98 protein-coding genes, 2 tRNA genes, 1 pseudogene and 1 riboswitch (1 of these 102 running past the window's edge) are annotated in these 114602 nt (G+C 70.6%); of the genes and pseudogenes, 48 read left to right on the top strand and 53 right to left on the bottom strand.

Translation table 11 applies throughout. The features are described from left to right. A protein-coding gene (locus tag ACFWWR_RS23110) for a family 2 encapsulin nanocompartment cargo protein polyprenyl transferase (protein WP_383872334.1) crosses the window boundary here: on the bottom strand, positions 1-1070 show its 5' portion. The gene continues 19 nt to the left of window position 1, outside the view; the window shows 1070 of its 1089 coding nt (coding positions 1-1070); its start codon is at positions 1068-1070; its stop codon lies off the left edge, out of view. A 105-nt stretch (positions 1071-1175) separates the two neighbouring features. Further along, positions 1176-2582: a family 2B encapsulin nanocompartment shell protein gene (locus ACFWWR_RS23105; protein WP_384305050.1), complete on the bottom strand. Its 1407-nt coding sequence runs from the start codon at positions 2580-2582 to the stop codon at positions 1176-1178. Between the two features lie 312 nt (positions 2583-2894). Between ACFWWR_RS23105 and ACFWWR_RS23100 the strand changes: the two genes are divergently transcribed. Together ACFWWR_RS23100 and ACFWWR_RS23095 are read left to right on the top strand one after the other, a co-directional pair. Next, on the top strand, positions 2895-3518 hold the full coding sequence (locus tag ACFWWR_RS23100; protein WP_383872341.1) for an N-acetylmuramoyl-L-alanine amidase: 624 nt from the start codon (positions 2895-2897) through the stop codon (positions 3516-3518). A 10-nt stretch (positions 3519-3528) separates the two neighbouring features. Continuing rightward, a complete protein-coding gene (locus ACFWWR_RS23095; protein WP_383872344.1) occupies positions 3529-4440 on the top strand; it encodes a 1-aminocyclopropane-1-carboxylate deaminase/D-cysteine desulfhydrase in 912 nt (303 codons plus the stop codon). A gap of 31 nt (positions 4441-4471) precedes the next feature. Here the strand turns inward: ACFWWR_RS23095 and ACFWWR_RS23090 are convergent, their stop codons facing one another. Beyond that, the gene (locus tag ACFWWR_RS23090; RefSeq protein ID WP_383872347.1) at positions 4472-6067 is read right to left on the bottom strand and encodes a Na+/H+ antiporter; all 1596 of its coding nucleotides are present in this window, start codon (positions 6065-6067) and stop codon (positions 4472-4474) included. A gap of 86 nt (positions 6068-6153) precedes the next feature. Between ACFWWR_RS23090 and ACFWWR_RS23085 the strand changes: the two genes are divergently transcribed. The 3 genes from ACFWWR_RS23085 (at position 6154) to ACFWWR_RS23075 (ending at position 8187) form a co-directional block, all read left to right on the top strand. Continuing rightward, the gene (locus tag ACFWWR_RS23085) at positions 6154-6414 is read left to right on the top strand and encodes a UBP-type zinc finger domain-containing protein (protein ID WP_383872350.1); all 261 of its coding nucleotides are present in this window, start codon (positions 6154-6156) and stop codon (positions 6412-6414) included. A gap of 253 nt (positions 6415-6667) precedes the next feature. After that, entirely contained in the window at positions 6668-7081 is a 414-nt protein-coding gene (locus ACFWWR_RS23080; RefSeq protein ID WP_366057168.1) for an anti-sigma regulatory factor, read from the top strand. Further along, positions 7078-8187: an RNA polymerase sigma factor SigF gene (locus ACFWWR_RS23075; protein WP_383872353.1), complete on the top strand. Its 1110-nt coding sequence runs from the start codon at positions 7078-7080 to the stop codon at positions 8185-8187. The genes ACFWWR_RS23080 and ACFWWR_RS23075 overlap by 4 nt, the downstream gene beginning before the upstream one ends. Positions 8188-8227: 40 nt before the next feature. Here ACFWWR_RS23075 and ACFWWR_RS23070 read toward each other — a convergent pair whose 3' ends face one another. Further along, positions 8228-8683: a hypothetical protein gene (locus tag ACFWWR_RS23070; protein WP_383872355.1), complete on the bottom strand. Its 456-nt coding sequence runs from the start codon at positions 8681-8683 to the stop codon at positions 8228-8230. Between the two features lie 117 nt (positions 8684-8800). On the opposite strand from ACFWWR_RS23070, the gene ACFWWR_RS23065 reads away from it, so the two are divergent. Together ACFWWR_RS23065 and ACFWWR_RS23060 are read left to right on the top strand one after the other, a co-directional pair. After that, the gene (locus tag ACFWWR_RS23065; RefSeq protein WP_383872357.1) at positions 8801-9769 is read left to right on the top strand and encodes a diacylglycerol/lipid kinase family protein; all 969 of its coding nucleotides are present in this window, start codon (positions 8801-8803) and stop codon (positions 9767-9769) included. 318 nt (positions 9770-10087) lie between these two features. Further along, entirely contained in the window at positions 10088-10345 is a 258-nt protein-coding gene (locus tag ACFWWR_RS23060) for a WhiB family transcriptional regulator (protein ID WP_016639615.1), read from the top strand. A 256-nt stretch (positions 10346-10601) separates the two neighbouring features. Here the strand turns inward: ACFWWR_RS23060 and ACFWWR_RS23055 are convergent, their stop codons facing one another. Next, the gene (locus ACFWWR_RS23055; RefSeq protein ID WP_383872360.1) at positions 10602-12077 is read right to left on the bottom strand and encodes a sensor histidine kinase; all 1476 of its coding nucleotides are present in this window, start codon (positions 12075-12077) and stop codon (positions 10602-10604) included. A 623-nt stretch (positions 12078-12700) separates the two neighbouring features. On the opposite strand from ACFWWR_RS23055, the gene nagB reads away from it, so the two are divergent. Continuing rightward, the gene (gene nagB / locus ACFWWR_RS23050) at positions 12701-13486 is read left to right on the top strand and encodes a glucosamine-6-phosphate deaminase (RefSeq protein WP_383872363.1); all 786 of its coding nucleotides are present in this window, start codon (positions 12701-12703) and stop codon (positions 13484-13486) included. Positions 13487-13857: 371 nt separating this feature from the next. Here nagB and ACFWWR_RS23045 read toward each other — a convergent pair whose 3' ends face one another. The 4 genes from ACFWWR_RS23045 to ACFWWR_RS23030 form a co-directional block, all read right to left on the bottom strand. After that, positions 13858-15378 (bottom strand): glycoside hydrolase family 3 protein, encoded by a 1521-nt coding sequence (locus ACFWWR_RS23045; RefSeq protein ID WP_383872366.1) that lies wholly within the window; start codon positions 15376-15378, stop codon positions 13858-13860. Between the two features lie 8 nt (positions 15379-15386). Then, on the bottom strand, positions 15387-16229 hold the full coding sequence (locus tag ACFWWR_RS23040) for a carbohydrate ABC transporter permease (RefSeq protein WP_383872369.1): 843 nt from the start codon (positions 16227-16229) through the stop codon (positions 15387-15389). After that, entirely contained in the window at positions 16226-17212 is a 987-nt protein-coding gene (locus ACFWWR_RS23035) for a carbohydrate ABC transporter permease (RefSeq protein WP_383872372.1), read from the bottom strand. Before ACFWWR_RS23035 ends, ACFWWR_RS23040 begins: the two co-directional genes overlap by 4 nt. Before the next feature lie 123 nt (positions 17213-17335). Beyond that, on the bottom strand, positions 17336-18622 hold the full coding sequence (locus ACFWWR_RS23030; protein WP_384305048.1) for an extracellular solute-binding protein: 1287 nt from the start codon (positions 18620-18622) through the stop codon (positions 17336-17338). A 420-nt stretch (positions 18623-19042) separates the two neighbouring features. On the opposite strand from ACFWWR_RS23030, the gene ACFWWR_RS23025 reads away from it, so the two are divergent. From ACFWWR_RS23025 to ACFWWR_RS23000, 6 genes and pseudogenes are all read left to right on the top strand, one after another. After that, entirely contained in the window at positions 19043-19807 is a 765-nt protein-coding gene (locus ACFWWR_RS23025) for a GntR family transcriptional regulator (RefSeq protein ID WP_217239441.1), read from the top strand. A 209-nt stretch (positions 19808-20016) separates the two neighbouring features. After that, entirely contained in the window at positions 20017-20271 is a 255-nt protein-coding gene (locus tag ACFWWR_RS23020; protein WP_383872377.1) for a DUF3311 domain-containing protein, read from the top strand. Then, a complete protein-coding gene (gene mctP, locus ACFWWR_RS23015) occupies positions 20268-21896 on the top strand; it encodes a monocarboxylate uptake permease MctP (RefSeq protein WP_383872380.1) in 1629 nt (542 codons plus the stop codon). The genes ACFWWR_RS23020 and mctP overlap by 4 nt, the downstream gene beginning before the upstream one ends. A gap of 103 nt (positions 21897-21999) precedes the next feature. Beyond that, positions 22000-22357 (top strand): annotated as a pseudogene (locus ACFWWR_RS23010) (GNAT family N-acetyltransferase); the annotation flags it as partial. Between the two features lie 77 nt (positions 22358-22434). Further along, positions 22435-22517, top strand: a riboswitch (cobalamin riboswitch). Between the two features lie 145 nt (positions 22518-22662). Further along, on the top strand, positions 22663-25020 hold the full coding sequence (locus ACFWWR_RS23005; RefSeq protein ID WP_383872383.1) for a ribonucleoside-diphosphate reductase subunit alpha: 2358 nt from the start codon (positions 22663-22665) through the stop codon (positions 25018-25020). Then, positions 25020-26048, top strand: coding sequence for a ribonucleotide-diphosphate reductase subunit beta (locus ACFWWR_RS23000; RefSeq protein WP_383872386.1), 1029 nt, complete (start codon positions 25020-25022; stop codon positions 26046-26048). The genes ACFWWR_RS23005 and ACFWWR_RS23000 overlap by 1 nt, the downstream gene beginning before the upstream one ends. On the opposite strand, the gene ACFWWR_RS22995 is transcribed toward ACFWWR_RS23000, so the two are convergent. Further along, complete coding sequence (locus ACFWWR_RS22995) at positions 25961-26203, bottom strand: hypothetical protein (protein WP_383872389.1); 243 nt, start codon at positions 26201-26203, stop codon at positions 25961-25963. The genes ACFWWR_RS23000 and ACFWWR_RS22995 overlap by 88 nt on opposite strands. Positions 26204-26296: 93 nt before the next feature. On the opposite strand from ACFWWR_RS22995, the gene ACFWWR_RS22990 reads away from it, so the two are divergent. Continuing rightward, positions 26297-27262, top strand: coding sequence for a GlxA family transcriptional regulator (locus ACFWWR_RS22990; RefSeq protein ID WP_383872392.1), 966 nt, complete (start codon positions 26297-26299; stop codon positions 27260-27262). Positions 27263-27266: 4 nt separating this feature from the next. Here ACFWWR_RS22990 and ACFWWR_RS22985 read toward each other — a convergent pair whose 3' ends face one another. The 11 genes from ACFWWR_RS22985 to ACFWWR_RS22935 all read right to left on the bottom strand — a co-directional run bounded on the left by ACFWWR_RS22985 (position 27267) and on the right by ACFWWR_RS22935 (position 39222). Next, the gene (locus ACFWWR_RS22985) at positions 27267-28637 is read right to left on the bottom strand and encodes a cytochrome P450 (RefSeq protein WP_383872396.1); all 1371 of its coding nucleotides are present in this window, start codon (positions 28635-28637) and stop codon (positions 27267-27269) included. Next, the gene (cyc1, locus tag ACFWWR_RS22980; protein WP_384305046.1) at positions 28634-29719 is read right to left on the bottom strand and encodes an epi-isozizaene synthase; all 1086 of its coding nucleotides are present in this window, start codon (positions 29717-29719) and stop codon (positions 28634-28636) included. The genes ACFWWR_RS22985 and cyc1 overlap by 4 nt, the downstream gene beginning before the upstream one ends. 292 nt (positions 29720-30011) lie before the next feature. Beyond that, a complete protein-coding gene (gene def / locus ACFWWR_RS22975; RefSeq protein WP_383872401.1) occupies positions 30012-30662 on the bottom strand; it encodes a peptide deformylase in 651 nt (216 codons plus the stop codon). A 75-nt stretch (positions 30663-30737) separates the two neighbouring features. Next, on the bottom strand, positions 30738-31718 hold the full coding sequence (locus ACFWWR_RS22970) for a tetratricopeptide repeat protein (RefSeq protein WP_383872404.1): 981 nt from the start codon (positions 31716-31718) through the stop codon (positions 30738-30740). 104 nt (positions 31719-31822) lie between these two features. After that, complete coding sequence (locus tag ACFWWR_RS22965; protein ID WP_383872406.1) at positions 31823-33094, bottom strand: HD-GYP domain-containing protein; 1272 nt, start codon at positions 33092-33094, stop codon at positions 31823-31825. Positions 33095-33113: 19 nt separating this feature from the next. After that, positions 33114-34421, bottom strand: a complete 1308-nt coding sequence (locus ACFWWR_RS22960; RefSeq protein WP_384305043.1) for an HD-GYP domain-containing protein — start codon at positions 34419-34421, stop codon at positions 33114-33116. Between the two features lie 129 nt (positions 34422-34550). After that, a complete protein-coding gene (gene rsrA, locus ACFWWR_RS22955) occupies positions 34551-34853 on the bottom strand; it encodes a mycothiol system anti-sigma-R factor (RefSeq protein WP_383872412.1) in 303 nt (100 codons plus the stop codon). Next, complete coding sequence (sigR, locus tag ACFWWR_RS22950) at positions 34850-35536, bottom strand: RNA polymerase sigma factor SigR (protein ID WP_383872478.1); 687 nt, start codon at positions 35534-35536, stop codon at positions 34850-34852. The genes rsrA and sigR overlap by 4 nt, the downstream gene beginning before the upstream one ends. 258 nt (positions 35537-35794) lie before the next feature. Further along, positions 35795-36433 (bottom strand): alpha/beta family hydrolase, encoded by a 639-nt coding sequence (locus ACFWWR_RS22945; RefSeq protein WP_384305041.1) that lies wholly within the window; start codon positions 36431-36433, stop codon positions 35795-35797. 1 nt (position 36434) lies between these two features. Next, positions 36435-37250 carry an SOS response-associated peptidase gene (locus tag ACFWWR_RS22940; protein WP_384305039.1) on the bottom strand — a complete coding sequence of 272 codons (816 nt, stop codon included), beginning with the start codon at positions 37248-37250 and terminating at the stop codon, positions 36435-36437. A 349-nt stretch (positions 37251-37599) separates the two neighbouring features. Further along, positions 37600-39222, bottom strand: coding sequence for a PucR family transcriptional regulator (locus tag ACFWWR_RS22935; protein WP_383872420.1), 1623 nt, complete (start codon positions 39220-39222; stop codon positions 37600-37602). 267 nt (positions 39223-39489) lie between these two features. Between ACFWWR_RS22935 and solA the strand changes: the two genes are divergently transcribed. The 13 genes from solA (at position 39490) to ACFWWR_RS22870 (ending at position 53176) form a co-directional block, all read left to right on the top strand. Next, the gene (gene solA, locus ACFWWR_RS22930; protein WP_383872422.1) at positions 39490-40626 is read left to right on the top strand and encodes an N-methyl-L-tryptophan oxidase; all 1137 of its coding nucleotides are present in this window, start codon (positions 39490-39492) and stop codon (positions 40624-40626) included. Between the two features lie 90 nt (positions 40627-40716). After that, positions 40717-41391, top strand: a complete 675-nt coding sequence (locus ACFWWR_RS22925) for a haloacid dehalogenase type II (protein ID WP_383872425.1) — start codon at positions 40717-40719, stop codon at positions 41389-41391. A gap of 114 nt (positions 41392-41505) precedes the next feature. Next, a complete protein-coding gene (locus ACFWWR_RS22920; RefSeq protein WP_383872428.1) occupies positions 41506-42606 on the top strand; it encodes an ABC transporter substrate-binding protein in 1101 nt (366 codons plus the stop codon). After that, on the top strand, positions 42599-43735 hold the full coding sequence (locus ACFWWR_RS22915; protein ID WP_383872431.1) for an ABC transporter ATP-binding protein: 1137 nt from the start codon (positions 42599-42601) through the stop codon (positions 43733-43735). The genes ACFWWR_RS22920 and ACFWWR_RS22915 overlap by 8 nt, the downstream gene beginning before the upstream one ends. 3 nt (positions 43736-43738) lie before the next feature. Continuing rightward, positions 43739-44641 (top strand): ABC transporter permease, encoded by a 903-nt coding sequence (locus ACFWWR_RS22910; protein WP_384305036.1) that lies wholly within the window; start codon positions 43739-43741, stop codon positions 44639-44641. Further along, a complete protein-coding gene (locus ACFWWR_RS22905; RefSeq protein WP_384305034.1) occupies positions 44638-45477 on the top strand; it encodes an ABC transporter permease in 840 nt (279 codons plus the stop codon). Before ACFWWR_RS22910 ends, ACFWWR_RS22905 begins: the two co-directional genes overlap by 4 nt. Positions 45478-45571: 94 nt before the next feature. Then, positions 45572-46852, top strand: coding sequence for an NAD(P)/FAD-dependent oxidoreductase (locus tag ACFWWR_RS22900; RefSeq protein ID WP_383872440.1), 1281 nt, complete (start codon positions 45572-45574; stop codon positions 46850-46852). A 52-nt stretch (positions 46853-46904) separates the two neighbouring features. Next, entirely contained in the window at positions 46905-48362 is a 1458-nt protein-coding gene (locus tag ACFWWR_RS22895; protein WP_384305031.1) for an NAD-dependent succinate-semialdehyde dehydrogenase, read from the top strand. A gap of 1 nt (position 48363) precedes the next feature. Further along, the gene (locus ACFWWR_RS22890) at positions 48364-49347 is read left to right on the top strand and encodes a D-2-hydroxyacid dehydrogenase (protein WP_383872446.1); all 984 of its coding nucleotides are present in this window, start codon (positions 48364-48366) and stop codon (positions 49345-49347) included. A 202-nt stretch (positions 49348-49549) separates the two neighbouring features. Further along, positions 49550-50272, top strand: a complete 723-nt coding sequence (locus tag ACFWWR_RS22885; protein ID WP_383872449.1) for a M50 family metallopeptidase — start codon at positions 49550-49552, stop codon at positions 50270-50272. A 110-nt stretch (positions 50273-50382) separates the two neighbouring features. Then, positions 50383-51699: a 3-phosphoshikimate 1-carboxyvinyltransferase gene (gene aroA, locus ACFWWR_RS22880; RefSeq protein ID WP_383872452.1), complete on the top strand. Its 1317-nt coding sequence runs from the start codon at positions 50383-50385 to the stop codon at positions 51697-51699. Positions 51700-51709: 10 nt separating this feature from the next. After that, positions 51710-52720, top strand: coding sequence for a ribosome small subunit-dependent GTPase A (gene rsgA, locus ACFWWR_RS22875; protein WP_383872456.1), 1011 nt, complete (start codon positions 51710-51712; stop codon positions 52718-52720). Positions 52721-52852: 132 nt separating this feature from the next. Beyond that, positions 52853-53176: a DMT family transporter gene (locus tag ACFWWR_RS22870; RefSeq protein ID WP_383872459.1), complete on the top strand. Its 324-nt coding sequence runs from the start codon at positions 52853-52855 to the stop codon at positions 53174-53176. Between the two features lie 44 nt (positions 53177-53220). Here the strand turns inward: ACFWWR_RS22870 and ACFWWR_RS22865 are convergent, their stop codons facing one another. After that, entirely contained in the window at positions 53221-53829 is a 609-nt protein-coding gene (locus ACFWWR_RS22865) for a TetR/AcrR family transcriptional regulator (RefSeq protein WP_384305029.1), read from the bottom strand. A gap of 240 nt (positions 53830-54069) precedes the next feature. On the opposite strand from ACFWWR_RS22865, the gene hisN reads away from it, so the two are divergent. The 6 genes from hisN (at position 54070) to ACFWWR_RS22835 (ending at position 59047) form a co-directional block, all read left to right on the top strand. Further along, a complete protein-coding gene (gene hisN / locus ACFWWR_RS22860) occupies positions 54070-54870 on the top strand; it encodes a histidinol-phosphatase (protein WP_384305026.1) in 801 nt (266 codons plus the stop codon). 149 nt (positions 54871-55019) lie between these two features. After that, complete coding sequence (locus tag ACFWWR_RS22855) at positions 55020-55412, top strand: cyclic nucleotide-binding/CBS domain-containing protein (RefSeq protein WP_383872468.1); 393 nt, start codon at positions 55020-55022, stop codon at positions 55410-55412. 194 nt (positions 55413-55606) lie between these two features. Beyond that, positions 55607-56023, top strand: a complete 417-nt coding sequence (locus ACFWWR_RS22850; protein WP_217239464.1) for a Fur family transcriptional regulator — start codon at positions 55607-55609, stop codon at positions 56021-56023. 254 nt (positions 56024-56277) lie between these two features. Further along, the gene (locus ACFWWR_RS22845) at positions 56278-57045 is read left to right on the top strand and encodes an ABC transporter ATP-binding protein (protein ID WP_383872471.1); all 768 of its coding nucleotides are present in this window, start codon (positions 56278-56280) and stop codon (positions 57043-57045) included. After that, positions 57042-57902, top strand: a complete 861-nt coding sequence (locus tag ACFWWR_RS22840; protein WP_384305023.1) for an ABC transporter permease — start codon at positions 57042-57044, stop codon at positions 57900-57902. Before ACFWWR_RS22845 ends, ACFWWR_RS22840 begins: the two co-directional genes overlap by 4 nt. Next, complete coding sequence (locus tag ACFWWR_RS22835; RefSeq protein ID WP_384305021.1) at positions 57899-59047, top strand: ABC transporter substrate-binding protein; 1149 nt, start codon at positions 57899-57901, stop codon at positions 59045-59047. Before ACFWWR_RS22840 ends, ACFWWR_RS22835 begins: the two co-directional genes overlap by 4 nt. Positions 59048-59110: 63 nt before the next feature. Here ACFWWR_RS22835 and ACFWWR_RS22830 read toward each other — a convergent pair. From ACFWWR_RS22830 to ACFWWR_RS22815, 4 genes are all read right to left on the bottom strand, one after another. Next, positions 59111-59184, bottom strand: a tRNA-Met gene (locus tag ACFWWR_RS22830). A 536-nt stretch (positions 59185-59720) separates the two neighbouring features. After that, positions 59721-61571 (bottom strand): sel1 repeat family protein, encoded by a 1851-nt coding sequence (locus tag ACFWWR_RS22825; RefSeq protein WP_384305018.1) that lies wholly within the window; start codon positions 61569-61571, stop codon positions 59721-59723. Between the two features lie 227 nt (positions 61572-61798). Continuing rightward, positions 61799-61875, bottom strand: a tRNA-Met gene (locus ACFWWR_RS22820). A gap of 43 nt (positions 61876-61918) precedes the next feature. Then, on the bottom strand, positions 61919-64867 hold the full coding sequence (locus tag ACFWWR_RS22815) for a UPF0182 family protein (protein WP_383858463.1): 2949 nt from the start codon (positions 64865-64867) through the stop codon (positions 61919-61921). Between the two features lie 163 nt (positions 64868-65030). Here ACFWWR_RS22815 and ACFWWR_RS22810 point away from each other — a divergent pair, with 163 nt between their 5' ends. After that, entirely contained in the window at positions 65031-65573 is a 543-nt protein-coding gene (locus ACFWWR_RS22810) for a PPA1309 family protein (RefSeq protein WP_383858426.1), read from the top strand. Positions 65574-65665: 92 nt separating this feature from the next. Here ACFWWR_RS22810 and ACFWWR_RS22805 read toward each other — a convergent pair whose 3' ends face one another. The 4 genes from ACFWWR_RS22805 to ACFWWR_RS22790 all read right to left on the bottom strand — a co-directional run bounded on the left by ACFWWR_RS22805 (position 65666) and on the right by ACFWWR_RS22790 (position 68944). After that, positions 65666-66763 (bottom strand): PDZ domain-containing protein, encoded by a 1098-nt coding sequence (locus tag ACFWWR_RS22805; protein ID WP_384305016.1) that lies wholly within the window; start codon positions 66761-66763, stop codon positions 65666-65668. A 53-nt stretch (positions 66764-66816) separates the two neighbouring features. Beyond that, positions 66817-66981, bottom strand: coding sequence for a hypothetical protein (locus ACFWWR_RS22800; RefSeq protein ID WP_383858421.1), 165 nt, complete (start codon positions 66979-66981; stop codon positions 66817-66819). 126 nt (positions 66982-67107) lie between these two features. Next, positions 67108-67569 carry a molybdenum cofactor biosynthesis protein MoaE gene (locus ACFWWR_RS22795; protein ID WP_383858418.1) on the bottom strand — a complete coding sequence of 154 codons (462 nt, stop codon included), beginning with the start codon at positions 67567-67569 and terminating at the stop codon, positions 67108-67110. Positions 67570-67831: 262 nt separating this feature from the next. Continuing rightward, a complete protein-coding gene (locus ACFWWR_RS22790; protein WP_383858415.1) occupies positions 67832-68944 on the bottom strand; it encodes an SDR family oxidoreductase in 1113 nt (370 codons plus the stop codon). 190 nt (positions 68945-69134) lie between these two features. Between ACFWWR_RS22790 and ACFWWR_RS22785 the strand changes: the two genes are divergently transcribed. Together ACFWWR_RS22785 and ACFWWR_RS22780 are read left to right on the top strand one after the other, a co-directional pair. Further along, entirely contained in the window at positions 69135-70574 is a 1440-nt protein-coding gene (locus tag ACFWWR_RS22785; protein WP_383858412.1) for a zinc-dependent metalloprotease, read from the top strand. Beyond that, positions 70571-71092 carry an NUDIX hydrolase gene (locus tag ACFWWR_RS22780; RefSeq protein ID WP_383858409.1) on the top strand — a complete coding sequence of 174 codons (522 nt, stop codon included), beginning with the start codon at positions 70571-70573 and terminating at the stop codon, positions 71090-71092. Before ACFWWR_RS22785 ends, ACFWWR_RS22780 begins: the two co-directional genes overlap by 4 nt. Before the next feature lie 66 nt (positions 71093-71158). Here ACFWWR_RS22780 and ACFWWR_RS22775 read toward each other — a convergent pair whose 3' ends face one another. The 4 genes from ACFWWR_RS22775 to ACFWWR_RS22760 all read right to left on the bottom strand — a co-directional run bounded on the left by ACFWWR_RS22775 (position 71159) and on the right by ACFWWR_RS22760 (position 74864). After that, the gene (locus ACFWWR_RS22775) at positions 71159-71896 is read right to left on the bottom strand and encodes an AIM24 family protein (RefSeq protein ID WP_383858406.1); all 738 of its coding nucleotides are present in this window, start codon (positions 71894-71896) and stop codon (positions 71159-71161) included. Between the two features lie 19 nt (positions 71897-71915). Next, the gene (locus ACFWWR_RS22770) at positions 71916-72593 is read right to left on the bottom strand and encodes an AIM24 family protein (RefSeq protein WP_383858404.1); all 678 of its coding nucleotides are present in this window, start codon (positions 72591-72593) and stop codon (positions 71916-71918) included. Positions 72594-72598: 5 nt separating this feature from the next. Next, entirely contained in the window at positions 72599-74152 is a 1554-nt protein-coding gene (locus tag ACFWWR_RS22765; RefSeq protein ID WP_384305013.1) for a TerD family protein, read from the bottom strand. Between the two features lie 115 nt (positions 74153-74267). Beyond that, entirely contained in the window at positions 74268-74864 is a 597-nt protein-coding gene (locus ACFWWR_RS22760; protein ID WP_383858398.1) for a M48 family metallopeptidase, read from the bottom strand. A gap of 264 nt (positions 74865-75128) precedes the next feature. Between ACFWWR_RS22760 and ACFWWR_RS22755 the strand changes: the two genes are divergently transcribed. Continuing rightward, on the top strand, positions 75129-76370 hold the full coding sequence (locus ACFWWR_RS22755; RefSeq protein WP_384305011.1) for a TOMM precursor leader peptide-binding protein: 1242 nt from the start codon (positions 75129-75131) through the stop codon (positions 76368-76370). Beyond that, positions 76363-77754, top strand: a complete 1392-nt coding sequence (locus ACFWWR_RS22750) for an ABC1 kinase family protein (protein ID WP_384305009.1) — start codon at positions 76363-76365, stop codon at positions 77752-77754. The genes ACFWWR_RS22755 and ACFWWR_RS22750 overlap by 8 nt, the downstream gene beginning before the upstream one ends. Positions 77755-77769: 15 nt before the next feature. On the opposite strand, the gene ACFWWR_RS22745 is transcribed toward ACFWWR_RS22750, so the two are convergent. The 5 genes from ACFWWR_RS22745 to ACFWWR_RS22725 all read right to left on the bottom strand — a co-directional run bounded on the left by ACFWWR_RS22745 (position 77770) and on the right by ACFWWR_RS22725 (position 81662). Continuing rightward, complete coding sequence (locus ACFWWR_RS22745) at positions 77770-77976, bottom strand: hypothetical protein (RefSeq protein ID WP_384305007.1); 207 nt, start codon at positions 77974-77976, stop codon at positions 77770-77772. Between the two features lie 139 nt (positions 77977-78115). Further along, complete coding sequence (locus ACFWWR_RS22740; protein ID WP_383858387.1) at positions 78116-78439, bottom strand: hypothetical protein; 324 nt, start codon at positions 78437-78439, stop codon at positions 78116-78118. Then, positions 78436-78804 carry a WhiB family transcriptional regulator gene (locus ACFWWR_RS22735; protein WP_217239481.1) on the bottom strand — a complete coding sequence of 123 codons (369 nt, stop codon included), beginning with the start codon at positions 78802-78804 and terminating at the stop codon, positions 78436-78438. Before ACFWWR_RS22735 ends, ACFWWR_RS22740 begins: the two co-directional genes overlap by 4 nt. Before the next feature lie 172 nt (positions 78805-78976). Further along, positions 78977-79297 (bottom strand): hypothetical protein, encoded by a 321-nt coding sequence (locus ACFWWR_RS22730; RefSeq protein ID WP_384305004.1) that lies wholly within the window; start codon positions 79295-79297, stop codon positions 78977-78979. A gap of 166 nt (positions 79298-79463) precedes the next feature. Then, the gene (locus ACFWWR_RS22725; RefSeq protein WP_383858381.1) at positions 79464-81662 is read right to left on the bottom strand and encodes an ATP-dependent DNA helicase UvrD2; all 2199 of its coding nucleotides are present in this window, start codon (positions 81660-81662) and stop codon (positions 79464-79466) included. A 185-nt stretch (positions 81663-81847) separates the two neighbouring features. Between ACFWWR_RS22725 and ACFWWR_RS22720 the strand changes: the two genes are divergently transcribed. Continuing rightward, positions 81848-82090, top strand: coding sequence for a mycoredoxin (locus ACFWWR_RS22720; protein WP_030929162.1), 243 nt, complete (start codon positions 81848-81850; stop codon positions 82088-82090). Positions 82091-82148: 58 nt separating this feature from the next. On the opposite strand, the gene ACFWWR_RS22715 is transcribed toward ACFWWR_RS22720, so the two are convergent. The 6 genes from ACFWWR_RS22715 to ACFWWR_RS22690 form a co-directional block, all read right to left on the bottom strand. Continuing rightward, the gene (locus ACFWWR_RS22715; RefSeq protein WP_384305002.1) at positions 82149-82748 is read right to left on the bottom strand and encodes a class I SAM-dependent methyltransferase; all 600 of its coding nucleotides are present in this window, start codon (positions 82746-82748) and stop codon (positions 82149-82151) included. 10 nt (positions 82749-82758) lie between these two features. Beyond that, entirely contained in the window at positions 82759-83703 is a 945-nt protein-coding gene (gene nudC, locus ACFWWR_RS22710; RefSeq protein ID WP_383858375.1) for an NAD(+) diphosphatase, read from the bottom strand. Positions 83704-83857: 154 nt separating this feature from the next. Then, positions 83858-85270, bottom strand: a complete 1413-nt coding sequence (locus ACFWWR_RS22705; protein ID WP_383858372.1) for a dipeptidase — start codon at positions 85268-85270, stop codon at positions 83858-83860. Positions 85271-85280: 10 nt separating this feature from the next. After that, positions 85281-88808, bottom strand: coding sequence for a UvrD-helicase domain-containing protein (locus ACFWWR_RS22700; RefSeq protein ID WP_384305000.1), 3528 nt, complete (start codon positions 88806-88808; stop codon positions 85281-85283). Between the two features lie 119 nt (positions 88809-88927). Further along, complete coding sequence (locus ACFWWR_RS22695; protein WP_384305061.1) at positions 88928-92443, bottom strand: UvrD-helicase domain-containing protein; 3516 nt, start codon at positions 92441-92443, stop codon at positions 88928-88930. Positions 92444-92805: 362 nt separating this feature from the next. Then, on the bottom strand, positions 92806-93192 hold the full coding sequence (locus ACFWWR_RS22690) for an MGMT family protein (protein WP_217239488.1): 387 nt from the start codon (positions 93190-93192) through the stop codon (positions 92806-92808). Between the two features lie 186 nt (positions 93193-93378). Between ACFWWR_RS22690 and ACFWWR_RS22685 the strand changes: the two genes are divergently transcribed. The 3 genes from ACFWWR_RS22685 (at position 93379) to ACFWWR_RS22675 (ending at position 99454) form a co-directional block, all read left to right on the top strand. Beyond that, on the top strand, positions 93379-96144 hold the full coding sequence (locus ACFWWR_RS22685) for a lysylphosphatidylglycerol synthase domain-containing protein (RefSeq protein ID WP_384304998.1): 2766 nt from the start codon (positions 93379-93381) through the stop codon (positions 96142-96144). Positions 96145-96232: 88 nt separating this feature from the next. Then, positions 96233-97765, top strand: a complete 1533-nt coding sequence (locus tag ACFWWR_RS22680; RefSeq protein WP_384304996.1) for an alpha/beta hydrolase — start codon at positions 96233-96235, stop codon at positions 97763-97765. A gap of 138 nt (positions 97766-97903) precedes the next feature. Next, entirely contained in the window at positions 97904-99454 is a 1551-nt protein-coding gene (locus ACFWWR_RS22675; RefSeq protein ID WP_384304993.1) for an alpha/beta hydrolase, read from the top strand. A 65-nt stretch (positions 99455-99519) separates the two neighbouring features. Here ACFWWR_RS22675 and moeZ read toward each other — a convergent pair whose 3' ends face one another. From moeZ to ACFWWR_RS22640, 7 genes are all read right to left on the bottom strand, one after another. Then, positions 99520-100698, bottom strand: coding sequence for an adenylyltransferase/sulfurtransferase MoeZ (gene moeZ / locus ACFWWR_RS22670; protein ID WP_383858357.1), 1179 nt, complete (start codon positions 100696-100698; stop codon positions 99520-99522). Between the two features lie 63 nt (positions 100699-100761). Next, the gene (locus tag ACFWWR_RS22665; protein WP_384304990.1) at positions 100762-101511 is read right to left on the bottom strand and encodes a spherulation-specific family 4 protein; all 750 of its coding nucleotides are present in this window, start codon (positions 101509-101511) and stop codon (positions 100762-100764) included. After that, positions 101499-102458: an NAD(P)-dependent oxidoreductase gene (locus ACFWWR_RS22660; protein WP_217239494.1), complete on the bottom strand. Its 960-nt coding sequence runs from the start codon at positions 102456-102458 to the stop codon at positions 101499-101501. Before ACFWWR_RS22660 ends, ACFWWR_RS22665 begins: the two co-directional genes overlap by 13 nt. A gap of 352 nt (positions 102459-102810) precedes the next feature. Then, positions 102811-104154 carry a hypothetical protein gene (locus ACFWWR_RS22655; RefSeq protein WP_384304987.1) on the bottom strand — a complete coding sequence of 448 codons (1344 nt, stop codon included), beginning with the start codon at positions 104152-104154 and terminating at the stop codon, positions 102811-102813. Further along, complete coding sequence (locus ACFWWR_RS22650) at positions 104151-105854, bottom strand: DUF3492 domain-containing protein (protein WP_384304985.1); 1704 nt, start codon at positions 105852-105854, stop codon at positions 104151-104153. The genes ACFWWR_RS22655 and ACFWWR_RS22650 overlap by 4 nt, the downstream gene beginning before the upstream one ends. A 252-nt stretch (positions 105855-106106) precedes the next feature. Beyond that, positions 106107-107654 carry a DUF3152 domain-containing protein gene (locus ACFWWR_RS22645; protein WP_384304982.1) on the bottom strand — a complete coding sequence of 516 codons (1548 nt, stop codon included), beginning with the start codon at positions 107652-107654 and terminating at the stop codon, positions 106107-106109. An 8-nt stretch (positions 107655-107662) separates the two neighbouring features. After that, on the bottom strand, positions 107663-108727 hold the full coding sequence (locus ACFWWR_RS22640) for an alpha/beta fold hydrolase (RefSeq protein WP_383858342.1): 1065 nt from the start codon (positions 108725-108727) through the stop codon (positions 107663-107665). Positions 108728-108893: 166 nt separating this feature from the next. Here ACFWWR_RS22640 and ACFWWR_RS22635 point away from each other — a divergent pair, with 166 nt between their 5' ends. From ACFWWR_RS22635 to ACFWWR_RS22620, 4 genes are all read left to right on the top strand, one after another. After that, entirely contained in the window at positions 108894-109118 is a 225-nt protein-coding gene (locus ACFWWR_RS22635) for a hypothetical protein (RefSeq protein ID WP_383858339.1), read from the top strand. 154 nt (positions 109119-109272) lie between these two features. Further along, positions 109273-109914, top strand: a complete 642-nt coding sequence (locus tag ACFWWR_RS22630) for a TetR/AcrR family transcriptional regulator (protein WP_217239499.1) — start codon at positions 109273-109275, stop codon at positions 109912-109914. 165 nt (positions 109915-110079) lie between these two features. Beyond that, on the top strand, positions 110080-110307 hold the full coding sequence (locus tag ACFWWR_RS22625; RefSeq protein ID WP_217239500.1) for a DUF3107 domain-containing protein: 228 nt from the start codon (positions 110080-110082) through the stop codon (positions 110305-110307). 171 nt (positions 110308-110478) lie between these two features. Then, entirely contained in the window at positions 110479-110748 is a 270-nt protein-coding gene (locus tag ACFWWR_RS22620; RefSeq protein ID WP_383858457.1) for a hypothetical protein, read from the top strand. 108 nt (positions 110749-110856) lie between these two features. Here ACFWWR_RS22620 and ACFWWR_RS22615 read toward each other — a convergent pair whose 3' ends face one another. Beyond that, positions 110857-111612, bottom strand: coding sequence for a ferritin-like fold-containing protein (locus tag ACFWWR_RS22615; RefSeq protein WP_383858335.1), 756 nt, complete (start codon positions 111610-111612; stop codon positions 110857-110859). A gap of 464 nt (positions 111613-112076) precedes the next feature. Between ACFWWR_RS22615 and ACFWWR_RS22610 the strand changes: the two genes are divergently transcribed. Beyond that, entirely contained in the window at positions 112077-114566 is a 2490-nt protein-coding gene (locus ACFWWR_RS22610) for a DEAD/DEAH box helicase (RefSeq protein ID WP_384304979.1), read from the top strand. Positions 114567-114602 lie beyond the last annotated feature (36 nt).

The raw sequence follows: 114602 nt of genomic DNA, 5'->3' as shown, positions 1-114602 counted from the left end.
ACGAACTCCGCCAGTGCCAGCAACCCGCCCGCCGCCTCCGGGTCGGAGACCGCGCGGGCCAGTTCCTGCATGGCCCTGGCCATCCGGTCGGCGGCCTGGACCTGCGCCCAGTCACGCCCGCCCGCCCGCTCCACCGCGAGAACCGTCCGCTCCAGGTCGCCTTCCTCGAACGGAGCGCCGTACAACTCGGCCAGTTCTTCCGCCGCCGGTGTGCCGGAGGTGAGCGCGGCGACCACCGGGAGCGACTTCTTGCGAGCGACGAGGTCCGCGCCGACCGGCTTGCCGGTGCTGCGCGGGTCGCCCCATATGCCGATCACGTCGTCGATGAGCTGGAAGGCGAGCCCGGCCTCACGGCCGAACGCGTCCAGCGCCTCGACATCCTCCTCCTCCGCACCCGCGTACAGCGCGCCCAACGCGCAGGCACACCCGAGCAGCGCCCCCGTCTTGGCCTCCGCCATGGCGAGCACTTCGTCGAGGGTGACCTCACCCGGCCCTCGCAGCTCCATGGCCGTGTCCGCGTGCTGGCCGGCGCACAGCTCGACGACACAGTCCGCGAGCCGGGCGGCGGCCCGCGCGGACGCCGGATGCGGATCCTGGGCGAGCAGCCGCAGGGCGAGTGCCTGAAGAGCGTCCCCGGCGAGGATCGCGTCGGCGTCGCCGAACACGGTCCATGCGGTGGGCCGGTGTCGCCGGGTGACGTCCCGGTCCATCACGTCGTCGTGCAGCAGTGTGAAGTTGTGGACCAGTTCCACCGCGGCGGCCGCCCGCACGGCCGCCATCCGCGCCCCCGGTCCGCCGAGCGCGGCGGCCGCGGTGAGGACGAGCGCGGGACGAATCGCCTTGCCGGCATTGCCGCCTGCCGGGGTGCCGTCCGCGTGCTCCCAGCCGAAGTGGTAGAGCGCGACCCGGCGCATGGAGCCGGGCAGCGACTCAAGGGCGGCGCGCAGCGCGGGGTCGACCGAGCTCCGGGCACGCTCCAGGATCACCCCCGCCTCCTGCCCGTCGAGCGGACGGGTCCCGGTGGGGTGTGCGCCGGCGCTCTGCTTGGTGTCCGTCATGAACTCGGCCATGGGGTCCCCCTCGGAGAGCGGTGGCGCTTCCGCTGTGGCTGGGCGCATACGACCGGGATGTACCCGCCCCGAAGGGCGGGGACACGGCGTTCAGGTGCGCGGACGTCACCTCCAGCGGCCGATCTCGACGTTCTCCAGGACGCCGAGCGCGTCCGGCACCAGGACCGCGGCCGAGTAGTAGGCCGTCACCAGGTACTTGATGATCGCCTGCTCATTGATGCCCATGAAGCGCACGGACAGGCTGGGCTCGATCTCGTCCGGGATGCCGGCCTGCTGAAGGCCGATGACGCCCTGCTCGGCCTCGCCGGTACGCATGGCGATGATCGAGGTCGTGCGGGCCTCGGTGACCGGGATCTTGTTGCACGGGTAGATCGGCACCCCGCGCCAGGTGGGAATCCGGTTGCCGGCCACCTCGATGGTCTCCGGGACCAGTCCGCGCTTGTTGAGCTCACGCCCGATCGCGGAGATCGCGCGCGGGTGGGCGAGCAGCAGCTTGGTGCCGCGCCGCCTGCTGAGCAGCTCGTCCAGGTCGTCGGGGCCGGGCACGCCGTCGTGCGGCTGGAGGCGCTGGTCGTACTCGCAGTTGTGCAGCAGCCCGAACTGCCGGTTGTTGACGAGCTCGTGCTCCTGGCGCTCCTTCAGTGCCTCGACCGTCAGCCGGATCTGCTGCTCGGTCTGGTTCATCGGCTGGTTGTAGAGGTCGGCCACGCGCGAGTGGATGCGCAGTACGGTCTGGGCGATGCTCAGTTCGTACTCGCGGGGCCTGGCCTCGTAGTCGACGAAGGTGTGCGGGATGTCCGGTTCGCCGTCGTGACCCGCCGCGAGGTCGATCTCCTTCTCGCCGAACTTGTTGGTTCGCTGCGAGGGGATCGCGCGCTGCTCCTGGAGGTGTCCGCCCAGCGACTCGGAGCGCTCCGCGACCTGCTCGACATGCTGGCGGGGCAGCACGAGCACCGTGCAGGCGGTGACCGCCCGGGCCGTGTACTCCCAGATGGAGTCCGGGTCGAGGAGTCCCTGGTCGCCGAAGTACGCGCCGTCGGCGAGGACTCCGAGGACCGCGTCGTCGCCGTACGGGCCGGTGCCGACCTTCTCCACCCGGCCGTGCGCCAGCAGGAAGACCTCGTCCGCCTGGCTGCCGAACTCGGCGATCACGTCACCGGGGTTGAACTCGCGCTGCTCGCAGCGCCGGGCGAGCTCGGTGAGCACGTCCTCGTCCTCGTACGACCGCAAGGGGGGCAGTTCGCGCAACTCGTCGGGGATCACCTCTACGCGGTCCCCGGTCTTCACGAACGTGACCCGGCCGTCCCCCACGGCATAGGTCAGTCGCCGGTTCACCCGATACGTACCGCCCTGCACATTGACCCAGGGCAGTGTGCGCAGCAGCCAGCGGGAGCTGATCTCCTGCATCTGTGGTGCGGACTTGGTGGTGGTGGCCAGGTTCCGCGCGGCCGCCGTGCCGAGGCTCTGCTGCGGCCTGTCCTGCTCGGTGCGGACCTCTTCGCCTACCGACATAAGGAATTGCCCTCCCGGTTTGCCCGGCGCTGATCTGCGCCGCGCTCGATCTGCACGCACAAGGCTTCCATCACGGGCCGCTCCGGTGCTATTACACGAAAGAGCGGGAATGGATCACCGGTCCACTGGGCACATAGGGGAATCCTGTCCAGCGCCCCGTTTCGACGGCGGTTTCACGTCAGCGGAAGAATGTTGTCCGGATCGGCTCGCACGCTGTGCGAGCGAGTAGTCCGGCCCCTCCGCTTCCGGTACAAGCAAGCGGTACGAGACGGCCGCGCACGGCGGCCGGCGCGCAGCGCGAAGGAGGCGGCCATGGCCTCACCCATGTCCGCGGGCGGTTTCCTGGCCGGTCTGAGGGCGGAGGGCCTCACCGTCGTCGAGGTCGGCGACTGGGAGCACCATAATCGCAACCACAAGGGCCCCTGGGGCCCCGTCCACGGCGTGATGATCCACCACACCGTGACCAAGGGCAGTGAGCGGACGGTACGACTGTGCCGGGACGGCTACGAGGACCTCCCCGGTCCGCTGTGCCACGGCGTCATCACCAAGGACGGCACCGTCCACCTCGTCGGCTACGGCCGCGCCAACCACGCCGGTCTCGGCGACGACGACGTCCTGCGCGCGGTGATCGCCGAGAAGGCCCTCCCCCGGGACAACGAGGCCAACACCGACGGCAACCGCCACTTCTACGGTTTCGAGTGCGAGAACCTCGGCGACGGCCGGGACCCGTGGCCCGAGGCCCAACTCGACGCGATCGAGAGAGCGGCCGCCGCGATCTGCCGCCACCACGGCTGGACGGAACGATCGGTCATCGGCCACCTGGAGTGGCAGCCGGGGAAGGTCGATCCCCGTGGTTTCACGATGGCGTCGATGCGGAAGCGGGTCCGGGACCGCCTGAAGCGACCCGCCGTGCCGGACGGCATCGCCGGGTGCTGACAATAGTGCTGTGACCAGCCCGGACATACCCGACCTAGCCGACCTCCGCCCCCGGCTCCCGTCGCCGTTGCAGGAGGTCTCCGACGACCGCTTCACCCGCCGGGGCGTCCGTCTGCTGCTCAAGCGCGACGACCTGATCCACCCGGAACTCGTCGGAAACAAGTGGCGCAAACTGGCCCCCAACCTCACCGCCGCGGCCGGACGCACGGTCGTCACCTTCGGCGGCGCGTACTCCAACCACCTACGCGCCACGGCCGCCGCGGGCCGCCTCCTCGGCCTGCCCACCATCGGCATCGTGCGCGGCCAGGAACTGACCGACCGCCCCCTCAACCCGTCCCTGGCCCGGTGCGCGGCAGACGGCATGCGGCTGCACTTCGTCGACAGAGCGATGTATCGACGCAAGAGTGAGCCGGGACTCCTGGCGGCGCTGTTGCGGGCGGTCGGCGCCGAAGACGCGTACGTCGTCCCGGAGGGCGGCAGCAACGCGCCCGCCGTACGTGGGTGCCGGACGCTCGGCGAGGAGTTGCGGGGGCGGGCCGACGTGGTCGCGCTCGCCTGCGGCACGGGCGGCACGCTGGCGGGCCTCGCCGCGGGACTGGAGCCCGGGCAGCGGGCACTGGGAATCCCCGTACTGAAGGGCGGCTTCCTGACGGCCGAGATAGAGGGCCTCCAGAAGCAGGCCTTCGGCGGGCGACGCGGCGACTGGGCCCTCGAGGACCGCTTCCATTTCGGGGGTTACGGCCGGACGACCTCCGCCCTCGATGCTTTCGCCGAGGACTTCGAGGGGCGGCACGGGGTGGCGGTCGAGCGTCTCTATGTCGCCAAGTTGCTGTACGGGCTTGTCGTGTCGGTGGAGGAAGGGGCGTTCGAGGAGGGCAGTGCGGTGGCCGCGGTGGTGACCGGCGCCCCGTTCACCGGGTGACTGGCCAGGCCTCCGGCACGGTACAAAATCCTCACGCCGCCTCCCGAAAGGCCGCGGCCTCCTCGAGGTCCAGCCTGCGCAGCAGTGTCCGCAGCATCTCGTCGTCGATGTGGCGGCCGTCGCGCAGCCTGACGAAGATCGCGCGCTCGGCGCTGATCATCTCCCGGGACAGGCGGCGGTAGGTGTCGTCGACGGTTTCGCCGGTGAGGGGGTTGACCTGGCCGAGGCGTTCCCAGACGGCGTTGCGGCGGCGCTCCAGGACGCTGCGGAGACGGTCTGCGAGGGGCGGTGGGAGCGCGTTGCGCTCGTCGGAGAGGAGTTCTTCCAGGCGGCGCTCGGCGGCCCGGGAGGCCTGCGCCTGGGCGTTCGCCTCCGCGAGCGTCTCGGCCTGGGCGTCCCGGCCGGGCAGCTTCAGGAGGCGGACCAGCGTGGGCAGGGTCAGGCCCTGGAGGACCAGCGTGCCGATGACCGTGGTGAAGGTCAGGAACAGGATGAGGTTGCGCTCGGGGAAGGGTTCGCCGCCGTGCATGGTCATCGGGATAGAGAAGGCGATGGCCAGGGAGACCACGCCTCTCATGCCGGCCCAGGCGATGACGAAGGGCCCCTTCCAGGTGGGATTCGGTTCGCGTTCCCTGATGCGGGCCGACAGTCGGCGGGGCAGGAAGGTCGCCGGGTACACCCACACGAACCGGGACACGACGACGACGAGGAAGAGGAGGACCGCGTACCAGGCGGCGCGGCCGCCCTCGTACTCCCCGAGACCCTTGAGGATCACCGGCAGCTGCAGTCCGATCAGGGCGAACACGGCGGACTCCAGGACGAACGCGACCATCTTCCAGACGGCCTCCTCCTGCAGACGGGTCGCGAAGTCGACCTCCCACGCGCGGTGGCCGAGGTAGAGCGCGACGGTCACGACCGCGAGGACACCGGACGCGTGGACCTGTTCGGCGGCCGCGTACGCGACGAACGGGATCAGCAGGGAGAGCGTGTTCTGCAGCAGCGCCTCCTTGAGGTGGGTGCGAAGCCAGTGGAGCGGCACCATGAGCACGAGGCCGAAGCCGACGCCGCCGACCGCGGCGAGCAGGAACTCGCCGATCCCGCCGGCCCAGGTGGCGCCCTCGCCGACCGCCGCCGCGAGGGCCACCCGGTAGGCGGTGATCGCGGTGGCGTCGTTCACCAGGGACTCGCCCTGGAGGATCGTGGTGATCCGGGAGGGCAGCCCGACCCGGCGTGCGACCGCCGTGGCCGCGACCGCGTCCGGCGGCGCCACCACCGCGCCCAGCACCAGCGCGGCGGTCAGCGGCAGGTCCGGCACGATCAGGTAGGCGGCCCAGCCCACGGCGAAGGTCGCGAAGAGGACGTACCCGACCGACAGCAGCGCGACGGGCCTCAGTTGTGCGCGCAGATCGAGGTACGAGCTGTCGGTGGCGGCCGTGTACAGCAGCGGGGGCAAGATGAGCGGCAGGACGACATGCGGGTCGAGGGTGTACTCCGGGACCCCTGGGACGTAGGAGATCACGAGCCCGGCGGCGACCAGCAGCAGCGGTGCCGGCACCGGGGTCCGCCGGGCCGCCGCGGCGATCATGGCGCTGCCCGCCACCAGCAACAGCAGGGGCATCACGTCCATGGTCCTCGCCCACCCTTGTTCATCGTCGTTCGCCCACCCTCGGTTTTCCGCGCGATCAGCCGCGCGCCCGTCGTAACCTGGCAATCATGAAACAGTGCACGCACGCCGACGCGCTGCCGGTCCCGGAGCCCGGGCCGCTGAGCGACACCTGCCTGGAGTGTCTGGCGACCGGCACCCATCCGGTGCAGCTTCGGCTGTGCCTGACCTGCGGCCACGTCGGCTGCTGCGACTCCTCGCCGGGACGGCATGCGACAGAGCATTACAAAGACTCGGGACACCCCATCATGCGGACCTTCGAGCCAGGTGAGGCGTGGCGCTGGTGCTTCGACGACCACGTGCTCGTATGACCCCCCGATCCGGACGGTTCGACCGTCTGACGTCTGGGTACGTCAACCCGGCGCGCGCTCTTTGCAATTGGGCCCGCGAACCCCCTAGCCACGGAGCGTGTTCGCGTGTTTACTATGAGTGACAGCAAGGGGTTGGGGTCCCGGGGACAGGAAAGCTGAGAGCGCGGTAGCGTCACCGCAGAACCACGTATCGCGTTACCCCCCGGGGGGCGACCCTCGGCCCCGAAATGCTTGTACCACCTTGGAGGTGAGGGTGTCCCAGATCGCAGGCGAGCCCGCGACCCAGGACTTCGTGGAAGTCCGGCTGCCGGCTGCGGGTGCCTACCTGTCGGTGCTGCGTACGGCCACCGCCGGCCTCGCGGCCCGTTTGGACTTCACCCTCGACGAGATCGAGGATCTGCGCATCGCGGTGGACGAGGCCTGCGCGATCCTGCTGCAGCAGGCCGTGCCCGGCTCCGTACTCAGTTGCGTCTTCCGGCTCATCGACGACTCGCTGGAGGTCACCGTCTCGGCGCCGACCACGGACGGTCACGCCCCGGCACGGGACACCTTCGCGTGGACCGTGCTGTCGGCTCTCGCGGGGAAGGTCTCGTCGGCCGTCGACGAGGACAAGACCGTTTCGATCAGCCTCTACAAACAGCGCGGCGCGGGACCCGGGCCGGCGTGAGGGACGGGGACGGGCCGGTGCGGGACGAAGAGCGCGGCACACGGGAGCTGCCGACCGCCGAAGACACGGGCGGCCCGAGCACATCCCGACGCATGACGGACGGCATCGACGGCATCCCCGAGCAGGCCCGGCCGCACCCTGAGGAGGACTCCTCGGAGACCGGCTTCTCGGACGACGGGCAGCGTGATCGGGAAGGTGCCGTACGGAGCGCGCCTCTGGACGGACGGATCGGGGTGTCCCCTGTCCGAGCGCAGGCGAGGGCTCGGGGAAGGGCTACGGGCGGGACGATGAGCGAGCACGAGCGAGACGACGAGAAGGCCCCGCAGCGCGTGCAGGCCACACGGCACGACCCTCAGGACCGCAGCGGGGCGCGCGCCCTGTTCGTGGAGCTGCGCACCCTGAAGGACGGCAGCCCGGAGTACGCGGAGCTGCGCAACCGGCTGGTCCGTATGCACCTGCCGCTCGTCGAGCACCTCGCGCGCCGCTTCCGCAACCGCGGCGAGCCGCTGGACGACCTCACCCAGGTCGCCACCATCGGCCTGATCAAGTCGGTCGACCGTTTCGACCCGGACCGCGGCGTGGAGTTCTCGACGTACGCGACTCCGACGGTCGTCGGCGAGATCAAGCGGCACTTCCGCGACAAGGGCTGGGCGGTGCGCGTCCCGCGCCGGCTCCAGGAGCTGCGGCTGGCGCTGACCACGGCCACGGCCGAGCTCTCCCAGCAGCACGGCCGCTCCCCGACGGTGCACGAGCTGGCCGAGAAGCTGGCCATCTCGGAGGAGGAGGTCCTGGAGGGCCTGGAGTCCGCCAACGCGTACTCCACGCTGTCCCTGGACGTCCCCGACACCGACGACGAGTCCCCCGCGGTCGCGGACACGCTGGGCGCGGAGGACGAGGCGCTGGAGGGCGTCGAGTACCGGGAGTCGCTCAAGCCGCTCCTCGAGGACCTGCCCCCGCGCGAGAAGCGGATCCTGTTGCTGCGGTTCTTCGGCAACATGACCCAGTCGCAGATCGCGCAGGAGGTCGGCATCTCACAGATGCACGTCTCCCGGCTGTTGGCCCGGACCCTGGCCCAGCTGCGGGAGAAGCTGCTGGTGGAGGAGTAACGCCTCAGGCGTAACGCGTCAGAGGTGACGCCGGTGGCAGTTACTTCTGTACGTTGCCGGGCCCCCGGATCCCGAGGGCCCGGGTCGTCTCCGCGTTGACGAGCAGGACCAGCGCGGTCACCGCCACCACCGCGAGCGCGATCCCCGCCGGAATCGCCACACTGTCGGCCTGGAGCAGGTTGTAGGCCACTGGCAGCGCCATGATCTGCGTGATGACGGCCGGCCCCCGGCTCCAGCTGCGCCGGGCGAGCAGCCCGCGCGCGGCGAGCAGCGGCAGCAGCGCGAGCACGATCAGGGTGATACCCCCGGTGACGGCCGACTGCCGGTCGTCCGGGTCCCCCGCGAAGCCCTCCACCAGCATCCAGACGCCGCCGACGGCCAGGGCGAGCCCCTCCAGTGCGGCCAGCGCCGCCGCGGCGGTCAGCCGGCCCGGGCGGGGCTCCGTGTCTCGGGCGGCTTCCGCGGCTCGGGGTGCGGGGTTCTGCTCAGCGCTCACCCCAGAAGGGTAGCCCTCGGGTCGTACGCCCCCCGTGGCGAGGTTCACGCCCGGAAGTCTTACTTGATCACTACCTCGCCCTGTGCCCGGTACCACCCAGTAGGTACGCTGCAACCCATGCGTGCACTTCTCGTGGTCAATCCGGCGGCAACCACCACAAGCGCACGTACGCGCGATGTCCTGATCCACGCGCTGGCGAGCGAGATGAAGCTCGAGGTGGTCACCACCGAGTACCGCGGCCATGCGCGCGACCTGGGCCGGCAGGCGGCGGAGAGCTCGGACGTCGACCTGGTCGTGGCCCTCGGCGGCGACGGCACGGTCAACGAGGTGGTCAACGGCCTCCTGCACGCCGGCCCGGATCCGGAGCGGCTGCCCGGCCTCGCGGTGGTCCCCGGCGGCTCGACGAACGTCTTCGCCCGCGCCCTGGGGCTGCCCAACGACGCCGTGGAGGCCACCGGCGCCCTGCTGGACGCCCTGCGCGAGGGCAGCGAACGCATGGTCGGCCTGGGTCTGACCTCCGGTACACCCGGCTCGGACGACGAGGCCGTGCCGTCCCGCTGGTTCACCTTCAACGCGGGTCTCGGCTTCGACGCCGGCGTGGTCGGGCGGGTCGAGCAGCAGCGCGAGCGCGGCAGGAGGTCCACCCACGCGCTCTACGTACGCCAGGCACTGCGCCAGTTCTTCGGCGAGGCGCACCGCCGGCACGGGACGATCACGCTGGAGCGGCCGGACGCGGAGCCGGTGACCGATCTGGTGCTGTCCATAGTCTCGAACACCTCTCCGTGGACCTTCCTGGGCAATCACCCGATGTACGCGTCACCTAAGGCCTCGTTCGATAAAGGTCTCGACGTACTCGGTCTCAGCCGCATGACGACGACCGCTGTAGCCCGGTATGGCACCCAGTTGCTCACTTCGTCCCCCGAGCGCGGACCGCACGGCAAGCACGCCTTTTCCCTGCACGACGCTGACCAGTTCACCTTGCATTCGAAGGTGCCGCTACCCCTCCAGATGGACGGCGACCACCTCGGACTGCGAACGAGCGTGACGTTCACAGGCGTACGCCGTGCACTGCGTGTGATTGTGTGAGCAGAAGAGGCGAAAGTCCTTTCACTCGAACGTTTAGACCAGGGTCCACCCCATGGAAGTACGGCTGTGACCTAGTCGACACCGAGGAATCAAAAAAAACTTTCCGGTAGGGGTTGTATCCGCCGCTGAGGTTTGCGAGTCTCTACGTGGCGATCGAGACGGCCCGCAACACCGGCCTCCACTGATCACCAGAACCCCTCATCACACACAGGACCACACCAGGGAACCTGGCAGTCGGCCCTTCACTTGTTGAGGGATTCGTGAAAGCGTTCACATTCACAAGCAACCCGCACGTAATACCAAGGAGAGGTAGCAGCCATGGACTGGCGTCACAACGCCGTTTGCCGCGAGGAAGACCCCGAGCTCTTCTTCCCCATCGGCAACACCGGTCCTGCGCTGCTGCAGATCGAGGAAGCCAAGGCCGTCTGCCGCCGCTGCCCCGTCATGGAGCAGTGCCTGCAGTGGGCGCTCGAGTCCGGCCAGGACTCCGGCGTCTGGGGTGGTCTCAGCGAGGACGAGCGCCGCGCCATGAAGCGCCGCGCCGCCCGCAACCGGGCCCGTCAGGCTTCCGCCTGACATACCCGCCCCGCAACAGCCTCAGCTTGGCGGCGCGTACAGCGCGTACGCATCTCCCGCCCCCGAGCCGCAGCGCGCAGTACCCCCCGATGCGCAGCAAAAGCTGGCAACGAGCATGTTGAGCCCCGGACCCTGAACGGTCCGGGGCTCTTTGCTGTGCACCGGCACCGCGTACGGCCAGTCGCACGGCCCCTGGCGCGGTGCTCTTGTTCGGCTGCTGGTTCTGCGCTACTCGTTCGGCGCTACCTGTTCGGCGCTACTTGTTCGGCCGCACCGGGATGTCCAGGATCACCTGGGTCCCCCGCTCCGGTGCCGGAACCATGTCGAACGTGCCGCCCAACTCGCCCTCGACCAGGGTTCGTACGATCTGCAGGCCGAGGTTGCCGGAGGTGCGCGGGTCGAAGCCCTCGGGTAGGCCGACGCCGTCGTCCTGGACGGTGACGAGGAGGCGGGCCTCCTTGGTGGTGCCGCCACGGACCGCGGAGACCTCGACGTTGCCGGTGTCACCCTCGCGGAACCCGTGTTCCAGCGCGTTCTGGAGGATCTCGGTCAGGACCATGGACAGGGGGGTGGCGACCTCCGCGTCCAGGATGCCGAAGCGGCCGCTGCGCCGGCCGGTGACCTTGCCCGGCGAGATCTCGGCGACCATCGCGAGGACGCGGTCGGCGATCTCGTCGAACTCCACGCGCTCGTCCAGGTTCTGGGACAGCGTCTCGTGCACGATGGCGATCGAGCCGACCCGCCGCACCGCCTCTTCCAGCGCTTCCCGGCCGCGGTCGGACTCGATGCGCCGAGCCTGGAGCCTCAGCAGGGCCGCCACCGTCTGCAGGTTGTTCTTGACGCGATGGTGGATCTCCCGGATGGTGGCGTCCTTGGTGATCAACTCGCGCTCGCGACGCCGCAGTTCGGTGACGTCGCGGAGAAGCACCAGCGAACCGATGCGGGTGCCCTTGGGCTTGAGCGGGATCGCCCGGAACTGGATCACCCCGTCGCGGGACTCGATCTCGAACTCACGCGGCGCCCAGCCGCTGGCGACCTTGGCGAGCGCCTCGTCCACCGGCCCGTGGCTCGGGGCGAGTTCGGCGGTGGTCTCGCCCAGGTGGTGGCCGACGAGGTCGGCGGCCAGGCCCATGCGGTGGTAGGCGGACAGCGCGTTCGGTGAGGCGTACTGGACGATGCCGTCCGCGTCGAGGCGGATCAGGCCGTCGCCGACGCGGGGCGAGGCGTCCATGTCGACCTGCTGGTTCGCGAACGGGAAGGAGCCGGCCGCGATCATCTGTGCGAGGTCCGAGGCGCTCTGGAGGTACGTGAGCTCCAGGCGGCTCGGGGTGCGCACGGTGAGGAGGTTGGTGTTGCGCGCGATGACACCGAGGACGCGCCCCTCCCGTCGTACGGGAATCGACTCGACGCGGACCGGGACCTCCTCGCGCCACTCGGGGTCGCCCTCGCGCACGATCCGGCCCTCGTCGTGGGCGGCGTCCAGCAGGGGACGGCGGCCGCGCGGGACGAGGTGGCCGACCATGTCGTCCTGGTACGAGGTGGGGCCGGTGTTGGGCCGCATCTGGGCGACGGAGACATAGCGGGTGCCGTCGCGGGTGGGGACCCACAGCACGAGGTCGGCGAAGGAGAGGTCGGAGAGCAGCTGCCACTCCGAGACCAGCAGGTGGAGCCACTCGAGGTCGGAGTCGTCGAGAGCCGTGTGCTGGTGTACGAGTTCGTTCATGGAGGGCACGTGTGCGAGCGTACCCGGGCATTTGGTCCGGCCCGAAAACACCCGCGGGCCGCGGCGCCTGAGAGGGACCCTCAACCCTCCCGGCACCGCAGCCCGGAGCAATATCGGCCGTGGGGTGTGCGGTCCCAGTCGGCCGAAGGATGAGGAGCCGGGGCAGTCAGGGCAGAGAACTCCGGTTCCTCGGTCCGCCTTCCTGTGCGGGGAAGGCGGAAGCGTGCTCGTATTCTCTTATCCCTACGCATTGTGGACTAGACCACTACATGTGTCCATGCGTTGAAGCCTGTTTGTTGTTGGGACTTTTCCGTGCGGGTCAACCGCTGGTCCCCACTGATCGGACGCCCTGGCATCCACCACGCAGCCTAACCCGTGTGGGTTCATGTGCGGGGACAGATGGCCATGGCAATTTCCGCGAGCGCCTCCAACTCCCCCCGGAGATCAGCGAGCGGCATCAGTGGAGCGGGCCACTCCGCTCCGGGCACTGTGGCCCTCTCCGCCCTTCTGCCACCTGGGCCGTGGGACCAGCCTCTGTTAGATTGGTCTAAACCACATAGGCCCTCTCGGGTCACAGTTGAGGTCCCCCTCTTCAGAGTCGAGTCCCCTCTCTTCAGATCGGCAGGCCCAGCGTGGAAGTTGTCATCGTTCCGGACGCCAAGTCGGGCGGCGAACTCATCGCCGAGGCCATGGCACAGCTGCTCCGGCGCAAGCCCGGCGCCCTGCTCGGCGTGGCCACCGGGTCGACGCCGCTGCCCGTCTACGAGGCGCTGGCGGCGAAGGTGCGGTCCGGTGCCGTGGACGCCTCACGGGTTCGGATCGCTCAGCTCGACGAGTACGTGGGGCTGCCCGCCGAGCATCCGGAGTCGTACCGCTCGGTGCTCAGGCGCGAGGTGCTGGAGCCGCTCGGGATCGGGATGGACGCGTTCATGGGACCGGACGGCACAGCCGAGGACGTCCAGGGGGCGAGCGAGGCGTACGACAGGGCGTTGGCCGAGGCCGGCGGGGTGGATCTGCAGCTGCTGGGGATCGGGACCGACGGACACATCGGCTTCAACGAGCCGTGCTCCTCGCTGGCCTCACGCACGCGGATCAAGACGCTGACCGAGCAGACGCGGATCGACAACGCGCGCTTCTTCGACGGCGACATCGAGCAGGTGCCGCATCACGTCATCACGCAGGGCATCGGAACCATCCTGGAGGCGCGGCACCTGGTGCTGCTCGCGACGGGCGAGGGCAAGGCGGACGCGGTCGCCGCGACCGTCGAGGGACCGATCGCCGCGGTGTGCCCGGCCTCGGCACTCCAGCTCCATCCCCACGCGACGGTCGTCATCGACGATGCCGCCGCGTCCAAGCTGAAGCTGGCGGACTACTTCCGCCACACGTACGCCAACAAGCCGGAGTGGCAGGGGATCTAGCGGAAGCGGGGGACAGACACGAAGGCGCCGACCGCCCGGGAGGGGTGATCGGCGCCTTTGTGGTGCGGGGGCGCGTTTTGAGCTGGGCCAGGGTGGAGGCTCACCCGAGCGGCAGCGCGTGCCCGGCCGCGGGAGAGCGTGCCGACCACGCGGGAGCCCGCCACCGAGCGGGGCGGAGACCCCACCACGCGGGAGCCCCCCACCGCCCAGAGCGGAGGCCCCACCACGCGGGAGCCCCCCACCGCCCAGAGCGGAGACCCCACCACGCGGGAGCCCACCACCACCCGGCGCCGGGAGGCTTCGTCCGGGGTGGGTGTGGGTCCCGGCTGCCGGGTGGCTGTCGCCAGGCCGGCCGTTGGATCGTGGAGTGGTCATGCGCCCGTGATGATCTCCGCCGCCGCTCGGCCGCAGACGCGGGCGGCGCCGTGGGTGGCGATGTGGAGGGCGCCTCGGGGGGTGGCCTGAGGGAGGCCCATTTCGACGACGATCGTGTCGGGGCGGGAGGCCAGGAGGGTGTCGAGGGCTGCGGCCATCCAGGGGTGGCGGTGTTCGTCGCGGACGACGGCCACGATGCGGCGCGAGCCGGCCGACGCCAGGGCCGAGGTCCCTGCCTCCTCCCCCGCGTAGCTGCCGGTCTGCGTGCCGGGAAGCAGGCGGGAGAGTTCCGCGGCGACGCCCCACGGGGTCTCGTCGCCGACGGCGAAGTTCGCGACGGGGGTGAGTGCGGCGACGTACGGCGGCTCGGTGAGCGGGGTGAAGTCCTCGGCGCCGGTCAGCCGAAGGGCACGCCGGGCCGCACGCAGACCGACATCCCCTCCGACGGTCTCCCGAGCGGAAGAGGCACCCTCAGCCTCGGACGCCGATGCCGACCCGGCACCCGGTGACGCCGTCCACCGAGCCAACCCCCGCACCCGTTCCGCCGCCTCCGCCAGACGTTCCTCGGGGAGTTCGCCGGTGTGTACCGCGGTGGTCAGGGCGTCGCGCAGGCGGCGTACCGTCGCGTCGTCGGACAGGCCGCCGCCGACGCAGATCGCGTCGGCGCCGGCGGCGAGGGCGAGGACGCTGCCGCGTTCGATGCCGTAGGTGCCGGCGATGGCCTGCATTTCCATGCCGTCGGTGACGATGAGGCCGTCGTAGCCGAGTTCGCCGCGGAGCAGATCGGTCAGGATCCGGCGGGACAGCGTGGCCGGGCGGTTCGGGTCCAGGGCCGGAACCAGGATGTGCGCGGTCATCACGGCCCGCGTGCCGGCGGCGATCGCCGCGCTGAACGGGGCCAGTTCGCGGACGTCGAGTACTGAGGGGTCCGCGTCGATGCGCGGGAGCGCGTGGTGGGAGTCGATCGCCGTGTCGCCGTGGCCCGGGAAGTGCTTGGTGCAGGCGGCGACGCCGGCCGACTGGAGGCCGCTGACGTAGGCCGCGGTGTGCCGGGCGACCAGGTCGGGGTCGGCGCCGAAGGACCGTACGCCGATGACGGGGTTCGACGGGTTCGAGTTCACGTCGGCCGACGGCGCCCAGTTGAGGTTCACGCCGCAGGCGGCGAGACGGCGGCCGAGTTCGAAGGCCACCTCCTGCGTGAGCGAGACGTCGTCGACCGCGCCCAGCGCGTGGTTGCCGGGGAAGCTGGAGCCCGTGCGCACCTCCAGGCGCGTCACGTCTCCGCCCTCCTCGTCGATCGCGACCAGGACGTCGTCACGCTCGGCGCGCAACTGTGCGGTGAGGGCGGCCAGTTGGTCGGGAGAGGCGATGTTGCGGCCGAACAGGCCGACGGACGCGAGGCCCTCGCCCAGGCGGCGCAGCAGCCAGTCGGGGGCGGTGGTGCCCGTGAAGCCGGGCTGGAGGACGGTGAGGGCGTCGCGCGTCAGGGTGTCTGTACCGCTGGCGAATGTCGTCATCGGGGGCGTTATCCCTTCACGGCGCCCGCGGTCAGGCCCGCGGCCATCTTGCGCTGGACGAGGAGGAACAGGACGACGATCGGCACGGCCATCATGGTGGATCCGGCCATCATCGGGGCGTACTCGGTGCCGTGCTTGGTGGTGAAGTTGCCGAGCCACACGGTGGCGGTCTGGTTCTTCTGGCTGAGCAGCATGAGGGCGTACAGGTATTCGTTCCAGGCCTGGATGAAACCGTAGACCGAGGTGGCGACCATGCCGGGGGCGAGCAAGGGGAACACCACCCGGACGAAGGCGCCGGTGCGGCTGCAGCCGTCGACCATCGCCGCCTCCTCCAGCTCCTTGGGGATGTTGACGATGAAGCCGCGCAGCGTCCACACCGTGAAGGGGAGGATGAAGGTCAGGTACGTGATGATCAGGCCGGTGAGCCGGTCGTACTGGCCCAGGTCGTTCAGGAGCAGGAAGACCGGGATGATCATCGCGACCAGCGGGACCATCTGGACCGCGAGGATCCCGACGATCACGATCTTCCGGCCGCGGAAGGCGAACCGGGAGATGGCGAGCGCGGCCAGCATGCCGACGACCATGCCGATCACGACCACCGCGAGGGACACGACGAGGCTGCGGCCGACCGGGCCCCAGAAGTCGGCGATGTTCAGTGCGCGGCTGAAGTTGGCGAGGGTGAGGCCCGTGGGCAGCACGCTCGGGTCCGGGTCGATGGCGTCCTTGGCCGGCTTGAACGCCGTGTTGAGCATCCAGTAGACGGGGAAGCCGGCGGTGACGAAGACGAGGAGGCCGAGGAGGTTCCAGCCGGCCTTCGACTTCCGGTGCCCGGGAGTCGTCAGTGTGCTCATTCGACCTCTCCGATCTTCAGCATCTGGCGCATGTAGACGGCGACCACGCCGAGCAGCAACACCACGGTGAGCAGGGCGATCGCCGAGCCCTGGGCGTAGTCGTTGACCACGAAGGCGCGGTCGTACGAGTACGTGGTGAGGATCTGGAACTCGGCCTCGGGATGGCCGTTGCGCATCACGAAGACCTGGGGGAAGACGCCCATGTCCCAGATGACCGACAAGGTCGTCAGCATCACGATGATCGGCTTGAGGATGGGGAGGGTGACGTAACGGAAGACGCCCCAGGCGCCCGCGCCGTCGAGCCGGGCCGCCTCTTCCATCTCCTTGGGGACCTGGGTGAGACCGGCGCTCAGCGTGATCACGACGAAGGGCACGGCCCCCCAGACCACCAGGAGCATGATCACGGCCAGGCCCTGCGGCCCGCTGGCGAACCAGTTGTGGCCGATCATCTCGACCCCCGGCAGCTTGCTGAGCAGGGCGTTGAGGATGCCGTAGTCGGCGTCGAAGAGCCATTTGAAGACGGTGGTGGCGACGATGATCGGCATGCCCCAGCCGGCCACCAGCGCGATGTTGATGAGCGTCTTCACCCAGCCGGAGACCCGCTGGAGCAGCAGCGCGATCAGCATGCCGGCCACCATCGTGAAGATCACGCAGCCGGCCGCGAAGACGATCGTGCGGACCACGACCGCCCAGAACTCCTCGTCGCCGAGCACACCCGTGAAGTTGTCGAACCCGACCGACTCGGCCGGCTGGAAGCCCCACAGCTGGGACTGCCCGAACTTCTGGAAGGACAGGACGACCAGGCGGACCATCGGATAGCCGAGGACGAGCGCCAGGATCAGGAGGCAGGGGGCGAGCAGGAGCCAGGGGGTACCCGCTCCGCCGGAAGTCCGCCCTCTGGGCGGCTTCTTCGCCACGGCCGGTGGTGGCGGTGCCTGCCGCGGCGGCGGCACCTTGGCAGGGGTGGTCGTGTCGGCACTCATCCGCGCGCTCCTCAGCGGTCCCTCGGGTCGTCCGAAGCCCTCGTACGCCCGTACAGCGGGTCGTACGGGAAGCAGGGCCCCGCCCCCGGATGCCCCCGGGGCCGAACGGGGCCCTGCGTCAGGTCACTTGTTGTTGATGACCTTGTCGATCGCGGCGTCCGCGTCCTTCGCGGCGTCCTCGACCGACTTCTTGCCGGTGCCGATGCTCTGCAGCATGGTCTGCAGGACCTGGGCCTTCTCGACCTGGCCCCAGCCCGGTGCCATCGGGACGAACCAGTTGGACTCGGCCGCGGTGGCCGGGATCGCGGTCGCCGGGTCGTTCTTCAGGGTGGCGAGGTCGGTCTTGTTGTTGGGCAGGTTGCCCTTGGCGATCAGGCCCTTCTGGCCGGTGGAGTTGGTGAACGCGTTGATCCACTCGGCGGCCACGGCCTGCGCGTCCGACTTCACCGGGACGGCGAGGTCGCTGCCGCCCAGGAAGACGGGGAGGTTCTTGCCGGACGGGCCGGGCATCACGAAGTTCTCGACGTTGCCCGCGAGCTTGCCGGTCTTGTCGTTCTCCTTCGCCGCGGCGGTCGCGCCCTCCCAGGCGGGGGCGAAGATCATGCCGGACTTGCCCTGGCCGTAGACGATGTAACGGTCGGACTCGTCCTTGGTCTTGTCGCCGTGCATGTACTTGTCGACGACGTTCTTGAACTCCTCGAGACCCTTGAGGGACTCGGGCGCGGAGAGGTTGCCCTTCCACTGGCCGCCGGACTCGACGGCGATCGAGCCGCCGGCGTCGTAGACGAAGGACATGGCCGCGTACCAGTCACGGGTGGGCTGGTACCAGGCGCTGAACTTGTCGCCCTCCTTCTTCTGGAGCTTGTCCAGGGCGGCGGTGAGCTCGTCGTACGTCTTCGGGGCGGACTTGACGCCCACCGAGGCGAACAGGTCCTTGCGCCAGTTGGCGACACGGCCACCGGCGTAGTAGGGGACGCCGTAGGTCTTGTCGTCGTACGTCACCGAGGCCCTGAGGCCGTCCAGCCAGGCGGAGGAGTTGTCGAACTTCGCCGGGTCGAGGGGCGCGAAGGCACCCTTGACCATGTAGCTCAGCATCTCGGTGTTGCCCATCTCGACCACGTCGGGGGCCTTGTCGGTGGCGAGGACCGCGTCGAGCTTCGCGTTCTTGTCCGGCCAGCCGTAGTACTCGTGGTTGATCTTGATGCCGGGGTGCGCCTTCGTGACCGCGGCGTCGGCCGCCTTCACCAGCTCCGGCCAGTTGTTCTGGGCGTCGACGGTGAGCCAGACGGTCAGCTCCTTGGCGTCCGCGCCGCTCTTGTCCGAGTCCCCGCTGCCACTGTCGCCCCCGCACGCCGCGATGGAGACCATCATGCCCGCGATGCCGATCGCGGCTGTCAGCTTGCGCTTCATGCCACCCTCCTCAGGGATGCCCTCAAACCCCCCACGCTCCCTGCGGTGACCGTTGTGGTGGGTACCGCCCAGCGGGGCCGGGACTGGACCAATGGTGTAGACCAGTAGGGGGAGCTTGGCCCAGACCAATAGGGCTGTCAAGGGTGTTCCAGCAGGCGCGAGGCGTCCGTTGCGGTACCGAGATATGCAGGGACCTTTCATTCCGCAAGCGCCAGACAAGCGACAGATCGGACGGACCAGTTCCGATGGACCGCCCGCCGACAGAAGAGGCCTGGTGGACTAGACCAGCGGGCATCGCGGGGGTATACAGAGGAGATCACGCAGCGCGCGGGGACATCCCGGTACGCTGCCGTGCCACGATGTGAGCCGTGGCCGACGGGACGTCGGTCGCTTCGGCACCCGGAGCCGGGAAGGCAGAACATGAGCACCGACGTCAGCAGTGCGGAGAACGAGGGTGGGGCGATCGTCCGTACCGCGCGCGTGCCCAAGTACTACCGCCTGAAGAAGCATCTGCTCGACATGACGGAGACGCAGTCGCCCGGCACGCCCGTGCCGCCCGAGCGCACGCTGGCCGCCGAGTTCGACACCTCGCGCACCACCGTGCGCCAGGCCCTTCAGGAACTGGTCGTCGAGGGACGCCTGGAGCGCATCCAGGGCAAGGGCACCTTCGTCGCCAAGCCGAAGGTCTCGCAGGCGCTGCAACTCACCTCGTACACCGAGGACATGCGCGCCCAGGGCCTCGAACCCACCTCCCAGCTCCTCGACATCGGCTACATCACCGCCGACGACCGCCTCGCCGGCCTGCTCGACATCACGGCCGGCGGACGGGTGCTGCGCATCGAGCGCCTGCGCATGGCCAACGGCGAGCCGATGGCCATCGAGACGACGCACCTGAGTGCCAAGCGCTTCCCGGCCCTGCGCAGATCCCTGGTCAAGTACACGTCCCTCTACACCGCGCTCGCCGAGGTGTACGACGTCCATCTCGCCGAGGCCGAGGAGACCATCGAGACCTCGCTGGCCACCCCGCGCGAGGCCGGCCTGCTCGGCACCGACGTCGGCCTGCCGATGCTGATGCTGTCCCGCCACTCGCTGGACCGGCAGGGCGAGCCGGTGGAGTGGGTGCGGTCCGTCTACCGCGGCGACCGCTACAAGTTCGTCGCCCGCCTCAAGCGCCCCCAGGACTGACCCGGACGAGTGCGGCACGCGGTGTGGCGCAACCGCCGCTCCTGCTCTACGGTCCTCCCGTCGCCGCATGGACGGGAGGACTCCCCGGTGCGTACCAACACACAACCACCACATACCGATATGCGGACGAGGTCTTCCGCTCTCCTGACACCGTCGCCTAGATTGCCTGCGCATTCCGCAGATGATCAGTGAGGGGACGGAGCCCCGGTATGTCCAATGCGCCTGAAGTGAGACCACCGGTGGTGACACCGGTCCGCGTGGTCATCGCGCTCTGTCTCGTCGCGCCTTTCGTGGCGATGCTGTGGGTGGGTTCGTACGCGAAAGTCGACCCCGCCTTCATCGGCATCCCGTTCTTCTACTGGTACCAGATGGCGTGGGTGGTGATCTCCACGGCGCTGACGATGATCGCGTACAAGCTGTGGCGCCGTGACCAGAGCGGCCGTCAGGAAGGTGCCGACAAGTGAACGACGGCGTGAACGGCGTCGCACTCGCCGTCTTCATCTTCTTCTTCCTGGCCGTCACGATCCTGGGCTTCCTGGCCGCGCGCTGGCGCAAGGCCGAGAACGAGCACAGCCTCGACGAATGGGGCCTGGGCGGCCGGTCGTTCGGCACCTGGATCACCTGGTTCCTGCTCGGCGGCGACCTGTACACGGCGTACACCTTCGTCGCCGTACCGGCGGCGATCTACGCGGCGGGCGCGGCGGGCTTCTTCGCGGTGCCCTACACGATCCTGGTCTACCCGCTGATCTTCACGTTCCTGCCCCGCCTCTGGTCGGTCTCGCACAAGCACGGGTACGTGACGACCTCCGACTTCGTGCGCGGCCGCTTCGGCTCCAAGGGCCTGTCGCTCGCCGTGGCCGTGACCGGCATCCTCGCGACGATGCCGTACATCGCGCTCCAACTGGTCGGCATCCAGGCCGTCCTCGACGTGATGGGCGTCGGCGGCGGCGAGGACACCAACTGGTTCGTCAAGGACCTGCCGCTGCTGATCGCCTTCGGTGTGCTCGCGGCGTACACCTACTCGTCCGGGCTGCGCGCACCCGCTCTGATCGCGTTCGTGAAGGACACGCTGATCTATATCGTCATCGCGGTGGCGATCATCTACATCCCGATCAAGCTGGGCGGGTTCGACGAGATCTTCGCCAAGGCGAGCGAGGCGTACAGCCAGACCAACCCGGCCACCGGCGCACCGCGCGGGGCGCTGGTCCCGGCGGAGGCCGGTCAATGGACCTACGCCACGCTGGCGTTGGGCTCCGCCCTCGCGCTCTTCATGTACCCGCACTCGATCACGGCAACGCTGTCCTCGAAGAGCCGTGAGGTGATCCGCCGCAACACCACGATCCTGCCGCTGTACTCGCTGATGCTGGGCCTGCTGGCGCTGCTGGGCTTCATGGCGATCGCGGCCGGAGTCAAGGTCAGCAACGGCCAGTTGGCCATCCCGCAGCTCTTCGAGAACATGTTCCCGGACTGGTTCGCGGGCGTGGCCTTCGCGGCCATCGGCATCGGCGCGCTGGTGCCGGCGGCGATCATGTCGATCGCGGCCGCGAACCTTTTCACCCGCAACATCTACAAGGACTTCATCAAGCCGGACGCCACCCCGGCGCAGGAGACCAAGGTCTCCAAGCTGGTGTCCCTGCTGGTGAAGGTGGGCGCGCTGGCCTTCGTCCTCACCATGGACAAGACCGTCGCCATCAACTTCCAGCTGCTCGGCGGCATCTGGATCCTGCAGACCTTCCCCGCCCTGGTCGGTGGCCTGTTCACGCGGTGGTTCCACCGCTGGGCCCTGCTCGCCGGCTGGGCGGTCGGCATGGTCTACGGCACGGCCGCCGCGTACGGCGTGGCCTCGCCGACGCAGAAGCACTTCGGCGGCTCGTCCAAGGAGATCCCCGGCATCGGGGAGATCGGCTACATCGGCCTGACGGCGTTCCTCCTCAACGTCGCCGTCACGGTGGTCCTCACCTTCGCCCTGAAGGCGCTGAAGGCCCCCGAGGGCATCGACGAGACGTCCCCCGAGGACTACACGGCGGACGCCGGCGACCCGGGCGTCCAGGTGGAACTGCCGCCGGCCACGGCAGGCTCCGCTCACTAGCGGTCGACCCCGGACGGGCCGTCGGAGAACATCCGGCGGCCCGTTGCCGTATCCCTGAGGCACGCTGCCCGGCGTGGACGTCGTGATGACGTGGCCAAATGGGGCCGCCGCGGGCGTCCTGGTCGCCGTGGAGCGGGAGCGCGCCCTCGGCGGAGTCACCTTTCGTGCCGTCGGGCGGCTGGTGGCCGACGTCGCCCGCCCCGGAGAAGCCGGGATACGGCTGTTCGCCGTCGCTCGGGAGGCCCGCGGCCGAGGCGCCGGGGGGCTTCTCGTACGCGCGTGCGCCGACCGCGCCCGGGCCGCCGAGGCCCGCACGGTCGTCGCCCTGTCGACGCGACGCCCCATGCGCTCCGCCCAGCGGCTACGAACACCTCGGCTTCGTCCGCGTTCCCGAGCGCGACCGGAACCCGGTCCCGGGCGTCGGCGACATCACTCTCCTCACCTACGAGTTGACACTCTGAAACCGGCGCGACACAACATATGGGGGTGCTTTCCTCGCCGGGCACAAGATGTATGCTCATGCTCGCTGTCGCCGCAGGGGAATCCGGTGCGAATCCGGAACTGTCCCGCAACGGTGTACTCATGCGCGTATACGCGTGCACGAGAGTCAGTCCGAGGACCTGCCGACAGCGCGCCCGGCCATCAGGCCCGGGTGCCATGACGTCCGGGCCTCGTGGAATGGGCCGGTGGACGCGACGCCGCGTGCGCTCGTGTGCTGCCGCCTGCCCTCCGCAAGGCCCCCGTGCCGAGCGAGGGAGAGCCCCACGTGACCATCGCGCCAGCAGATCCGGCTTCAGTGACCCCGGTGGCCGACGACGGTCCCGGGACCGTGTTGCTGCGGACCCTGACCGAGCTGACCGCCGACCTACCCGACGCCGACCCCGGCCGGGTCGCCGCCGCCGCGTTGCGCGGCCGGTCCGCGCGGGCGGACGGGTCGGAACTGCGCGAGCTGGCCACCGAGGCGGCCGCCGGCCTCATCTCCGAGGACCCCGCCTACTCGCGGCTCGCCGCCCGCCTGCTGACGATCGGCATCCGCGCCGAGGCCGCCTCCCAAGGCGTCACGTCCTTCACCGAGTCGGTGGCGGTGGGCCACCGCGAGGGCCTCATCGCGGACCGTACGGCCGAGTTCGTGCGGGTCCACGCCGACCGCCTCGACGCCCTGGTCGACGTGCACGCCGACGACCGCTTCGGCTACTTCGGCCTGCGCACCCTGCACAGCCGCTATCTGCTCCGGCACCCGATCACCCGTGCTGTGATCGAGACGCCCCAGCACTTCATGCTCCGGGTGGCGTCCGGGCTCGCCGAGGACGACACGGTCAGGGCCCTCGACGAGGTCGCCGCCCTCTACCGGCTCATGAGCCGCCTCGACTACCTCCCCTCCTCCCCCACCCTCTTCAACTCCGGCACCCGGCACCCCCAGATGTCGTCCTGCTACCTCCTCGACTCCCCGAAGGACGAGCTGGACTCCATTTACGACCGCTACCACCAGGTCGCCCGGCTCTCCAAGCACGCGGGCGGCATCGGCATCGCCTACTCCCGTATCCGCTCCCGCGGTTCGCTGATCCGCGGCACGAACGGGCACTCCAACGGCATCGTCCCGTTCCTGAAGACGCTGGACGCCTCGGTCGCCGCCGTGAACCAGGGCGGCCGGCGCAAGGGCGCGGCCGCGGTCTACCTGGAGACCTGGCACTCCGACATCGAGGAGTTCCTGGAGCTGCGGGACAACACCGGCGAGGACGCCCGCCGTACGCACAACCTGAACCTCGCGCACTGGATCCCGGACGAGTTCATGCGCCGCGTGAACGCCGACGCGCCGTGGTCGCTCTTCTCGCCGTCCGACGTGCCCGAGCTGGTGGACCTGTGGGGCGAGGAGTTCGACGCGGCGTACCGGTCAGCCGAGCAGAAGGGGCTGGCGAAGAAGACCATCCCCGCCCGTGACCTGTACGGCCGCATGATGCGCACCCTCGCGCAGACCGGCAACGGCTGGATGACTTTCAAGGACGCCGCCAACCGCACGGCCAACCAGACGGCTGAGCCGGGTCACGTCGTGCACTCCTCCAACCTCTGCACGGAGATCCTGGAGGTCACGGACGACGGGGAGACGGCGGTCTGCAACCTGGGGTCGGTGAACCTGGGCGCGTTCGTCGACCGGACGGCCGGGGACATCGACTGGGAACGCCTGGACGCGACCGTCCGCACCGCCGTCACCTTCCTCGACCGCGTGGTCGACATCAACTTCTACCCGACCGAGCAGGCGGGCCGCTCCAACGCCAGGTGGCGCCCGGTCGGCCTCGGCGTGATGGGTCTCCAGGACGTCTTCTTCCAGCTGCGGCTGCCCTTCGACTCGCCGGAAGCCCGCAAGCTCTCCACCCGCATCGCCGAGCGCATCATGCTCGCCGCGTACGAGGCCTCAGCGGACCTCGCCGAGCGCAACGGCCCGCTGCCGGCCTGGGAGAAGACCCGTACCGCCCAGGGGGTGCTGCACCCCGACCACTACGACACCGAGCTGACCTGGCCGGAGCGCTGGGCGGCCCTGCGGGCACGTGTCGCCACGACCGGCATGCGCAACTCCCTGCTGCTCGCCATCGCGCCGACCGCCACCATCGCGTCGATCGCGGGTGTGTACGAGTGCATCGAGCCGCAGGTGTCCAACCTGTTCAAGCGGGAGACGCTGTCCGGCGAGTTCCTCCAGGTCAACTCGTACCTGGTGGGGGAACTGAAGAAGCTGGGTGTCTGGGACGCCCGCACCCGTGAGGCGCTGCGCGAGGCGAACGGCTCGGTGCAGGGCTTCACCTGGATCCCCGAGGAGGTACGGGCGCTGTACCGCACGGCGTGGGAGATCCCGCAGCGCGGCCTGATCGACATGGCGGCGGCCCGGACCCCGTTCCTGGACCAGTCCCAGTCCCTGAACCTGTTCCTGGAGACGCCGACCATCGGCAAGCTCTCCTCGATGTACGCGTACGCCTGGAAGTCGGGCCTGAAAACGACGTACTACCTGCGCTCGCGCCCGGCGACCCGCATCGCCCGCGCGGCCCGGGCCACTGCCCCCGTGCAGCAGTCGGTCCCCGAAGAGGCCGTCGCCTGCTCCCTGGAAAACCCCGAGTCCTGCGAGGCCTGCCAGTGATGACCAGCGAAGCCAAGACCGTGTCTGCCAAGAACCTGCTCGACCCGGGCTTCGAGCTGACTCTCCGCCCCATGCGCTACCCGGACTTCTACGAGCGCTACCGGGACGCCATCAAGAACACCTGGACCGTCGAGGAGGTCGACCTCCACTCCGACGTCACCGACCTGGCGAAGCTCACGCCGGGCGAGCAGCACATGATCGGCCGGCTGGTCGCGTTCTTCGCGACGGGCGACTCGATCGTCGCGAACAACCTCGTGCTGACCCTGTACAAGCACATCAACTCCCCCGAGGCGCGGCTGTACCTCAGCAGGCAGCTCTTCGAGGAAGCGGTCCACGTCCAGTTCTACCTGACCCTCCTGGACACCTACCTGCCCGACCCGGAGGACCGGGCGGCCGCCTTCGACGCCGTGGAGAACATCCCCTCCATCCGCGAGAAGGCCGAGTTCTGCTTCAAGTGGATCAACGAGGTCGAGAAGCTGGACCGCCTGGAGACCAAGGCCGACCGCCGCCGCTTCCTCCTCAACCTCATCTGCTTCGCCGCGTGCATCGAGGGCCTGTTCTTCTACGGTGCCTTCGCGTACGTCTACTGGTTCCGCAGCCGTGGTCTGCTGCACGGTCTGGCCACCGGCACCAACTGGGTGTTCCGCGACGAGACGATGCACATGAGTTTCGCCTTCGAGGTGGTCGACACCGTCCGTAAGGAGGAGCCGGAACTGTTCGACGACCTGCTGCGGCAGCAGGTCGTCGACATGCTCAAGGAGGCCGTCGAGGCGGAGCTCCAGTTCGGACGTGATCTGTGCGGTGACGGCCTCCCGGGCATGAACACCGAGTCCATGCGCCAGTATCTGGAGTGTGTCGCCGACCAGCGGCTCACGCGCCTCGGCTTCGCCCCGGTGTACGGCTCGGAGAACCCGTTCTCCTTCATGGAGCTCCAGGGTGTTCAGGAGCTGACCAACTTCTTCGAGCGGCGTCCGTCGGCGTACCAGGTCGCGGTGGAGGGCACCGTGGACCTGGACGAGGACTTCTGATCCTCGTAGTCCTCACGGGCCTCCTGGGCCTCCCTGATCTGACGGTCGACGCGCCGGTCGCGCGCGATACCGATCACTGACGGGAGGACCAGGAGGACGAGGATTCCGAGGACGGTGAGCATTCCGATCAGGCCTTCTGTCTGTGTCGTGTTCATAGACACCACTGTCCTGCCGGACACTCCTTACCAACAGTGGCAGGACTGCCGTGGACCCTCGATTTACTGCCAGCTCCGAGGCACACTGGCAGCATGCTGAACAACGTGGCCGCGGTCCTGCTCAACGGCGTGCACCCCTTCGAACTCGGCGTCGTCTGCGAGGTCTTCGGCATCGACCGGAGCGACGAGGGCCTGCCGACCTACGACTTCGCGGTGGTCTCGGCGGAGGGCCCCTCACTCGGCACGCATGTCGGCGGCCTCACCGTCTCCACGCCGTACGGCCTCGACCGGCTGGCGGAGGCCGACCTGATCGCGGTACCGGCCGGGAGCGACTACGTCACGCGGGACTATCCGCCCGAGCTCCTGGACTCCCTGGTCCGAGCCGTCGACCGCGGCGCCCGGGTGCTCAGCGTCTGCTCCGGCGTCTTCCTGCTCGGTGCCGCCGGGCTGCTGGACGGTCGGCGGTGCAGTGTGCACTGGCGGCAGGCGGACGAGCTGGCCCGGCGCTACCCAAAGGCGATCATCGAGCCGGACGTGCTGTACGTGGACGAGGACCCCGTGATCACCTCGGCCGGCACCGCCGCCGGCATCGACGCCTGTCTGCACATCGTCCGCAAGGAACAGGGGCCCGAGGTCGCCAACAAGATCGCCCGGCGGATGGTCGTACCTCCGCACCGGGACGGCGGGCAGGCCCAGTACATCGAGCGGCCGCTGCCCCGGTCGCAGTGCGACACCGTCGGCGAGGTGCTGGTGTGGATGGAGCAGCACCTCGACGAGGAGGTCACGGTCGAGCAGCTCGCCGACCGCGCCCACATGTCACCGCGCACCTTCGCCCGTCGCTTCCAGCAGGAGACGGGGACGACTCCCTACCGCTGGATCCTGCGCCAACGGGTGCTGCTGGCCCAGCGGTTGCTGGAGGCGACGGACGAGACCGTGGACGCGATCGCCGGTCGAACAGGGTTCGGCAACGCGGCCGCGCTGCGCCACCAGTTCGTCCGGGCGGTGGGCACCACCCCGAACGCCTACCGGCGCACCTTCCGGGGCCCCGAGGCGGCCTGACCCCTCACCGGCGAACCGGCTTCAGCAGCAGCCGCTGCGGGCGCAGCGTGATGCCCACCCGGGTCGTGTCGTCGGACCCGGACACCTGCTCGAAGCGGTACTTCGCCGCCAGCGCGGCCGTGACGAGCGTCAGCTGGGCCATCGAGAAGTGGTCGCTCGGGCACTTGCGGTTGCCCACACTGAACGGGCTCATGGCGTGCTTCGGCACGTCCTTGACCCGGTCGGGAAGCCAGCGGTCGGGGTCGAACGCCAGGTTGTCCGCATAGGACCGGCCGTCGCGCTGGATCGCGTACGGGCTGTAGATGATGTCGGCACCGGCCGGGATGCGACAGCCACCGAGTTCGGTGTCCCGCACCGCCCGTCGCGTCAGAATCCATACGGCGGGCCGCAAACGCATGGCTTCGACGACGACATTGTTCGTGTGCCCGAGCGCCCGGACGTCCTGGAATGCCACCGGCCGCCCGCCGGTGACGGATTCGACTTCGGCGCACACCCTGTCCGCCTGCTCCGGATGTTCCGCGAGGACCTGGAGCAGCCACATGATCGTGGACGCGACGGTTTCGCTGCCGGGCGTGAGGATGGCGACGACCTGATCGTGGATCTCCTGTTCCCCGATGGGCTCGCCATTCTCGTCCTTCGCCTCCAGCAATGCCGTCAGCAAATCGTCCGGCTTTTGACCAGATGCCCTCCGTTCGGCGACGATCTCGTCGACGAGGAGATGCAAATCGGCCAGTGCGCGGTTGAATTGGCGATTGGCCGGAAGCGGCAACCGGTAGAGCGGACCCGCGGGAATCACCATCCGCCGGTACATGCCCCGGAAGACGGTGGCGAGGGCGACGCACAGCCGCTCGGCGCGCTCGTCCATGAAGTCGCCGCGCAGCAGACAGCGGGCCGCGATGCGCACCGCGATCCGGAAGGACTCGGAGGTGCAGTCGACGGTCTCGCCGGGCTTCCAGCGCTCGGCCAGCGCGTGCGCCTCCTCCTCCATGATCGGCCCGTACGCGGGGATGGCGTCGAGCCGGAAGGCGGGCTGGATGGTGCGCCGCTGGCGCCGGTGCGTGGGCCCGTTGGCGGTGGCCACACCCTCCTTGCCGAGCAGGCCCTCCAGCGACTCCCACAGCGGGCCGGCGATGATGTAGTCGGTGCTCAGCGCCAATTCTCCGGTGAGGGCCGGCGTGGTGACGGCGTACACCGTCTTGAGGCCGAGCCTGAGGCGTACGACGTCGCCGTGGTCGCGCAGCCGGGCCATGAAGCTGAGGGGATCGCGCGCCAGCTTCCAGCCGTGGCCGAGGACCGGGACAGCGCCGCCCGCCAGGGGCGGCTCGCGCAGTTCCCGGACCTCCGGTGCCGCGGGCTTCACAGATTCGACGGTCATTTCTCACCTGCCGCTTCGTTGTTGACGTACGGGGGCGTGGACCGGTCGTCCCAGCTGTCGACCATGTACCGGCCGGACTCGTGGTGGAACCAGTAGACGGCGCTGAACCAGTTCCGCATATTGGCGACACAGGACCGCACGGCGGCGCTCAGTTCCTTTCCGCGCACCGTTCCGTCGGCGAGGTCGTCGGCGAAACGCAGGGCGTCGCGTTCGGCGACGAGGAATTCGGACACGCATCGCTCGACCCGTCGCCGGACTTCGGCGACCGCCTCTTCCAGGGTCAGCCCCTCGTGTTTGATGAGGCTGATTCCGAGATTATGCACCTCGTCGCCCGCTATTTCCTTGGGGAGCGAACAGAGGTCGTTGTACCAGGCGGCGAATTCCTGACTGAGGAGGGCCGCCCGCCGATATGCCGGGTGTTTCCGCACACCGTCCGGGAGTTCGCAGCCCGCGGCCGGTTCCAGGAGATCGGTCCAGATCCAGTGCGCGAAGGTGAATCGCCGTAGCGCGAGGTATTCCTCGACCGGGGGGACGATGCCTTCGGTACGGTTGTGGAATTCCCTGTCGTACGCCTCGATCACCTCGTGGAAGTGCCGGGCGAACCGGGCGCTCCAGGTGTGCGGCGAGAACGAGTACAGCCGCATCACGCTGTCCGCGAACCCGGCGACCAGCGAGTCCTCGTGGTGCAGATGGTTCCGTGGCGAGTCGAGTGCCGCGTGCAGGCGTAACCTGAGCCGCCGCCAGGCGGCCGGGCGGCCGTGCACGACGTCACGGTCGTGGCGGTCGTCCCAGACGAAGAACCACGCGCTGTAGTCCGCTATCGCCTGAAGCACCTCGTCGGGGGCACCGAGGTAGTACCCCGCCATCAGGTCGGTGTAGCACAGGCCGTCGGCATATTCCTCCACCTTGTCCGCCGGCATGAGCCGTTTTTCCAGTAGCCAGGTACGGGTCTTGTCCTGGAGCCTGGGCCAATACGGATGCAGTTGCCTGGGAAACGCTGCCTCGACCACCGGGAGAGAGAGCGACGGTGGAACCGCGATCGCCGTCGGTGTCGATGTGGTGCTGTGTGGGAAAGCAGGCACGAACAAACCCCTTCCAGCCGCCAGTTGGCGTACACACCCCTCCCGCTGTGCCGGGCGTGCGCCGTTGCGTATCCCCGCTCCCCCCATTCAGCACCACAACTGACCGATCTGGGAACGGATTTGCTTCATTCACTACCCCACAGTGTTGAGATCCTCCCGTTGCGTGACTGGTTCTGGATCACTGGAAGAGCAGCAGGGATCGAATGTAGGAAGCGCAGACGAACGGCGCCTGGCCAGGAAGGTTCTCCTGATCAGGCGCCGTACGTATGGGAGTTGTGAGGCGGCGGGGCACTCAGTCGTTGGCGACCACGGGGTAGCGGGGCTCGTTCTCGGCCATTTGCCGCAGTGCGTCCTTGCGTTCGCGCTTGGAGAGACGGTCGATGTAGAGGTACCCGTACAGGTGGTCGGTCTCGTGCTGCAAACACCGAGCGAAGTAGCCGGTGCCGCGCACCTTGACCGGGTTGCCCTTCTCGTCCTGCCCCGTCACCTCCGCGTAGTCCGGGCGGGCGAGCGGCGCGTACGCGGTGGGCACCGACAGACAGCCCTCGTTGCTGTCGTCCAGCCGGCGCTTGTCGGCGGGCAGGTCGACGAGCTTCGGGTTGCACACGACACCGACGTGCCGCTTGCCCTCGTCGTCCAGGCAGTCGTACACGAAGACCTTCCGGTCGACGCCGATCTGGTTGGCGGCCAGGCCCACGCCCTCGGCGGTGCGCTGCGAGGCGAACATGTCCGCGACCAGCTGGTCCAGCTCCGCCCCGAACTCGGTGACGTCCTTGCACTCCTTGTGCAGCACCGGGTTCCCGACCACCGTGATCGGCCGCGAGGTGCCGCGCTCACGCCAGGCGTTCTCGCGCTCCTCGGTGTCCTCGGTGTCGATGACGAAGCCCTCGTCGTCCACGGGGAGCACGCCCGCGTGCTGCTGATCGGTGTCCTGCTGCGCCATGACCGACGTATGCCTTCCTGCATGCCTGGGAGTTCTGCGAGTACAGCCTAAAGGGGACGGCGGGGCGCCATGGCCTCAGCAGACCTCTTCGAGGTCCCGCCACTCCCGGGAGTCCGGGCTGTCCGCGACCCACCCGTCCAGCAGCCCCCGCACCAGCGAGGCCGGCGCGGCCACCCCGCACTCCCGCTCCGGCACCCACAGCTGCCCGTCGGTCACATGCCCGAGCGGCCCCGGATGGCCCGGCTCACTGTGGTCGTGCGGGTCGAGATGCTCCCCGTCGCCCTCGTCGGACGGCATCCGGGACTCCGAGCACATCCGGCACAGCAGCCGTACGGACGAGGACCAGTCCTCCGCGGCGAAGCCGGCGTCGGAGGCGAGCTGCTCCAGGGCGTCCCGGTCGTCCTCGGTGGCGGCCTCCAGGAGGACCACCCAGGTGGGCACCGGGGAGGGCGCCCACAGCTCGATCTCGTCGAACACCGGATAGGAGTGCCCGACGGCGGTGGTCCGCTCCCCGTGGGGCACCCCGTCGTGCAGGACCACCTCGCCCCAGCGCCGCCCGGACGACGGCAGCGGAATGGACAGCACCTCGATCCGCGCGGGGTCCAGCCGACGCCCCCACACCACCTCGGCCTCGCCCTCCGGGGACAGCCGTACGGCCGCACTGCCGAGGTCCATCCCCACGGGCTCGCCGGAGGCGGTGGCACCGCCCGGCACCCGCAGGCCGTACGCCTGCCAGGCCCGCCGCGCCAGCGGCCAGTCCTGCAGTGCGGTGGCCGCGATGCCGACGTTCCACCAGTCAGGTGCGCCCGTCTCCCGGTCCAGCAGGGCCACGGCCCTGAGGCCGGCCGCCCGCGCCTGCTCCCAGTCGTGCCGGAACTTGTGGAGAAGAGCGAGGTTGAACCAGGACTCGGACAACCAGGGCTCCAGATCGGCGGCGCGCGTCAGCAGCGCCCCCGCGTCCTCGTACCGACCGTCGCCGATCAGCGTGAACGCACGGTCTGTGGCCTGCCGCCAGGAGGCGGAGGGCCGGTTCCGTCCCTTGCCGAAGATCCTCACGATTCCCGCCTGCCAGTTCCGTTCAGTGGGCTGGCTGTGCCCCCGGACACCCTCTCCTTCGCATCCAACCACGTACGGCTGGAAGGGCGCTCATTACCCATGGGTTACCCAGCCAGGGGCAGGGTCAGACAGTCCCGTGACAGGACACGGGCCAGCGCCTCGACGACCTCGGGCGCGTACTCCTCCGCGGTCGCCAGCCGCAGCTCCTCCAGCGCCTTCAGGGGCCCGCCGGGCCCGGCGTCCCGGGCCTTCTCCTCGTACGCGTTCACGGCCCGTACGACCCGTGCGGCTACCGGCTGCTCCCGCCAGGGGTCGGCCTGCCGCTCCACGACCATCGCCACCTGCGGATTCACGCCGGTCTGCCGTACGACGGCCCCGCCGAGCAGCGCGATCCGGCGCTGTTCCCCGGCGGGCAGCCCGGCCGTGGCGCCCGCCGGCACCGGATCGACGAGGCTGAGCTGCCCGATGTCGTGCATCAGGGCCGCGTACTCCAGCACGGTCAGCTCCGGCTCGGTGAGCCCCAGGTCCCGCCCCACGGCCTGCCCGAGCGCGGCGACCCGGCGGGCGTGCCCGGCCGGGGTGTACCCGGCGATCTCGGTGGCCCGGGCGAGGGAGGCGATGGTCTGCCGGTAGGTGGCCCGGACGGCCGCGTACCGCCGGAAAGACATCTGGGTGAGCAGCAGGGGCAGCGAGAACACGGGCAGCGCCCACAGCCCCGCCACGGCGACCGCGAGTGCCATCACGGCCCCGGTCGCGCAGACGGCCGACCCGATTCCCAGCAGCGCCCGCAGCTCGTCCCGCAGCAGCGGTCCGAAGGGCCACCGGGTGCGGGAGTGCGCCAGCGCGGCGGCGAGCACGGCGTCGCACAGCGCGGTGAGCGAGAGCAGCGCGAGCAGCAGCAGCGCGTAGGCGGGTCCGACCCAGTCGCGGAACGTGCCCTGGTTGTACAGGGGTTGGAAGCAGATGGCGGCGAACCCGACGGTGAGTGTCCGCCGGGCCAGATGGTCGGACGTCCCGCGCTGTCCGCGCGCGATGTGCGGCACGCTGCCGAGCAGCGAGGCGGCGAGGACGACGGTGACGACCTGAGCCACACCGTGCCGCGTCGGCGCCCCCGCGTCCGCCCCCAGCAGGGCGTACGACAGTGCCGCCGCGGCCCCGAGCGGCGCGGCCTCCCTGACCTGGGCCCCGGTCCACCGGCTCAGCTCACCGACGGTGACCAGCACCCCGAAGGCGAGGGCGGCACCACGCTCGTCGAGGCCGGTCCAGAGGGTCGTGGCGAGGGAGAGGGTGGCGAGGAGGGCGGCCGAGGCGTGGATGAGGACGAGCAGGAAGGGTGGCCGGCAGCCGGTCGCCGGCGCACGCCGGCAGCCGGTCATCGACGCCGCCCGCGGCCGCTCATCGCCGCACTCCCGGCCGACCGGGGACCGGGGGGCGGGGACGGGGCGGGTGAGCCTCGTCCGCCGTGACCGCGGGGTGCCAGCCGTGCCGGCTCAGTGCGCGGACCAGAGCCGTCACCATGAGGGGATCGAACTGGGTCCCGGCACAGCGCTCCAGCTCCTCCAGGGCGACGGGGACCGGCCGGGCCCTGCTGTAGCAGCGGGTCGACGTCATCGCGTCGAAGGCGTCCGCCACCGCCACCACCCGGGCGGACTCCGGGATCTGGCCCCCGACCAGCCCGTACGGGTAACCGCTGCCGTCCAGCCGCTCGTGATGGTGCAGCACCGCCGCCCGGGCCTCGCCGAGGAAGGAGATCCCGCGCACCATCTCGTGCCCGTACTCGGGATGCAGTTCGATCACCCGCCGCTCCTCGGGAGTCAGCGGCCCGTCCTTGCGCAGCAACCGGGTGGGAACCCCCAACTTCCCCACGTCGTGCAGGATTCCGGCGAACCGCAGCACCTCGACGCGCTCGTCGGGCATCCCCAGCTCGCGCGCGATCATCATCGACGCCTGCCCGACCCGCTCGCTGTGCCCGCGGGTGTACCCGTCCTTGATGTCGACGGCCTGCACGAGCGCCCGGATCGTCGCCTGATGGGCGGCCCGTTCCCGGTGGTACTGGGCGAACACCCACCAGGACACACACATCGGCAGCAGCACGAGCAGGGCGGCGACGGGCCCGTACCGGCTGCGCCACAGGACGGCCATCATCAGCCCGGCGAGCCCGTGCACGACGACGGGAGCGAGCGACCGTACTAAGAGGCCCCGCCAGGCCCTCCGCGCCGGAACGCGCTCGGCGAGCGCCAGGATCCCCCCGTCGAGCACGGTCAGCACCAGGCAGAAGGCCAGCACCGCGGCCGCGGCGGGCCCGAGCGCGTACGGGAAGTCGGAGGCGAGGACCGCGTCCCGCCCGTCCAGCGCCCGGTGCACCCCCGCGGCCGCCCACACGCCGACGACGAGCTGGGCGGCCCGCCAGACCCGCCGCAGCCACCGCGGCCGCTGCTCGACCCGGGACAGCAGCGCCCCCGGCAGCACCACCAGTGCGGCGGCGGACGGAGGCAGCAGAAAGGCCCCGGCGAGCAGCACGGGGCAGAACATCCCGGTGAACCGCCACCGGGCGGCCACCCGCTCGCAGCCGCCGTAGAGCGCGGCGAGCAGGACGACCGCCCACCAGGGCGTCCGCGCGGTGGGCAGCGGAAGCAGACAGCACAGGGCGCCGAGGACCACACAGGTCACGTACACGCGCGCCCGTGCCGGTACTGCCTCCATAAGCCCTCCCCCGAGCCCGGCCATGACTGTCCAGCGTCCGGAGCCTAAGTGGGCGAGGGGGGAGTCCGCGGGCCGATAACCCGCGGATTAGCACGTTCGAGTGACGGCAGGCCGTACCCGGGCGGGAGTTCAGGACTCCTGCGGGGTCGCTGTCACGTCATGGTCGGGCACGGCCTGCCCGGAGCGGATCAGCTCGATCCGCCCCATGACCTTGGAGCGCAGGTCGGTCGGCACGTCGTCCTGCCCGCAGCACCGCTTGACCAGCTTCTTCACGGCCTGCTCCAGGCCGTACTTCTCCAGGCACGGCGAGCACTCCTCGAAGTGGTGCTCGAACTTGGTGCAGTCGGTGTCGGGCATCTCCCGGTCGAGAAACTCGTAGAGATGATCGAGGATCTCGCTGCAATCCGTTTCGTGCGGCTCTCCGCAGCTCATGAGCCCGAGCCTTTCGCTTCGTTCGACTCTCCGGCGCCGGCCGGGACCAGTCCGCGCTCGCGGGCGTAGTCCTCGAGCATGCCGCGCAGTTGACGACGGCCCCGGTGCAGCCGGGACATCACCGTACCGATAGGTGTCCCCATGATGTCCGCGATCTCCTTGTACGCAAAGCCCTCTACGTCAGCGAGATAGACGGCGATGCGGAACTCCTCGGGGATCGCCTGCAGGGCTGACTTCACGTCCGAGTCGGGCAGGTGGTCGAGCGCCTGCGACTCGGCGGAGCGCAGACCGGTCGACATGTGCGACTCGGCGCGCGCGAGCTGCCAGTCCTCGATCTCCTCGGCCGCGGAGCGCTGGGGTTCGCGCTGCTTCTTGCGGTACGAGTTGATGAAGGTGTTGGTGAGGATTCGGTACAGCCACGCCTTGAGGTTGGTGCCCTCGCGGAACTGGTGGAAGGACGCGTACGCCTTGGCGTACGTCTCCTGCACCAGGTCCTCGGCGTCGGCCGGATTGCGCGTCATGCGCAGCGCCGCCGAGTACATCTGGTCGAGGAACTCGAGCGCGTCCCGCTCGAAGCGCGCACTGCGCTCCGCGCTCGACTCCGCGCTCGCGCTGCCCTGGCCCTCGGGCTGCTCCGCCTGGCCGTGTTCGGTCCCTGCGTCGGTACCGGGAACCGGACCCACCTCCTCAAGATTCCGGGCGGGGCCGAGACCGGTCCCACCAGAATCGGAGGATAGAACACGATCCGGTCCGCCCGCCGCCCGAATCGGGGCGGCCTTGGCCGCGTGCAGCACCGTCCAGTCCAGGTCGGCGCGGCTGCTACGGCTCGGGCAGATGGTCGAACCCATGCGGCGGACTTCCTCTCCTACGACGTCGGTGCCGGTCTCCTCAGCACTTCTGTCCCGCTCAACAGAGGTCCGCCGCTCCGCATTCCCGAACCTTTACCCGAGTGACCGGGCCCACTCCACGACACCGTCCGTGACAACTGTCACGGCCTCCTCCTGGCCGATCCCCGCCCTCTTCGGCACGACGAAGCCGTGATCGCCGTACGGCACCTCGACCAGGTCGTACGCCCCCTCCGGAAACTCCTCCGGCTTTCCGAACGGGTCGTTGCCGCCCTGGACGACGAGCGTGGGCACCCCGGCGCCGAGCAGTTCCGCGGCGCGGGACTTCTCCGGCCTGCCCGGCGGGTGCAGGGGGAAGCTGATTGCGAGAACGGCGTGCGCGCCGAGTTCGACGGCCGTACGGCAGGCGACGCGGGCGCCGGCGCTGCGGCCGCCGGAGATCACCGGGAGGCCCGGCTCGGCCAGGGCCGGCCAGATGCCCCGCCATCCCACGTCCAGGGTCTTCGGCGCGGGCGCCACCCTCTTGCCCGCCACCCGCCAGGGCTGCTCCACGAGGGCGACGGTGACGCCGTGCCCCGGGAGGACCCGCGCGAGTGCCTGGAGGTCGCGGGCCTCGATGCCGCCGCCGGCGCCGTGGCTGACGGCCAGCAGCAGCCTGGGGCGCTTCGCCCTGTGCCAGGTGACGCGGGCGGCCCCGGCGTCGGTCTCGATGCTCTGCGTGCTCTCTTTCGTCACGTCAGAAGAGTGTGCCCTCCTCCGGGCCCTCCAGCTCCTTCAGCAGCTCCGGTCCGTTGTTGCGGACGTTGCTGACGGCCGTGGAGACGGGGTAGGCGCGCATCAGCCCGGCGGGCGGCGGGGCGAGCAGCTCGCGCAGGTCGTCGGCGTCCGTGCGGGACGGGTCGAGCCAGGTGTCCCAGCGGTCCGGCGTCAGCATCAGGGGCATGCGCGGGTGGATGTCGGCGAGGGCGTGCGGCCCGTCCGCCGGGGCGACGGCCAGCGGGGTCGTCTCCGCCTCCGTGGTGATCACGGAGCACGTCACCCACCAGGCCTGCGGGTGGTCGTCGGGCAGGGTCCTGTCCCGCCAGAACTCGTACAGCCCGGCCATCGCGAACACCGACCCGTCGGCGGGGAGCACGAAGTACGGCTGCTTGCGCGGCCGCTTCTTCTTGCCCTCGACCTCCAGGTCCCGCTCCTGCGTGCCGGTGACCCACTCGTAGTAGCCGTCGGCGGGGATGATGCAGCGCCGGGTGGCGAAGGCACGGCGGTACGACGGCTTCTCGTGGACCGTCTCCGCGCGGGCGTTGATCATCCGGGCGCCGCCCTCGGGGGTCTTCGACCAGGACGGGACCAGTCCCCACTTCAGCTTGCGCAGTTGCCGAACCGGCCTCGGGTCCTCCGCGTCCTTGAGGGGGCGGTCCACGACGGCGTAGACCTCCTTGGTCGGTGCCACGTTGTAGTCGGGCGCCAACGTCTCCTCGGGCTCCCACTTCTCGACCTCGAAGACTCCTGCGAGGTCCTCGGGACCACGACTCGCCGCATACCGTCCGCACATCTGTGACCACCCCTCCGATCTGCGGAAACGCCAGATCATGCCGCCCCAGCCAGCACCAGTCGGACCATGATGCTCTCGTGCCCCGGCCACCGGGGCACATCCAAGAGTGGCAGAACGTGGCCGAGCGCGGTCGAGGCGGCCCGGCGGCGCGGGTCGTGCGGCGAACCGGTGGCCGGCGGGTTCCCGCTCAGGGGCACCCAGCCGCACGGGATCGTTCGCCACCGGAGCGGGCGGCAAAGCCGCCGAGGCCCACGGTGAAGCCGTATCAGCCCGCCGGCCGGGAACACGAGGCTGCCGCCGGAGCCGCCGGCGCGGAGGTCGCCCGAGCACCGGTCCGGACCGCCACATGTCACGCGCCGGGAGCCGCCGTTCCCGGCGAGTCCAGGACCAGCACCGCGACGTGCAGGGAGGTGCACACCAGGCCCGATTCCAGGTCGCATCCCAGGAGCCGTTCGATGGTGTGGAGGCGCTGGTAGAACGCCTGCCGGGACATGCCGGCCCGTTTCGCCGCGACCGACTTGTTTCCGGCTGCCGCCAGATAGGCGCGCAGCGCGGGCAGGAGGTCGCCGCCGTTGCGGTCGTCGTGGTCGACGAGGCGGGTCAGCTGCCGTTCCGCGTACCGCTGGAGACGGATGTCGTCCCGCAGGACGCCCAGGAGTTCCGGCAGTTCCACGTCGGCGGGGACGTAGAACCACCGGTCCGGGGATGCCGGCGTGATGGCCTCGGCGGTCTGCTCGGCCTCCTGCCACGACCGGGCGATGCCCGCCAAGTCGGTCACGCCGGGGCCGACGGCGACGACGGAGTCGGGGCCGAGCTCCTGGCGCGCGAGGCGGCCGATCCGCTCGGCGACCGGCTGCCAGGCGCTGGCCTGCGCCAGTGCGAGGAGGATGCCGATCCGGCCCGGGGCGGTCTCGCCGACCAGTGCGCGGATACCGGTCTGCGCCAGTTCCTTCGCGATCCGTTCGTCGAGGTGGTCGCCCTCGGTTCCGGTCCGTGTGTGGCGGATCAGTACGGCGAAGAGGCGGTGCCCGAAGGCCGGCAACCCCAGCGCCTCGGCTCGGGCGCGGGCGTCCGCGGGGGAACGGAAGCGCCGTTCGCACAGGTCCCGCAGCACGGAGCGGTGGGCCCGGCGCTCCCACCAGGCCGAACCGGCCAGACGCGCCATGGTCAGGGCGACCGCCGCACGTTCCAGGACCAGGACGTGTTCCGGGTCCGGCTCCGGCCCCTGCCGCCCGTCCAGCAGGATGAGCCGGCCCCACAGTCCCTGGTGGCTCTCCACCGGGGCGATCAGCCAGCCCTCCGGGCCGCTCGGCGCGATCTTCTCCAGCGTCGGCGCCACCCGGGAACGCCGGGACCAGGCCGACACCACCGGCTCGTACGGCCGACCGAGCAGGTCACACATCAGGACCCGGTGGGTGAGGTCCTCCAGCACCACGGGGGCTCCGGTGAGGGCCGCGGTGGTGTGCACCAGTTCCTCGGGAGCCGCGCCCCGCAGCGTCAGGGCGGTGAAGATGTCCTGGATGTCCCGTCCGCGGCGCAGCAGCGCGCCCTGGGCATCCAGGATGAGGGCGTGCACCGTCTGGGTGACGTCGATGAACCGGACACCGCGGGCGAGCTCGATGAGCGGCACCTCGCGTGCGCGGCAGGCCGCGACCAGTTCCTCGGGCAGCTTCTGGTAACGGTGCCCCAGCTCCACGATCAGGCCGGCCGCGCCGATGTCGGCGAGCTGGTCGACGTAGCCGCGCAGCTTAGAGGCGTCCTCCGGATACGGCATGCCGGTCGTCAGCACCAGCTCGCCGCCCTCCAGGAAATCCGCCGGGTTGAGCAGTTCGGTGACATGCACCCACCGCACTGCCCGGTTCAGCCGTGACTCACCGGCCAGGACACGCGGCAGTCCTTCGACGAGCACGGGGAGGCGCAGAACCTCCGCGATGGTGAGGAAATGCGCGGTCGAGGGATGTTTCGGTGGCATAGGGGAGGCTTTTCTCCTGAGGATCGGGGGCCACCTTCGCACCGGCCCACCCCCCTGGCAAGAGGGGTGCCGTCAATTCCCGGAGCGCCTCGGCGGCTGCGACAGACCGTCTCGAGAAGGCCCCAACGCGGAACAGAGTGTGCGTTGACCTGCGGGATCGTCCGCGGTCAGAGTGAACGGCATCCCCAGCAGGGCCGGATTCGACCGGCCGCAGGTGCTGGACCCCCCGACTGCCACCCACTCCACGCTCGGCGAAAGGAGCGACTCATGCGTACCCGGAAGCGTGTCGCCGTGATCGGTGCCGGCAGCATGGGCAGCCAGGCCATGTGGCGTCTGGCGGCCCGCGGCGCCGAGGTCATCGGTTACGACCGGTACGCGCCAGGTCACGACCGCGGCGCGGCCGGAGGCGAGACCCGCATCTTCCGCGCCGCCCACCTCGGCGAACCCGGGTACGTTCCACTGCTGCGGCTCGCGGACCTGATGTGGGACCGGCTCCAGCGTGAAACGGGGCACGCGCTGCGGCGCCGCAGCGGCTGCCTGGTCATGGGAGAGACCACCTCCCCGGCCATGCGGACCCTGCTCTCCTCCAGCGTCACCCATCGCCTGGACCACGAGGTGCTGGACCGGGAGGACCTCGCCCGCCGCTATCCCCAGCACCGCCTTCCCGAGGGACACACCGCCGTACTCGACCGGATGGGCGCGATCATCAGGCCCGAGGCGACGATCCAGGCCGCCGCCGGGCGTGCCGAGCAGTTGGGTGCCCGGCTGCACCGCTACACGACGGTCCGCGAGGTCGCACCCGCCGCGCGCGGCGGGGTGGACATCGTCACCGACCACGGCACCGACCACGTGGACTCCGCGGTGGTGACCGTGGGGCCCTGGATCAACACGCTGCTCCCGGATCTCCCGCGGTCGGTCGACATCCGCCGGCTGATCAGCTCCTGGCACATACCCACCCGTCACGACTGGTTCGCGGGCGGCGCACCCGCCTTCGTCCGCAGCACGCCCCACGACTGCTACGGGTTGCCGTCGCCCGACGGCCTGTCCGTCAAGCTCGGCCTGTCCTTCGCCCGTTATCTGCCGGTCCCCGACCCCGAACGGCTCGACCGCACGGTCCGCCCGGAGGAACTCGGCACCTTCCGCGAACTCATCCGCGAACTCATGCCCGATCTGAACCCCGACCCCATCCGGCTGTCGGTGTACATGGAGGGCTACACCGCGTCCGGAAACCCGCTCGTCGGTCACCTCCCCGGCGAGGACGACATCGTCGTCCTGGCGGGATTCTCCGGCAGCGGCTTCAAACTCTCGCCCGCCATGGGCGAGATCGCCACCGACCTGGCACTCGACGGCACCACCGAACATCCCGTCGGCTTCCTCGCCCCGGCCGAAGTCGGAGCCGCCTGATCCCCGGTGACCACCTGCCTGAGAAGGCCGAACCGGCCTGTCCGGTTTCCCGAAGCCGAAGATCCCGAAGCTGAAGATCGGAGCACCTTCATGAGCACGCCCTCGTTCCGGCCGAAGTACGTCTCGTTCGACTGCTACGGCACATTGATCAACTATCAGATCACCCCCGTCACGCGTGAACTCGTCGGCGACCAGATCCCCGCCGAGCAGTGGGACCAGTTCGTCCGGGAGTTCCGCGGCTACCGCTACGACCAGGTCCGCGGCGAGTACTACGCCTACGAGGAGGTGCTGCACGACTCCTTCGAGCGGATCTGCCGCCGGTGGGGCCTGAAGGCGGCCCCGGACGCCGGGAAGCGGTTCGCCGACGCGGTCCGCAGCTGGGGGCCCCATGCCGACGTGCCAGAGCCTCTGAAGCGGATGGGTGAGCACTACAAGCTGGTGATCCTGTCCAATGCCGACGACTCCTACCTCGAGGAGAGCGTGCCCCGGCTCGGGGCGGACTTCCACGCGGTCTACACCGCGGAGCAGGCCGGCTACTACAAGCCCCGGTACGCCGCGTTCGAGTACATGCTCGACCAACTCGACGCGTCCCCCGAGGACTTCGTGCATGTCTCCTCGCACACCCGCTACGACCTGATGCCGATGCACGACATGGGCTTCCGCAACCTGGTCCTTCTGGACCGTGGCTACGACCCGGTGACCCATGGCTACGACTACGTGACGGTCAAGTCCCTGGACGAGCTCAACACCATGCTCGGCATCTGATCGCGCCCCGCGCGTTTCCGTCCGCCGAATTCCGGCTCCCGACCCCCCACTTCCGGGACACGTACTCCCCTGACCCCATTCCCCGTATGCACGCCGATCCCCAGGAGGCGCCTGATGGAAGCCAACCGGATACGACGCAGAACCCTCTTCCGCACCGCGGGTGCACTGGCCGCCGCCACGGGCGTGGCCGGCTGCGGCACCCTCATGGGTACCGGCGACAGCCGCGGCTCGTCGGGGGGCGGAAAGAAAAAGCTCGTTGTCAGCAACAGCGGTGGTTCCTACAACGAAGCCCTGACCAAGGCGATCTACGAGCCGTTCGCCAAGGAGACCGGCATCACCGTCACCACGGTGAACTACCAGTCGGCACAGGTCATCGCCCAGGTCAAGCAGGGCCGGCCGCAGGTCGACCTGATGGACAACTCGCTCCTGGTCTTCCAGAAGATGGCGGGCCTGGACTGTCTGGAAGCCGTGGACCACGACCGGCTCAAGCAGGCCAAGGGCGCCGGCATCCCGGAGCATCAGCTGCCGGAGCACGCGGTCGGCAAGAACGTGTGGGCGACCGTGATGGCGTACCGCACGGACAGCCTGAAGCGCGCCCCGAAGAGCTGGTCCGACTTCTGGAACACGCATTCCTTCAGCGGTCCGCGGTCCCTGCAGAGCGCGGACGTCGACATCCCCGAGCTGGAGTTCGCACTGCTCGCGGACGGCGTCCCGCTGGACAAGCTGTACCCGCTGGACATGGACCGGGCGTTCGCCTCGATGTCGCGGATCCGCGGCGAGGTGAAGAAGTTCTGGAACTCCGGAGCCCTGCCGGCCGTCCTGCTCGGCCGTAAGGAGGTCGTCATGTCCAGCCTGTGGGGCGGCCGTGCCGACCAGCTGATCAAACAGGGGCAGCCGGTCGCCTACCAGTGGAACGGGGCCCGCAGGCTCACCAACGGGTGGGGTATCCCGAAGGGCGCGGGCAACACCGACGCGGTCTACCAGCTGATCGACTTCTCACTGCGCCCCGAGATCCAGGCGGCGTTCGCCAAGCTCAACGCGGGCGCGGGCGGCCCGGTCGTGCCCGCGGCCACCAAGCTGATCTCGGAGGACGTCCTGGCCACCCTGCCGACCTCGCCGCAGAACCTGAAGACCGGGTTCGACGCCGATGTGGCGTGGTGGGACAAGAACCGTGAGGCGGTCGCCAAGCGCTGGCAGGAGTGGTCCGATGCCTGAGCGCGCCACACTTCTCGCCGCCGCCGTCGCTCCACGGTCCTCCTCGCCGACCGGCAGGTCGCTTTCCGTGACGGGGCTGCGCAAGTCCTACAGCGGGACGACCGTCGTCGACGGTGTGGACATGGAGATCGCTGCGGGTGAGTTCGTCACCTTCCTGGGCTCGTCGGGTTCCGGCAAGACGACCACGCTGATGATGCTGGCGGGGTTCACCGAGCCCGATTCCGGCTCCGTCAGCGTGGACGGCCGGGACATCACGCGGCTCAGCCCCGGCAAACGCGACTTCGGCTTCGTCTTCCAGCAGTACCTGCTGTTCCCGCACATGACCGTCTTCGACAACGTCGCCTTCCCGCTCCAACTGCGCGGCGTGCCCAAGGCAGAGATACGGCGCCGGGTCGGCGAGACCCTGGAGGCGGCGGGGCTGTCCAAGTTCGCCGGCCGCCGTCCGCGCGAGCTGTCCGGCGGGCAGCAGCAGCGGGTCGCGCTGTGCCGGGTCCTGGTCTACCGCCCGCCGATCGTCCTGATGGACGAGCCGCTCGGCGCACTGGACAAGAAGCTGCGTGACCAGATGCAGACCGAGATCAAGTCCATCCAGCGCGAACTCGGTCTGACCGTCGTCTACGTCACCCACGACCAGGAGGAAGCCCTGGTCCTGTCGGACCGCATCGCGATCATGAAGGACGGTCGCATCGAGCAGTTCGACACCCCTCGCGGCCTGTTCGAACGCCCCCGCACCCCGTTCGTCGCGGACTTCCTCGGCGCCGCGAACTTCCTCACCGGGAAGGTCGAGGAACCCGGCGAGGACGGATGCACTCGCGTGCGGCTGGACACCGGCGGCGTGCTCAAGGCCCGTACTCACCCGTGCGTTCCCGGTCAGCGGGTGCGGGCCGCGGTGCGTCCCGGCAGGTTGCGGCTGGGCACCTCCGACGACAGTTGTTGCACCGGCACCGTCGAGACGGCCGTCTACGTCGGCTCGCTGACCCGTATCAGCGTCCGCCCGGACGGATCCGCCCCCGGTACTCCGCCGCTGCGGATCGAGACGGCCCTCGCCCCGCCGCGGCAGGGAGAACGCGTCTGCGTGACCGCGGACCGCGATGACGTCAGCCTCTTCGACGCCGCGGACGGGGGGTGAGCCGTGGCCGACACCGCTCTCGCACCCGTCACGGTGCGCGCGAAAGGGTCCGCGCTGCGTGGGCACCGCTCCCGTATCGCGCTGGTCAACGCCGTCCCGGTGACGGTGTTCCTCCTGGTCATGTTCGTGTACCCGATCATCGGCGTCCTCTCGCTCAGCCTGAAGGGCGACACCGGCGGCTTCACCCTGCACTGGTACGCCGACGCACTCAGTGGCGCGAACCTCTCGGTGCTGATCTCCACCTTGCGGATCTCCGCGGAGACCGCCGTGCTCAGCCTGCTGGTGGGTTTCGTCCTGGCCCACGCCATCGCCCGGATGCGACCGCTGTTCGCCGCGCTCGCCATGCTGATCGTGGTGGTGCCGCACTTCATCAGCGCCTTGGTGCGCACCTACGGGTGGATCATCATGCTCGGTGAGCACGGCATCATCAACACCACCCTGGCCTCCCTGCACATCCCGGGCGCCCCGTTCTCGCTGCTGTACAACGAGACCGGTGTCGTCATCGGCACCACCTCGGTGATGCTCCCGTACACGGTGCTGATCCTGCAGGGTGCGATGCGAGGCGTCGACGGCAGGCTGCTCGCCGCCGCGGCCGGGTTCGGAGCGGGACGGTTCACGATCTTCCGGCGCGTGTACCTTCCCCTCGTCGCGCCCGGGATCGGTACGGCCGGACTGCTCAGCTTCATCCTCTGCCTCGGCTACTACATCACCCCCGCCCTCATGGGCGGTGCCAAGCAGACCGTGGTCGCCGCCCTCATCGACCAGCAGGTGATGAAGCAGGACCAGTGGAACTCCGCGGCAGCCTTCGGCGTCATCCTGCTGCTGCTCACCTTCGCCGGCCTGGGCGTGCTGGGCCTGGCCAAGCTCCGCCGCAAGCGGGCACACGCACGAGGAGGCAGCGCATGATGGAACTGCCCGCCACCCGAGCCGGACGCGTCGGCCGCGCGATCAGCGCCACCGCCATCCTGCTCTTCCTGGCCATGCCCATCGTCATCATCCTGGTCACCTCCTTCGGCGCCGACGGCATCGGCGAGTTCCCGCCCAAGCAGTACAGCACCCACTGGTACGGGCAGATGCTCGCGCCCGGTGGCAACTGGGCCACCTCGATCGCGCTGTCCAGCCTGGTGGCCGCGCTGACCACGGTGTTCTCGCTCGTCCTGGGAGTGACCGCCGCCACGGCCCTGGCCCGCGGCCGCCTCCCGCTGCACTCGGCCGTCTACGGTCTGGTCCTGGCCCCGATGCTCATCCCTCAAGTGGTCATCGCGCTCGGCATGTTCCTCTTCTTCGAACCGGTCGGCATGCTCGGCAGCCCTCTCGCCATCGCCCTCGGACACACGGTTCTGGCCGCGCCCATCGCCATCCTCATCATGGTGTCGACGCTGCGCGGCATCGACGAACGACTGGAGGACGCGGCAGCCAGCATGGGCGCCACCCGGCTGACGATCGCCCGGCGCATCACCTTTCCCCTGGCCACTCCCGGCCTGATCGCCGCGGCCGTGTTCGCGTTCGTCACCAGCTTCGACGAGTTCTTCATCGCCCAGTTCATGTCGACCCCCGACACCCGGACCCTGCCGGTCCTCGTCTTCAACGCCCTGCAGTTCGACGTCGACCCGACCGTCACCGCGGTCAGCGCGGTCCTCATCGCCCTGGCGATCCTGGCCCTCGCCCTGGTCGCCGTCGTCCGCAAACTCGGCGGCCACCGAGACGGCCAGGGCCTCCTGCCCGTCGAACCCCTCACCTGACCCCCCTCCCCCCTCCGTCGACAGACCATCGGCCGGGCACCCCCGTGCGTGCCCGGCCGGGGGTCCCCCATGCCCGCCTCGCAGGAGACCGAAAATGAAGACGATCCCGTACTGGATAGAAACCGCTGGGGTGTTTCCCGACCGGTCCGGCAAGCCACCGTCCGAGGACACCGACCTGGTGGTCGTCGGCGCCGGCCTGACGGGTCTGTCCACCGCCCTGCACGCCGCCCGCAAGGGCGCCCGCGTCACCCTCGTCGAGAAGGGCCAGATCGGTTCCGGGGCCTCCGCGCGCAACGGTGGCATGGCGAACCTGGGCTTCACCATCGGCGTGAGCCAGGCCATCCGCCGGTACGGACTGGAGCGGGCCCGCGAGATCTACAACTCCTACGGCGAGGCCGTGGACACCGTCGAGCGGCTCGTGAACGAGGAGTCCATCGACTGTCAGTTCCGTCGCGTCGGACGCCTGGGTGTCGCGTCCCGCCCCGCGCACTTCGAGAGCAAGAAGGCCCAACAGCGCGACCTGGCCAAGTACTTCGGACACGAGACCACGTTGGTCAGCAAGTCCGAACTGCGTTCCGAGATCGGCTCCGACCTGTATCACGGCGGCCTGCTCGACCCGTTCAGCGGCGCACTGCACGTCGGCCGGTTCGTGCGCGGCATGGCCGAGGCGTGCGAGCGCACCGGTGTCGAGATCCACGAGCGCAACGCCGCCATCGGTGTGCGGCGTACCGCAGCGGGCCGGTTCGAGGTCAGCACCGAGCGCGGTGTGATCCGTGCCGGGCAGGTCATGATGGCCACCGACGCCTACACCGACAAGAACTTCCCGTGGCTGCGTCGCCAGCAGGTCTGCGTGGGCAGTTTCATCATCGTGACCGAGCCGCTCGGCGAGGAGCTCGCCCGGGACATCATCCCGAAGGCCCGACTGATCGTGGACTCCAACAAGGTCTGCCACTACTTCCGGCTCACCCCGGACAACCGGCTGCTGTTCGGCGGCCGCGCCCGCTTCGCACCGTCCGACCCCACCTCGGACAAGAAGAGCGGAGCGGTCCTGTTCCGTGAGATGTGCGAGATCTTCCCCCAGCTCTCCCGGACCAAGGTCGAGTACGTGTGGGGCGGCTCCGTCGGTTTCGCCATGGACCGCATCGTGCACGCCGGGCAGACCGAGGACGGCGTCTACTACTCCATGGGATACGCGGGCCACGGCGTGCAGATGGCCACGCACATGGGGCAGGTCATGGCCGAGGTGATGGACGGCCATCCCGAGGTCAGCCCGGTCCGCGACCTGGCCCCGCCCCGCATCCCCCTCTACAACGGCACCGCCTGGTTCCTGCCCTTCGCGGGCGCCTACTACAAGGCGCTGGACCGCATCCGCTGACGGGGTTCGCCGTCTCAGCACCAGCACGAATCCCATCGAAGGAGACACCCTCATGTCCGACGCCCTCATCCGTGACGTTCCCAAGCAGCTCTTCATCGCCGGTGGTTGGCAGGACGCGGAGTCCGGCCGCACGCTGTCCGTCGACAACCCCGCGACGGGTGAGGAACTGTGCCTGGTCGCCGACGCCTCTCCCGCCGACGGCGGACGAGCCGCCGAGGCCGCGGTCGCCGCCCAGCCCGCATGGGCCGCGACACCACCCCGCGAACGCAGCGAGATCCTGCGCCGCGCCTACGAGATCATCATCTCCCGCACCGAAGAACTCGCCCTGCTCATGACCCTGGAGATGGGCAAGCCCCTGGCCGAGGCACGCGGCGAGGTCGCCTACGCCGCCGAGTTCTTCCGCTGGTTCGCCGAGGAAGCCGTCCGCATCGACGGCGGGATGATGACGGCCCCCGACGGCAAGAACCGCATCCTCGTCACCCGCCGGCCCGTCGGCCCCTGCCTGCTCATCACCCCCTGGAACTTCCCCCTCGCCATGGGCACCCGCAAGATCGGCCCAGCCGTCGCCGCCGGCTGCACCATGGTGCTCAAGCCCGCCCCGCAGACCCCGCTGTCCACCCTCGCCCTCGCCGCCATCCTCAAGGAGGCCGGACTCCCGGACGGCGTCCTCAACGTCGTCGTCACCTCCGACGCGGCCGGCGTCGTCGAACCGCTGCTGCGCGGCGGACACATCCGCAAGCTCTCCTTCACCGGCTCCACCCAGGTCGGCCGGATCCTGCTCGCCCAGTGCGCCGACACCGTCGTGCGCACCTCCCTGGAACTGGGCGGCAACGCCCCCCTCATCGTCTTCGACGACGCCGACCTCGACGTGGCCGTGGAAGGCACGATGGTCGCCAAGATGCGCAACATGGGCGAGTCCTGCTGCGCCGCCAACCGCATCTTCGTCCACACCTCGATCGCCGACGAGTTCGCCGCCCGCCTCACCGCCCGCATGGCCGCGCTCACCGTCGGCCCCGGCACCGAGCCCGGCATCGACGTCGGCCCGCTCATCGACACCGCCGGCCGCGGCAAGGTCGACGACCTGGTACGCGACGCCGTCAAGCACGGGGCCAAGGTCCTCACCGGCGGCGAACTGCCCGACGGACCGGGCAACTTCTACCCGCCCACCGTCCTCACCGGCGTCTCCACCGAGTGCGCCATCATGGACACCGAGATCTTCGGCCCGGTGGCCGCCATCCTCACCTTCGACGACGAGGACGAGGCCGTCGCAGCCGCCAACGACACCGACTTCGGCCTGGCCGCGTACCTGTTCACCCAGAACCTCGACCGTGCCCTGCGCGTCAGTGAACGCCTGGAGAGCGGCATGATCGGCCTCAACACCGGCCTCGTCTCCAACCCCGCCGCCCCCTTCGGCGGCATCAAGCAGTCCGGCCTCGGCCGCGAAGGCGGACGCGTGGGCATCGACGGCTTCCTGGAGTACAAGTACCTCGCCGTCCCGACCGGAGCCTGACATGCCCGACCGACTCGTCGTCCTGTACCGCGGCAACCTTCCGCCCGCCACCGGACTCATCGAGCGGCTCGCGGACACGGTGTACGCGACCGAGGAGGAGCTTCCCCTGCTCCTCCCCGGCGCGGACGCCCTCATGGCCTGGGTGACGATCACCCCGGCCATCCGCGAGTCCTGGCCCGACAACCCGGAGAAGGCGCCCCGCTGGGTCCACGCGTCCTCCGCCGGCGTGGACTCCTTCCTCTTCCCCGCCCTCGTCGACGATCCGGGCGTCACCCTCACCAACGCCCGCGGCGTCTACGACCAGCCGACCGCCGAGTACGTCCTCGGTCTGATCCTCGCCCTGGCCAAGGACTTCCCCGGCACCTGGGAGCACCAGCAGCGTCGCGAATGGCGTCCGCGTCCCAGTGACAGCATCGTCGGACGCACCGCCCTGATCTGGGGCACCGGCCCGATCGGCCGCGCCATCGCCCGGCTCCTGCGTGCCGTAGGCATGCGGGTGTGCGGCGCCGGACGCACGGCCCGCACCCACGATCCCGACTTCGGCACGCTCCACGGCCCCGCCGGCCTGCGTTCCGGCCTGGCCGAGGCGGACTACGTCGTCCTGGCCGCCCCCCTCACCGAGGCCACCCGGGGCATGGTCGACGCGTCCGCGCTGGCGGCGATGAAGCCCGGAGCCCGGCTGATCAACGTCGGCCGCGGCGGCCTCGTCGACGAGGAGGCGCTCATCCACCACCTCGCCGACGGCCGACTCGCCGGGGCCGCCCTGGACGTCTTCGACGAGGAGCCGCTGCCGGCCCGCTCGCCCCTGTGGGACATGCCCGGCGTGATGATCTCCCCGCACACGGCGGGCGAGACCACGAGTGAACGGGAGGCGCTGATCGAGGTGTTCCTCGACAACCTCACCCGCCACACCGAGGGCCGCCCCCTGCGCAACGTCGTCGACAAGCGGCGAGGCTACGTGGTGGACGGGACCCGCTCCGGCTGAACCGGGCGCCGTCCCGGTGCGAAGCAGCACGCAGTCGCCACGGGCAGAACAAGAGCCCCGGATCACCACTCCGGGGCTCTTGTCATGTGACCTGCACGTTTACCGTCAGGAACGATCGCTGCCAGGTCGGCGTCTCAGATACCGTCCGCACATACGTGCCACACTGCCAGATTCGACGAGACCCACGGGAGCCACCGCGACAATGCTCACCACCGCATCCGACTCGCTCGCCTCCCTGTGGGACGAGGTCTTCGGCAGCCAGCCCGACCCCGACCTGTGGGTGGTGATCGCGACCCTCGTCGCCGCGCTCGCCGTCGTCGTCCCGCACGTCCTGTGGCGCGTCGCGCGCAACGCCATCACCATCGCCCACGAGGGCGGCCACGGCCTGGTCGCCCTCCTCACCGGCCGCACCCTCACCGGCATACGCCTCCACTCCGACACCAGCGGCCTCACCGTCAGCCGCGGCAAGCCGCACGGCATCGGCATGATCCTCACCGCGGCCGCCGGCTACACCGCTCCCCCGCTCCTCGGCCTCGGCGGCGCCGCCCTCCTCGGCGCCGGCCACATCACCGCACTGCTGTGGCTGGCGACGCTGCTGCTGGTGGCGATGCTGGTGATGATCCGCAACGCGTACGGCGCGGTGACGGTCCTCGTCACGGGCGGCACGTTCGTGCTGGTGTCCTGGATGACAGGACCCCAGGTCCAGGCGGCGTTCGCGTACGCGGTGGTGTGGTTCCTGCTGATCGGCGGGGTGCGCCCGGCGTTCGAGCTCCAGGCGAAGCGGGCGCGCGGAGGGGCGGGGGACTCGGACGCGGACCAGTTGTCGCGGTTGACGCATGTTCCGGCGGGGCTGTGGCTGTTCCTGTTCCACGCGGTCTCACTGTGCTCACTGATAGGCGGTGGCCGTTGGTTGCTGGAGGGCTGAAGCGCCTCCTCAGGGGCGCGCAGTCGTGCCGGCATGCGGCTGCGCCACGTGGTACGACCAGCCTCGACGGCGCCGCACCCGAACCACGGCCGACCATTAAAGTGGGGCCCATGGCCCCAAACCCCGCACACACCGCCCTATGGCCCGCCCCGCACGCAAGCGGAGCCGTCGACGCGACGGTCCACGTGCCCGGGTCCAAGTCGGTCACCAACCGCGCCCTCGTGCTGGCCTCCCTCGCCTCCGAGCCCGGCTGGCTGCGCCGCCCGCTTCGCTCCCGCGACACCCTGCTGATGGCCGGCGCGCTGCGGGCGATGGGCGTCGCCATCGAGGAGGGGGTCGGCCCCGACGGCTCCGGCGAGGCCTGGCGCGTGCTCCCGACCGGCCTGTCCGGCCCGGCCACGGTCGACGTCGGCAACGCCGGCACGGTGATGCGCTTCCTGCCGCCGGTCGCCTCGCTCGCCGACGGCCCCATCCGCTTCGACGGTGACCCGAGGTCGTACGAGCGTCCCCTGAACGGCGTGATCGACGCCCTGCGTGTCCTCGGCGCCCGGATCGACGACGAGGGCCGCGGCGCTCTGCCGCTGACGGTCCACGGCGGCGGCGCGCTGGACGGCGGCACGGTCGAGATCGACGCGTCGTCGTCCTCCCAGTTCGTGTCGGCCCTGCTCCTTTCCGGCCCACGCTTCAACCAGGGCGTCGAGGTCCGCCACATCGGCTCGGCGCTGCCCTCCATGCCGCACATCCGGATGACCGTCGACATGCTGCGCTCGATCGGCGCGCAGGTGGACACCCCGGAGTCGGGCGGCGAGCCGAACGTCTGGCGGGTCACGCCGGGTGCCCTGCTCGGCCGGGACCTGACCATCGAGCCGGACCTGTCGAACGCCCAGCCGTTCCTGGCGGCGGCCCTGGTCACCGGCGGCAAGGTGGTCGTCCCCGACTGGCCGGCCCGCACCACCCAGCCCGGTGACCGGCTGCGGGAGATCTTCACCGAAATGGGCGGTTCCTGCGAACTCACCGAGTACGGCCTGGTGTTCACCGGCTCGGGCGCGATCCACGGCATCGACGTCGACCTGGGCGAGGTCGGCGAGCTGACCCCGGGCATCGCGGCGGTCGCGGCCCTCGCGGACTCCCCCTCCACCCTCCGGGGCGTGGCGCACCTGCGACTGCACGAGACGGACCGCCTGGCCGCGCTCACCAAGGAGATCAACGAACTCGGCGGTGACATCACCGAGACCGCCGACGGCCTGCACATCCGCCCGCGCCGACTGCACGGCGGGATCTTCCACACGTACGAGGACCACCGCATGGCGACGGCAGGCGCGATCATCGGGCTGGCGGTGGAGGGCGTGCAGATCGAGAACGTGGCGACGACGGCGAAGACCCTCCCGGACTTCCCCGACCTGTGGACCGGGATGCTCGGGGCGTAGGGACTCACTCATGCGCCGCTACGGCAAGCACACCGACGAGGACGACATCCGCTCCCGCCCGAACCGCAAGGGCAACCGACCGCGTACGCACATCCGCCCCAAGCACGAGGACGCGGTCGAGGGCATGGTCCTCACCGTCGACCGGGGCCGTCTGACCTGCCTGGTCGACGACCGGATCGTGATGGCCATGAAGGCCCGCGAGCTCGGCCGCAAGGCGGCGGTGGTCGGCGACCGGGTGGCCATCGTCGGCGACATGACCGGCAAGAAGGACTCCCTCGCCCGCATCGTCCGCATCGCGGACCGGAAATCGGTCCTGCGCCGCACGGCGGACGACGACGACCCGTACGAGCGCGTCATCGTCGCCAACGCCGACCAGCTCGCCATCGTCACGGCCCTCGAAGACCCGGAACCCCGCCCGCGACTGATCGACCGCTGCCTGGTGGCGGCGTTCGACGCCGGCCTGGAACCCCTCCTGGTCATGACCAAGTCGGACCTCGCCTCCCCCGACAAGCTGCTGGAGCTCTACGGCCACCTGGACATCCCGTACGTCGTCACCAGCCGCGAGGAACTGGAGAGCGGTGCCGCGGTGGGCCGGGTCCGCGAGCAGCTCGACGGCAGGATCACCGCCTTCGTGGGCCACTCGGGCGTCGGCAAGACGACCCTGGTCAACGCGCTGGTCCCGGAGGAGCGCCGCCGGCTGACCGGCCATGTGAACGCGGTGACGGGCCGCGGCCGCCACACCACGACCTCGGCACTGGCACTGCCGCTCGCGGGCGACGCGGGCTGGGTGGTCGACACCCCGGGCCTGCGGTCGTTCGGCCTGCACCACGTGGATCCGTCCCGGGTGATCCAAGCCTTCCCCGACCTGGAGCCCGGCACCGAGGGCTGCCCGCGCGCGTGCAGTCACGACGAGCCGGACTGCGCGCTGGACGCCTGGGTGGCGGAGGGGCACGCGGACCCGGCCCGGCTGTACTCGCTGCGCCGGATGCTGGCGACGAGGGAGCGGACGGAAGGCGACTGACCTCCGCGTTGTTTGTCCCGGGGTAGGTCCGGTAAGGGCATAATCGCACCGAGCCGGATCCAGGCCTGACCAAAACCTGATGAAGCGGTCACAGAACGCTGGGACACGTGGACATCTACGGGAGGACAGCACATGGCGTGGCTGCTGGTCGTCGTGGCCGGGATGCTCGAGACCGGTTTCGCCGTCTGTCTGAAGCTGTCACACGGCTTCACCAGACTCTGGCCGACCGTCGCATTCTGCGTGTTCGCCCTCGGCAGCTTCGGTCTGCTGACCCTGGCGCTGAGAAAGCTCGATGTGGGACCGGCGTATGCCGTGTGGACGGGCATCGGCGCGGCGGGGACCGCGATCTACGGGATGATCTTCCTCGGCGACCTCGTGTCCACGCTGAAGATCGTCTCCATCAGCCTGGTGATCATCGGGGTGATCGGACTCCAGCTGTCGGGCTCCGCCCACTGAGCGGGTCCGGTCGAGCACAGGGGCGCTTCGGAGAGCGCGGCACTCTATAAAACCAACTGCCGCTGTAAGGCGCTGTGTACGAGAGCCTCGACGCCGCCCTCGCCGGGCGGGGCCGACACGCAGGACAGGGCGAGACGGACGACGAGTTCGCAGGAGCGGGCCAGTTCGGCGGAGTCCGACTTCGGTGTGCCGGGTCCGGCGAGAACCGTCACGGCCCGGTCGCGCACCAGCGTCACGAAGTCACCGGGTGACGGCAGGGGGCCGTCCGCCCTTCGCTGCGCCGGTACGGCCGAGGAGGACGGCACCGCCGACAGGACCGGCGAGGGCAGCCGCTCGCTCCAGCAGCCGGTGAGCATGGCCCGTACGAGCGCGTTGTCGCGGGCCGTCGACGCGGTCCACTCGGCGGTGGCGGTCAGCCGGTCGCGGGCGTCACCGGTCCCGGTGAGCGCGCGCTCGATCCCGACGAGATAGCCGTCCGCCTCTCTCCTGACGAGGGCGCGGGCCAGCCCGTCCTTGCTCCCGAACTCGTTGTAGAGCGTCTGCCGGGACACTCCGGCCGCCGCCGCCACGTCCACCATCCGCACAGCGGACCACGGCCGACGGGCCAGCGCCGTGTAAGCGGCGTCCAGCAGGGATTCCCGCGCTGCAGGCATCTTCGCCTCCCGAGGGCGAGCGGCACTGCGCCCAGATTTGACGCGCACGGAGTCACTGTCAAGGGTTCGCGACGGCACGCGGGGGCGCTCGACCGGCTTTCGCGAGCTGTGGGCGCCCCTCTGCCGCCCCGGCCGCGGGCGGACGTGCCCACTGCAGGCCCCCGCCCGGCACCCGTCCCCGACCCCCACGACCAGGCCCCCTGTAGCCCCGTACCACCACCGGCAGATAGCGTTCATCACATGCCGGACTACCACGACGACCTCCGCCTCGCCCACGTCCTCGCGGACGCCGCCGACGCGGCGACCATGGCCCGCTTCAAGGCCCTCGACCTCAAGGTGGAGACGAAGCCGGACATGACTCCGGTCAGCGAGGCGGACAAGGCCGCGGAGGAACTCATCCGCGGCCAGCTCCAGCGCGCCCGACCCCGCGACGCGATCCTCGGCGAGGAGTACGGCATCGAGGGCACCGGGCCCCGCCGCTGGGTCATCGACCCGATCGACGGTACGAAGAACTACGTACGCGGCGTCCCCGTCTGGGCCACCCTCATCTCGCTCATGGAGGCGGCGGAGGGCGGCTACCAGCCCGTCGTGGGCGTCGTCTCCGCTCCGGCCCTCGGCCGCCGCTGGTGGGCCGCGAAGGGCCACGGCGCCTTCTCCGGCCGCAGTCTCACCTCGGCCTCCCGCCTGCAGGTCTCCCGCGTCTCGAAGCTCTCGGACGCCTCCTTCGCGTACTCCTCGCTCACCGGCTGGGAGGACCAGGGCCGCCTGGGCGGCTTCCTGGACCTGACCCGCGAGGTGTGGCGCACCCGCGCGTACGGCGACTTCTGGCCTTACATGATGGTCGCCGAGGGCTCGGTCGACCTGTGCGCCGAACCCGAGCTCTCCCTCTGGGACATGGCCGCGAACGCGATCGTCGTGACGGAGGCCGGCGGCACCTTCACCGGCCTCGACGGCCGCCCGGGCCCGCACAGCGGCAACGCGGCCGCGTCGAACGGCCTGCTGCACGACGAGTTCCTGGGGTATCTCAACGAGCGGTACTGAGGGGCACAGATGAGCGCGCACGCCCTCAATCGACCGCACGCGCCCCCTTGTTGACCTCCGCTTTACCTGCCACTCTGAGGACACCCTCATTTGTGAACTTGTGAACCGCTGAACTATCGCAGCGGTTCCTAGGAGGTGACTCGGAACCCATGCTGGTCCGCGACGCCATGAGCACGGTCGTTCTCACCATCGGCCCCACCCACACCCTCCGCCAGGCCGCCGCCCTGATGTCCGCCCGCCGGATCGGCGCGGCCATCGTCCACGACCCGGACGCCGACGGCGTCGGCATCCTCACCGAACGCGACGTCCTCAACTCGGTCGGCCTCGGCCAGAGCCCGGACTCGGAACCCGTCCACGCCCACACCACCACCGACGTGGTCTTCGCCGCCCCGACCTGGACCCTGGAGGAGGCGGCCCGCGCCATGGCACACGGTGGCTTCCGCCACCTCATCGTTCTCGACCACGACGAGCCGGTCGGCATCGTCTCCGTCCGCGACATCATCCGATGCTGGGCCCCGGCCCGGCAGCACGTACCGGCCTGAGCCCGTTTTCGCACGCGGGCGGGCCGGACCCCCTCCCGGGGAAGTCCGGCCCGCCCGCTCACGACAAGCCATCCACACCGGCCGTTTCGGCCAAAGTCGAACTCAATCCTACAATAGATACTGTCTAATACAAGCGGACATCCAAAGTCACACCTGGTCGCGACCTGGTCCCCTTTGCTGTTAGGCTGGTGCGCATGAGTGACCTTCTGGAACGGCTGCGCGGACGCGGATGGCGGATGACCGCGCAGCGGCGTGTCGTGGCCGAGGTGCTCGACGGCGAACACGTTCACCTGACGGCCGACGAAGTCCACTCACGGGCCGTCGCCAAGCTGCCCGAGATCTCCCGGGCGACCGTCTACAACACGCTGGGCGAGCTGGTCTCCCTCGGCGAGGTCCTCGAGGTCGCCACGGACCAGCGCGCCAAGCGCTACGACCCGAACGCGCACCAGCCGCACCACCACCTGGTCTGCGCCCAGTGCGGCACCATCCGGGACGTCCACCCCGGCGGCAACCCGCTGGCCGACCTCCCCGACTCGGAGCGCTTCGGCTTCACCGTCTCGGACGTCGAGGTGACGTACCGGGGCGTCTGCCCGAACTGCGCGGCGGCGTAGCACCTCCACTTACGAAAGCCCCGGCACCGACGGATCGGTGCCGGGGCTTTCCGGCGCGTGGGACTTTCAACCGTGTGGGACTTTCAGCCGTGTGGGGCTTCCTGTCGCGCGGGGCTTTCTGTCGCGCGGGGCTTCCTGTCGCGCGGGGCTTTCTGTCGAGTACTGCCTTCACGCACCCTTCCCGTATCTGACGGGTCGTCATATCGTCGTGCGGACGGACCCCGACCCCGTACCGAACTCCGCAAGGAGCAACCGTGGGAGATCCGCACCCAAAACTCCACGCCACCGAACTGACCCGCACCTTCGGCCGCGCACCACATGCCGTCGACGCCCTCGGCCCCGTCGATCTCACCGTCGCCCCCGGCGAGTTCGTCTGCCTCGTGGGCCCGTCGGGCTGCGGCAAGTCCACGCTCCTGCGCATCGCGGCGGGCCTGCTCCGCCCGAGCACGGGCCGCCTGGAGATCCGCACGTCCAGTCCCCGCCCGGCCGCCATGATCTTCCAGGACTACGGCATCTACGACTGGAAGACGGTCCGCGCGAACGTCCGCTTCGGCCTGGACATCCAGCGCGTCCCCCGCCACGAGGCGAACGCCCGCGCCGAGGAGTGGCTGACCCGCATGGGCCTCGCCGACTTCGCGCACGCCTACCCGGCGACCCTCTCCGGCGGAATGCGCCAGCGCGTGGCGATCGCCCGCGCGCTCGCTGTCGAGCCCGAACTCCTCCTCATGGATGAGCCGTTCGCCGCCCTCGATGCCCAACTCCGCATGATCCTCCAGGAGGAGCTGCTGGAGCTGACCCAAACCACCCGCACCACCACCCTCTTCATCACGCACAGCCTGGAGGAGGCGATCGTCCTCGGCGACCGCGTCCTGGTGATGTCCGCCCGCCCGGGCCGGATCATCGCCGAACACCGCCCGCCGTTCCCGCGGCCACGCACCGGCGACATCCGCTCCACGCCCGAGTTCACCTCCCTCAAGAGCGATCTGTGGGACCTCCTGCGGAAGGAGGCGCTGCCGGCATGACGACGATCACCCCTGAGCGGACCTCGGTCCTCGTCCGCCGCCCCGGCCCCCGGGAACTCCACCCCGCACGCACCCACCGCCGCAGGCGTGCCCTGGAGCTGTCGCTCGCCGTGGCCGTGCCGCTGATGCTGATCCTTCTGTGGCAACTGGCCGCCACCCAGGCCTGGATCGACGACCGCGTCTACCCGGCCCCGTCCACGATCCTCGCCGTCGGCTGGGACCGCGCGGTCGCCGGAGAACTGTGGCCGGACGTGTGGGCGACGCTGAAGCGCGTCCTGGCCGGCTACGCGCTCGGCACCGCGGCGGGCTACGCACTGGGCCTCCTGATGGGCTCCCTCTCCCTCGTCCGAGCCGCCCTCGAACCCCTGCTGGACGCCCTGTACGTCGTCCCCAAACTGGCCCTGCTCCCGGTCTTCCTGAACATGTTCGGCCTCGGCGAGGGCCCTCAGGTGGCCCTGGTGGCGGCGACGGTCTTCTTCTTCGTATGGATCTCGACCATGTCGGCGGTGATCGCCGTCCCCACCGGCCACCGCGACGCGGGCCGGGTCTTCGGCGCCTCCCCGTGGCAGATGTTCCGCCACGTACTGCTGCCGGCCTCGTTGCCGTCCGTCCTGGTGGGCGCGCGGATAGCGGCGGGCGTGGCGGTCCTGGTGATCGTCGCCTCGGAACAGATCGCCGCCACGAACGGTCTGGGCCACCTGATCTTCGACTCGCGCGCCCTCTTCCAGAACGACGTGATGTTCGTCGGCATCGTCTGTGTGGCCGTACTGGGCGTCGTCTTCTCCGAACTGGTACGGATCGTGGGGCGGCTGCTCACTCCGTGGGCACCCCGGGACCGCGGACGGGGGCAGTCATGAGGGGACGTGCACGTGCCTACCCTGTCGTGGTCCTCACCGCCGCGTTGCTGGCGTCGGCGGGCTGCTCGTCGCCGTACGAGTCGGACTCCGAACCGAAGGCGGACGTGGGCGACCGCACGATCCGCCCGGTGGAGGGCTGCGGCGACACATCCTGGACCGACCCGGCCGACCTCTCCCCGAACCGCCTGCCGGCCCGCTGCCAACCTGGCGCCCCTCCCCCGCGGCCCCTCGCCAAGACCCGCAAGCTGACGATCGCGACGGGAACGCTGAGCGCCGAGTACGTGGCGCCCCTCCAAGTGGCCGTCGACAAGGGCGAGTTCAAGAAGGAGGGCCTGGACGTCACCCTGAAGGTACTGCCCACGCCGGACGCGCTCCCCCTCCTGGCCAAGGGGGACATCGACGCGCAGTGGGCGGCCCCGGAGGCGGCCGTCATGAACGGCGTCCGGGGCGGCTTCGACATCAGGTGGGTCGCGGGCAACTTCTCACCCGACCCCGAGTCGAAGAGCGGCCTGTGGGTGCGGCTGAAGAAGGGCGAGAGCGCGGATCGGGTGGCCATGGCCGGTCGCAAGCTGGGCACGATGATCGGCAAGGGCTCCGTGATCGCGTACCCCATGGAGAAGGCGCTGGAGCAGCACGGCGGTGGCCTCGACAGGATCCAGTACGCCCAGCTGGGCTCGGCGGACGTCCTCACCGCCCTGCAGAACGGAGGCGTCGACTCGGCCTGGCTCCTCGACCCGGTCTGGCGCAAGGTCGACGGCGAGCCCGGATACGCCTTCCTCGGCGGCCAACCGCAGGGCGAGCCCCTCGGCGGCATGCTGTACGGCCCGAGCCTGCTGAACGACGACGTGGACGCGGGGGTGGCCCTGCTGCGGGCCTACATCCGCACGATCAACACGTACTTCGCGTCCGACTACAAGCGGGACGCGGCCTTCGTCTCCTACCTGGCCGAGCTCCTGAAGGCCGATGAGGCGATCCTCGAGTCCACCCCGTCCCTCCGCATGGACTGGGAAATCCGCACCGGCACCACGGACCGCCTCCAGTCCGCGTACCGCGCCCAGGGCGTGACCGAGGGCGACGACCCCCTACCGGAGTCGAGAACGGTGACCAGAACCCTGTACGAGGAGGCGGTGGGCCACCGCCCCTGAAACCGCTCCCGACAAAAACCGAGGGCCGGAATCCATTTCTGGATTCCGGCCCTCGGCCTTCAGTAGCGGGGACAGGATTTGAACCTGCGACCTCTGGGTTATGAGCCCAGCGAGCTACCGAGCTGCTCCACCCCGCGTCGATGAATGGAACACTACGTCAAGAAGGCCAACAGAGGCAAATCGATAACCCACACCCATCCCCGCAGGTCACCACCACCAGGACCAACCCCAGCAGCCCGCCCGACCTTCGCCGACGAGGCCCTTGGGGCGGAGGCGGGTCTGGGGCGGAGCCCCGCCAGTGGTGCAGGAGACGCAGTCCCTGCGGGGCTTGGGGCGGAGCCCCGGCGGGGGACGGGGGCGCAGCCCCTGGCCGGGTCGAAGGGGCGGAGCCCCGGCGGGGGACGGGGGCGCAGCCCCTGGCCGGGTCGAAGGGGCGGAGCCCCGGCGGGGCGCGGGGGCAGGGGTGCAGGGGACGCAGTCCCCGCGGGGCAAAGGGGTGCAGCCCCGTGAGGGGTGCAGCCCCCGTGAGGGGTGCAGCCCCGTGAGGGGTGCAGGGGACGCAGTCCCCGCCGGGGTCGAAGGGGCGGAGCCCCTTGGGATGGGACGGGTAGGGGCGGCGGGGGCGAGAACAACCCGGCGCCAACCCATAGCCCCGCCCCAGCTCAGCGCAGCGTCACGCCGACAGTTCCTGCCGCAACGCGTCCCGCAACCGAGCCGCCCGCTCCGAAACCTCCGCGGGACCCAGCACCACCGCCCGGTCAGCCCACCGCTGCCCTTCCGCCAGCTCCCCCCGACGCGCGTAGACGAGGGCCAGCCGCAACGCCGCCCGCCCATGCCCCGCATCAGCCGCCCGGGTCCACCACACCGCGGCCTCCGGCTCGCTCCCCTCCCGAGCCAGCAGCAGCCCCAGATTGAACGCGCCATTCCGAGACCCGGCCTCGGCGGCCTCCCGGTACCACCGCGCGGCGTCCACCACGTCCCCCCGAGCCGCGGCCAGCATCCCGACCCGCACCTGCGCCCGCCGATGCCCGAGCGAAGCCGCCCGCTCGTACCACTCCTCGCACTCGCTCTTCTCGTGCACCGTCTCGCCGAGCTCATGGGAAGGCACCGGCGGCCGACGCGCGTCCAGCACGGTGGCCAGCCGGTACGCCGCCTCGGCACTGCCACCGCCCGCCGCACACCGCAGGTACCGCTCCGCCTCCCGGTCGTCCCCGTCCCGCAGCCGCGCGATCCCGACCTGAAGTGCCGCCTCTGTGTGCCCGGCGCCCGCCGCCCGCTCGTACCACCGCAGCGCGACAGCGTCCTCGCCCCGCCCGGCGAACAGAATCCCCAGGTTGAACGCGGCATCGACGCTCCCGGCCTCCGCGGCCTTGGAGAACCACGGCTCCGCACCCGTCGCGTCCCCGCCCTGCAGCAGCAGGATCGCCAGCGCGTTCGCCGCCTCGCGGTGCCCGGCATACGCGGCCCGCCGGTACCACTGCTCGGCCTGCGCGGTCCGTCCCTGCTCTACGCAGAGCAGCGCGAGGTTGTACGCCCCGTTGTCGTCGCCGGCGTCCATCGCCGCCCGGTACCACCGCTCGGCGGTCTGCGGCTCACCGCGCTCGGCGTGCAGCGCGCCCAGCGCGTTGGCCGCGTTGCCGTCGCCGTCCTGCGCGGCCCGCAGCCACCACACGGCGGCGCTCTCGGTGTCCCCGGCGTCCCGCAGCAGGAACCCGAGCGCGCAGGCGGCCCGCGCCTCGCCGTCCTTGGCCGAGGTCAGATACCAGCGCCCGGCCTCCTTGAGCTCACCGCGCCTCTCCAAGATCGCCCCGAGGTGCAGCGCGGCCCGCCGGTGCCCGCGCGCGGCGGCCTGCCGGTACCACTGCTCGGCCTCTTCCGTCGCAGAAGCACCGGAGGCACGGGAGGCACCGGAGACCCCGTCGTCAACCCCGGCGTCCCCCTCGCCCATCGCCTTGCGATCAAGCGCGCGGGCCAGCCGGTACGCGGCCTCCCGATGCCCCCGTTCGGCAGCGGACCGCATCCACAGCGCGGCCCCGGCGTCCCCGCGATGCTCCAGCAGGTCGGCGAGGGCGTACGCTCCCAGCGCGTGCCCCTGTTCGGCGGACTGCCGCAGCCAGTACTCCGCGGCCGGCTCGTCGCCCCGCTCCCGGTGGTGCCGGCCCAGCGCGTGCGCGGCCGCGGCGGACCCGGCGACGGCGGCGATCCGCCACCATCCGGCGGCGTCGTCGGCATATCCGCGCTGGTGGAGGAGGACTCCCAGATTGTTGGCGGCGGCCCGGTCACCGGCCGCGGTGGCGGCACGCAGATGGGGCTCGGCTCCGTCGAGATCACCGCGGCGCAGCAGCATGGCCCCGAGGACGCTCATCGCCTCGACGTCACCGGTCTCGGCGGCGATCCGTCGGCGGATCTCTTCGGCCGCGTCCTCGGCGACACCCTCGACCGCCTCCCCGGCCTCGTCCCGCCCGGAAGGTTGCACAAAACGCCCTGTCTCGAACAGAGTTGCCTTGTCCCCCATAACGTCCATCGTCGCACCACCTGCAACCTGGGTACACCTGGTATACCGCAGCCAGTGAGGTCACTTCAGCGTTTTGTCGACATGCCCACAGAGAGACAAGTCAAACACAGATCGTCCAACTCCCCACGGCGGCACGACCGTCCCCCATGTCGGCACATGCGTTCGCACATCACGAAGGCCCGGATCCTTTTCAGGATCCGGGCCTTCGTCGGCCTACGACTCTCGTCGTCGGCCATTGGTAGCGGGGACAGGATTTGAACCTGCGACCTCTGGGTTATGAGCCCAGCGAGCTACCGAGCTGCTCCACCCCGCGCCGTTGTTCTGCAACCGTATCACGGCGCGGGGTGGGCTTTTGATCAGCCGCTGTCGGGGCTGCCGCTCGGGCTCGGACTACCGCTGGGACGGGGGCTGCTGGTCCCGCCACCACCGGTCTTGTCGGCCGCGGCCTGCGCGTCCTCGGCCCGCTGCAGTGCGTCCTCCAGGTCCTTCTGGGCCCGGCCGTACGCCTCCCAGTCACCCTTCTTCAGGGCTTCCTGGCCGGCGTCGAAGGCCTTCTGGGCGTCGTCCAACGCGGCCTGGACCGTGGGGTTGCCGGACGTCGGCGGTGGTGTCGTCGTACCGCCGTCGTTCTCGCCTTCGTCCGGTGGCTCGGTGGTCGGACCCTGCGCTCCGAAGACCTTGTTGAGGGCTTCGTCGAGGGTGTCCTCGAAGGCGGTGTTGCCTCCGTAGGACACCAACACCTTCCGCAGCAGCGGGTACTTGAGTCCACCACCACGTACGTAGACCGGCTCCACGTACAGCAGTCCTCCGTCGAGTGGCACCGTCAGCAGGTTGCCGTACTCCACCTCGGAGTCGCCGCCCTGCAGAAGTCTGATGGACTCGGCGATGTCCTGTTCGGAGTTGAACTGGCTCTGCACCTGTTTGGGCCCGTTGACGGTCGTACTGGTCGGCAGTTTCAAGATTCTGATCTTGCCGTAGTCGGGCGTGCCCGCCTCCGCGTCGACCGCCATGAACGCACTGAGGTTGTCCCGCCCGTTGGGCGTGAAGGTGGTCGTCAGCGAGAACGCCTGCGCCGACTGGTCGGGCATCCTCATGCTCAGGTAGTACGGCGGTACCGCGTCACCCGACTTGTTCGTCGGGTCGTCCGGCACCTGCCACACCTCGCTGCCGCTGAGGAAGGTGTCCGCGTCCTCGACGTGGTAGCGGCTGAGCAGTTCGCGCTGGACCTTGAACAGGTCCTGCGGGTAACGGAGATGGGCCATCAGCGACGCGGAGATGTCGCCCTTGGCCTTCACCGTGCCCGGGAAGGCCTTCATCCAGGTCTTCAGGACCGGGTCCTGGGTGTCCCACTGGTAGAGCTTGACCTGGCCGGTGTACGCGTCGACGGTCGCCTTCACCGAGTTGCGGATGTAGTTGACCTGGTTCTGCTGGGCCACCACCGCACGCGAGTTGTTCGTCGCGGTCAGCGAGTCGGCCGTGGTGTCACCAAGGGTCGTACGCGAGGAGTACGGGTAGCCGTTCGTCGTCGTGTACGCGTCGACGATCCACTGGATCTTGCCGTCCACGACCGCCGGGTAGGCGTCGCCGTCGATGGTCAGCCACGGGGCCACCGCCTCGACGCGCTGCTTGGGCGTGCGGTTGTACAGGATCCGCGACCCCTCGCCGATCGCGCCGGAGTACATGATCTGCGGCTCGCTGAACGCCACCGCGTACGCGGCCCTGTTGACCGGGTTGGAGAGGTTGACCCCGCTGTCAGCCGTGTAGCTGAAGGTCTTCTCCCCGCTGTCGTCGGAGTAGTCGATCTCCTTCTGGGGACCGCCGACGATCGAGTACGTGGTGGTCTTCTCGCCGTAGTAGATCCGCTGCTGGTACGTCCCCAGGTCGCCCTGGGACGGCAGGTCGGACTCGGTGAAGACCGGGCGGCCCTCCGCGTCGGCCGTGGTGCCCTTGGCGGCGACCACGCCGTACCCATGGGTGTAACGGAAGTGGTCGTTGATCCAGTTGTTCTTCGGAATGCCGTTGAGGTTCAGCTCACGCAGACCGATGACCGTGTCCTGGTCCTTGCCGTCCTTGCTGTAACGGTCGACGTCCAGGTTGGTCGGGAACGCGTAGTAGTTGCGCATCTGCTGGAGCTGCTGGAACGTCGGCGAGACGACGTTCGGGTCCATGACGCGGATGCTGGCCGTGCCGTCGACGTCGTCGCGCAGCTTGGTCTTGTCCGTGGTGGTGGACTTGCCCGCGTACTCGGTGACCTTGGTGTCGTCGATGCCGTACGCGTCACGCGTCGCCTTGAGGTTCTTCGCGACGTACGGCGCTTCCTTGGCCTGCTCGTTGGGCTGGACCTGGAACTTCTGGACGATCGCCGGGTACAGGCCGCCGATGAGGATCGCCGAGAGCACCATCAGACCGAAGCCGATGACGGGCAGCTGCCAGGTGCGCCGCCACAGGGTGGCGAAGAACAGCACGGCGCAGATGACGGCGATGCAGAACAGGATCGTCTTGGCCGGCAGATAGGCGTTCGCGTCGACGTACCTGAGGCCGGTCCAGGCGTCGGTGGCCTTGAAGTCGCTGGACTTCACGGCCAGCCCGTACCGGTCGAGCCAGTACGCGACGGCCTTCAGGGCGACGAAGATGCCCAGCAGCACCGACAGGTGTCCGGTCGCGGCGGCCGTGGCCCGCGCGCCCGGGGAGGTGACCCTGAGCCCGCCGTACAGGTAGTGGGTGAGCGCGGCGGCGATCACGGAGAGGATCGCGGCGGCGAAGCCGAAGCCGAGCAGGAACCGGTACCAGGGCAGGTCGAAGGCGTAGAAGGAGACGTCGAGGTGGAACTGCGGGTCCTTCTGGTTGAAGGGCACGCCGTTGACCCACATCAGCCAGGTCCGCCACTGGCTGGATGCCGAGGCACCGGCGATGAGGCCCACCAGGGCGGTGATTCCGAGGAGCAGCCACCTCTTGTACGGCGCGATGCCCATCCGGTAGCGGTCCAGGCTCTGCTGCTCCATCGACATGGCGCTCAGCGGCGGGCGCAACCGGTGGGCCAGCCAGATGTTGAGGCCGACCGCCAGCGCCATCAGCAGACCGAAGACGAAGAAGAGTCCGATCTTGGTCCACAGGGTGGTCGTGAACACGGACGAGTAGTTCACCGACCGGTACCAGAGCCAGTCCGTCCAGAACCCGGCGAACATGGTGAAAGCCATACCGAGTACGGCAAGCACGCCCAGTGTCATGAGCAGGGTCCGGACACGCCGGGACGGGCGGCCCACTCTGATCCGTGGCCCCGTCGGGCCTCCGCCGCGGTCCGGCATCTGGAAAGCCAAGGTGCGCACCTCGAAGTTCGCTGTTGGTCCGTCAGACCCGCGTCGTCACGGGCCGTCCATGGGCCACGTGATCGTAGGCCCTCACCTATGCAACTTACTCACGCTTTACTCGGTTCCCGATTCCGGCCCTGAACGAGAGAGGATTGTGACCATGTCCAACACCCCCATGGCGGCGAGCCCGCTCACCCGGGCCGTTCTCGAGATCGACGAGTACACCTCCGGCCTCGGCTGGGACCAGCCCGCCCGCCTCTTCGCCCTCGTAGACACAGCCCGGCTGCGAACCCAGGAACCTGCCCTCGCGGCCCAGCTCGGCCTCGACGCGGAGCAGCAGACCACCGGCCTCACCCCCATCGAGCAGGAGGAGATCCCCGCGGGCAAACCGCTCGACGAGTTCCTCGGCACGATCGCCTGGCCCGACGCCGTGGTCGGCTGCGCGCTCACGGTGGAGCGCCTGATGCTGCCGCCGTCGGCGGAGGCGTCCGTCCCGGAGGGCCTGAGCGAGAAGAAGCTCGCCCAGTGGGTGGCCGAGCATCCGGACCGTCAGGAGGTCCGCATGACGGTCGCGGTCCTGCGGGACGGCGCGCGCGACTCGGCCCTGCGACTGCGCGCGAAGGACTCCCCGACGGAGGTCCTCACGGGCGGTGACCTGGTGCCGGGCCTCGCCGAGGCACTGTCGGCGACGTTCGCGGACTGAGACCTTCCGGTACGGCGATGGTCTTCCGGTACGCGGCTGGGGGCGCCCTTCTTCGCGAAGGGCTCCCCCAGCCGCGTACGGAACCGAGCTCGTCAGCCCTTGGTCGTGCACTTCGGCAGGTCGGCGGTGTCGCCGGAGCGGATGTCCTTGAGGGCGGCGAGGGCGTCGTCGATGGTCTTCACCTTGACGAGGGTGAGCCCGTCGGGGGTGTCACTCGCGGCGGCCGCGCAGTTGTCGGCGGGAGTGAGGAAGTACTGGGCGCCCTTGCTGCGCGCACCGACGGTCTTCATCTCGATGCCGCCGATCGGGCCGACCTTGCCGTCGTCGTCGATCGTCCCGGTGCCGGCCACGAACTTGCCACCGGTGAGACTGCCCGGGGTGAGCTTGTCGTAGATGCCGAGCGCGAACATCAGCCCCGCACTCGGCCCGCCCACATCCGCGAGCTTGATGTCGATGGTGAACGGGAACGTGTGGTCCGTCCCCGCCGAGATCCCGACGATGGCGCGCTTGTCGCCGGCGTCGTCGGACGCCTTCGTCGTGATGGTGATGTCCTCGGTACCGGTCGCCGTCCTGTTCTCCTTCTCGGCGGCGGCCTGTTCCTTGGCGGGCACGACGGTGAAGACGACGTCCTGTCCGGGCTTGTGCTTGGTGACCAGTCCCGCGACGTCGTCGGGCTTCTTCACCGCTGTGCCGTCGACGGCCTTGATCACGTCACCGGCGTGCAGCTTGCCCTCGGCCGGGGAGTCCTTGACGACGGTCGAGACGATCACCCAGGACTGCACCGGCACGTCCAGTTGCTCCAGGGCGGCGACCTTGGCGCTCTCCTGGGACTGGCTGAACTCCTCGGCGTTCTCCTGGGTGGACTGCTCCTCCGTCTTGCCGTCCGGATAGAGGGTGTCGTGCGGCACGACCTTGTTGTCGTGCGCAAGCCATCCGTAGACGGCCTCGACGAGGTTCATCTTGTAGTCCGCGCTGGTGACCCGGACGGTGGTCATGTTCAGATGCCCGTTCGTCGCGTACGTCTTCCGCCCCGAGATCTGCAGCACCGGCTCGCCGTCGTGGTCCCCGAGTGTGTTCACCGTCGGACCCGGTGACATCTCCGCATACGGGACGTTGATGAAGACTCCCGCGCACAGGAGCGCGATCAGCATCAGGGTGGAGGCGAGCATCGTCGCGGTGCGGCGTGGCATGGCACGACAGTACGGGACGCCTCTGTCAGCGCACCGTCAGGGCCGCGTCCCGGTCACGTGCCGGATCGGGACTTCTCCATGGCGGCACGGAAACGCGCGTACCCGTCGAGTTCGGGGCCGTCACTGCGCGCTTTTCTGGTCCGAGCGGCCCAACTGCCCCAGAGACCGGCGCCGATCGCTGCCACAAGCGGAATCAACAACCAGGCGAGCGCCGCCATGCCGTCCTCCCAACCCCGATGAGTGACCGCAACTGACTGATCAGCAGATTAACCATCCGCACTGACAACGCTCACGGCAGGGGTGCGGTTACGCAACCGGAGCGTGCGTCACGGACAGTGAAGAGCTCAGCAGGCGCCGACCCACTCCTCGGTGCCGTCGGAGAACTTCTGGTGCTTCCAGATGGGCACCTCGTGCTTGAGGTCGTCGATCAGCTTCCGGCAGGCCTCGAAGGCCTCGCCCCGGTGAGGGCACGACACGGCGACCACGACGGCGAGATCCCCGACCCCGAGGTCCCCGATCCGATGCACCGCGGCCAGGGCCCGCACCGGGTACTCGGCGACGACCTTCTCGGCGATCCGCCGCATCTCGGCCTCGGCACTGGGGTGGCACGAGTAGCCGAGCTCGTCGACATCGGCACCCTCGTCGTGATTGCGCACGGTCCCGACGAACAGCGCGGTCCCGCCCGCGGCGTCGTCCCCGACGGCCCGGAACACCTCGTCCAGGGAGAGAGGCGTCTCCCGGATGGCAAGGAGCTTGATGGGATCCTGCGCGGCCTGCTCGCCGGGGTGGTCGTGTGTGGGTGCCATGCCCCTATCGTGCCGCACGCCGCGAATCACGGGGAACAGCGTTGTCGCCCGGCACGCACGCGTGCGGGTTTGGAGTCTCCTACAGGCGACGTACAACTCCCGCCTGCCGAGCTGCGGGCAGCCGACACCGTCGCACTGCGGGCAGTCGTGCCGCTGGGGCGGCACGGGTGGGCGCAGGCGGCACCCCGTAGCGCCGGGCTGCGCGACCCAGCCCGCCCAGCCCTCACGCCGTGCACCTCAAGAGGGACGCTCCCCGCACGCCTCAAATTCGCCGCCGCGCCTTCCGCGCCCGCCGTACCACCGCCGCCGCGCCCAGCAGAGCCACCGTCGCCCCCGCGGCCCCCGCCGCCGTCGCGTCCTTGCGGCCGAGCCGCCGCCCGACCACGGTGTGCCGCCCGGAGACCTCCTCCAGGAGTTCCGCGAGCACTTCCTCGTTGGTCCACTGCGGCCGCCATCCCGCGTCGTGCAGGCGGCTCCCGCTCACCACCCAGGGGTACATCGTGTACGCCAGGTCCCCCGCAGGGGACGGCGTCAGCCCGATCCGGTGCAGCCGGGCCGCCGCTCCCAGAGCGACGGCGGACGGCAGCTCCATCCGCCGGATCCCGCTGAGCTCCTCGACCTCCTCCTGCTCCAGCCAGCCGTCGCACCCGACCGAGAGTTCCCCGTCGACCTTCTCCAGGGCGGCGTACTCCAGGGCACTGCACAGATCCTCGACGTGGCAGAACTGCCAAGCGGGCCGCGAGCCGGCCACGACCAGCAGCCGAGGGGACTCGAAGTACCTGGTCAGGGCGGTGTCCGTCTCCCCCACCAGCACGGCCGGCCGGACCACGGTGACGTTGAGCCCCGGGTGCGCCCGCGGGGCGCGCCGCCCGAGCCGCTCGATCTCCAGCAGATCCCCGACCCCGGTCGCCTCCGCCGTGGCCCGCAGTTCCGCGTCCTCGGAGAGCGGCAGCTCGTTGTCCGGCAGGGCCCCGTAGACCATGGCCGACGTGCAGAGCACGACCCGGTGCACCCCGGCCGCCGCGGCGGCCGTCAGCACGGTCTGTGTCCCCCGTACGTTGTAGGCCGTACGGGCGGCGGCGTCGGTCTCCAGGTCGAGGTCGAGCGCCAGATGCACGACCACGTCGGCGCCTCGCAGCTTCTCCGCGATGGCCGGATCCCGCACATCGAGGATGTGCCACTGTGCCGCCGCGCACTCGCCGCGCCGCTCGTCGATGGCGATGACCTGCTTGATCTCGTCCGACGCGGCGAGCCGCTCGGTGAGCAGCGCGCCGACGCCGGACGCGGCACCGGTGACCGCGACGACGGGCCCGCGCACACCGGACGTGGTTGAGTGGTTTCGCGCTGCGCGAACCTGCGGATCTGGGGAACTCACCGGGCGTCTCCAGCGGTTGTCTTCAGTACGAACGCGCGTGACGCGTACGTACCAGGTGGCATCCATCCTGCCGCAGGCCGAGAGTCGGCGAAGCACCGAGGCCCGAAGCGCCCATGGTGTCTACGCTGGGTGGTGTTATCGGGCAGCCGTGCCGTCGGACAACCGGCGGCCTTACCAGCCGAGGAATCCCGTGAGTGACACCCCATTCGGATTCGGCCTTCCGCCGGAGGAGCCGGACGACGGCGACGAGGGCAAGAAGAAGGACCAGGAGAGCGGTGGTGGTCAGGGGCCGGCCAACCCGTTCGGTTTCGGCGGGCTGCCCGGTGCCGGAGGCTTTGGCGGCCCCGGTGCGGACAATCCGCTCGCCGCCATGTTCGGTTCGCTGAACCCCACCGACCTGGGCGCCGCCTTCCAGCAGCTGGGCCAGATGCTCTCCTACGAGGGCGGCCCGGTGAACTGGGACATGGCCAAACAGATCGCCCGCCAGACGGTCTCCCAGGGCACGGCGGAAGGCACCAAGGACGCGAGCGTCGGCCCGGCCGAGCGCACCGCGGTCGAGGAGGCCGTCCGGCTCGCCGACCTGTGGCTCGACGACGCGACGTCCCTGCCGTCCGGCGCGGGCTCCGCGGTGGCGTGGAGCCGCGCGGAGTGGGTCGAGGCGACCCTGCCCGCGTGGAAGGAGCTCGTGGACCCGGTCGCCGAGCGCGTCGGCGCGGCCATGGGCGACGTCCTGCCGGAGGAGATGCAGGCCATGGCGGGCCCGCTGATCGGCATGATGCGCTCGATGGGCGGCGCCATGTTCGGCACGCAGATCGGTCAGGCCGTCGGTGTGCTCGCGGGCGAGGTCTTCGGTTCCACCGACATCGGCCTGCCGCTCGGTCCGGCCGGCAAGGCCGCGCTGCTGCCGGTGAACATCGAGGGGTTCGGCAAGGACCTCGGCGTGCCGAAGGAGGAGGTGCGGCTGTATCTCGCCCTGCGGGAAGCCGCCCACCAGCGCCTCTTCGCGCACGTTCCGTGGCTGCGCTCGCACCTGTACGGCGCGGTCGACGGCTACGCGCGCGGGATCAAGGTCGACACCGCCAAGCTGGAGGACGTGGTCGGCCAGTTCGACCCGCAGAATCCCGAGCAGCTGCAGGACGCCCTCCAGCAGGGCATGTTCCAGCCGGAGGACACGCCCGAGCAGAAGGCCGCCCTTGCCCGCTTGGAGACGGCCCTGGCGCTCGTCGAGGGCTGGGTGGACGCGGTGGTCCACGCGGCCGCGAAGCCGCGCCTGTCGTCCGCGGACGCGCTGCGCGAGACCCTGCGTCGCCGTCGCGCCTCGGGCGGCCCGGCCGAGCAGACGTTCGCCACGCTGATCGGCCTGGAGCTGCGCCCGCGCCGCCTGCGTGACGCCTCCCGTCTGTGGGCCTCGCTCACCGACGCGCGCGGTGTCGACGGCCGGGACGCCCTGTGGGCCCACCCGGACATGCTGCCGACGGCCTCCGACCTGGACGACCCGGACGGCTTCGTGCACCGCGAGCAGCTGGACTTCTCCGAGCTGGACAAGATGCTCGGCGAGGCGGCCGACAGGCCCGACCTCAAGAAGAAGGACGACTCCAAGGACGCGGACAAGGGCGACGACACCGAGTGAGCCTGTACGACGAGGCGGTCCTCGTGCTGAAGGGCTACGAGGACCAGCAAGAGCTGCGCCAGGCCTACCTGGACCACCTCGCGGCACACCCGGACGGGATGTGGAAGGCATGCCGGGCCGGTCACATCACGGCGAGCGCCCTGGTGATCGACCCGGAGCGCCGCCGGGTGCTGCTCACGCTCCACAAGAAGCTGCGCAAGTGGCTCCAGATGGGCGGCCACTGCGAGCCGCAGGACGCCTCGCTGGAGGCGGCGGCCCTGCGCGAGGCCACGGAGGAGTCCGGCGTCGAGGGGCTGACGCTGCTTGCGGGCGGTCCGGTGCGCCTGGACCGGCATCCGATCCCGCCGCCGTGCCACTGCCACTTCGACGTCCAGTACGCGGTCGTGGCCCCGCCCGGCGCGGCGCACTCGGTGAGCGACGAGTCGCTCGACGTGCGCTGGTTCGGATACGACGAGGTGGCGGCCGTGGCGGACGAGTCGGTCGTACGACTGCTCGTGGCGACCCGCGCCAGGCTCTGAACGTGTGTAAGGGGCGACCGCCATGGCGGTCGCCCCTTACGTTTGCCTCGCGGCGGTGCCGGAGGCTCAGGCGTTGCTGGCCCCGAGGGAGTTCCCGCGCATGCCGAACTGGCCGAGCATCCCCGAGTTGCGCAGATGCTGCGGCGGCAGCAGCTCGCTGGGCTGTACGAGGACGTGCCCCGTGCCGGAGAACTGCATCTCCCAGCCCTCGCCGGTGGAGCCCTTGCGGCGCCACACGGCGGACGTGGAGGTGGGGGCCTGGAGCTGGGTCCGCAGGGACGTGGACCAGGCGACCACGGCGTCCGCGTCGCAGCAGACGTTCTTCTCCGGGGTCACCTCCATGACCAGCGGCTCACCGGAGGTCATGAGGACGACCTGTCCGGAGCCGGTCAGTTCCAGGTTGTAGGCACCCGCCGACGCGATCTCCACGGCACTGTCGACCGCGACGATGCCGACGCCCAGGGAGCCGTCGAAGGCGAGGACGTAGGAGCTGTCGACGGTCAGGCCGCGGCCGACCTCCATGATGTGCAGGTGCTGGGCGAGGTTGGCGAGATACACGATGCCGTTGCCCTTGCAGCGCATGAGTTCCAGGCGCTCGCCCGTCATCCGCTCGACGTTGCGCCAGCTGCGGTTGCGGTACTGGCTGTCGAACTCCACCTGCCCCTCGAAGGCCACCATGGCGCCCTGGCGGGCGAGCACGGCGCTGCTGCCCTGGGTGACGTCGGTCTTGAGGAGTTGCGGGTTCTGCAGGGTGTAGCGGCCGGTGGACTCCACCGGGACGTGTGCGAAGAGTGTGCTGTGCATGATGTGCGTGGTGCTCCCTTCAGCCCCGGATCTTGAATCGGTCGCCGGTGTCCTCGCTCGGCTGGACGACCACGAAGCCCTGGCCCTTGAAGCCGATCTGGAAGGCCTCACCACTGCCCCGGCCGATGAGGGCGCTCGCCTTGACCGTGCGGCGCGCCTTCATGTCCAGGCCGGTCGTCCAGGCGATCAGCGCGTCCGGGTCGACGTACGTCTCCCGTTCGGCGCAGTCCAGGGCCATGGGAATGCCCCGGCTGACCAACGCGACCCAGCCGGTGCCCCGGATGACGAGGTTGGTCAGGCCGGAGCCGGACAGCTTGGCGAGCCCCTTGACCGGCTCGATGGTCAGATCCAGCGAGGCGTCGCAGGCCAGCAGCGTGGCGCCGTTGACCGAGAGGGCCTCGCCGTTCAGGTGAAGGACGAGGACGTCGCCGCCGTAGTCGGCGAGGTAGAGATCGCCGTCGCCGCGGCAGAGCATCAGCCTGCCGCCCTCACCGCTGACCATCTCCTCCGCCGAACGGCGCAGGCTGGCCGGCGCCCCGTCGAACTGCACATAGCCGTCGTACGCGATCATCGAGCCGGCCTTGGCCAGCAGATCGTGTCCGGTGGCCATGATGACCTTGAGCGTCTTGGAGCTGTGCACACTCATGCGGACGCCGGTCGAAGCGGCGCGGTGCGCGCTGAGAGTCTGGGTGTCCATGGGCCTCACACCTCGAAGGGCTGTACGACGACGAAGTTGCCGGGGGCGCCGCGGAACTGGAGGTTCACGGCCTCCGAGGTCTGCCGGGAGTACCCGGAACGGCGCAGCCTGAGCGCGGTCGTGGTGACGGCCTGCGCACCGGCGGACCAGGCGATGACGGCGTTGCCGTCGACGTAGGTGGCCGGGCCCACGGGGATGACTACCGGCACGCCGCGTGTCTTCACGGCGACGGCTCCGGTCCCCGAGAAGAGCATGCTGAACAGGCCGCCGCCCGGCAGCCCCGCACCCTCGATGCGGCGCACCTCGGTGTCCAGGGCCTCGTCGAAGGCCAGCACACCCTGCGCGCTGGTGTAGAGCTGCTCCCCCTGGAGGCGGATGACGAACACCCGGCTGGCCTCGTCGGCGAGGAACACCTCGCCGTCACCGGCGCAGCGCATCAGGGACATGCCCTGGCCGGTGAGCGCTCCGGTGAGCTTGCCGAGCAGCCCGGAGCCCTTGTGGGCGAAGTCGATGTCGCCCTGGTAGGCGACCATGCTGCCCTGCTTGGCGAGGATCGGGGCGCCCTTGGTGAGCGTGGCCCGCACGAGCTGCGGGTTCTGCTCCGTCCAGCGGTCCCCTACGGGGGCCTCCGCGTACTTCGTCAGGACGACGCGGACGTTCGCCTCGGGCGGCACCGGCGCCAGCGTCGTGGCGCCTCCGAAGGGCTGGGCCTGACCCGGGAATGCGGCGGGGGCGCCCGGAGGCGTGAACTGACCGGCGGGTGCTGCCCCGGCCCCGGGGGGCGTGAACATCTGCGGGCTCGTGGGCGCGGGGGCGGTCTGCGGCGGGACGCCGGGCGGGGTACCGAATCCGGCGGGCGGAGTGGTCCCGGCGATCGTCGGTGCCGTGTGGACGGACGGGGCCGCCGGTGCGGGAGTTCCGAAGTTGGGTGCCGGGGCCGGGGCGGGAGGCACCGGTGGCGCGGCGGCCTGCGGCGGCGGTGCGAAAGCCGGTGCCTGGGGCTGCGCCGGGGCGGCGGGCGCGGGCTCCTCCTCGGCGACCTCTCCACCGAAGTTCTTCAGCAACGCGTCGAGACCGCCGTCGAAGCCCTGCCCGACTGCGGCGAACCGCCACACGTCCTTGAGGTAGAGATCGCCCAGCATGACGGCACGTTCCGTGGAGAACTCGCTGCCGTCGAAGGAGTACCGGGCCACCTCCTCGCCGCCGGCGACGATACGGACGTATCCCGGGGCGATCTGCGACATCTGCCCGGCGCCGTCGATCGTCGCCGTGAACGAGAGCTTGTGGATCTGCGGCGGGATCTTGTCGAGGGTGACCCGGAAGGCCTCCGTGTCGCCCGCCTGCGCGCCCAGCAGCTGAATGGATTCCTCAGGGGACTTCGGCTGGTTGAAGAAGACGAAGTACCGGTCGTCCGAGAGCCGTTCGTCGGCGTCGAGACCGAAGCAGCTGATGTCGAAGGTCAGCCCGGGACCGGAGATCTGTACACCCACGTACAGATCGGTGCCCGCGGTGAGGTCACTGATCTTGGCCTTGTGGCCGCGTTGGAATTCCCTGGCCATGCGTAACGACCGTCCCCCATCCCGAATGCAAGTACGTCGCGACAGGCTAACGGCAAACTCGGACACCGGAGGATCTCGGTACAGATCCGGTACAAAATCCCGCGCGGGGCCGCCGTCACTCTCCGCGCGCGCCCGGCAGGTGCGGCAACCGCTCGGCGGCGACGACTCCTTCGAGATACCCCCGGGCCCGTTCGGTGCGCGGATACGCCTCCAGCAGCCGCCAGAAACGGGGCCCGTGTCCGGGGACCAGGAGATGCGCGAGCTCGTGGAGAAGGACGTAGTCGACGACGTACTCGGGCATGCCCTGCAGGCGGTGCGACAGACGGATGCTGCCCTCGGAGGGGGTGCACGAGCCCCAGCGGGTGTTCTGGTTGGTGACCCAGCGCACCGAGTTCGGCCGGGCCCGGCCCTCGAAGTACTGGGCCGACAGGCGCTGGGCCCGCTCGGCCAGCTCGGCGTCGCCGAGGACTCGCTTGCTCTCCTGGGCGGCCAGCTTGTCGAGCATGACGCTCACCCAGCGCTGCTCCTCGGCCTCGGACATCCGGGCAGGGATGAGCACCACGGTGCGATCGCCCTCGCGGTACGCGGAGACCGTCCGGCGTCGACGGGAACTCCTGCGCACCTCGATCGCGCTCGCCCCCGAGCCGCTCGGCGGCAGGCTCGTCGTGCTGCGCTGTGGTGTTCCGGCGCGGTGCAGTGGGTCGGCGGGCACGCCCCGACGTTACCCGCTGCACACGCGGGAAGTCCCGACTCCGGGGCGGTTCGCTTCCGATCCCCCACATGCGTTTGATTCATACGACTGACTTGTACGACGAATATCCACTGCCTGTGGACAACTTTCGGCGCCCGGTGGCGGGCCCGGGCATGCTGGCACCACCGGCGGAGCTGCGACCGACCTCCACCGGCAGGTGGGGATGTCCTGCAAGGACTACAAGGACTACGGGGGCCTGTCATGCAGTCGCTGGATCCGCATCCGATGGTTCCACTGGTTCCGACGGTGCCGTCGGTCCCGCTCGTGAAGCCCGCGCTCCGGCGCGGCTGGCGGGATCTCAACACCGTGCAGTTCGGGATGACCCCGGCGCACGCGATGACGCTGGGTCCGATGGACACGGCGACAGGCAGCTTCCTCGACCTGCTCAACGGCACGCGCGGGCTGCCTCTCCTGCGGGAGGAGGGCCGTCGGATGCACCTGCCGGACGGGCATGTCGACGCCCTGGTGGAACGGCTGTCACGGGCCGGACTCATCGACGACGCCAAGGGCGGCGGCCCGGCCGCCGAAACGCTGCGCGGCAAGGAAGAGGTCCTCGACCGGCTGCGTCCCGACCTGGCCTCCCTGTCCCTGACCACGTCCGCACCGGGCGAGGCGATCAGGCTCCTGGCCGCCCGCCGCTCCCTGCGCGTCCAGGTCAGGGGTGCCGGCCGGGTGGGCACGGTCCTCGCCTCACTGCTGTCGGGCGCCGGGGTCGGCGAGGTCGAGGTGCGCGACGTCGGCTCGGTCGAGCCGGGGGATGTCGCTCCGGGCGGGCTGCCCGCCGAGTCCGTCGGCGAACGCCGGGAGGAGGCGGCGCGGCGGGCCGTACGAGGGGCGGCGCCGGACCGCCCACCACGCCGCAGCCCCCGCGCGGCTTCCGAGGGCGACGATCCCGGCCTGTCCCTGGTGATCCTCGCCCCACGGGACGACGTCGACGTGCACGCGCCCGTTCCGTCCGCCGCCGACCCCTTGATCACCTCCGGCACACCCCATCTGTACATCGGCGTGGTGGAGGCGACCGGGGTGGTCGGCCCGTTCGTGCTGCCGGGTGAGACGGGCTGCGCCGGCTGTCTGCACGAGGCGCGCACGGACCGTGACCAGGCCTGGCCCCGTCTGGTCGCACAGTGGCGCTCCGGTGCACCGCGCAAGGTGCGGTCCTGCGATCTGGCGCTGGCCACGACGGTCGCGGGCCTTGCCGCCGCGCACGCCCTGGCCTTCTTGGACGGACAGGTGCCCTCGAGTGCCGGCGCACGCTGGGAGGTCTCGCTGCCCACCCTCCACTGGCATGCCCGGCCGGTCTGGGGGCACCCCGCATGTCCTTGTGGGGCAGCGGAGAAAGGTAAGGGGGAACACACACCCAAGGAAGAGGAGTCGCACGAGACAATGGCGGAGCAACAACCGTCGAAGGAGTTACGCCGCACGACCCACGCGGCGCGGCTGGCTGGGACCTGGAGGGCGCATGTCTGATCTTCCCCGCAAGGCGGTCACCCGTACCGCCAAGCTCGCCGCGCTACCGCTCGGTTTCGCCGGACGGGCGACCTGGGGGCTGGGCAAGCGGATCGTCGGCGAGTCCGCCGAGCTGGTCGGCCGCGAGCTGCAACAGCGCACGGCCGAGCAACTGTTCAAAGTGCTCGGCGAGCTCAAGGGCGGGGCGATGAAGTTCGGCCAGGCCCTGTCGGTCTTCGAGTCGGCGCTTCCCGAGGAGATCGCCGGCCCCTACCGCGCGGCGCTGACAAAACTCCAGGAGGCGGCGCCTCCGATGCCGACACGCACTGTGCACGCGGTGCTGGAGGAGCAGCTCGGCGAGAACTGGCAGGAGCTGTTCCTCGAGTTCGAGGACAAGCCCTCGGCGGCCGCCTCTATCGGCCAGGTGCACCGCGGGGTGTGGAGCGACGGCCGTGAGGTGGCCGTCAAGGTGCAGTACCCCGGGGCGGGCGAGGCGCTGCTGTCCGACCTGAACCAACTGAGCCGTTTCGCCCGGCTGCTTGGCCCCCTCATCCCGGGCGTGGACATCAAGCCGCTGATCTCGGAGCTCAGGGACCGGGTCTCCGAGGAACTGGACTACGGCCTGGAGGCGCAGGCCCAGCATGCGCATGCCGAGGAGTTCGCCGGCGACCCCGACGTCGTGGTGCCCGATGTGGTCCACCAGTGCGACCAGGTGCTGATCACTGAATGGATGGACGGTGTCCCGCTGTCGGAGGTGATCTCCGACGGCACCCAGGAGCAGCGGGACCGGGCCGGCCAGCTCCTGGCCCGCTTCCTCTTCTCCGGCCCCGCCCGCACCGGGCTGCTGCACGCCGACCCGCACCCGGGCAACTTCCGTCTCGTGCCCGGCGGTCCGGAAGGCGAGGACGACTGGCACCTGGGCGTCCTGGACTTCGGCACGGTCGACCGCCTCCCGGGCGGCCTGCCGGCCACGATCGGCAGCTCGCTGCGGATGACCCTCGACGGCGAGGCGGACGCCGTCTACGAACTCCTGTGCGCCGAAGGCTTCGTCAAGGAGTCCATAGAGCTGGACCCGGACGCCGTCCTCGACTACCTCCTGCCGATCATCGAACCGGCCCAGGTCGAGGAGTTCACCTTCACCCGCGGCTGGATGCGCAGCCAGGCGACCCGGATCGGCGACCCGCGCTCCCCCGCCTACCAGTTGGGCAAGCAGCTCAACCTGCCCCCGGCCTATCTCCTCATCCACCGTGTGACATTGAGCACGATCGGCGTGCTGTGCCAGCTGGGCTCGACGGTGCGGCTGCGCGAGGAGCTGGAGGAGTGGCTGCCCGGGTTCGTGCCGGAGGAGAGCCCGGAAGAGGTACTGGAAGACGGCTTGGAGGAGAAGCCGGCGGCGGAGGCGTGAGGTTTCTCGGAGGTTTCACCACCAGGCCGAGTCGAGCCGCCCCTCGATCGCCCTGAGGTTCTCCCGGGAGCAGGTGTCGCAGAAGTACTGGCGGACGCCGTTCTCCACGGAGCACATCCAGGAGGGCTGCGGTGCCTGCGCCCTGGTGCCGCACCGGGCGCACACGAGGGCCTCGGACTCCTTGGCGGAGCCGTGGTCACTGCCTCCGGGAAGACTCGTCACCTCGCTGACGATATCCCCGTGACCTGCGGATCGGTAGACCCAACGCACTGCGGGGGCCGGTCCGTTCGGACGGACCGGCCCCCGCCGGGAGAGCTCCGCCTCCCTGACTGGGAGGCCACCGCTTCAGGCGTGTTCGGGATTACTGCATGACGGCCAGGGCGAGCGCACGCCGGGCACGCAGCGAGGCGCGCTCCGCCCGGCGCTGCATCCGGCGAGCGGTCGCCAGGCGCACGGCCCGGCGTTCCTGCTCGGCCTCATGCAGTCGCTCGTGCATATGCGCGCGAGCGAGGGCTTCTGGGATGAGTTGCATCTCTCGGGTCCTGTTCTGGCGCGAGTCGATCGCACCACTGGTGGTGAAGTCTTCAGGCGCGGTGCCTGCGGGCTCGTTGGTGGACGGCTTCATCGGGGCCTGCTTCTTGGGGTCGTGCGTGAAAGGACGGTCGATTGTTCCTGCGGTGTTCATGCCGTGACCGGGTTCTTCCGCGGGCGGCCACGCGGCCGCTTCCGGGCAACGACGACACCCTGGACGAACAGCTCGCCACCCCAGACGCCCCAGGGCTCACGCCGCTCCTTGGCACCGGCGAGGCAGGCCTCGACCAGCGGGCAGGTCCGGCAGAGGGACTTGGCGTACTCGACGTCCGCCGGCGACTCCGCGAAGAAGACCTCCGGGTCGTACGAACGGCAGGGGACGGGTACGCCGAGGTTCTCGATGGCGTCGTCGAGCGCGGTGAGCGCAGTGAGCGGGATCAAGGGAGAGTCCTCCGTGAGGCCGGGCGGGGGGATCGTTTCGGAAGGCGGTACGGACGGGGCGTGCGCTTCGAGTTGCACGGTTCGTCTTCCTCGTCTGTCGTTCCGGCCCTGTTGGGCCGAGTGGCTGGTACCGGGTTCTTTTCTTGTCCCGAGGCCCCTTCGCTCCGTCGTCCCCGTTCGGAGACAAACAGAAGGGCCGCGGATCCCGGATGGGGTTCCGCGGCCCTGAAGGCGCCGGCCTGATTCACGATCAGGCTGGATCACTCCAGGGTTCTGGCCCACGGAAGGCCCACATCAGGTGGTGCTGCGTCGCCTGCTTCCGGCTTCCGGCACCGGCGGGCGCAAAGGCATAGACGTGCGCCTGTGCCTCTACTGCTTCCAGTGCCTTGGTCGGTCGCTCATTGCGCTCCCGGACGGGAAGGTCCGCGAGAGACAGGGAGGACGCCGGACGGACGGCACGAATGCCGGACAGACCGGTGCCCGGGTTCGAGGCGCCGAGCATGCACGTGGAGACGACCGAGCGATCGGTCACTTTGGCGGTGCTGATGGAGCTGAAGTTGATGCTGATCACTGGAATCGCCTCCTCTCGGCGTCTAGAGGGACCGGGGGTGAGCCGGTCCGACGGATATGCAAGTACAGCACGAAAGCGGGGCCTCGGAGAAGGCCTCCGTTCTCGTGGCTACGAACCTATGGGGATTGCTGGGGCATGCGCAAACTATTTTCTCGACGAGTTCGCGTCAGCCCTCAACTTCTTCTCCCCCGAGGTCCTGGCCTGCGCAGATCGCCAGAACATCGGCTCCGTAGCGGTTGAGCTTGCGCGCCCCGACCCCGGGGATCCGCGCCAGCTCTCCGTCGTCGTCGGGGACGGCCTCGGCGATCGCGATCAGCGTTTTGTCGGTGAAGACGCAGAAGGCGGGCTGCCCGCTGCGCTGTGCCTGGACCGCACGCCACTCGCGCAACCGCTCGTAGAGCCCCTCGTCCATGTCCGACGGGCAGTCCTCGCAGCGCATCAGCTTCATCTCACCGGCGTCGGTGAGCGTGCGCCCGCACACCCGGCAGCGCGCCGGAGTGCGCTGGGTGCGTCGCGGGACGGCGCCGGCCCTGCTGGTGGTGAAGCCGCGCTCGACGCCCCCGGAGCCGACCGCGGCACTCCGCCCGGCGGTACCGGCCGAGCCCGGGCGCAGGCCGTCGAGGAAGCGGCTTGGCCTGCGGCTCGGACGGCCCCCGGGCGAACGGGACAGCGCCCAGGAGACGTACAGGCGCTCTCTGGCGCGGGTGACGCCGACATAGAGGAGGCGGCGCTCCTCCTCGATCTGCTCGTCGGTCTTTGCGTAGGTGATCGGCATCATGCCCTCGGCGACACCGACCAGGAAGACCACGTCCCACTCCAGTCCCTTGGCCGAGTGCAGGGAGGCGAGCGTGACGCCCTCGACGGTCGGGGCGTGCTGGGCGCCGGCCCGCTCGTCGAGCTCGGCCACCAGGTCACTCAAGGTGGCGCCGGCTTTCGAGGCTGCGAAGTCCTGCGCGAGGTTCACCAGGGCGGCCAGCGACTCCCAGCGCTCTCGGACGGCCCCTGAGCCGGCCGGAGGCTGGGTGGTCCAACCCTCGCCCGACAGCACGGCCCGCACCTGGGAGGGCAGGTCGACGGCGTCGTCGAGAAGAGAGTCGTTGCCGCCGAAGCGGGCCGCGCCGCGCAGCGCGACTCCCGCCTTGCGCACCTCGGGGCGGTCGAAGAACCGCTCGGCACCGCGCACCTGGTAGGGCACTCCGGCGTCGGCGAGGGCCTGTTCGTAGGTCTCGGACTGGGAGTTCGTGCGGAACAGGATGGCGATCTCGCTGGCGCGGCAACCTGCGTCGATGAGCTCACGGATGCGGCGGGCGGCACCCTCGGCCTCGGCGGGCTCGTCGGTGTACTCGGTGTAGACGGGCTCCGGCCCGGCAGCGCGCTGCGAGATCAGCTCCAGCCGGTGGTCGGCGGCGCGGCCCCGGGCCTGGGTGAGCAGGCCGTTGGCGAGGTGGACCACCTGCGGGGTGGAGCGGTAGTCGCGGACCAGCTTGACGACGGTGGCGCCGGGGTGGCGGGTGCGGAAGTCGAGCAGATGATCGGGAGTTGCTCCTGTGAACGAGTAGATCGTCTGGCTGGCGTCACCGACGACACACAGGTTCTCCCGCTCGCCGAGCCACAACTCCAGCAGGCGCTGCTGGAGAGGGCTGACGTCCTGGTACTCGTCGACCACGAAGTGCTGGTACTGGGAGCGGACCTGCTCGGCGATGTCGTGCCGGTCCTGGAGGACGGCGACGGTCAGCAGCAGGACGTCCTCGAAGTCGATGACCCCGCGGGCACGCTTGAGGTCCTCGTAGGCGGAGTAGATCTGGGCGATCTCCGCCGGGTCGCGAGGGGACTCACGGCCGGACTTGGCGGCCGCGGGCGCGTAGTCGGCGGGGACGGTCTGGGTGACCTTGGACCATTCGATCTCGCCGGTGACGTCCCGCAGCTCGCCCCGGTCGAGGCGGATGCGACAGGCGGCGGCAGCGTCGGCGACGAGTTGGATCTTGCGGTCGACCAGCCGCGGCATGGAGCCACCGACGGCTTTCGGCCAGAAGTACTGGAGTTGGCGCAGGGCGGCCGAGTGGAAGGTGCGGGCCTGGACACCGGCGGCGCCGAGCTGGCGCAGCCGGCCACGCATCTCGCCGGCGGCACGGTTGGTGAAGGTGACGGCCAGCACGCTGGAGGGCTGGAGAATCCCCGCTCGCACCCCGTAGGCGATGCGGTGGGTGATCGCCCGCGTCTTGCCCGTGCCGGCGCCCGCCAGCACACACACCGGGCCGTGCAGGGCGGTGGCCACCTCGCGCTGCTCGGGGTCGAGCCCTTCGAGCACCGCGTCGGCAGAGCCCGGTGTCTGCGGGAAGAGCGGGGAGTGCGTTGCTGCTGTCACACGGCCATGCTGCCAGGTCGGCGGAGACGGGTGAGCCGGTTGTCCACAGGCAGGCACTCGTAGTCGTACTAATGCGGCAGGCGTCACGTCCGGCGGAACCCGGCCGCCGGGAATGGTGGCCCTTTCAAGTACGTTTCCCCACTGCGAGCGCACATCCCCCGACCCGCCGAAGGAGCACGAGAGACATGCCGGGCACTGTGACGATGTACAGCACCACGTGGTGCGGCTACTGCCGCCGGCTGAAGAGCCAGATGGACCGCGAGGGCATCACGTACAACGAGATCAACATCGAGCAGGACCCGGATTCCGCCGCGTTCGTCGAGAAGGCGAATGGCGGAAACCAGACGGTTCCGACCGTGCTCTTCCCGGACGGCTCGACGCTCACGAACCCTTCGCTGGCTCAGGTCAAGCAGAAGATCGGCGCGTAACGGCCGCGCGGACGTGGTGGTCGGATGGCGGTCCCTGACGGATTCAGGGGCCGCCTTCTTATGGTTTGTCCCAGACCAGCGTGTAGCGCCACAGCAGCCTGCGCCGGAAGCGGGAGCCGGGCAGGAGGCGGTGAGCGGCCTGCCGGACCTCGCTCCATGACATCGCCGACTCCTCCATGGGCATGCCCGCCGGGCCGCCCTCGCCCCGGCGGTAGCGGTGGACCAGGTTCAGCGGCACGCCGAGTGAGCCGATCACCCAGTCGAGCGGTGCCCGGTCGCGTGCCAGCCCCACGATCACCAACCGTCCGCCTGGGGCCAGGAGCCGTACCAGTCGTCCCACCGCGTGCTCGAAAGCCGAGTGGTGGACGACGGCGACCGCGCTCACGAAGCCGTAGGTCCCCTCGGGCAGGCGCGGGTCGTCCAGGTAGTCCCCTTCGAAGAACGTCACGTCGCCGAGCTCCTGCGCGCTCTCGCGCGCGAGCCGGATCATCTCGGGCGAGCGGTCCACGCCGGTGACGGATTCCGCCCTGTCCGCGAGCTTGCGCGCGAGCAGCCCGTCGCCGCAGCCGACGTCGAGGGCCGCACCGCAGCCTTCCGGCACGGAGGCGAGCACCACCGGGTGGTAGTGGACGTTGTGATTCCAGTACGGGTCCGGCATGGCCCGCTCCTCAGATGAAGCTCCTCGTCGGCAGCGGCTTGCCGTACCAGAGCTCGATCAGACGGGCCGCGATCGAGATGCCGTACGGCGGGAGCACCTCGCCGGACTCGAAGGCGGCGCGCAGTTCGTCGCGGGAGAACCAGCGGGCCTCGTGGATCTCGTCGCCGTCGACGTTGATGTCGGTAGAGGTGGCGCGTGCCATGAAGCCCAGCATCAGGCTGGACGGGAAGGGCCAGGGCTGGCTGGCGACGTACTCGACCTGGCCGATGGTGATGCCGGCCTCTTCGAAGACCTCGCGGCGCACCGACTGCTCGATGGACTCACCGGGTTCGACGAAGCCGGCGAGCGTCGAGAAGCGGCCTTCGGGCCAGTGGACCTGACGGCCCAGCAGGATGCGGTCGTCCTCGTCCGTGACGGCCATGATCACGGCGGGGTCGGTGCGCGGGTAGTGCTCGGCGCCGCAGGCCTGGCAGCGGCGGATGTGACCGGCCGCCGCGATGATCGTGCGCTCGCCGCAGCGGGAGCAGAAGCGGTGTGTGCGCTGCCAGTTCTCCAGGCCGACCGCGTGCACCATCAGTCCAGCCTCGCGGGGCGACAGGAGCAGACCGGCCTCGCGCAGCCCCGCGGCGCGCGCGGACTGGTCGATGCGGCCGGGGAGTGCGTCCTTCTGGAGGGCGAAGTAGCGCACGCCTTCCTCGTCGATGCCGAGGAAGTAGCGGTGTGCCTCGGTGAGGGGTGCTTCGAAGGACGGGGTCATGACGAGTTCGGTAAGACCGTCGGCCGTCTCGTCGATGAGGACCTGGCCGCCGGAGACCACGAAGCAGCGGGTGGTGGGGTGGCTCCACGCCGCCGCGAGCCAGGCCTCGTCGAGCCGGTGGTGGGCGGCCCGGTCGATGCCGCTCGGGGCGGTGAGCGAGACGGGGCGGTCGGCGGTGTGGTCGGTCCAGGTGGTCACGAGTGCTTCCAACTCCCCCGGTGGAAAGGGTGTTTCGCGGGCGGTTCAGCGGGACGTACGGCGGGAGGCGACCGGGTCCGGCAGGGCGTGGCGGTACGGGACGGTTCTTACAGTGTGCCCCGCGTGCCGCGCCGATCCGGGCGGCGCGGGACGATCAGGGCGCATGGGACCAGTGCTCGGCGAGGTCGCCCCACAAGTACGCGGTGGCCTCGACGCCCTTGAGGAGGAGGTCCAGCTCGACCTTCTCGTTCGGGGCGTGCCAGCCGTCGGACGGGACGGAGATGCCGAGGAAGAGCACGGGTGCGCCGAGAACTTCCTGGAGGTCGGCGGCCGGTCCCGAACCGCCTTCCCTGGTGAAGCGGACGGGCTTGTCGAAGGCGCGGCCCATGGCGCGGACGACGGACCGCAGGGCCGGGTGGTCCAGCGGCGTGAGGCACGGGCGCGTGGAGCCGGTGAACGTGATCTCCTGCCGGATCCCCGGGGGCACCTGCTCGGCGGCCCAGTCGCGGACGGCCTTCTCGATGTGGTCGGGGTCCTGGCCCGCGACCAGCCGGAAGGAGAGCTTCACCATGGCGGAGGCGGGGACGATCGTCTTGCTTCCGGGGCCCTGGTAGCCGCCGCCGATGCCGTTGACCTCGGCGGTGGGGCGGGCCCAGATGCGCTCCAGAGTGGTGTGCCCGGCCTCGCCGTGGGTGGCGTACGACTTGGCGGTGCGCAACCACCGCTCCTCGTCGAAGGGCAGCTCGGCGAAGAGTGCGCGCTCGCGGTCCGTGAGTTCGACGATGCCGTCGTAGAAACCGGGGACCGTCACGCGCGCGTGCTCGTCGTGCAGGGCGGCGACAAGGCGGGCGGCGGCAGTGGCCGGGTTGGGGACGGCGCCGCCGAAGGAGCCGGAGTGGATGTCCTGGTCGGGGCCGAACAGCCGGATCTCGCACTCGGCGAGGCCGCGCATGCCGGTGCACACGGTGGGGGTGTCCTCGGACCACATACCGGTGTCGGAGACGATCACCGCGTCGGCGGCGAGCCGGCCCTCGCGAGCCTCCACGAGCGCGCGGAAGTGCGGGGAGCCGGACTCCTCCTCACCCTCGATCAGCAGCTTGAGGTGCACCGCCGGGGCGGTGCGGCCGGTCGTGGCGAGGTGGGTGCGGACGCCGAGTGTGTGGAAGAACACCTGGCCCTTGTCGTCGGCCGCCCCGCGCGCGTAGAGGCGGTTGTCGCGGACGACGGGCTCGAAGGGCTCGCTGTCCCAGCCGTCCTCGCGGGCGGCGGGCTGTACGTCGTGGTGGCCGTAGACGAGGACCGTGGGTGCCTCGGGGTCGTCGGAGGGCCACTCGGCGAAGACGGCGGGCGCGCCCGCCGTCTCCCAGACCTCGGTGGTCGGGAAGCCGGTCTCCCGGAGCTTGGCGGCGAGCCAGTCGGCGCTGCGTCGTACATCGCTCTCGTGGTCGGGCTGGGCCGACACGGACGGGATGCGCAGCCACTCGGCGAGGTCGTCGAGGAAGGCTGCACGGTGCTGCTCGATGTACGTACGGACGGCGCTGACGGCACTGTCAACGGGCTGGCTCATGGTCACGAGCCTATCGGCCCGCACCGACATCGCCGCCGTGCGGTTCCTCACCCTCCGGCTCCTCGAGGAGCAGCCGCTCCAGGGCGGCCCGGCCCGGCAGGTCGACCGGTCGTGCGACCTCGCCGCTGCGTACGTAGAGGAAGGTCGCCGTGACCGACTCCAGAGGTACGCCCTGCTGCTCGGCCCAGGCGAGCCGGTAGACGGCGAGCTGGAGCGGGTCGGCGCTGCGGGTGCGGCTGGTCTTCCAGTCGACGACCTCGTACGTCGCCGTCGGACCGTCGCCGTCCTTGTAGACGGCGTCGATGCGGCCCCGGACCACGCGGCCGGCGATCGCGAGCTGGAAGGGGGTCTCGACGCGGTGGGGCGTGCGCTGGGCGTAGTCGGTGCGCTCGAAGGCTTCCTTGAGGGCTTCCAGGTCGCGCTCGTCGGCGATCTCGGCCTCGCTGCCGGGCAGTTCCTCCGGCTCCAGCATGGGCGGTGTCAGCGCCTCGAAGCGGGACTCGACCCAGGCGTGGAAGCGGGTGCCCCGGCGCGCTGCGGGCTGGGGCGGGCGAGGCATGGGGCGGGCCAGTTCCTGTGCGAGGCCGTCCGGGTCGGCTGCCAGGCGCATCAGCTGGGACGCGGTCAGCGACGCGGGAAGAGGTACGTCGGTGACGCTCGCGCGGGTGCGCTGGAGTTCGCTGCTGAGGGCGTCCAGGTCACGGTCCCAGGAGGCGATGGTGCGGGCCTCCTCCAGGGAGAGGGGGGCGCCTGCGGGGCCCGTGGGGTGGGGGCGGGCGGGTTCCGTACGCGGGTGCTCAGTGGCGTCCGGTCCCACGGCCTGGTGCGGGACGGTCGGGCGGTCCGCGCTCCAGGAGTCCCAGTCGGCCGGGTCTTCCTCGGCGAAGGGAACCTCCGCATAGGGGTCGTCCGCAAAGGGCCCCTCTTCATAGGAGTCGTCCTCAGGAACCTCGTCGTCGTCCGGCGGCACGGGCCAGTCCGGGTCGTCGTAGACGTCCGGGTCGTGCGTGGCCGCGGGGTGGCCGTCCTCGTGGGAGGCGAGGTGTTCCAGGTGGGACAGAACCGTCTCGGCGGCCGCTCGGCGCCGGGCCATGGACGTCTCGTCCAGGGGCAGGGGCCACACCTGGTCGGCGGTCTCCTGGTGCAGGGCCGGGTTCTGCTCGTCCTCGGCGGGCTCGACCGCCCACGCCTCGATCTCGCCGTGTCCGGCCACGCAGTGGTCGTACAGGGCTTGCAGGAAGTCGGACGGCCCGCGGGGCTTCTTCTGGGTGGGACCCCACCAGTGGCCGGAGCCGAGGAGGAGTGAGCGGGGGCGGGTGAAGGTGACGTAGCCGAGGCGGAGTTCCTCGGTGTGCTGGTGCTCCTTCATGTCCTCGTGGAAGGCCTTCAGCCCGCGGGAGTCCCAGGAGGTGACGTCGGGGAGGGTGTCGGTGTCTCCGCGCAGTTCGTGCGGCAGCACCTTGCCCTGGGCGGTCCACTTCTCGCGGCCCTGGGTGCTGGGGAAGGTGCCGGTGACCAGTCCGGGGACGACCACCACGTCCCATTCCAGGCCCTTGGACTTGTGGGCGGTGAGCACCTTGACGGTGTTCTCGCCGCCGGGGAGGGCGTTGTCGAGGCCCTTCTCGTACTGGGCGGCGGTGCGCAGGAAGCCGAGAAAGGCGAGCAGGCTGGCCTCGTTGTCGCCGGCGGCGAAGGAAGCGGCGACGTCCAGGAAGTTGGACAGGGTCTCGCGGCGGCGGGCGGCCAGGGCGTGCGGAGACGCGGACAATTCCACTTCCAGGCCGGTGACGGCGAGAACCCGGTGCAGGACGTCCATCAGCGGGTCGGACAGGGAGCGGCGCAGGTCGCGCAGTTCGGTGGCCAGGCGCGCGAACCGCACGCGCGCGTCCGGTGAGAAGGGCAGCCCCTCGTGGTCCCCGTCGCCGTCGAGCGGCGTCTCCAGGAACGTGTCGAGGGCGTCCGCGAGCGATATCACCTCGGACGGGTCGACCCCTTCGACAGCCTCGGCGAGCCGGCGGTCGGGGTCGTCGTCGCCGTCCACGCGGGCATGGGACACCAGCAGCCGGGCGCGCCGCCCCAGGAGGGCGAGGTCCCGCGGGCCGATGCGCCAGCGCGGGCCGGTCAGCAGACGCACCAGGGAGGCGTTGGCACCGGGGTCCTGAAGGACCTCGCAGACGGCGACCAGGTCGGCGATCTCGGGCAGGTGGAGCAGGCCGGAGAGGCCGACGACCTCGACGGGGACGTCCCGGGCGACGAGCGCGCCCTGGATCTCGGCGAAGTCGGTGGCCGTACGGCACAGGACGGCGATCTCGCCGGGCGCCTTGCCCGTGTTCACCAAGTGCGCGATGGAGTCGGCGAGCCAGCCGATCTCTTCGGCGTGGGTCGGCAGGAGGGCGCAGCGGACGATGCCGTCGCGTTCGGCGCCGGGGGCCGGGCGCAGGGCTTCCACGCCCGCGTGCATGGCGCGCAGGGGCTCGGCGAGGCCGTTTGCGAGGTCGAGGAGGCGGCCGCCGCTGCGGCGGTTCTCGCTGAGGGCCTGCCGGGTGGCGAGACGGCCGTCGGCGTGGGCGAAGTGCTCGGGGAAGTCGTCGAGGTTGGCGACGGAGGCGCCGCGCCAGCCGTAGATCGCCTGGCAGGGGTCGCCGACCGCGGTCACGGGGTGGCCGGTGCCGGCGCCGAACAGGCCCGCCAGGAGGATGCGCTGGGCCACGGAGGTGTCCTGGTATTCGTCCAGGAGCACCACCCGGAACTCGTCGCGCAGGGCACGGCCCACCTCGGGGATCTGGGCGAGCTCGGCGGACAGAGCGATCTGGTCGCCGAAGTCCAGCAGGTCGCGTTCGCGCTTGGCGGCGCGGTAACGGACGACGAGATCGGCGAGTTCGCGGCGGGCGGCGGCCGTCTCGGGCACCTTGCGCAAGGCCTCGTTGGTGAGCTTTGCGCCCTGGAGAGCACGCAGCAGATCGGCGTCGTACGCGCGGAGGTCCTCGGGGCGTACGAGGTGTTCGGCGAGCTCGGCGTCGAGCGCGAGGAGGTCGCTGACCAGGTCGGCGAAGGAGCGGGTCAGCGCCGGGTAGGGGCCGTTGGCCTCGCGCAGCACGCGCGCGGCCAGCTGGAAGCGAGTGGCGTCGGCGAGCAGGCGGGAGGTGGGTTCGAGGCCGATCCGCAGGCCGTGGTCGGTCAGGAGACGGCCCGCGAACGCGTGGTAGGTGGAGATCACCGGCTCGCCCGGGGGGTTGTCCGGGTCGATGACGTCGGGGTCGGTGACGCCCGCCTTGATCAGAGCCTTGCGGACGCGTTCGGCGAGTTCCCCGGCGGCCTTGTTGGTGAAGGTGAGGCCGAGCACCTGTTCGGGAGCGACCTGGCCGGTGCCGACCAGCCAGACCACGCGGGCCGCCATCACCGTCGTCTTGCCCGATCCGGCTCCGGCCACGATCACCTGCGGGGCGGGCGGCGCGGTGATGCAGGCCGTCTGCTCCGGGGTGAAGGGGATACCGAGGAGCTCCTTGAGCTGATCGGGATCGGTGATACGGGCGGGCATGTCGGAGAGGCTAGCGGCGGCCACTGACAGTGGAGGCCACACCTCCCTCGGGGCCGGGAGAAGCGCAGGTCAGCACGTGTGGTGCGGTCGATCACACAGAGCGCGGAGGTGCGCGTGGGTCACTCGATCACGTGCCGTCCCTCGGGTTGGGCGCTGCACGACGCCCGGAACGCGCAGTGTGTGCAGTGCTGGCCCGCACTCGGCGTGAACCGCTCGTCGAGGACCTTGCCGGCGGCCGTGGCCAGCAGGTCACCGACCCACTCCCCTTCCAGCGGCTCCTGGGCCTGCACCTTGGGCAGGGTCTCGCCGCCGTCCCGCTTGGGGGCGCCCTGGCGCAGCTGGACGAGTTCGGCGCCGCCCGGCTCGGGCCGCACTCCGTCGAAGGCTTCGTCGACGGCGCCCTCACGGACGGCGAGCTGGTAGACGGCGAGCTGGGGGTGTCGCTCCACCTCGGCCGCGGTGGGCGCCTGTTTGCCGGTCTTGAAGTCGACGACATAGGCGCGGCCCTCACCGTCGGCCTCGACGCGGTCCATCTGGCCGCGAATGCGCACCTCGACCTCGCCCGCTTCGAGGGTGACGTCGAAGTCGTGCTCGCTGGCGACCGGCGTACGCCCGGTGCGGTCCATGACGTGCCACTTCAGGAAGCGTTCGAGCGCCACGCGCGCGTTGTCCTTCTCTTGCGCCGACTTCCACGGCGCGTCGAAGGCGAGCGCGTTCCACACGGAGTCCAGGCGCTCCATGAGGACGGCGAGATCGGCCGGGGTGTGCCCGGAGGCGACCTCGTCGGCGAGGACGTGCACCACGTTGCCGAAGCCCTGGGCGACCGTCGCGGGCGCGTCGGCCTTCACCTCGCGGCCCAGGAACCACTGCAGGGCGCAGGTGTTGGCCAGCTGGTCGAGGGCGCTGCCGGAGAGCACGACGGGCTGGTCCCGGTCACGCAGTGGCACTTTGCTCTCTGTCGGCTCGAACATGCCCCACCAGCGGTAGGGGTGGGCGGACGGCACCAGGGGGCGGCCGTCCTCGTCTGCGAGTGCGGCGAGCCGGGCCAGTCGGCGGGCGGCGGCCTCCCTGAGGGTGTCCGAGACGCGCGGATCGACGGTGGTGGCGCGGAGTTCGGCGACGAGTGCGGCGACCGACAGGGGGCGGCGGGGGCGGCCTGTGACGTCCCGCGGTTCGACGCCCAGTTCGGTCAGGAAGCGGGAGGGCTGGTCGCCGTCGTCCGCGGGCGCCTTGACCGCGGTGACGACGAGGCGTTCACGCGCGCGCGTGGCGGCCACGTAGAACAGGCGGCGCTCCTCGGCGAGCAGCGCCCCGGGGGTGAGCGGTTCGGCGAGGCCGTCGCGGCCGATGCGGTCGGCCTCCAGGAGGGAGCCGCGGCGGCGCAGGTCCGGCCACAGCCCCTCCTGCACGCCCGCGACGACGACGAGCCGCCACTCCAGTCCCTTGGAGCGGTGCGCGGTCATCAGGCGGACGGCGTCAGGGCGTACGGCACGCCGGGTGAGCGTGTCGGCGGCGATGTCCTCCGCGTCGATCTCCGCAAGGAAGTTGAGAGTGCCCCGGCCGCCGGTGCGCTCTTCGGCGCGGGCCGCGGTCGCGAAGAGCGCGCACACGGCGTCCAGGTCGCGGTCCGCGTTGCGTCCGGCCGCGCCGCCGCGTCGGGCGGCCCGCTCCAGGCGCGTGGGCCATGGCGTGCCCTCCCAGAGGTCCCACAGTGCCTCCTCGGCCGTGCCACCGCCCGCGAGACGCTCACGGGCCTTCCTGAGCAGCGCGCCGAGCCGCTGGGCACCCCGGGCGTACGTGGGGTCGTGCACGGCCAGGCGCTCCGGCTCGGCCAGCGCCCGGGCGAGCAGCTCGTCAGAGGGCGGCGGCAGGGGGTTGCCCGCGGCCCGCTCCTCGTCGCGCAGGGCACGACCGAGGCGGCGCAGGTCGGCGGCGTCCATGCTCGCGAGGGGGGAGGCGAGGAGGGTGAGGGCCGTTTCGGTGTCGAGCCAGGAGGTGTCCGGTTCCCGCCCGTCGGAGGGGGCCCCTTCTTCGGGAGGCTCCCTGCTCTCCGCTTCATCGGGCTGTTCCCTGGCCTCCGCTTCATCGGGCTGCGCCGTGGGCTGCGCTCCCTCGGGCTGTGCCGTGGGCTGCGCTCCCTCGGGCTGTGCCGGGGGCTGCGCTCCCTCGGGCTGTGCCGTAACCACTGTTTCGTCGGCCTGCTCGGTAGCCACTGCTTCGCCGACCTGCTCGGGGGCCACCGCTTCGCCGGCCTGCTCCGTAGCCTCCGCCGCGGCCACCGCCCGCAGCGCCGTCAGCAGCGGGGCCACCGCCGGCTCGTGCCGCAGTGGGAGGTCGTCGCCGTCGATGTCCAGGGGGACGCCGGCCGCGGTGAGCGCGCGGCGGACCGTCGGGATGGTGCGGGACCCGGCGCGCACCAGGACCGCCATCTCGCCCCAGGGGACGCCGTCCTCCAGGTGCGCCCTGCGGAGGATGTCGGCGATGTTGTCCAGTTCGGTACCGGGCGTCGGGTACGTGTACACCTCGACGCGGCCCCCGTCCCGGACCGGGGCGAGCTCGCGGTGGGCACGCACCTTGTCGGCCGGAAGGCGGGTCAGTGGCATGCGCCGGGTCAGCATCCGGGTCGCGGCCAGCAGGCCGGCGCCGGAGCGGCGGGAGGTGCGCAGGACCTCCACGGGCGCGGGGCGGCCGTCCGCGCGCGGGAAGGCCCGGGGGAAGTCCAGGATGCCGTTCACGTCCGCGCCGCGGAACGCGTAGATCGACTGGTCGGGGTCGCCGAAGGCGACGAGGGTGCGGCCGCCGCCGGCGAGCGCGTGCAGGAGCCGTACCTGTGCCGGGTCGGTGTCCTGGTACTCGTCCACGAAGACGGCGTCGTACTGCGCGGCGAGCCACCGGGCGACCTCGGGGCGGCGGGCGAGGAGGACCGCGCGGTGGACCAGCTCGGCGTAGTCGAGCACGCCTTGCAGGTCGAGGACGTCGAGGTACTCGGCGAGGAAGGCGGCCGCCGCGCGCCAGTCGGGGCGGCCGATTCGGCGGGCGAAGGCATCCAGCGCGCCGGGGTCCAGGCCCAGTTCGCGGCTGCGGGCGAGGACCGCGCGGACCTCGTCGGCGAAGCCGCGGGTGGTCAGACAGGCGCGCAGTTCGTCCGGCCAGCGCACGTGTGCGAGGCCGAGCCGCTCCAGGTCGGGCTGGCCCGCGAGCAGTTCACGGACGGCGACGTCCTGCTCCGGCCCGGACAGCAGCCTGAGAGGTTCCACGAACAGGTCGGTGTCCTGGTGGGCGCGGACCAGGGCGTAGCAGAACGAGTGGAAGGTGGTCGCCTGGGGCGCGCGGGCCGCCCCTATGCGCAGCGCCATGCGGTCGCGCAGTTCGACGGCGGCCTTGCGGCTGAACGTCAGCACCAGCACGCGCGCGGGTTCACCGCCCCGGGCGATCCTTGCCGCCACCGACTCGACGAGCGTCGTGGTCTTTCCGGTGCCCGGACCTGCGAGAACGAGCAGCGGGCCGGTGGCGTGGTCAACCACGGCGCGCTGTGCGGCGTCCAGACGAGGGGGATCCCTGCGGACCGGCGGGGTACGCACCAGTCGGTAAGCGCCACGGTTCCCCTGTCGCCCCTGCGGGTGCGACAGGCGCATGGTGGAGGAAAAGGAGCTCACGTGGTTCGCCGGTCCTGGTGGGTGTGCCATCTGTCGCTGCGGGCGCGAAGCGCCGTCGTTGAGGGGTGGTGGTCGGGTGACGGGTGGGACGACCTCCGAGCGGGGAGGATGGTGATCGCGGGATGAGAGAGAGACGCGCAGCCGACGCTACGCCGCCGGAAGGTGCGGAAGCAGTGCTTCCCCTTCTTCCCTCACGGCACTCGCGACACGTGTGCCCCTCGCCCCACGAACGTACGCCATGCCACGGACATGCCCCGTTTCCCCCGTCATGTCACGGGCGCGCCTCATTTCGCCCGTACGGACCTCAGGCGACCCCTGGGGGCGTCCGATGGCGGAAGCTGTCAGGTGTGACCCTCCGCGCGTTCGCCGCCGTCCCACCGCGCCCGTCTCATGTCGAGCCGCGGCAGATGCCCCTCGGCGGCCCTGCTCGCCTCCTTCAGGGGCGTGCCCTCCGCACGGTAATGGCCGAGCGCCCTCAGTTCATGGGCCGGGAGCAGGACGCCGTCCGCGCGGACGACCCGCCACCACGGAACGGCACCTCCGTAGAGGGCCATGACGCGTCCGACCTGCCGAGGCCCGCCCTCCTCCAGCCACTCCGCCACGTCCCCGTAGGTCATGACGCGGCCAGGCGGAATTCGTTCGGCCACGTCGAGGACCCGCTCGGCGTACTCCGGCAGCGCGTCCGCGTGCTCCGCGCGGGCGTCGTCCGGAAGGCTCTCCTCGCTCATCCACCCCATCCTGCCCCACCCCACCGACAACGCCACGCGCTCCCGACCGCGGGTGTCCCTCGCCCTGAGACGGCGCTTCCGGCAGACTGTGCGCCCCCGCATGTGCACCCTGACGCCCCTGTGTGTCGGTGGGGCATGCCACCATCGTGCGGGCGGTGACAGGTGATACGAGACCAAGAAGAGACGATGAAAGAGCAGGGTGTGCATCCCGAGAACGCGGAAAGCACCCCTGCCGCATCGTCGCGCCCGGGCACCGCCGACGGGGACGGGACGACCGGCAAGAAGGGTGCGGTGAGCTCCGACAAGGAGGCGCCCGCGACCCGGTCCGGGCCTGACGCCGACGACCCCGACGAGGTGCACGCCGACGAGGTCGAGGGTGACGAACCACTGCTCCCCGCGCGCGTGCACCGGCCCTCCGATCTCATGCGGCTCTTGGTCGGCGTGCTGGCCGTGGCCGTACTGCTCGCGATCGCCGCGTTCGCCCACGGCACCACCTCGGGTCTCGAGCAGGACATCAACAAAGGCACCGGGCAGGCACCGGACCTGCTGATCAAGATCGCGGGGCTGGCGTCCAGCATCGCGATTCTCCTGGTGCCGGTCGCGTTCGCGATCGAGCGGCTGATCAAACGCGACGGGCTGCGCATCGCCGACGGCGTCCTCGCGGCCGTCCTCGCGCACGGAGTGACCCTCGCCACCGACCTGTGGGTCGCCAAAGCCGCCCCCGACTCGATCCAGGAGGCGCTCACCCAGCCCTCCCCCGGCGACATCCACGCCCTCACCGATCCCGTACACGGCTATCTGGCGCCCGTCATCGCCTACATGACAGCGGTCGGCATGTCGCGCAGGCCGCGCTGGCGGGCGGTGCTGTGGATCGTGCTGATGCTCGACGCGTTCTCGATGCTCGTCACCGGCTACACGACACCCTTCTCGATCATCCTGACGGTGCTCATCGGCTGGACCGTGGCCTACGGCACGCTCTACGCGGTCGGCTCGCCCAATGTCCGCCCCACCGGACGGACACTGATGGCGGGCCTCAGACACGTCGGCTTCCACCCGGTGAGCGCCGCCCGCGAGGAGGTGCCGGACACCCCCGAGACCGGAGACCGCGGCCGGCGCTACTTCGTCGCCCTGGAGGACGGTCCACCGCTGGACGTCACGGTGGTCGACCGGGAGCAGCAGGCCCAGGGCTTCTTCTACCGCGCCTGGCGCAACCTGACGCTGCGCGGCTTCGCCACCCGCAGCAGCCTGCAGTCACTGCGGCAGGCTCTGGAGCAGGAGGCACTGCTCGCGTACGCCGCCATCGCGGCCGGCGCCAACGCGCCCAAGCTGATCGCGACCTCCGAACTGGGTCCCGACGCCGTGATGCTCGTCTACGAGCACACCGGCGGGCGCACCCTCGACTCCCTCTCCGACGAGGAGATCACCGACGAGTTGCTGCGCGACACCTGGCACCAGGTGCGGGCGCTGCAGTCCCGGCGCATCGCGCACCGCAGGCTCGTGGGCGACGCGATTCTGGTGGATCGTTCCGGCACGGTGATCCTCACCGATCTGCGCGTCGGCGAGATCGCGGCCGGCGACCTGCTGTTGCGCATGGACATCTCCCAGCTGCTGGTCACGCTCGGCCTCAGGGTGGGTGCCGAGCGCGCGGTGACCGCGGCGGTCGGCGTGCTCGGCCCCGACGCCGTGGCCGACTGTCTGCCGATGCTGCAGCCCATCGCATTGAGCCGCTCCACGCGCGCGACGCTGCGCAGACTGGCCCGGGAGCGGGCCGAGCGCGAGCGGGCGGCGGTCCTGGAGGCGTCCCGGCAGGACAAGCAGGCCCGCCTGGAGGAAGCTCCGCACGAGGCCGGACCCGTTCTCGAAAAGCTGGACAAGAAGGCCGTGAAGGCGGAGGCCAGGGCCGAGAAGCGGGCCATCGACGAGGCACTCGAGGAGGCGCGCGAGGAGGACCTCCTCACCCAGATCCGCCACGAGGTGCTGCTGATCCGGCCGCAGGCCCCGGTGGAACCGGCCCGGCTGGAGCGGGTGCGGCCGCGCACACTGTTGAGTTTCATCGCCGGCGCGATCGGCGCGTACTTCCTGCTGACGCAGCTCACGCACATCGAGTTCGGCCCGCTCATCGAGAACGCCGAGTGGGGCTGGGTCGCCGCCGCCGTGGCCTTCTCCGCGCTGAGCTACGTGGCGGCGGCGATGGCCCTGCTGGGTTTCGTGCCCGAGCGGGTGCCGTTCGTGCGGACCATGGCCGCCCAGGTCGCCGGGTCGTTCGTGAAGATCGTCGCTCCGGCCGCAGTGGGCGGCGTCGCCCTGAACACGCGCTTCCTGCAACGCGCGGGCGTACGCCCCGGGCTCGCGGTGGCGAGCGTCGGAGCGTCTCAGTTGTTCGGGCTCGGCTGCCACATCCTGATGCTGCTGTCCTTCGGCTATCTGACCGGTACCGAGAAGACGCCGTCGCTGTCGCCGTCCCGCACGGTCATCGCGGGTCTGCTGACGGTGGCGGTGCTCGTGCTCGTGGTGACGTCGGTGCCGTTCCTGCGGAAATTCGTCGTCACGCGCGTGAGGTCGCTGTTCGCGGGCGTCGTGCCGCGCATGCTCGACGTGCTCCAGCGGCCGCAGAAGCTGGTGACCGGGATCGGCGGCATGCTGCTCCTGACGGCCTGCTTCGTGATGTGTCTGGACGCGTCGATCCGGGCGTTCGGCACCGAGGGGACCTCGATCAGCATCGCCAGCGTCGCCGTCGTCTTCCTCGCCGGCAACGCGCTGGGATCCGCCGCCCCCACTCCGGGCGGTGTGGGCGCGGTGGAGGCGACCCTGACGGTCGGTCTGATCGCCGTCGGCCTTCCCAAGGAGGTCGCCGCACCGGCGGTGCTGCTGTTCCGCCTGCTGACGCTGTGGCTGCCGGTGCTGCCCGGCTGGCTCGTCTTCAACCACCTCACGCGCAAGGGCGCGCTGTAGTCCACCCTCCGGTACGGCGGTCTCGGCGGCGTACCCCGTACGGCCCGTGCCCCGAGCGTCCCGCCCGGCGCGACCGCAGGATGGGACCATGCCGAACCCTCCCCGGCTGCGCGCCGCTGCCCTGACCGCCACGGCTCTTGTGCTGTCCACCGTGCTGGCGGGCTGCGGCGGCGACTCCCAGGACGAGGACGTGTCGGCCCAGGAGCTGAGTTGGAAGGACTGTCCGGCACAGGGCGGTGGTGACGCCCCGTCACCCCTTGCGGACGGCGACGAGTGGCAGTGCGCCACCATGAAGGCGCCCCTGGACTGGGACGAGCCCAAGGGCGACACGATCAAGCTGGCCCTGATCCGGGCGAAGGCAAGCGGCGCCGAGAGCGAGCGCATCGGCTCGCTGGTCTTCAACTTCGGTGGCCCGGGCGGCTCCGGCGTCACCACGCTGCCCACCTTCGGCGAGGACTACGCGAAACTGCGCACCCGCTACGACCTGGTCAGCTTCGACCCGCGCGGGGTCGGCCGCAGCGCCCCCGTGGAGTGCCAGGACGACCTCCAGCTGGACGTCTACTTCCAGCAGGACGCCACTCCCGACGACAAGGCCGAGAGCGCCACGTTCCTGGACTACACCAAGGAGTTCAACGAGGCCTGCGAGACGAACTCCGAAAAGGTGCTGCCGCATGTCCGCACCACCGACGCCGCCCGTGACCTGGACCTGATGCGCCATATCCTCGGCGACGACAAGCTGCACTACTTCGGCATCTCGTACGGCACGGAACTCGGCGGTGTGTACGCCCACCTGTTCCCGAAGAAGGTCGGCCGTGCGGTCTTCGACGCGGTCGTGGACCCGACGCAGGACCCCGAACAGGGTTCGCTCGGGCAGGCCAGGGGCTTCCAGCTCGCCCTCGACAACTACGCCGAGGCCTGCACCTCCGCAATCGAGGACTGCCCAGTCGGCGACACCGCCCAGAACGTCAAGGACCGCATCGCCAAGCTGCTCAGAGACCTCGACAGCGAGCCGATTCCCGGCATCTTCCCGCGCGAGCTGACCCAGACCGTCGCGACCAGCGGCATCGCGCAAGCGCTGTACTCGCAGGACTTCTGGAGGTACCTCACGGCGGGTCTTGAGCAGGCCTACCACGGGAACGGGCAGATTCTGATGGCGCTGTCCGACTCGATGAACGGCCGCAAGCAGAACGGCGAGTACAGCAACCTCACCGCCGCCAACGTCGCCATCAACTGCGCCGACGACAAGCAGCGGTACACCGCCGACCACGTGGCGCGGAAACTGCCCGAGTTCCGGGCCGCCTCCGCCCTGTTCGGCGACTTCCTGGCCTGGGGCCTGGTCGGCTGCGCCGACTGGGCCGTGCCGGGCGCCGCCAACCATCCCAACGTGAGCGCGCCCGGCTCAGCGCCGATCCTCGTCGTGGGCAACACCGGCGACCCGGCCACACCGTACGAAGGGGCGAGGAAGATGGTGCGCGCGCTGGGTGCGGGCGTCGGTGTCGAGCTGACCTACAAGGGGGAGGGACACGGGGCGTACGACAGCGGGAACAAGTGCGTGCAGGATGCCGTGAACGGCTATCTGCTGAACGGGAAGGTTCCCGCGGCCGGAAGGGTCTGCTCCTGACGCTCCACTCCAATCCAGCGAGAATTCGCAGGTCAGAACGTTATCCACAGGCTGCAGCGGCTGGGCTGCGATCCGCCTACTATGACCGAACAGCCATCCGCGGCACGGGGCGGAGGGCCTGCGAGGGGGGAACTTGCGATGACGCGTTTCGTACGGTGGGCGGCGGTGGGGACCGCCGCAGCGCTCCTGGTGACGGGCTGCAGCAGCGGCTCGTCCAGCGACGGCAAGGGCGGCAGGAAGACCGGCCGGGCGCAGCCGTCGGCCGGGCCGTCCGGTACGGCCGACGCCGGCCCGACCTCAGCACTGACCTCCCAGAAGCTCGACTGGGGGCGTTGCAAGGCCACCGCGGACTCCTCCGCGCCGGGCAGCGACTGGCAGTGCGCGACGCTCAAGGTGCCGCTTGACTGGTCGAAGCCGGACGGCGAGACGATCGGCCTCGCACTGATCCGCACCAAGGCCCGCGGCGGCAACCGCATCGGCTCGCTCCTGTTCAACTTCGGCGGCCCCGGCGGCTCCGGTGTGTCCACGATGCCGGCGTACGCCGCCACCGCCTCTCTGCTCCGCGAGCGGTACGACCTGGTCAGCTGGGACCCGCGCGGGGTCGGTGCCAGCGGGGGCGTCCGCTGCCGCAGCGACAAGGAGATCCTGGCCTCGGAGTCGGTGGACGTCTCACCGGACACCACCGCCGAGGAGAGTGCCTACTTCCAGGACGCCGCCGACTTCGGCAAGGGCTGTGCGAAGGACGCAGGAAAGATGTTGGCGCACGTCTCCACCACTGACACCGCCCGCGACATGGACCTGATGCGGCAGGTCCTGGGCGACAAGAAGACGCACTACTTCGGCATCTCGTACGGCACCGAACTCGGCGGTGTCTACGCCCACCTGTTCCCGAAGAACGTGGGCCGACTGGTCCTGGACGCGGTCGTCGACCCGAGCGCCGACACCGTGGGCCACGCGGAGAACCAGGCCCGGGGCTTCCAGCGCGCGCTGGACGACTACCTCAAGTCCACCGGCCAGGACCCGAAGCAGGGCACCCAGAAGATCGCGGACCTGCTCAAGAGGATCGACGCGAACCCGCTGCCGACATCGTCCGGGCGGAAGCTGACGCAGACGCTCGCCGTCACCGGCATCATCCTGCCGCTGTACAGCCAGGACAGCTGGCCGACGCTGACCAGCGCCCTGGAGGCGGCGGAGCAGGGAGACGGGTCGGACCTCCTGGCGCTCGCCGACGGATACAACGAGCGCGACCCGTCGGGTCGCTACGGCACCACGACCCATTCGCAACGGGTCATATCGTGCTTGGACGACAAGCAGCGGCCGACGGCCTCGGAGACGAAGAAGCTGCTGCCGGAGTTCGAGAAGATCTCGCCCGTCTTCGGGGAGTTCCTGGGCTGGGACACGGCCGGCTGGTGCCACGACTGGCCGGTGGCCGGTCAGCACAAGACGCCGGAGGTGAGCGCGCCCGGTGCGGCACCGATCCTGGTGGTCGGCAACACCGGCGACCCGGCGACGCCGTACGAAGGGGCCCAGAGGATGGCGGACGAGTTGGGCAAGGACGTCGGTGTGATGCTCACCTGGAAGGGCGCGGGACACGGTGCGTACGGGAGCGGGAGCGACTGTGTGGACTCCGCGGTGAACACGTACCTGCTGGCCGGGACGGTGCCCAGGGACGGCAGGGTCTGCTCATGACGACGGCGGGGGCCTCGGGCACCGTCGGTGCGCGAGGCCCCCGCCGTTCAGGCCGGGATGCCGGGTCAGTAGATCGGCTTGCTCGGCTCGATCTGGTTGACCCAGCCGATCACGCCTCCGCCGACGTGCACGGCGTCGGAGAAGCCCGCGGACTTCAGGACCGCGAGGACTTCCGCACTGCGGACACCCGTCTTGCAGTGCAGGACGATCTTCTTGTCCTGCGGGAGGGTCTCCAGGGCGGTGCCCATGAGGAACTCGTTCTTCGGGATCAGCTTGGCGCCCGGGATCGAGACGATCTCGTACTCGTTGATCTCACGGACGTCGATGATCTCGATGTTCTCGCCGTCGTCGATCCACTCCTTGAGCTGCTTGGGAGTGATCGTCGAGCCGGCGGCCGCTTCCTGGGCCTCCTCGGAGACGACGCCGCAGAAGGCCTCGTAGTCGATGAGCTCGGTGACGGTCGGGTTCTCGCCGCAGACCGCGCAGTTCGGGTCCTTGCGGACCTTGACCTGGCGGTACTGCATCTCCAGGGCGTCGTAGATCATCAGGCGGCCGACGAGCGGCTCGCCGATGCCCGCGAGGAGCTTGATGGCCTCGTTGACCTGGATGGAGCCGATGGACGCGCACAGCACGCCCAGGACGCCGCCCTCGGCGCAGGAGGGAACCATGCCCGGCGGCGGGGGCTCCGGGTAGAGGCAGCGGTAGCAGGGCCCGTGCTCGGACCAGAACACGGAGGCCTGGCCGTCGAAGCGGTAGATCGAACCCCACACGTACGGCTTGTTGAGCAGCACGCACGCGTCGTTGACCAGGTAGCGGGTCGCGAAGTTGTCCGTGCCGTCGACGATCAGGTCGTACTGGCTGAAGATGTCCATCACGTTGTCGGCCTCGAGCCGCTCCTCGTGCAGGACCACGTTCACGTACGGGTTGATGCCGAGGACGGAGTCGCGCGCGGACACTGCCTTGGAGCGGCCGATGTCGGCCTGGCTGTGGATGATCTGCCGCTGCAGATTCGACTCGTCGACCTCGTCGAACTCCACGATGCCGAGCGTGCCCACGCCCGCGGCGGCCAGGTACATCAGCGCCGGCGAGCCCAGGCCGCCGGCGCCCACACAGAGCACCTTGGCGTTCTTCAGCCGCTTCTGCCCGTCCATCCCGACGTCGGGGATGATCAGGTGGCGGGAGTACCTGCGGACCTCGTCTACGGTGAGCTCGGCAGCGGGCTCGACCAGGGGTGGCAGCGACACGGGGACTCCGTTGGTCGGTCAATCATTACGGTTGTTCTCCCCGTAACAGTGCCATGTCCTTTTTCATTCCGAGACACCCGTTCCGATCCGCGAGACGATTTCGTCCCAGTAACCGGGCATGGTCTCCCAGGGGTCGGTGCGGCCGCCACGGTCCGTGCGGTCGGTGAAGTAGATCGTCGACGCGCCCTGCCAGCGGGCGATGCGCAGCGCCTCCTCGAGGTGAGGGCGCGGCACCCCGTGGACGAAGTGGCAGAAGCGCTCGGGTGGGTGGTCGGCGGTCCACTCCGCCACCTGCGACCAGCGGTAGTCGCTCCAGGGGCCGGCGAAGGTGACCAGCTGGTCGGCGTTCTCGGCGTAACCGGGGTAGGGGTGGATGCCGTGGCCGAGGACGACGTGAGCGTCGTCACGCAGCGCGCGGAGCGTGGCGACCGTGCGGCGGATCTCGGGAAGCGCGTCGCGTTCGGTCGGGCATCGGTCCAGGAGGAAGCCGTCGACCTGGTACCAGTCGATGTAGCGGTGCGCCTCGGACATCACCTCACCGAAGGCGCGGACGCCGTACGTCGTGTCGAGGCGGCCGAGGACGCGGATGCCCGCGTTGCGCAGCCGGCCGGCCGCCTCCAGACAGTGCGGGTCGGGGCGGCTGCCGGGGCCGTCCGAGACGTTGAGGACAACCCAGTGCAGTGGGGTGCCGGGGCGGGTGAGTTCGGCCCACTCGGCCGGGGCGACGAGGGGGTGGGCGAAACCGGGGATGCCTACGCCGGTGCGGAGGTCGGTGCTCGCCGTGCCCGGTTTGGCGCGGGTCAGATGCGGCATGCCGCCTCCATCCAGATGTCGGCGAGGGACTCTTCGAGACCGATCCGGGGGCGCCAGCCGAGTCGGTCGCGTGCGGTGCGCACATCGGCCTGCTGCCAACTGCCGCAGCCGTCGGGGTACGGGTACGCGACCGGGGCCGCGTGGTCCGACTCCATGCGGGGGTGGCCGATGGTCGCCCTCAACGGGCCGGGTGGTCCGTCGAGTTCGTGGAGGGCGCCGCCGTACCCGGCCACGCGGGCGAGGACCGCGGCGGCGTCGCGCAGACGGACGGCGCGGCCCGAGCCGATGTTGATGACGCCCTGCGCGGCGGAGAGCGAGGCCGCGTGTACGGCGCGGGCCACGTCGCGTACGTCGACGAAGTCGCGCTGGGCGCCGAGGCCGCCGAGTTTGAGCTCACCGTCGCCGGACTGCATGGCCCGGCGCATGGCCTCGGCGAGGCGGCCGAGCGGCGAGCCCGCGGGGGTGCCGGGGCCCGCCGGTGAGAAGACGCGCAGGACCACCGCGTCCAGGCCGGAGCCGAGGACGAGTTCCGTGGCGGCGAGTTTGCTGACGCCGTACGGGCCACCGGGACGGGGGACGGCGTCCTCCGCGGTGGAGGAGCCGGGCTGGCTGGGGCCGTACTCGGCGCCGCAGCCGATCTGCACGAGCCGGGCGCCGCAGCCGCTGCGGCGCAGAGCCTCGCAGACGGTGGCCACGGCGACGGTGTTGTGGCGGGTGAGTTCGCGGGCTCCGCCCCGGGTGGCGCCGGCGCAGTTGACGACGACGCCGGGGTGGACCGCGTCGAGGAAGCGGGTGAGGGCGCCGGGACTGCCGGACGCGAGGTCGAAACGGACGTCGGCGTCGTCGCCGCGGCCGAGGGCCGTGAGCTGGACGGCCGGGTCGGCGAGCAGGCGGTCGGCGACGAAGCGGCCGAGGTAGCCGTTGGCTCCGATCAGCAGGACTCTCATCGGGCGGCTCCCGGAGCCGAGGCGTCGGGTCGGGAGGTGATCATTCGGCGGTCTCCTTCGGGGAGGTCATGCGGGTTGCCTCCGGCGGTGGGCAGGGTGCCTGCGGCGGCCTGTACGAGTGTGGAGGTGGGGGGACGTGGGGTGCGTGGGGGTGCGTGTTCGCCCACGGCGGGTGCGCGGGGCGGGGCCAACCCGGGGGGTGTCCGCCCTCGGCCTGGCGCGTAATCGGTCTCCCACCAGGGCGAACGTGTTGACGCGGGCGCCATCCGCTGCGGGCGGACAACCCCCGACGCGTCCCCTGCTCGCCGTACGCGGGTGCCGCGCCGCCGGGGCGAGGCCGGCTGCCGCCGCGTCACCACTGCTTCTCCGCAGGGGCGTGGGCCGAGGCCCGGGTGAGGGTGCGGGCTGCGTGGAGCAGGAGGATCAGTGCCCCGGTGCCGCAGGTGAGCGTTTGGACGCTGCCCGGCCCCCACGTGTCGGTGAGGACCTCCACTGGGACGGACAGGAAGGCGCAGCCGGGGAGGCGGGCGGCGAAGACCGTGGCCAGGGCCGTTGCCTGGGCCGTGGCAGTGGCGGTGAGGACGACCGCGGGGGCGTGGGTGAAGCGGTGGATGGTGAGGAGGCGGGACAGGAGGAGCAGAGCGCCCAGGGTGGCGGTCTGGGCGTAGGCGGCGGGTTCGTCCAGGATCGTGGCGGTCAGGGTGAGGAGGGCGGTGAGGGCGCACAGGAACAGGACGAACGTGCCGAGCAGCAGAGGGCGTACGGAGGCGGCGAAGTCCTCCAGGCCACGGCTGGCCGTCAGTTTGCGGCGGGCTCGTGCCGTGAGGAGGTGGGTGCACCAGGCCGCCGGGGCGCAGGCCCAGGCGAGGGCCAGGAGGGGGGCCGCGGTGAGGGGCCAGGGAGCGTCCGGGGTGCCGTCGGGCAGACCGTCGGGGCCTCCGCCCAGGGCGGCTTGGAGGAGACCGTCACCGAGGAGGGCGTACGCGATGAGCCAGTACGTCCAGGTGCTGGTGCCGCTCGTGGGAGCACCGGGTCTAGGGCTGAGCGGTCCTCGGGTGAGGGCCGCGCGCAGGGCCAGAGCCACCGCGAGGGCGCCCGCGGCGGCGACCGTTGGGCGGGTCCGTCCGTGGGTGAGGTGCAGGCCGATCACGGTCGCCGTGCACAGCGCGCCGGGGAGGAGGGTGAGCAGGGCCCAGTCGGCGCGCGGGCGGGGGGCAGCCCCGGGGGCGGGTTGTTTCGGGGATTCGCCGTCGCGGGGGATCCGGGCGTACATCTCCTCGGCCAGCGAGAAGACGTCGCGGTGGCGGAAACGGGCCGCGGTACGGTCCGTGACACCGTGGGCCTCCAGGCCCGCCGCGATCTCCAGAGGGTCCACGGCTCGTTCGCACAGGTCCCGGTGACGGTGCATCAGGGCTTTCACCGGGTCCGCGGCGGCGCGGCGGGGCGTGACGGGGCGGCGGGCTCCGCCACCTGTTCCGGTGCCGCTTGTGCCCTTGTCGACAGCGCCGGCGGGCCTGGGATCGTGGTCGGCGTCGGGCCCGGGGGCGTAGTCGGCGGTGGGGTCGTGGTCGGCGGCGGGCGGTTCCTGCGTGTCCGGTACGTCCGTCTCCGTGTCGAGCCACTCCTCCGACCGCGGGTCCCAGGATCCGGGGCTGTCAGGGGGGCCAGGGCGGTTCAGTTCGCCCAGATCGCTCATGACGCTCCCTCCGTGACGGCGGTCGGCGCGGTGGCGCGCACGGGCGGTCCTGCGGCCCAGCCAGGGCCGCCGCGGGCCACCACGCGCACGCCCCGCTCGGTCCAGCGGCCGGGCACGTGGGCCTCGGCGGGGGCGGCGAACGGCAGGGGTTCGCCGGTGTCGTCGAGGAGGACGCGGCAGACCGGGCTTCGCGAAACGATATCCAGGTAAATGCCGTGAAATGCCGCGATGTTCTGCTCGACGGTGAACAGTTCGAGCGCGCGGGCTCGGGCGGCGGCGCCCAGGCGCTCGCGGCGCTCGGTGTCGCGCAACAACGCCACGCACGCCTCGGCGAGCGCTCGCGGATTGCGCGGGGGGACGACGAGACCCGTGCCGCCGATGACCTCCACGACGGCGCCGACGTCCGTGGACACCGTCGCGCGACCGCAGAACATGGCCTCGACCAGGCTGAGCGGGAAGCCCTCGACGACGCTGGACAGGACGGTCACCGCGCCCGCGCCGTACGCGTCGGCCAGGGTGGGCAGCTCCGGACCATCGATCTCCTCGAAGGACACCGGGTTGTCGCCGACGGCGTGCGGGCCGTCGGCCTCGTCGGGGAAGAGCTGCGCGGCCAGCGCCCGGCAGTGGCCGAGGTAGGCCGTGCCCTCGGATCCGACGGGCGCGCCGACGATCCGCAGCCGCGTCTTGGGCTCCTCCTTGCGGATCTCCGCGAAGGCGTGCAGCAGGGAGACCAGGTCCTTGGCCGGTTCCACCCGGCCGACCCAGACCAGGGCGTGCGGGTCCGCGCACGCGGACGACTCACCGACGTCCGTGAAGCGGGAGGCGTCCATGCCCGGGTAGACCGTGCGGAGCTTGGCGCGGTCGGCACCACAGCGTTCCTGCCAGCGGCGCGCGTGCGCGTTGCCGGGCGTGACGATCGCGGCCCGGCCGTAGGTCTCGGCGGCGAGCCTGCCGTGGAAGGCGGTGAGCAGGGCGCGTACCGGAGGCGAGGACTCCGTGGCAGTCAGGTACCGGGTGCGCAGCCGCACTCCGTACTCGGTGACCAGCAGGGGTACGCCGCAGAAGTGCTGCGCGAGCAGTCCGGGCAAGGCCGCCGCACCTCCGGACGTCGCATGGCACAGGTCGACGGAGCCGATGTCGTCGTCCTCGTACCAGTCGAGCGAAAGAGGGCGCAGGGCGCGTTCCAGGTGCGCGGCGACGGTGAGCAGATCCGGTACACGTGCCTCGCGTGCCGTGCGCTGCACGCCGGGCGCACGACAGGCGCGTTCCAGGGCGCGTACGGCGGCCTCGGAGCGGAGCGCTCCTACCAGTCCGCCCTCGTCGCGGGCAAGTTCGGCGAGCCCGTACAGGGCATTGGCGAAACGGTCCGCCTCCGTGACCGAGGGCCCTCCGGGAGCCTCTGCGACACCTCCCTCGCACAAGGCTGCCGCCAACTCGCCGTAGCACTCGGCGAATCGTCGGCGCGCGCGCCGTCCGTACCCGACTCCGTCGTCCTCGGCCGTCCACAGCGGCGCCGTGCGCACCCTGTTGACCTGCGGCGGCAACGGAACCCAGCCCTCGTCCTCCTGGCGCTCGCTGCGACTGAGCGCGTAGATGTCGAACTCGTGCTGCTCAAGCCCGCGCACGAGCCGGTCGCACCAGAGTCTGGCGTCACCGCTCACATACGGATAGCCACCCTCCGTAAGCAGTCCGATGCGCACCCGCGCACCCCCGATCTCCCGTATGGGGAGCCACCGTTGACCCGGCGGCTCGCAGCGGGACGAACGTATGCGGACAAGGCGGTGGCGCGACGGACGGTTGTCCATCACGCCACCAAAAGGGGTGAACGGTCGTAACTTTCCCGTGCGGGTGGCGTTCCTTCGCGCTAGGAGATCATGCGCGCGCCGACGGCCACCGCGATCCGTGGGTGCGCGCCGGTGCGCGCGCCGGCGGCTTCTCGGCGTACGGGTCCGTCAACTTCCCGGGTAGGGCCACGGGTTGGCCCGGCAGCGAATGCCGTCATGGTCGAGGAACTTGGTCTGCTGCTGCATGACCGGGGCGAGTTCGCCGCTCTTGTCGCAGGTGACGTGGCTGTAGCCGAGCCGGTGGCCGACTTCATGGTTGATCAACATCTGCCGGTACGCATGGATCTGATCACCGTAGGTCTCGGATCCCCGCGCCCATCGATATGCGTTGATCATCACGCGTTCGGTGGCGGCCGAGTCGCACGAGACGTTGTCCACGGTGGTGTCCAGACCGGACTTGGCACACCAGGTGGCAGTGGTTCCGGGGCTGGCCAGAGTGATCACGAAGTCGGGCTTGCCGGAGTAGATGCGCTCGAAGGTGCGGGCTCCTCTGTGGGCCCAGCTCCGGTCGTCGTTGAGCGTCTTCTGCACGGCCTGCGCGAAGAGATCGCCGTCCAGGCCGAGCCCCTGCTCGACGTCGACGCGGTAGGTGTACTTCCGGCCCTTGCCGGGCGCCTTGTCGATGCCCTTGACGGCGTCGAACTCCCCCGGTCCCTTGAACGTGGCGCCGAGCGTGTACGTCTTGTCCATCTTCTGCTCGTACGTCAGCGTCGCCACGCCGGGTGATCCGGAAGGCGTCGGCCGGCCGTCCCCGCGCGAGGCGAAGTCACGGGCGTCCCGGGCCTGGTCGGTGGCGGACTGGGACTGCACGGCGTCGTCGTCCCGCCCGTTCGCGACCTGGCCCGCCACGACGACGGCCAGCACGGTGGTGACGGCGGCGGCCGCGATGCCGGTGAACGTGCGCCCCTTGCCGCCCCTGACGGGCGCCGGTTCCCCTGTGGGAGGCGCGTCGTCGTCATCGCCCCCGTCACTGCCGGTCTCGGTGGGCCAGGCGGTCGCGGAGGAGTACGGGCCTGAGGCGAGCGCCACGGCCGGGGCGTGATGCGGTGCGGGGGCACGGGGCGCGAAGACGTCGTCCTCCCGCTCGAAGTACTCGTCCTCCCCCTGGAACGCGTCGAGGTAGTCCTGCCGAGGCCCCCTCGACCTCGCAGCCCCCGGCGGCGCCTGCCGCTGCCGCGGAAGGCCGACGCCCGGGCCTCCTGCACCGCCCGGGCCGCCCGGCCTGCCGTACCCGACACCGTCGCGCCCGCTCAACTCGCCCCATCCGCCACCGGATTCACGCTGCTCCGGGTGCCCCCCACGGACCTGAGGAAAACCATGCGCCGGCGTGCCGTCGGGGAAACGCGGCACACCCCGCGCCGGCGTGCCGTCAGGAAGCCTCGGTACACCGTGAGCGGGCGTGCCGTCGGCAAATCTCGGCACCCCGCGCGGGGGCGTGCCCTCGGAAAGACGCGGCACCCCGCGCGCGGGAGTCCCGTCGGCGAATCTCGGAACCGACTGAGCCGGCGTCCCGTACCCCGTGGGAGGGGCGGGTGGTGCGGGCGGCGCCTGTCGCGCGGGCGGTGGGCCTTGGGTCCGGCCCCGGCCCGTCGGATCGGCGCCGTCCCCCGTGGGGCCACTCCTGGGAGCAGGTCCACGTCGACTGTGGCGTCCCACGTAGCCTCTCAGCTCCCCGAGTTCATGCTGTCCGACATCCCGGCCCTACCGCCGGAGGCTCCATCTCTGTCGCCAAAGGTACCCTCGCCGCCGCCGTGGGCCTCAATCCCTCCGGCAACAGCCTTTGTGTCGGCGAGCAGTTCACGAAACGCTCCCGCCACCGTCTCGGGGTACTCCATCATCGCCACGTGGCCCGCCTCGGGCAGGGTGAGGAGGCGGGAGTCGCGGAAGGTGCGGGCCGCCCTCTGGGCCATGCGGAAGCCGACGAGCTGGTCACGGCCCCCGTAGACGAGGAGGGTCGGCGCGAGGACGCGTTCGGCCTGGCGCCACAGCGCGTGCTGGCCGCCCAGGGTGTACGCGTTCACCAGCCCGCGCGCGGAACGTGTCATCGCGTCCCAGAAGTACGGCAGCCGCACCCGGCGATCCATCTCCTCCACGGCGTGTCGGAAACCCTCGGGGGTCACCCGCCCGGGATCGCCGTAACAAAGGGCCATGACCCCGCGGACCCGCTGCTCCGACGTCCACTCCTTGGTGAACCGGGTGAAGAGCCCCGCCACGCCGGGCACCGCCAGCAGTCCCGTCGGCACGGCCGTGCGCTGGACGCGGAGCTCCGGCAGCGCGGGCGAGACGAGGGTGAGGGTGCGGACGAGGTCGGGGCGTACCGCGGCGACGCGCGTGGAGACCGCGCCGCCGAGCGAGTTCCCGAAGAGGTGCACCGGACCGCGCCCGGAGGCGTCGAGATAACGGATCACCGCGCGCGCGTGCCCGGTGATCGAGTAGTCGCCGTCGTCCGGCGGCGGGGAGTCGCCGAAGCCCGGCAGGTCGACGGCCTCGCCGTCGACGGCGTCCTCCAGGTGCAGCATCAGCGCCGACCAGTTCTGGGAGGAACCGCCGAGGCCGTGCACGTACAGCGCGGGCGGCAGCCCCTCGCGCGCGGGCGGCCTCGACCGCACCGACAGCGTGATCCCGGGCAGCCCCACCGACCTGAGCCTCTCGCCCTCCGCGACCCTGACGGGCGTCACCTTGGGGAGCACGTTGGCGGGCGGCACGAACGGCTGCTCGGTCGAAGACATGCGGCAATGTTACGAGACGATCACGCTCTGGTTCATGTGTTCGGTGTCACAGGGGGCACTCGGATCGCATGGCGTCCAGATCGGGTGTCTCCTAGGCTCGTGCACAGGGCACCCGCATATGGCCCCCTGTTCCATTCAGGGATGTTCTATAGGAAGGGAGCCCATCATGGCCGTCGACCCCACCGACCCCGAGACGTTCGTGCACGAGGAAGCCGAGCAGGCGACCGAGATCGACGTCGAGGCGCCGGAGAACGACGCCGCAGAGCAACTGACGGAGGTCAAGCCGGACCGCGACGACCCGCTGACCGGCGTGGACCCGGACCGCGCCAGCGAGGCCGACCTCATCGAGCAGGCCCGCGTCGTCTCCATCGACGAGGACGACTATCGGTGAGGGCGACCGTTCCGTCCCGGTTAGAGGCACCGTGCGTGGTAATCGCCAGCGTCCGGTCCGTGAAATTCTGCGCTCGCACCGCGCACACCACGGTTACCGAAAAGTACGATGGCGGCGCGGCGCACACCGCATGAGGACGACTTTGGGAGGCGGCGTGACAGCCATCGAGCAGACAGAGGCGGCACGCCCGCGAGGCACGCGCCTGCCGCGCCGTGCCCGACGGAACCAGCTGCTGGGCGCCGCGCAGGAAGTCTTCGTGGCACAGGGCTACCACGCGGCCGCGATGGACGACATCGCCGAGCGCGCCGGCGTCAGCAAGCCGGTGCTCTACCAGCACTTCCCCGGCAAGCTCGACCTCTACCTCGCGCTGCTGGACCAGCACTGCGAGTCGCTGATCCAGTCCGTACGCACGGCGCTCGCCTCCACGACGGACAACAAGCAGCGCGTACGGGCGACCATGGACGCCTACTTCGCGTACGTCGAGGACGACGGCGGTGCCTTCCGCCTTGTCTTCGAGTCGGACCTGACGAACGAGCCCGCGGTGCGCGAGCGCGTCGACAAGGTCACGAACGAGTGTGCCGAGGCGATCTGCGACGTCATCGCCGAGGACACCGGCCTCTCCCGCGCGGAGTCGATGCTGCTGGCCTCCGGGCTCGGCGGTCTCGCCCAGGTGGTGGCCCGCTCCTGGCTGCACAGCGACCGCAGCGTCCCGCGCGACCAGGCGGTCCAGCTGCTGACCTCGCTGGCGTGGCGGGGCATCGCTGGTTTCCCGCTGCACGGCACCGAGCACCACTGACCGCACACGCCACGAGTGACCGCACACACCACGAGGGTTTGTTCCCGCCCGCTGTTCGCTTCTGGCGTTCTTGCGCGGAGCATGGACGTCCCCTCACCGGGCTAATGTGTGCGGAGTACGGCGCGTAAGGTCGCGCACTTCACTGACCGTCGGAGGGACATAGCCGTGGAGGTCAAGATCGGCGTGCAGCACGCGCCTCGCGAGATCGTTCTGGAGAGCGGTCAGAGTGCCGATGAGGTCGAGCGGGCGGTGTCCGAGGCGCTGGCCGGGAAGTCGCAGCTGCTGACCCTGGTGGACGAGCACGGCCGCAAGGTCCTCGTCCCGGCCGACCGTCTCGCCTACGTCGAGCTCGGTGAGCCGGCCCCCCGCAAGGTGGGCTTCGGCGCGCTGTAGTCATACGCGACGAGAGGGGCCCGGCGACCGTGTGTCGCCGGGCCCCTCTCGTTTTTTCTCTCCACATATGGAGCACAACTCGCGCACAGGGGAGGATTGCATTCCGCAGGTCACGGGTATGACGGGGTACGACCGTGACGCGCAGTGTGGCCGTGTGGGAGGGACCTCATGATGTTGTTGGAAGCGCTCGGCTCCGCATTGCTCGGTCTTGTACTGGCGGGGTTGGCGGTCCACCGACTTGCCCACCGTCTGCCCGCCCGTTCACTGGTCCTCGCGACCGGCGTGGCCGGCGGCCTCTTCGGCGCCTTCGTCACGCACAGCGCGCTGGACGCGGGCGGCGCCCTGCTGACCCTCGTCGGCGCGACGATCGTCTCGTCGGCATCGCTCTCGCTCCTGCTGCGCCCCGCGGGAAGACTCCGCCGCCGATCGGCGACCGCCTGATCCACCGCCGATCGCGGCGCCCCCGGTGAGTCACGTCAGCGAGCCAGGTCAGCGGGCAGTTCAGCGACCTGGCTCGGCCGGTCGGGTCAGCGAGCCGGGGCAGCACACCTAGGCCGCCAGCCCCAGCGCCGCCATCCGCTTGGTGTGCGCCTCGGTGATCCGGGAGAACATCCGGCCGACCTCCGCGAGGTCGAAGCCGTCCGCGACGCCGCCCACGAGCATCGTCGACAGCGCGTCCCGGTCGGCGACCACGCGCTGGGACTGCGACAGGGCCTCGCCCATCAGCCGCCGCGCCCACAGGGCGAGCCGCCCGCCCACGCGCGGTTCCGCGTCGATCGCCGCGCGCACCTTCTCGACGGCGAAACCGGCGTGACCGGTGTCGTCGAGGACGGCCAGGACGAGTTCGCGGGTGTCGGTGTCGAGCCGGGCGGCGACCTCCCGGTAGAAGTCGCTGGCGATCGAGTCGCCGACGTACGCCTTGACGAGCCCCTCCAGCCAGTCCGAGGGCGCGGTCTGCTTGTGGAAGCCGTCCAGCGCGGCGACGAACGGCTCCATGGCCGCGGTCGGCTCCTCGCCGATCTCCGTCAGCCGGTCGCGCAGCTTCTCGTAGTGGTGGAACTCGGCCGACGCCATCTTCGCCAACTCCGCCTTGTCCGCCAGCGTCGGCGCCAGCTTCGCGTCCTCCGCGAGCCGCTCGAACGCCGCCAGCTCGCCGTACGCGAGCGCGCCGAGCAGGTCGACGACCGCGGCGCGGTACTGAGGTTCGGCGGAGGCCTGCGTCCAGTCCTGGGCGGCGACTCCGGTGTGTGCGACAGATCCGGCGGAGGCGTTGGCAGGCTTGTCAGAGGTCGTCATGAAGCGCACAATAGCTCGCTCGCCGCGCGACGGAAGTCCCTGCTCAATCAGTGTGACGACGACTACGTGACCAAATCGGCCATCGCGTGTGCGCGTTTCCGGGGTACAGTGGTAATGCGCCCGCCGACTATTCGACGGGCTGCATGAATGAGGATGCCCGGTCGGTGGCCCGATCGGCTCCGACCCGACAGCCCTCCTCGCCCGTACCACGCAGTGCGTACGAAGTTCGGAGGGGGACCCTCAGCGGTTCGAGCGCTAGAGCGTCGGCAGTGGTCCCGTGTCATACGGCTCGCCCGTAAGGCAGTAGTCGACGTCCCCAGCACGGTCCTAGACGACCCCCGCGCTCGCCCTCGCGCCGCGCACACAGAAGAGGCAGCACCCTGACTACGACTTTCCGAGAGCTCGGAATCCTTCCCGAGACGGCCGAAGCACTTGAGGCCGTCGGCATCGTCACCCCCTTCCCCATCCAGGAGATGACGCTCCCCGTCGCCCTCACCGGCACGGACGTCATCGGCCAGGCGAAGACCGGCACCGGCAAGACGCTGGGCTTCGGCCTCCCGCTCCTCGAGCGCGTCACCGTCCCCGCCGACGTCGAGGCCGGCCGCGCCAAGCCCGAGGAACTCACCGACGCCCCGCAGGCGCTCGTCGTCGTCCCCACGCGCGAGCTGTGCACGCAGGTCACCAACGACCTGCTGACCGCGGGCAAGGTCCGCAACGTGCGCGTTCTCGCCATCTACGGCGGCCGGGCCTACGAGCCGCAGGTCGAGGCCCTCAAGAAGGGCGTCGACGTGATCGTCGGCACCCCGGGCCGTCTGCTGGACCTCGCGGGCCAGAAGAAGCTCGACCTCAAGCACATCAAGGCGCTCGTCCTGGACGAGGCCGACGAGATGCTCGACCTGGGCTTCCTGCCCGACGTCGAGAAGATCATCAACATGCTGCCGGCCCGCCGCCAGACGATGCTGTTCTCGGCGACCATGCCGGGCGCGGTCATCGGCCTCGCGCGCCGCTACATGTCGCAGCCCACGCACATCAGCGCCACGGCGCCGGACGACGCGGGCAAGACCGTCGCGAACACCAAGCAGCACATCTACCGCGCGCACAACATGGACAAGCCCGAGTTGGTCGCGCGGATATTGCAGGCCGAGGGCCGCGGTCTCGTGATGGTCTTCTGCCGCACGAAGCGGACGGCGGCCGACCTGGCCGACCAGCTCCAGCAGCGCGGTTTCGCCTCCGGCGCGGTCCACGGCGACCTCGGCCAGGGCGCCCGCGAGCAGGCGCTGCGCGCGTTCCGCAACGGCAAGGTGGATGTCCTCGTCTGCACCGATGTCGCCGCGCGCGGTATCGACGTCGAAGGCGTCACCCACGTCATCAACTACCAGTCCCCCGAGGACGAGAAGACGTACCTGCACCGCATCGGCCGTACGGGCCGCGCGGGCGCCAAGGGCATCGCGATCACGCTCGTCGACTGGGACGACATCCCGCGCTGGCAGCTCATCAACAAGGCGCTGGACCTCGGGTTCAACGACCCGCCGGAGACGTACTCCACCTCCCCGCACCTCTTCGAGGAGCTGAGCATCCCCGCGGGCACCAAGGGTGTCCTGCCGCGCTCGGAGCGCACGCGCGCCGGGCTCGGGGCGGAGGAGCTGGAGGACCTGGGCGAGACGGGCGGCCGTGGTGGTCGCGGTGACCGTGGTGGTCGTGGTGACCGCGGCGGCCGTGGCGACCGCGGCGGTCGAGGTGACCGCGACAGCCGAGGCGGTCGGGACGAGTCCCGTTCGGCCGAGGACGAGCGTTCGGCGCGTACGCCGCGTCGCCGCCGCCGCACCCGCAACGGCACCCCGCTGGACACGACCGCTCCCGCCGGGACGGCTCCCGCCGAGGGCGTCGTCGCCCCGCAGGAGACCACCGCCCCGGAGGACGGCACCGCCACGGCGACCCGCACCCCACGTCGCCGTCGCCGCACCCGCGGCGGATCGTCGGAGACGGCGCCGGCCACGGCAGCCGTGACGACCGAGCCGACGGTGGCCGAGGTCGCCCCGGCCACGGAGGCCGCGGAGGCCGCCGTCGCGACGGCCGAGGGCACCGCTGCCCTCGACACCGCCGAGACCCCGGCGAAGCCACGCCGCCGCCGTACCCGTAAGTCCGCGGAGACCGTGGTCGACACAGCCGAGTCCACGACGCCGGAGACGGTGACGGAGGCCCCGGCGGTGCCGGAGGCCGAGGTTCCCGCCGCCGCGCCGCGCCGTCGTACCCGTAAGGCCACGGCAACGGCTGCGACTGCGGCCGAGGTCGCGGTCGACACGGCCGCGGGCACCGGCACTCCGGAAGCCGAGGCAGCCGAGGCAGCCGAGGCCAAGCCTCGCCGCCGTACGCGCAAGACGGCGGCCGCGGCTCCGGCCGAGGCCGCCCTCGACACCGCCGAGGCCGTGGAGGCCAAGCCGCGTCGCCGTACCCGCAAGACCACGGCCGCCGAGCCCGCCGTCGTCGCCGAGATCCCGGCACAGGCGGTCCCGGAGGCGGAGCCGGCCGAGGCCAAGCCCCGCCGCACGCGCAAGACCGCCGCCGGTGCCGAGGCCGCGGTCGACACCGCCGAGGCCACGGTGACCAAGCCGCGCCGCACACGGAAGACCGCCGCCGCGGCTCCGGCCGAAGCAGCCGTCGACACCGCCGAGGGTGCGGAGGCCAAGCCGCGCCGCACGCGCAAGACCGCCGCCGCCAAGGCGGTTGAGGGTGACGCGGTCGAGGTCAAGCCCCGTCGTACGCGCAAGTCCGCAGCCGCTGTGGCCGAACCGGCCGTGGACGCGGCGGACGACGGGGAGACGAAGCCTCGTCGTCGCACCCGCAAGGCCGCGGAGCCCGCGGTGACCGCCGCCATCCCGGCCCAGGCCGCCGCGGAACCGGTGGCCGCGCCTCGGCGCCGGGCCCGTAAGGCCGCGGCAACCACGGAGTCCACGGAGAGCTGATCTCCCGCCCGACGGCCCGGTTCACCTCGTGTGAAC

The organism is Streptomyces sp. NPDC058678, assembly GCF_042714835.1.
GTDB lineage: Bacteria > Actinomycetota > Actinomycetes > Streptomycetales > Streptomycetaceae > Streptomyces.
The sequence above is the reverse complement of the archived record's forward strand: the minus strand, read 5'-3'. Positions and strand labels throughout refer to the sequence as shown.

Coding starts and splice junctions, on each gene's coding strand:
- ACFWWR_RS23105 (WP_384305050.1), bottom strand. CDS start 2,582: ATGTCGGTAGGCGAAGAGGTCCGCACCGAGCAGGACAGGCCGCAGCAG.
- ACFWWR_RS23100 (WP_383872341.1), top strand. CDS start 2,895: ATGGCCTCACCCATGTCCGCGGGCGGTTTCCTGGCCGGTCTGAGGGCG.
- ACFWWR_RS23090 (WP_383872347.1), bottom strand. CDS start 6,067: ATGGACGTGATGCCCCTGCTGTTGCTGGTGGCGGGCAGCGCCATGATC.
- ACFWWR_RS23085 (WP_383872350.1), top strand. CDS start 6,154: ATGAAACAGTGCACGCACGCCGACGCGCTGCCGGTCCCGGAGCCCGGG.
- ACFWWR_RS23065 (WP_383872357.1), top strand. CDS start 8,801: ATGCGTGCACTTCTCGTGGTCAATCCGGCGGCAACCACCACAAGCGCA.
- ACFWWR_RS23060 (WP_016639615.1), top strand. CDS start 10,088: ATGGACTGGCGTCACAACGCCGTTTGCCGCGAGGAAGACCCCGAGCTC.
- ACFWWR_RS23045 (WP_383872366.1), bottom strand. CDS start 15,378: ATGACGACATTCGCCAGCGGTACAGACACCCTGACGCGCGACGCCCTC.
- ACFWWR_RS23040 (WP_383872369.1), bottom strand. CDS start 16,229: ATGAGCACACTGACGACTCCCGGGCACCGGAAGTCGAAGGCCGGCTGG.
- ACFWWR_RS23035 (WP_383872372.1), bottom strand. CDS start 17,212: ATGAGTGCCGACACGACCACCCCTGCCAAGGTGCCGCCGCCGCGGCAG.
- ACFWWR_RS23030 (WP_384305048.1), bottom strand. CDS start 18,622: ATGAAGCGCAAGCTGACAGCCGCGATCGGCATCGCGGGCATGATGGTC.
- ACFWWR_RS23025 (WP_217239441.1), top strand. CDS start 19,043: ATGAGCACCGACGTCAGCAGTGCGGAGAACGAGGGTGGGGCGATCGTC.
- ACFWWR_RS23020 (WP_383872377.1), top strand. CDS start 20,017: ATGTCCAATGCGCCTGAAGTGAGACCACCGGTGGTGACACCGGTCCGC.
- ACFWWR_RS23000 (WP_383872386.1), top strand. CDS start 25,020: ATGACCAGCGAAGCCAAGACCGTGTCTGCCAAGAACCTGCTCGACCCG.
- ACFWWR_RS22995 (WP_383872389.1), bottom strand. CDS start 26,203: ATGAACACGACACAGACAGAAGGCCTGATCGGAATGCTCACCGTCCTC.
- ACFWWR_RS22990 (WP_383872392.1), top strand. CDS start 26,297: ATGCTGAACAACGTGGCCGCGGTCCTGCTCAACGGCGTGCACCCCTTC.
- ACFWWR_RS22985 (WP_383872396.1), bottom strand. CDS start 28,637: ATGACCGTCGAATCTGTGAAGCCCGCGGCACCGGAGGTCCGGGAACTG.
- def (WP_383872401.1), bottom strand. CDS start 30,662: ATGGCGCAGCAGGACACCGATCAGCAGCACGCGGGCGTGCTCCCCGTG.
- ACFWWR_RS22965 (WP_383872406.1), bottom strand. CDS start 33,094: ATGACCGGCTGCCGGCGTGCGCCGGCGACCGGCTGCCGGCCACCCTTC.
- ACFWWR_RS22960 (WP_384305043.1), bottom strand. CDS start 34,421: ATGGAGGCAGTACCGGCACGGGCGCGCGTGTACGTGACCTGTGTGGTC.
- rsrA (WP_383872412.1), bottom strand. CDS start 34,853: ATGAGCTGCGGAGAGCCGCACGAAACGGATTGCAGCGAGATCCTCGAT.
- ACFWWR_RS22940 (WP_384305039.1), bottom strand. CDS start 37,250: ATGTGCGGACGGTATGCGGCGAGTCGTGGTCCCGAGGACCTCGCAGGA.
- ACFWWR_RS22935 (WP_383872420.1), bottom strand. CDS start 39,222: ATGCCACCGAAACATCCCTCGACCGCGCATTTCCTCACCATCGCGGAG.
- solA (WP_383872422.1), top strand. CDS start 39,490: ATGCGTACCCGGAAGCGTGTCGCCGTGATCGGTGCCGGCAGCATGGGC.
- ACFWWR_RS22925 (WP_383872425.1), top strand. CDS start 40,717: ATGAGCACGCCCTCGTTCCGGCCGAAGTACGTCTCGTTCGACTGCTAC.
- ACFWWR_RS22920 (WP_383872428.1), top strand. CDS start 41,506: ATGGAAGCCAACCGGATACGACGCAGAACCCTCTTCCGCACCGCGGGT.
- ACFWWR_RS22915 (WP_383872431.1), top strand. CDS start 42,599: ATGCCTGAGCGCGCCACACTTCTCGCCGCCGCCGTCGCTCCACGGTCC.
- ACFWWR_RS22905 (WP_384305034.1), top strand. CDS start 44,638: ATGATGGAACTGCCCGCCACCCGAGCCGGACGCGTCGGCCGCGCGATC.
- ACFWWR_RS22900 (WP_383872440.1), top strand. CDS start 45,572: ATGAAGACGATCCCGTACTGGATAGAAACCGCTGGGGTGTTTCCCGAC.
- ACFWWR_RS22895 (WP_384305031.1), top strand. CDS start 46,905: ATGTCCGACGCCCTCATCCGTGACGTTCCCAAGCAGCTCTTCATCGCC.
- ACFWWR_RS22890 (WP_383872446.1), top strand. CDS start 48,364: ATGCCCGACCGACTCGTCGTCCTGTACCGCGGCAACCTTCCGCCCGCC.
- ACFWWR_RS22885 (WP_383872449.1), top strand. CDS start 49,550: ATGCTCACCACCGCATCCGACTCGCTCGCCTCCCTGTGGGACGAGGTC.
- aroA (WP_383872452.1), top strand. CDS start 50,383: ATGGCCCCAAACCCCGCACACACCGCCCTATGGCCCGCCCCGCACGCA.
- rsgA (WP_383872456.1), top strand. CDS start 51,710: ATGCGCCGCTACGGCAAGCACACCGACGAGGACGACATCCGCTCCCGC.
- ACFWWR_RS22870 (WP_383872459.1), top strand. CDS start 52,853: ATGGCGTGGCTGCTGGTCGTCGTGGCCGGGATGCTCGAGACCGGTTTC.
- ACFWWR_RS22865 (WP_384305029.1), bottom strand. CDS start 53,829: ATGCCTGCAGCGCGGGAATCCCTGCTGGACGCCGCTTACACGGCGCTG.
- hisN (WP_384305026.1), top strand. CDS start 54,070: ATGCCGGACTACCACGACGACCTCCGCCTCGCCCACGTCCTCGCGGAC.
- ACFWWR_RS22855 (WP_383872468.1), top strand. CDS start 55,020: ATGCTGGTCCGCGACGCCATGAGCACGGTCGTTCTCACCATCGGCCCC.
- ACFWWR_RS22850 (WP_217239464.1), top strand. CDS start 55,607: ATGAGTGACCTTCTGGAACGGCTGCGCGGACGCGGATGGCGGATGACC.
- ACFWWR_RS22840 (WP_384305023.1), top strand. CDS start 57,042: ATGACGACGATCACCCCTGAGCGGACCTCGGTCCTCGTCCGCCGCCCC.
- ACFWWR_RS22835 (WP_384305021.1), top strand. CDS start 57,899: ATGAGGGGACGTGCACGTGCCTACCCTGTCGTGGTCCTCACCGCCGCG.
- ACFWWR_RS22825 (WP_384305018.1), bottom strand. CDS start 61,571: ATGGACGTTATGGGGGACAAGGCAACTCTGTTCGAGACAGGGCGTTTT.
- ACFWWR_RS22815 (WP_383858463.1), bottom strand. CDS start 64,867: ATGCCGGACCGCGGCGGAGGCCCGACGGGGCCACGGATCAGAGTGGGC.
- ACFWWR_RS22810 (WP_383858426.1), top strand. CDS start 65,031: ATGTCCAACACCCCCATGGCGGCGAGCCCGCTCACCCGGGCCGTTCTC.
- ACFWWR_RS22805 (WP_384305016.1), bottom strand. CDS start 66,763: ATGCCACGCCGCACCGCGACGATGCTCGCCTCCACCCTGATGCTGATC.
- ACFWWR_RS22800 (WP_383858421.1), bottom strand. CDS start 66,981: ATGGCGGCGCTCGCCTGGTTGTTGATTCCGCTTGTGGCAGCGATCGGC.
- ACFWWR_RS22795 (WP_383858418.1), bottom strand. CDS start 67,569: ATGGCACCCACACACGACCACCCCGGCGAGCAGGCCGCGCAGGATCCC.
- ACFWWR_RS22775 (WP_383858406.1), bottom strand. CDS start 71,896: ATGCACAGCACACTCTTCGCACACGTCCCGGTGGAGTCCACCGGCCGC.
- ACFWWR_RS22770 (WP_383858404.1), bottom strand. CDS start 72,593: ATGGACACCCAGACTCTCAGCGCGCACCGCGCCGCTTCGACCGGCGTC.
- ACFWWR_RS22765 (WP_384305013.1), bottom strand. CDS start 74,152: ATGGCCAGGGAATTCCAACGCGGCCACAAGGCCAAGATCAGTGACCTC.
- ACFWWR_RS22755 (WP_384305011.1), top strand. CDS start 75,129: ATGGTTCCACTGGTTCCGACGGTGCCGTCGGTCCCGCTCGTGAAGCCC.
- ACFWWR_RS22750 (WP_384305009.1), top strand. CDS start 76,363: ATGTCTGATCTTCCCCGCAAGGCGGTCACCCGTACCGCCAAGCTCGCC.
- ACFWWR_RS22740 (WP_383858387.1), bottom strand. CDS start 78,439: ATGAACACCGCAGGAACAATCGACCGTCCTTTCACGCACGACCCCAAG.
- ACFWWR_RS22720 (WP_030929162.1), top strand. CDS start 81,848: ATGCCGGGCACTGTGACGATGTACAGCACCACGTGGTGCGGCTACTGC.
- ACFWWR_RS22715 (WP_384305002.1), bottom strand. CDS start 82,748: ATGCCGGACCCGTACTGGAATCACAACGTCCACTACCACCCGGTGGTG.
- ACFWWR_RS22705 (WP_383858372.1), bottom strand. CDS start 85,270: ATGAGCCAGCCCGTTGACAGTGCCGTCAGCGCCGTCCGTACGTACATC.
- ACFWWR_RS22700 (WP_384305000.1), bottom strand. CDS start 88,808: ATGCCCGCCCGTATCACCGATCCCGATCAGCTCAAGGAGCTCCTCGGT.
- ACFWWR_RS22695 (WP_384305061.1), bottom strand. CDS start 92,443: ATGCGCCTGTCGCACCCGCAGGGGCGACAGGGGAACCGTGGCGCTTAC.
- ACFWWR_RS22690 (WP_217239488.1), bottom strand. CDS start 93,192: ATGAGCGAGGAGAGCCTTCCGGACGACGCCCGCGCGGAGCACGCGGAC.
- ACFWWR_RS22685 (WP_384304998.1), top strand. CDS start 93,379: ATGAAAGAGCAGGGTGTGCATCCCGAGAACGCGGAAAGCACCCCTGCC.
- ACFWWR_RS22680 (WP_384304996.1), top strand. CDS start 96,233: ATGCCGAACCCTCCCCGGCTGCGCGCCGCTGCCCTGACCGCCACGGCT.
- ACFWWR_RS22675 (WP_384304993.1), top strand. CDS start 97,904: ATGACGCGTTTCGTACGGTGGGCGGCGGTGGGGACCGCCGCAGCGCTC.
- ACFWWR_RS22665 (WP_384304990.1), bottom strand. CDS start 101,511: ATGCCGCATCTGACCCGCGCCAAACCGGGCACGGCGAGCACCGACCTC.
- ACFWWR_RS22660 (WP_217239494.1), bottom strand. CDS start 102,458: ATGAGAGTCCTGCTGATCGGAGCCAACGGCTACCTCGGCCGCTTCGTC.
- ACFWWR_RS22655 (WP_384304987.1), bottom strand. CDS start 104,154: ATGAGCGATCTGGGCGAACTGAACCGCCCTGGCCCCCCTGACAGCCCC.
- ACFWWR_RS22640 (WP_383858342.1), bottom strand. CDS start 108,727: ATGTCTTCGACCGAGCAGCCGTTCGTGCCGCCCGCCAACGTGCTCCCC.
- ACFWWR_RS22635 (WP_383858339.1), top strand. CDS start 108,894: ATGGCCGTCGACCCCACCGACCCCGAGACGTTCGTGCACGAGGAAGCC.
- ACFWWR_RS22620 (WP_383858457.1), top strand. CDS start 110,479: ATGTTGTTGGAAGCGCTCGGCTCCGCATTGCTCGGTCTTGTACTGGCG.
- ACFWWR_RS22610 (WP_384304979.1), top strand. CDS start 112,077: ATGACGCTCCCCGTCGCCCTCACCGGCACGGACGTCATCGGCCAGGCG.